Source organism: Mesorhizobium sp. M0184 (assembly GCF_040322215.1).
In the GTDB taxonomy this organism is placed as follows: domain Bacteria; phylum Pseudomonadota; class Alphaproteobacteria; order Rhizobiales; family Rhizobiaceae; genus Mesorhizobium.
This window is the reverse complement of sequence record NZ_JAMYSZ010000010.1, coordinates 55,323-165,093: the sequence shown is the minus strand read 5'-3', so window position 1 is coordinate 165,093 and position 109,771 is coordinate 55,323. Positions and strand designations below refer to the sequence as shown.

Annotated in this window: 118 protein-coding genes, 2 tRNA genes and 2 pseudogenes (2 of these 122 only partly in view); 61 read left to right on the top strand and 61 right to left on the bottom strand. The window is 62.7% G+C overall.

Going from position 1 to position 109,771, the window contains the following annotated elements; all coding sequences use genetic code 11:
* From purF to rpsF, 10 genes are all read right to left on the bottom strand, one after another.
* Window position 1 carries a 1-nt sliver of an amidophosphoribosyltransferase gene (gene purF, locus NKJ23_RS14980; RefSeq protein ID WP_352680775.1) on the bottom strand. It extends 1,469 nt beyond the left edge of the window, so only 1 of the gene's 1,470 nt is visible here; only part of the start codon is in view: it crosses the left edge, with 1 base visible at window position 1; its stop codon lies off the left edge, out of view.
* Between the two features lie 125 nt (window positions 2-126).
* A complete protein-coding gene (locus NKJ23_RS14975; RefSeq protein ID WP_023677716.1) occupies window positions 127-798 on the bottom strand; it encodes a CvpA family protein in 672 nt (223 codons plus the stop codon).
* Between the two features lie 47 nt (window positions 799-845).
* Window positions 846-2,264 carry a DNA repair protein RadA gene (gene radA / locus NKJ23_RS14970; RefSeq protein WP_352680774.1) on the bottom strand — a complete coding sequence of 473 codons (1,419 nt, stop codon included), beginning with the start codon at window positions 2,262-2,264 and terminating at the stop codon, window positions 846-848.
* 228 nt (window positions 2,265-2,492) lie between these two features.
* Window positions 2,493-3,983, bottom strand: coding sequence for a replicative DNA helicase (locus NKJ23_RS14965; protein WP_023677714.1), 1,491 nt, complete (start codon window positions 3,981-3,983; stop codon window positions 2,493-2,495).
* A gap of 206 nt (window positions 3,984-4,189) precedes the next feature.
* A complete protein-coding gene (locus tag NKJ23_RS14960) occupies window positions 4,190-5,158 on the bottom strand; it encodes a small ribosomal subunit Rsm22 family protein (RefSeq protein ID WP_352680773.1) in 969 nt (322 codons plus the stop codon).
* Window positions 5,159-5,161: 3 nt separating this feature from the next.
* Complete coding sequence (locus NKJ23_RS14955; protein WP_352680772.1) at window positions 5,162-5,485, bottom strand: YnfA family protein; 324 nt, start codon at window positions 5,483-5,485, stop codon at window positions 5,162-5,164.
* 81 nt (window positions 5,486-5,566) lie between these two features.
* Window positions 5,567-6,856, bottom strand: a complete 1,290-nt coding sequence (locus tag NKJ23_RS14950) for a cyclopropane fatty acid synthase (RefSeq protein ID WP_352680771.1) — start codon at window positions 6,854-6,856, stop codon at window positions 5,567-5,569.
* Between the two features lie 153 nt (window positions 6,857-7,009).
* Window positions 7,010-7,594: a 50S ribosomal protein L9 gene (gene rplI, locus NKJ23_RS14945; protein WP_254820243.1), complete on the bottom strand. Its 585-nt coding sequence runs from the start codon at window positions 7,592-7,594 to the stop codon at window positions 7,010-7,012.
* Window positions 7,595-7,802: 208 nt separating this feature from the next.
* Window positions 7,803-8,051: a 30S ribosomal protein S18 gene (gene rpsR, locus NKJ23_RS14940; RefSeq protein ID WP_006203718.1), complete on the bottom strand. Its 249-nt coding sequence runs from the start codon at window positions 8,049-8,051 to the stop codon at window positions 7,803-7,805.
* Window positions 8,051-8,551, bottom strand: coding sequence for a 30S ribosomal protein S6 (gene rpsF, locus NKJ23_RS14935; RefSeq protein WP_292663863.1), 501 nt, complete (start codon window positions 8,549-8,551; stop codon window positions 8,051-8,053). The genes rpsR and rpsF overlap by 1 nt, the downstream gene beginning before the upstream one ends.
* A 455-nt stretch (window positions 8,552-9,006) precedes the next feature.
* Here rpsF and NKJ23_RS14930 point away from each other — a divergent pair, with 455 nt between their 5' ends.
* On the top strand, window positions 9,007-10,551 hold the full coding sequence (locus NKJ23_RS14930; protein ID WP_352680770.1) for a pilus assembly protein TadG-related protein: 1,545 nt from the start codon (window positions 9,007-9,009) through the stop codon (window positions 10,549-10,551).
* Between the two features lie 31 nt (window positions 10,552-10,582).
* On the opposite strand, the gene NKJ23_RS14925 is transcribed toward NKJ23_RS14930, so the two are convergent.
* Window positions 10,583-12,508: an LTA synthase family protein gene (locus NKJ23_RS14925; RefSeq protein WP_023677707.1), complete on the bottom strand. Its 1,926-nt coding sequence runs from the start codon at window positions 12,506-12,508 to the stop codon at window positions 10,583-10,585.
* 247 nt (window positions 12,509-12,755) lie between these two features.
* Between NKJ23_RS14925 and fabD the strand changes: the two genes are divergently transcribed.
* From fabD to gmk, 7 genes are all read left to right on the top strand, one after another.
* On the top strand, window positions 12,756-13,721 hold the full coding sequence (fabD, locus tag NKJ23_RS14920; RefSeq protein WP_352680769.1) for an ACP S-malonyltransferase: 966 nt from the start codon (window positions 12,756-12,758) through the stop codon (window positions 13,719-13,721).
* 60 nt (window positions 13,722-13,781) lie between these two features.
* Window positions 13,782-14,519: a 3-oxoacyl-[acyl-carrier-protein] reductase gene (gene fabG, locus NKJ23_RS14915; RefSeq protein ID WP_352453223.1), complete on the top strand. Its 738-nt coding sequence runs from the start codon at window positions 13,782-13,784 to the stop codon at window positions 14,517-14,519.
* A 187-nt stretch (window positions 14,520-14,706) separates the two neighbouring features.
* The gene (locus tag NKJ23_RS14910) at window positions 14,707-14,943 is read left to right on the top strand and encodes an acyl carrier protein (RefSeq protein WP_127851501.1); all 237 of its coding nucleotides are present in this window, start codon (window positions 14,707-14,709) and stop codon (window positions 14,941-14,943) included.
* 34 nt (window positions 14,944-14,977) lie between these two features.
* On the top strand, window positions 14,978-16,240 hold the full coding sequence (gene fabF / locus NKJ23_RS14905) for a beta-ketoacyl-ACP synthase II (protein ID WP_352680768.1): 1,263 nt from the start codon (window positions 14,978-14,980) through the stop codon (window positions 16,238-16,240).
* A 93-nt stretch (window positions 16,241-16,333) separates the two neighbouring features.
* Window positions 16,334-17,554: an endolytic transglycosylase MltG gene (gene mltG / locus NKJ23_RS14900; RefSeq protein ID WP_352615821.1), complete on the top strand. Its 1,221-nt coding sequence runs from the start codon at window positions 16,334-16,336 to the stop codon at window positions 17,552-17,554.
* 138 nt (window positions 17,555-17,692) lie between these two features.
* Window positions 17,693-18,583 (top strand): YicC/YloC family endoribonuclease, encoded by an 891-nt coding sequence (locus tag NKJ23_RS14895; RefSeq protein WP_352579240.1) that lies wholly within the window; start codon window positions 17,693-17,695, stop codon window positions 18,581-18,583.
* A 33-nt stretch (window positions 18,584-18,616) separates the two neighbouring features.
* Window positions 18,617-19,273 (top strand): guanylate kinase, encoded by a 657-nt coding sequence (gene gmk, locus NKJ23_RS14890; protein WP_023677701.1) that lies wholly within the window; start codon window positions 18,617-18,619, stop codon window positions 19,271-19,273.
* Here gmk and NKJ23_RS14885 read toward each other — a convergent pair.
* The 7 genes and pseudogenes from NKJ23_RS14885 to lptF form a co-directional block, all read right to left on the bottom strand.
* A pseudogene (locus NKJ23_RS14885) lies at window positions 19,274-19,560 on the bottom strand (DUF1330 domain-containing protein).
* 74 nt (window positions 19,561-19,634) lie between these two features.
* Window positions 19,635-20,474: a 16S rRNA (adenine(1518)-N(6)/adenine(1519)-N(6))-dimethyltransferase RsmA gene (rsmA, locus tag NKJ23_RS14880; RefSeq protein WP_023677699.1), complete on the bottom strand. Its 840-nt coding sequence runs from the start codon at window positions 20,472-20,474 to the stop codon at window positions 19,635-19,637.
* 66 nt (window positions 20,475-20,540) lie between these two features.
* Window positions 20,541-21,560 (bottom strand): 4-hydroxythreonine-4-phosphate dehydrogenase PdxA, encoded by a 1,020-nt coding sequence (gene pdxA / locus NKJ23_RS14875; RefSeq protein WP_352680767.1) that lies wholly within the window; start codon window positions 21,558-21,560, stop codon window positions 20,541-20,543.
* Window positions 21,561-21,572: 12 nt separating this feature from the next.
* Window positions 21,573-22,499, bottom strand: a complete 927-nt coding sequence (locus tag NKJ23_RS14870) for a peptidylprolyl isomerase (protein ID WP_023677697.1) — start codon at window positions 22,497-22,499, stop codon at window positions 21,573-21,575.
* Between the two features lie 117 nt (window positions 22,500-22,616).
* Entirely contained in the window at window positions 22,617-25,034 is a 2,418-nt protein-coding gene (locus tag NKJ23_RS14865) for an LPS-assembly protein LptD (RefSeq protein ID WP_352454408.1), read from the bottom strand.
* On the bottom strand, window positions 25,034-26,119 hold the full coding sequence (lptG, locus tag NKJ23_RS14860; RefSeq protein ID WP_023677695.1) for an LPS export ABC transporter permease LptG: 1,086 nt from the start codon (window positions 26,117-26,119) through the stop codon (window positions 25,034-25,036). The genes NKJ23_RS14865 and lptG overlap by 1 nt, the downstream gene beginning before the upstream one ends.
* Complete coding sequence (lptF, locus tag NKJ23_RS14855; protein ID WP_352680766.1) at window positions 26,116-27,318, bottom strand: LPS export ABC transporter permease LptF; 1,203 nt, start codon at window positions 27,316-27,318, stop codon at window positions 26,116-26,118. Before lptF ends, lptG begins: the two co-directional genes overlap by 4 nt.
* Before the next feature lie 354 nt (window positions 27,319-27,672).
* Between lptF and NKJ23_RS14850 the strand changes: the two genes are divergently transcribed.
* From NKJ23_RS14850 to NKJ23_RS14830, 5 genes are all read left to right on the top strand, one after another.
* Complete coding sequence (locus tag NKJ23_RS14850) at window positions 27,673-28,839, top strand: flavin-containing monooxygenase (protein ID WP_352680765.1); 1,167 nt, start codon at window positions 27,673-27,675, stop codon at window positions 28,837-28,839.
* 72 nt (window positions 28,840-28,911) lie between these two features.
* Entirely contained in the window at window positions 28,912-29,295 is a 384-nt protein-coding gene (locus NKJ23_RS14845; RefSeq protein WP_031212013.1) for a VOC family protein, read from the top strand.
* 49 nt (window positions 29,296-29,344) lie between these two features.
* The gene (locus tag NKJ23_RS14840) at window positions 29,345-30,841 is read left to right on the top strand and encodes a leucyl aminopeptidase (RefSeq protein ID WP_352680806.1); all 1,497 of its coding nucleotides are present in this window, start codon (window positions 29,345-29,347) and stop codon (window positions 30,839-30,841) included.
* Between the two features lie 38 nt (window positions 30,842-30,879).
* On the top strand, window positions 30,880-31,329 hold the full coding sequence (locus tag NKJ23_RS14835; RefSeq protein WP_352680764.1) for a DNA polymerase III subunit chi: 450 nt from the start codon (window positions 30,880-30,882) through the stop codon (window positions 31,327-31,329).
* A 94-nt stretch (window positions 31,330-31,423) separates the two neighbouring features.
* The gene (locus NKJ23_RS14830) at window positions 31,424-32,350 is read left to right on the top strand and encodes an aminoglycoside phosphotransferase family protein (RefSeq protein WP_352680763.1); all 927 of its coding nucleotides are present in this window, start codon (window positions 31,424-31,426) and stop codon (window positions 32,348-32,350) included.
* Window positions 32,351-32,377: 27 nt separating this feature from the next.
* Here the strand turns inward: NKJ23_RS14830 and NKJ23_RS14825 are convergent, their stop codons facing one another.
* Window positions 32,378-32,701, bottom strand: coding sequence for a carboxymuconolactone decarboxylase family protein (locus NKJ23_RS14825; RefSeq protein WP_352680762.1), 324 nt, complete (start codon window positions 32,699-32,701; stop codon window positions 32,378-32,380).
* A 223-nt stretch (window positions 32,702-32,924) separates the two neighbouring features.
* Here NKJ23_RS14825 and NKJ23_RS14820 point away from each other — a divergent pair, with 223 nt between their 5' ends.
* The 4 genes from NKJ23_RS14820 (at window position 32,925) to NKJ23_RS14805 (ending at window position 35,635) form a co-directional block, all read left to right on the top strand.
* The gene (locus NKJ23_RS14820; RefSeq protein WP_352680761.1) at window positions 32,925-33,596 is read left to right on the top strand and encodes a TetR/AcrR family transcriptional regulator; all 672 of its coding nucleotides are present in this window, start codon (window positions 32,925-32,927) and stop codon (window positions 33,594-33,596) included.
* 4 nt (window positions 33,597-33,600) lie between these two features.
* A complete protein-coding gene (locus NKJ23_RS14815) occupies window positions 33,601-34,212 on the top strand; it encodes a hypothetical protein (RefSeq protein WP_352680760.1) in 612 nt (203 codons plus the stop codon).
* Window positions 34,209-35,057: a 23S rRNA (adenine(2030)-N(6))-methyltransferase RlmJ gene (locus NKJ23_RS14810; protein WP_352680759.1), complete on the top strand. Its 849-nt coding sequence runs from the start codon at window positions 34,209-34,211 to the stop codon at window positions 35,055-35,057. The genes NKJ23_RS14815 and NKJ23_RS14810 overlap by 4 nt, the downstream gene beginning before the upstream one ends.
* Before the next feature lie 125 nt (window positions 35,058-35,182).
* Window positions 35,183-35,635, top strand: a complete 453-nt coding sequence (locus NKJ23_RS14805) for a hypothetical protein (RefSeq protein WP_352680758.1) — start codon at window positions 35,183-35,185, stop codon at window positions 35,633-35,635.
* A gap of 35 nt (window positions 35,636-35,670) precedes the next feature.
* On the opposite strand, the gene NKJ23_RS14800 is transcribed toward NKJ23_RS14805, so the two are convergent.
* Window positions 35,671-36,030 carry a VOC family protein gene (locus NKJ23_RS14800; RefSeq protein ID WP_352680757.1) on the bottom strand — a complete coding sequence of 120 codons (360 nt, stop codon included), beginning with the start codon at window positions 36,028-36,030 and terminating at the stop codon, window positions 35,671-35,673.
* A 116-nt stretch (window positions 36,031-36,146) separates the two neighbouring features.
* Between NKJ23_RS14800 and NKJ23_RS14795 the strand changes: the two genes are divergently transcribed.
* Window positions 36,147-36,899 (top strand): sulfite exporter TauE/SafE family protein, encoded by a 753-nt coding sequence (locus tag NKJ23_RS14795; RefSeq protein WP_352457639.1) that lies wholly within the window; start codon window positions 36,147-36,149, stop codon window positions 36,897-36,899.
* A 38-nt stretch (window positions 36,900-36,937) separates the two neighbouring features.
* On the opposite strand, the gene NKJ23_RS14790 is transcribed toward NKJ23_RS14795, so the two are convergent.
* Complete coding sequence (locus NKJ23_RS14790) at window positions 36,938-37,540, bottom strand: TetR/AcrR family transcriptional regulator (RefSeq protein WP_352680805.1); 603 nt, start codon at window positions 37,538-37,540, stop codon at window positions 36,938-36,940.
* A gap of 94 nt (window positions 37,541-37,634) precedes the next feature.
* Between NKJ23_RS14790 and NKJ23_RS14785 the strand changes: the two genes are divergently transcribed.
* The 3 genes from NKJ23_RS14785 to NKJ23_RS14775 all read left to right on the top strand — a co-directional run bounded on the left by NKJ23_RS14785 (window position 37,635) and on the right by NKJ23_RS14775 (window position 40,185).
* Window positions 37,635-38,165, top strand: coding sequence for a DinB family protein (locus tag NKJ23_RS14785; RefSeq protein WP_352680756.1), 531 nt, complete (start codon window positions 37,635-37,637; stop codon window positions 38,163-38,165).
* A gap of 495 nt (window positions 38,166-38,660) precedes the next feature.
* Complete coding sequence (locus NKJ23_RS14780; RefSeq protein WP_352680755.1) at window positions 38,661-39,098, top strand: hypothetical protein; 438 nt, start codon at window positions 38,661-38,663, stop codon at window positions 39,096-39,098.
* Between the two features lie 490 nt (window positions 39,099-39,588).
* Window positions 39,589-40,185 carry a glutathione S-transferase family protein gene (locus NKJ23_RS14775; RefSeq protein ID WP_352680754.1) on the top strand — a complete coding sequence of 199 codons (597 nt, stop codon included), beginning with the start codon at window positions 39,589-39,591 and terminating at the stop codon, window positions 40,183-40,185.
* Window positions 40,186-40,263: 78 nt separating this feature from the next.
* On the opposite strand, the gene NKJ23_RS14770 is transcribed toward NKJ23_RS14775, so the two are convergent.
* Entirely contained in the window at window positions 40,264-40,914 is a 651-nt protein-coding gene (locus NKJ23_RS14770) for an outer membrane protein (RefSeq protein ID WP_292662341.1), read from the bottom strand.
* Window positions 40,915-41,334: 420 nt separating this feature from the next.
* On the opposite strand from NKJ23_RS14770, the gene NKJ23_RS14765 reads away from it, so the two are divergent.
* The 7 genes from NKJ23_RS14765 (at window position 41,335) to NKJ23_RS14735 (ending at window position 46,936) form a co-directional block, all read left to right on the top strand.
* Window positions 41,335-42,111, top strand: coding sequence for an SDR family oxidoreductase (locus NKJ23_RS14765; RefSeq protein WP_352569697.1), 777 nt, complete (start codon window positions 41,335-41,337; stop codon window positions 42,109-42,111).
* Window positions 42,108-44,186, top strand: a complete 2,079-nt coding sequence (uvrC, locus tag NKJ23_RS14760) for an excinuclease ABC subunit UvrC (RefSeq protein WP_352680753.1) — start codon at window positions 42,108-42,110, stop codon at window positions 44,184-44,186. The genes NKJ23_RS14765 and uvrC overlap by 4 nt, the downstream gene beginning before the upstream one ends.
* Window positions 44,187-44,287: 101 nt before the next feature.
* A complete protein-coding gene (gene pgsA / locus NKJ23_RS14755) occupies window positions 44,288-44,884 on the top strand; it encodes a CDP-diacylglycerol--glycerol-3-phosphate 3-phosphatidyltransferase (protein WP_352481786.1) in 597 nt (198 codons plus the stop codon).
* Window position 44,885: 1 nt separating this feature from the next.
* Window positions 44,886-45,143 carry a molybdopterin converting factor subunit 1 gene (moaD, locus tag NKJ23_RS14750; protein WP_023677674.1) on the top strand — a complete coding sequence of 86 codons (258 nt, stop codon included), beginning with the start codon at window positions 44,886-44,888 and terminating at the stop codon, window positions 45,141-45,143.
* 3 nt (window positions 45,144-45,146) lie between these two features.
* Window positions 45,147-45,626 carry a molybdenum cofactor biosynthesis protein MoaE gene (locus tag NKJ23_RS14745; protein WP_352680752.1) on the top strand — a complete coding sequence of 160 codons (480 nt, stop codon included), beginning with the start codon at window positions 45,147-45,149 and terminating at the stop codon, window positions 45,624-45,626.
* A 78-nt stretch (window positions 45,627-45,704) separates the two neighbouring features.
* Window positions 45,705-46,472 carry a YbaY family lipoprotein gene (locus NKJ23_RS14740; RefSeq protein ID WP_352680751.1) on the top strand — a complete coding sequence of 256 codons (768 nt, stop codon included), beginning with the start codon at window positions 45,705-45,707 and terminating at the stop codon, window positions 46,470-46,472.
* Window positions 46,473-46,666: 194 nt separating this feature from the next.
* Window positions 46,667-46,936 carry a hypothetical protein gene (locus NKJ23_RS14735; protein WP_023677671.1) on the top strand — a complete coding sequence of 90 codons (270 nt, stop codon included), beginning with the start codon at window positions 46,667-46,669 and terminating at the stop codon, window positions 46,934-46,936.
* 75 nt (window positions 46,937-47,011) lie between these two features.
* On the opposite strand, the gene NKJ23_RS14730 is transcribed toward NKJ23_RS14735, so the two are convergent.
* From NKJ23_RS14730 to NKJ23_RS14710, 5 genes are all read right to left on the bottom strand, one after another.
* Window positions 47,012-47,620 (bottom strand): class I SAM-dependent methyltransferase, encoded by a 609-nt coding sequence (locus NKJ23_RS14730; protein ID WP_352452956.1) that lies wholly within the window; start codon window positions 47,618-47,620, stop codon window positions 47,012-47,014.
* 258 nt (window positions 47,621-47,878) lie between these two features.
* Window positions 47,879-48,301 carry a nucleoside-diphosphate kinase gene (gene ndk / locus NKJ23_RS14725; RefSeq protein ID WP_023677669.1) on the bottom strand — a complete coding sequence of 141 codons (423 nt, stop codon included), beginning with the start codon at window positions 48,299-48,301 and terminating at the stop codon, window positions 47,879-47,881.
* Window positions 48,302-48,546: 245 nt separating this feature from the next.
* A complete protein-coding gene (locus NKJ23_RS14720; RefSeq protein WP_352680750.1) occupies window positions 48,547-48,843 on the bottom strand; it encodes a DUF1905 domain-containing protein in 297 nt (98 codons plus the stop codon).
* Window positions 48,844-48,991: 148 nt separating this feature from the next.
* A complete protein-coding gene (gene bluB, locus NKJ23_RS14715; protein WP_352680749.1) occupies window positions 48,992-49,627 on the bottom strand; it encodes a 5,6-dimethylbenzimidazole synthase in 636 nt (211 codons plus the stop codon).
* Between the two features lie 314 nt (window positions 49,628-49,941).
* Entirely contained in the window at window positions 49,942-50,652 is a 711-nt protein-coding gene (locus NKJ23_RS14710; protein ID WP_352680748.1) for a glutathione S-transferase family protein, read from the bottom strand.
* 73 nt (window positions 50,653-50,725) lie between these two features.
* Between NKJ23_RS14710 and NKJ23_RS14705 the strand changes: the two genes are divergently transcribed.
* Entirely contained in the window at window positions 50,726-51,238 is a 513-nt protein-coding gene (locus NKJ23_RS14705; protein WP_254820279.1) for a DinB family protein, read from the top strand.
* A gap of 14 nt (window positions 51,239-51,252) precedes the next feature.
* Entirely contained in the window at window positions 51,253-51,552 is a 300-nt protein-coding gene (locus NKJ23_RS14700; RefSeq protein WP_352594406.1) for a hypothetical protein, read from the top strand.
* Between the two features lie 57 nt (window positions 51,553-51,609).
* Here the strand turns inward: NKJ23_RS14700 and NKJ23_RS14695 are convergent, their stop codons facing one another.
* From NKJ23_RS14695 to NKJ23_RS14685, 3 genes are all read right to left on the bottom strand, one after another.
* Window positions 51,610-51,912: a DUF982 domain-containing protein gene (locus NKJ23_RS14695; RefSeq protein WP_023677662.1), complete on the bottom strand. Its 303-nt coding sequence runs from the start codon at window positions 51,910-51,912 to the stop codon at window positions 51,610-51,612.
* A gap of 164 nt (window positions 51,913-52,076) precedes the next feature.
* The gene (locus NKJ23_RS14690; RefSeq protein WP_352680747.1) at window positions 52,077-54,158 is read right to left on the bottom strand and encodes an ATP-dependent helicase; all 2,082 of its coding nucleotides are present in this window, start codon (window positions 54,156-54,158) and stop codon (window positions 52,077-52,079) included.
* A 94-nt stretch (window positions 54,159-54,252) separates the two neighbouring features.
* Entirely contained in the window at window positions 54,253-54,426 is a 174-nt protein-coding gene (locus NKJ23_RS14685; protein WP_023677660.1) for a hypothetical protein, read from the bottom strand.
* A 132-nt stretch (window positions 54,427-54,558) separates the two neighbouring features.
* Between NKJ23_RS14685 and NKJ23_RS14680 the strand changes: the two genes are divergently transcribed.
* The 5 genes from NKJ23_RS14680 (at window position 54,559) to NKJ23_RS14660 (ending at window position 62,518) form a co-directional block, all read left to right on the top strand.
* Complete coding sequence (locus tag NKJ23_RS14680) at window positions 54,559-54,738, top strand: hypothetical protein (RefSeq protein ID WP_023677659.1); 180 nt, start codon at window positions 54,559-54,561, stop codon at window positions 54,736-54,738.
* Between the two features lie 454 nt (window positions 54,739-55,192).
* Window positions 55,193-57,070, top strand: a complete 1,878-nt coding sequence (locus tag NKJ23_RS14675) for an ABC-F family ATP-binding cassette domain-containing protein (RefSeq protein WP_352680746.1) — start codon at window positions 55,193-55,195, stop codon at window positions 57,068-57,070.
* A 212-nt stretch (window positions 57,071-57,282) separates the two neighbouring features.
* Window positions 57,283-59,391 carry a molybdopterin-containing oxidoreductase family protein gene (locus tag NKJ23_RS14670; RefSeq protein ID WP_352680745.1) on the top strand — a complete coding sequence of 703 codons (2,109 nt, stop codon included), beginning with the start codon at window positions 57,283-57,285 and terminating at the stop codon, window positions 59,389-59,391.
* 56 nt (window positions 59,392-59,447) lie between these two features.
* On the top strand, window positions 59,448-60,146 hold the full coding sequence (locus NKJ23_RS14665; RefSeq protein ID WP_254820271.1) for a DUF2270 domain-containing protein: 699 nt from the start codon (window positions 59,448-59,450) through the stop codon (window positions 60,144-60,146).
* A gap of 170 nt (window positions 60,147-60,316) precedes the next feature.
* Entirely contained in the window at window positions 60,317-62,518 is a 2,202-nt protein-coding gene (locus NKJ23_RS14660; RefSeq protein ID WP_502902538.1) for a cation:proton antiporter domain-containing protein, read from the top strand.
* Window positions 62,519-63,000: 482 nt separating this feature from the next.
* Here NKJ23_RS14660 and NKJ23_RS14655 read toward each other — a convergent pair whose 3' ends face one another.
* Both NKJ23_RS14655 and NKJ23_RS14650 read right to left on the bottom strand, forming a co-directional pair.
* Entirely contained in the window at window positions 63,001-63,669 is a 669-nt protein-coding gene (locus tag NKJ23_RS14655; protein WP_352680743.1) for a hypothetical protein, read from the bottom strand.
* Window positions 63,670-63,768: 99 nt separating this feature from the next.
* Entirely contained in the window at window positions 63,769-65,037 is a 1,269-nt protein-coding gene (locus tag NKJ23_RS14650; RefSeq protein WP_352452969.1) for a DUF6161 domain-containing protein, read from the bottom strand.
* 537 nt (window positions 65,038-65,574) lie between these two features.
* Between NKJ23_RS14650 and NKJ23_RS14645 the strand changes: the two genes are divergently transcribed.
* Together NKJ23_RS14645 and NKJ23_RS14640 are read left to right on the top strand one after the other, a co-directional pair.
* On the top strand, window positions 65,575-65,811 hold the full coding sequence (locus tag NKJ23_RS14645; RefSeq protein WP_352452970.1) for a DUF680 domain-containing protein: 237 nt from the start codon (window positions 65,575-65,577) through the stop codon (window positions 65,809-65,811).
* A 276-nt stretch (window positions 65,812-66,087) separates the two neighbouring features.
* Window positions 66,088-66,360, top strand: coding sequence for a DUF680 domain-containing protein (locus NKJ23_RS14640; RefSeq protein ID WP_352452971.1), 273 nt, complete (start codon window positions 66,088-66,090; stop codon window positions 66,358-66,360).
* Window positions 66,361-66,470: 110 nt separating this feature from the next.
* Here NKJ23_RS14640 and NKJ23_RS14635 read toward each other — a convergent pair whose 3' ends face one another.
* From NKJ23_RS14635 to NKJ23_RS14595, 9 genes are all read right to left on the bottom strand, one after another.
* The gene (locus NKJ23_RS14635; protein WP_352680742.1) at window positions 66,471-66,989 is read right to left on the bottom strand and encodes a SixA phosphatase family protein; all 519 of its coding nucleotides are present in this window, start codon (window positions 66,987-66,989) and stop codon (window positions 66,471-66,473) included.
* 9 nt (window positions 66,990-66,998) lie between these two features.
* Window positions 66,999-67,331 (bottom strand): hypothetical protein, encoded by a 333-nt coding sequence (locus tag NKJ23_RS14630; protein ID WP_352452973.1) that lies wholly within the window; start codon window positions 67,329-67,331, stop codon window positions 66,999-67,001.
* A gap of 18 nt (window positions 67,332-67,349) precedes the next feature.
* On the bottom strand, window positions 67,350-67,643 hold the full coding sequence (locus NKJ23_RS14625) for a type II toxin-antitoxin system RelE/ParE family toxin (RefSeq protein WP_352452974.1): 294 nt from the start codon (window positions 67,641-67,643) through the stop codon (window positions 67,350-67,352).
* Window positions 67,636-67,923, bottom strand: coding sequence for a type II toxin-antitoxin system ParD family antitoxin (locus tag NKJ23_RS14620; RefSeq protein WP_352452975.1), 288 nt, complete (start codon window positions 67,921-67,923; stop codon window positions 67,636-67,638). The genes NKJ23_RS14625 and NKJ23_RS14620 overlap by 8 nt, the downstream gene beginning before the upstream one ends.
* Before the next feature lie 59 nt (window positions 67,924-67,982).
* Complete coding sequence (purN, locus tag NKJ23_RS14615; protein ID WP_352680741.1) at window positions 67,983-68,690, bottom strand: phosphoribosylglycinamide formyltransferase; 708 nt, start codon at window positions 68,688-68,690, stop codon at window positions 67,983-67,985.
* On the bottom strand, window positions 68,687-69,751 hold the full coding sequence (gene purM, locus NKJ23_RS14610; RefSeq protein WP_352472623.1) for a phosphoribosylformylglycinamidine cyclo-ligase: 1,065 nt from the start codon (window positions 69,749-69,751) through the stop codon (window positions 68,687-68,689). Before purM ends, purN begins: the two co-directional genes overlap by 4 nt.
* Window positions 69,752-69,862: 111 nt before the next feature.
* Window positions 69,863-70,120, bottom strand: a complete 258-nt coding sequence (locus tag NKJ23_RS14605) for a hypothetical protein (RefSeq protein WP_352680740.1) — start codon at window positions 70,118-70,120, stop codon at window positions 69,863-69,865.
* 86 nt (window positions 70,121-70,206) lie between these two features.
* A complete protein-coding gene (locus tag NKJ23_RS14600) occupies window positions 70,207-70,839 on the bottom strand; it encodes a hypothetical protein (RefSeq protein WP_352680739.1) in 633 nt (210 codons plus the stop codon).
* Between the two features lie 133 nt (window positions 70,840-70,972).
* Entirely contained in the window at window positions 70,973-71,623 is a 651-nt protein-coding gene (locus tag NKJ23_RS14595; RefSeq protein ID WP_352645993.1) for a glutathione S-transferase family protein, read from the bottom strand.
* Window positions 71,624-71,823: 200 nt separating this feature from the next.
* Here NKJ23_RS14595 and NKJ23_RS14590 point away from each other — a divergent pair, with 200 nt between their 5' ends.
* The 4 genes from NKJ23_RS14590 to NKJ23_RS14575 all read left to right on the top strand — a co-directional run bounded on the left by NKJ23_RS14590 (window position 71,824) and on the right by NKJ23_RS14575 (window position 74,630).
* On the top strand, window positions 71,824-72,381 hold the full coding sequence (locus NKJ23_RS14590; protein ID WP_023677645.1) for a CDP-alcohol phosphatidyltransferase family protein: 558 nt from the start codon (window positions 71,824-71,826) through the stop codon (window positions 72,379-72,381).
* Window positions 72,353-73,579: an AI-2E family transporter gene (locus NKJ23_RS14585; protein ID WP_352680738.1), complete on the top strand. Its 1,227-nt coding sequence runs from the start codon at window positions 72,353-72,355 to the stop codon at window positions 73,577-73,579. Before NKJ23_RS14590 ends, NKJ23_RS14585 begins: the two co-directional genes overlap by 29 nt.
* 5 nt (window positions 73,580-73,584) lie before the next feature.
* Window positions 73,585-74,286, top strand: a complete 702-nt coding sequence (hdaA, locus tag NKJ23_RS14580) for a DnaA regulatory inactivator HdaA (RefSeq protein WP_352680804.1) — start codon at window positions 73,585-73,587, stop codon at window positions 74,284-74,286.
* Window positions 74,287-74,348: 62 nt separating this feature from the next.
* Window positions 74,349-74,630, top strand: coding sequence for a hypothetical protein (locus tag NKJ23_RS14575; protein WP_352452982.1), 282 nt, complete (start codon window positions 74,349-74,351; stop codon window positions 74,628-74,630).
* 206 nt (window positions 74,631-74,836) lie between these two features.
* Here NKJ23_RS14575 and NKJ23_RS14570 read toward each other — a convergent pair whose 3' ends face one another.
* A complete protein-coding gene (locus tag NKJ23_RS14570) occupies window positions 74,837-75,838 on the bottom strand; it encodes a GlxA family transcriptional regulator (protein WP_352680737.1) in 1,002 nt (333 codons plus the stop codon).
* A 130-nt stretch (window positions 75,839-75,968) separates the two neighbouring features.
* Between NKJ23_RS14570 and NKJ23_RS14565 the strand changes: the two genes are divergently transcribed.
* A complete protein-coding gene (locus tag NKJ23_RS14565; protein ID WP_352680736.1) occupies window positions 75,969-76,796 on the top strand; it encodes an alpha/beta fold hydrolase in 828 nt (275 codons plus the stop codon).
* A 124-nt stretch (window positions 76,797-76,920) separates the two neighbouring features.
* Here NKJ23_RS14565 and NKJ23_RS14560 read toward each other — a convergent pair.
* Window positions 76,921-76,997, bottom strand: a tRNA-Pro gene (locus NKJ23_RS14560).
* Between the two features lie 159 nt (window positions 76,998-77,156).
* On the opposite strand from NKJ23_RS14560, the gene NKJ23_RS14555 reads away from it, so the two are divergent.
* The 3 genes from NKJ23_RS14555 (at window position 77,157) to NKJ23_RS14545 (ending at window position 78,869) form a co-directional block, all read left to right on the top strand.
* Window positions 77,157-77,462: an ETC complex I subunit gene (locus tag NKJ23_RS14555; RefSeq protein WP_023677641.1), complete on the top strand. Its 306-nt coding sequence runs from the start codon at window positions 77,157-77,159 to the stop codon at window positions 77,460-77,462.
* A gap of 50 nt (window positions 77,463-77,512) precedes the next feature.
* Window positions 77,513-77,589 (top strand) — tRNA-Arg (locus tag NKJ23_RS14550).
* A 59-nt stretch (window positions 77,590-77,648) separates the two neighbouring features.
* Window positions 77,649-78,869, top strand: coding sequence for an anion transporter (locus NKJ23_RS14545; RefSeq protein WP_352680735.1), 1,221 nt, complete (start codon window positions 77,649-77,651; stop codon window positions 78,867-78,869).
* Window positions 78,870-78,976: 107 nt separating this feature from the next.
* On the opposite strand, the gene NKJ23_RS14540 is transcribed toward NKJ23_RS14545, so the two are convergent.
* From NKJ23_RS14540 to NKJ23_RS14525, 4 genes are all read right to left on the bottom strand, one after another.
* Complete coding sequence (locus tag NKJ23_RS14540) at window positions 78,977-79,291, bottom strand: cupredoxin domain-containing protein (protein WP_352680734.1); 315 nt, start codon at window positions 79,289-79,291, stop codon at window positions 78,977-78,979.
* 11 nt (window positions 79,292-79,302) lie between these two features.
* Window positions 79,303-79,827 carry a DUF4142 domain-containing protein gene (locus NKJ23_RS14535; RefSeq protein WP_352680733.1) on the bottom strand — a complete coding sequence of 175 codons (525 nt, stop codon included), beginning with the start codon at window positions 79,825-79,827 and terminating at the stop codon, window positions 79,303-79,305.
* A gap of 104 nt (window positions 79,828-79,931) precedes the next feature.
* Complete coding sequence (locus NKJ23_RS14530) at window positions 79,932-80,603, bottom strand: RNA polymerase sigma factor (RefSeq protein ID WP_023677637.1); 672 nt, start codon at window positions 80,601-80,603, stop codon at window positions 79,932-79,934.
* Window positions 80,604-80,856: 253 nt separating this feature from the next.
* Complete coding sequence (locus NKJ23_RS14525) at window positions 80,857-82,026, bottom strand: cystathionine beta-lyase (RefSeq protein WP_352680732.1); 1,170 nt, start codon at window positions 82,024-82,026, stop codon at window positions 80,857-80,859.
* 427 nt (window positions 82,027-82,453) lie between these two features.
* On the opposite strand from NKJ23_RS14525, the gene NKJ23_RS14520 reads away from it, so the two are divergent.
* From NKJ23_RS14520 to NKJ23_RS14505, 4 genes are all read left to right on the top strand, one after another.
* The gene (locus NKJ23_RS14520; protein WP_352680731.1) at window positions 82,454-83,482 is read left to right on the top strand and encodes an amino acid ABC transporter substrate-binding protein; all 1,029 of its coding nucleotides are present in this window, start codon (window positions 82,454-82,456) and stop codon (window positions 83,480-83,482) included.
* Window positions 83,483-83,545: 63 nt separating this feature from the next.
* Window positions 83,546-84,733, top strand: a complete 1,188-nt coding sequence (locus NKJ23_RS14515; RefSeq protein ID WP_352616742.1) for an amino acid ABC transporter permease — start codon at window positions 83,546-83,548, stop codon at window positions 84,731-84,733.
* Between the two features lie 4 nt (window positions 84,734-84,737).
* Entirely contained in the window at window positions 84,738-85,895 is a 1,158-nt protein-coding gene (locus tag NKJ23_RS14510) for an amino acid ABC transporter permease (protein WP_023677633.1), read from the top strand.
* A gap of 70 nt (window positions 85,896-85,965) precedes the next feature.
* A complete protein-coding gene (locus NKJ23_RS14505; protein ID WP_031212005.1) occupies window positions 85,966-86,715 on the top strand; it encodes an amino acid ABC transporter ATP-binding protein in 750 nt (249 codons plus the stop codon).
* Window positions 86,716-86,878: 163 nt separating this feature from the next.
* Here NKJ23_RS14505 and NKJ23_RS14500 read toward each other — a convergent pair whose 3' ends face one another.
* The 3 genes from NKJ23_RS14500 to NKJ23_RS14490 are packed head-to-tail and all read right to left on the bottom strand — an operon-like array spanning window position 86,879 to window position 88,905.
* Window positions 86,879-87,592, bottom strand: a complete 714-nt coding sequence (locus NKJ23_RS14500; RefSeq protein WP_352452778.1) for a HoxN/HupN/NixA family nickel/cobalt transporter — start codon at window positions 87,590-87,592, stop codon at window positions 86,879-86,881.
* A gap of 30 nt (window positions 87,593-87,622) precedes the next feature.
* Window positions 87,623-88,645, bottom strand: a complete 1,023-nt coding sequence (locus tag NKJ23_RS14495) for a cation diffusion facilitator family transporter (protein ID WP_502898090.1) — start codon at window positions 88,643-88,645, stop codon at window positions 87,623-87,625.
* A complete protein-coding gene (locus NKJ23_RS14490; RefSeq protein WP_023719742.1) occupies window positions 88,642-88,905 on the bottom strand; it encodes a metal-sensing transcriptional repressor in 264 nt (87 codons plus the stop codon). Before NKJ23_RS14490 ends, NKJ23_RS14495 begins: the two co-directional genes overlap by 4 nt.
* Window positions 88,906-89,003: 98 nt before the next feature.
* Between NKJ23_RS14490 and NKJ23_RS14485 the strand changes: the two genes are divergently transcribed.
* A complete protein-coding gene (locus NKJ23_RS14485) occupies window positions 89,004-89,675 on the top strand; it encodes a TIGR02117 family protein (protein ID WP_352680730.1) in 672 nt (223 codons plus the stop codon).
* 134 nt (window positions 89,676-89,809) lie between these two features.
* Here NKJ23_RS14485 and NKJ23_RS14480 read toward each other — a convergent pair whose 3' ends face one another.
* Window positions 89,810-91,042, bottom strand: coding sequence for an FAD-dependent monooxygenase (locus NKJ23_RS14480; protein ID WP_352680729.1), 1,233 nt, complete (start codon window positions 91,040-91,042; stop codon window positions 89,810-89,812).
* 19 nt (window positions 91,043-91,061) lie between these two features.
* Window positions 91,062-91,307: a zinc-finger domain-containing protein gene (locus NKJ23_RS14475; RefSeq protein WP_023677627.1), complete on the bottom strand. Its 246-nt coding sequence runs from the start codon at window positions 91,305-91,307 to the stop codon at window positions 91,062-91,064.
* A 149-nt stretch (window positions 91,308-91,456) separates the two neighbouring features.
* On the opposite strand from NKJ23_RS14475, the gene NKJ23_RS14470 reads away from it, so the two are divergent.
* Genes NKJ23_RS14470 through NKJ23_RS14460 form a run of 3 tightly spaced genes read left to right on the top strand, consistent with a single transcriptional unit; the run spans window position 91,457 to window position 95,865 of the window.
* Entirely contained in the window at window positions 91,457-93,658 is a 2,202-nt protein-coding gene (locus tag NKJ23_RS14470) for an RNA degradosome polyphosphate kinase (RefSeq protein WP_352616756.1), read from the top strand.
* Window positions 93,658-95,190 carry an exopolyphosphatase gene (gene ppx / locus NKJ23_RS14465; RefSeq protein WP_352680728.1) on the top strand — a complete coding sequence of 511 codons (1,533 nt, stop codon included), beginning with the start codon at window positions 93,658-93,660 and terminating at the stop codon, window positions 95,188-95,190. Before NKJ23_RS14470 ends, ppx begins: the two co-directional genes overlap by 1 nt.
* A gap of 48 nt (window positions 95,191-95,238) precedes the next feature.
* On the top strand, window positions 95,239-95,865 hold the full coding sequence (locus tag NKJ23_RS14460; protein WP_352680727.1) for a hypothetical protein: 627 nt from the start codon (window positions 95,239-95,241) through the stop codon (window positions 95,863-95,865).
* 14 nt (window positions 95,866-95,879) lie between these two features.
* On the opposite strand, the gene NKJ23_RS14455 is transcribed toward NKJ23_RS14460, so the two are convergent.
* From NKJ23_RS14455 to betI, 5 genes are all read right to left on the bottom strand, one after another.
* On the bottom strand, window positions 95,880-96,293 hold the full coding sequence (locus tag NKJ23_RS14455; protein WP_352680726.1) for a DoxX family protein: 414 nt from the start codon (window positions 96,291-96,293) through the stop codon (window positions 95,880-95,882).
* A 144-nt stretch (window positions 96,294-96,437) separates the two neighbouring features.
* Window positions 96,438-96,872 (bottom strand): DoxX family protein, encoded by a 435-nt coding sequence (locus NKJ23_RS14450; RefSeq protein ID WP_352578283.1) that lies wholly within the window; start codon window positions 96,870-96,872, stop codon window positions 96,438-96,440.
* A 159-nt stretch (window positions 96,873-97,031) separates the two neighbouring features.
* Window positions 97,032-98,429 carry a class II fumarate hydratase gene (gene fumC, locus NKJ23_RS14445; RefSeq protein WP_352680725.1) on the bottom strand — a complete coding sequence of 466 codons (1,398 nt, stop codon included), beginning with the start codon at window positions 98,427-98,429 and terminating at the stop codon, window positions 97,032-97,034.
* Window positions 98,430-98,693: 264 nt separating this feature from the next.
* Window positions 98,694-99,452, bottom strand: coding sequence for an SDR family NAD(P)-dependent oxidoreductase (locus NKJ23_RS14440; protein WP_352680724.1), 759 nt, complete (start codon window positions 99,450-99,452; stop codon window positions 98,694-98,696).
* 114 nt (window positions 99,453-99,566) lie between these two features.
* A complete protein-coding gene (betI, locus tag NKJ23_RS14435) occupies window positions 99,567-100,169 on the bottom strand; it encodes a choline-binding transcriptional repressor BetI (protein ID WP_502902536.1) in 603 nt (200 codons plus the stop codon).
* A 122-nt stretch (window positions 100,170-100,291) separates the two neighbouring features.
* Between betI and choX the strand changes: the two are divergent.
* The 3 genes and pseudogenes from choX to NKJ23_RS14420 all read left to right on the top strand — a co-directional run bounded on the left by choX (window position 100,292) and on the right by NKJ23_RS14420 (window position 103,540).
* Window positions 100,292-101,226, top strand: a pseudogene (gene choX, locus NKJ23_RS14430) (choline ABC transporter substrate-binding protein).
* Window positions 101,223-102,083: an alpha/beta fold hydrolase gene (locus tag NKJ23_RS14425; protein ID WP_352680722.1), complete on the top strand. Its 861-nt coding sequence runs from the start codon at window positions 101,223-101,225 to the stop codon at window positions 102,081-102,083. The pseudogene choX and the gene NKJ23_RS14425 overlap by 4 nt, the downstream one beginning before the upstream one ends.
* Window positions 102,084-102,091: 8 nt before the next feature.
* The gene (locus tag NKJ23_RS14420) at window positions 102,092-103,540 is read left to right on the top strand and encodes an amidase (protein WP_352680721.1); all 1,449 of its coding nucleotides are present in this window, start codon (window positions 102,092-102,094) and stop codon (window positions 103,538-103,540) included.
* 47 nt (window positions 103,541-103,587) lie between these two features.
* On the opposite strand, the gene NKJ23_RS14415 is transcribed toward NKJ23_RS14420, so the two are convergent.
* Window positions 103,588-104,382 (bottom strand): NIPSNAP family protein, encoded by a 795-nt coding sequence (locus NKJ23_RS14415; protein WP_352680720.1) that lies wholly within the window; start codon window positions 104,380-104,382, stop codon window positions 103,588-103,590.
* A gap of 150 nt (window positions 104,383-104,532) precedes the next feature.
* Here NKJ23_RS14415 and NKJ23_RS14410 point away from each other — a divergent pair, with 150 nt between their 5' ends.
* Window positions 104,533-104,931 (top strand): hypothetical protein, encoded by a 399-nt coding sequence (locus tag NKJ23_RS14410; RefSeq protein ID WP_352452761.1) that lies wholly within the window; start codon window positions 104,533-104,535, stop codon window positions 104,929-104,931.
* A 186-nt stretch (window positions 104,932-105,117) separates the two neighbouring features.
* Window positions 105,118-105,729: a TetR/AcrR family transcriptional regulator gene (locus NKJ23_RS14405; protein WP_352680803.1), complete on the top strand. Its 612-nt coding sequence runs from the start codon at window positions 105,118-105,120 to the stop codon at window positions 105,727-105,729.
* 49 nt (window positions 105,730-105,778) lie between these two features.
* Here NKJ23_RS14405 and NKJ23_RS14400 read toward each other — a convergent pair whose 3' ends face one another.
* Window positions 105,779-106,372: a hypothetical protein gene (locus tag NKJ23_RS14400; protein ID WP_352680719.1), complete on the bottom strand. Its 594-nt coding sequence runs from the start codon at window positions 106,370-106,372 to the stop codon at window positions 105,779-105,781.
* A 119-nt stretch (window positions 106,373-106,491) separates the two neighbouring features.
* Between NKJ23_RS14400 and NKJ23_RS14395 the strand changes: the two genes are divergently transcribed.
* Entirely contained in the window at window positions 106,492-107,622 is a 1,131-nt protein-coding gene (locus tag NKJ23_RS14395; RefSeq protein ID WP_352680718.1) for a metallophosphoesterase, read from the top strand.
* 63 nt (window positions 107,623-107,685) lie between these two features.
* Here the strand turns inward: NKJ23_RS14395 and NKJ23_RS14390 are convergent, their stop codons facing one another.
* Window positions 107,686-107,862: a CsbD family protein gene (locus tag NKJ23_RS14390; protein WP_352680717.1), complete on the bottom strand. Its 177-nt coding sequence runs from the start codon at window positions 107,860-107,862 to the stop codon at window positions 107,686-107,688.
* 147 nt (window positions 107,863-108,009) lie between these two features.
* Between NKJ23_RS14390 and NKJ23_RS14385 the strand changes: the two genes are divergently transcribed.
* Entirely contained in the window at window positions 108,010-108,678 is a 669-nt protein-coding gene (locus tag NKJ23_RS14385; RefSeq protein ID WP_352680716.1) for a glutathione S-transferase family protein, read from the top strand.
* 83 nt (window positions 108,679-108,761) lie between these two features.
* Window positions 108,762-109,517, top strand: coding sequence for an SDR family NAD(P)-dependent oxidoreductase (locus tag NKJ23_RS14380; protein WP_352680715.1), 756 nt, complete (start codon window positions 108,762-108,764; stop codon window positions 109,515-109,517).
* Between the two features lie 19 nt (window positions 109,518-109,536).
* On the opposite strand, the gene NKJ23_RS14375 is transcribed toward NKJ23_RS14380, so the two are convergent.
* A protein-coding gene (locus tag NKJ23_RS14375) for a LysR family transcriptional regulator (RefSeq protein WP_352680714.1) crosses the window boundary here: on the bottom strand, window positions 109,537-109,771 show its final stretch. Its footprint extends 617 nt past the window's final position; the window shows 235 of its 852 coding nt (coding positions 618-852); the start codon falls outside the window, past its right edge; its stop codon occupies window positions 109,537-109,539.

Genomic DNA, 109,771 nt, shown 5'->3' with positions numbered 1-109,771 from the left:
CTGAGGCTGCCATTGGGGCTCAAGCTCCGCTAAAGTCGCCATATAAGGTCATAGCGCATCGAAAGCAACGCACGTCGTGCGGCGTTCACATGATCGACAGTCTTGAGCCTCGCAAGTCTGTCGAAATCAGTTTGCCGGCGCCGGGTTTGCAGGTGCCGGCGTCGCGGGCGCATTGTCGGCCGGCGGCGCATCGCTGTCGTCGGGTGCCGGAGCGGTGGCGTCGTCGCCGGCGGCAGGGGCTTCCGCCGCGGGCGCGTCGGGGGCCAGAGGCGTCTCGGTGGCCGGCTGATTCGGATTGAGCTTGTTGAGGATGGCGTTTTCCGGATCCTCGGGCAGAAGGCTTTCGAGCTTGGCGCCGATCGATTCGAGCAATGGCTTTGACTTGGCGTTGGCAATCCAGCCTGGAGCCTTGGCGCCGGCCAGCCAATTGAAGAAAAGCAGCGCGACAGCGACGACCAGGATGCCGCGCGCCGCGCCATAGAGGAAGCCAAGTGTACGATCGAGCGCGCCGATCCTGGAATCGATGATCCAGTCGGCGAGCTTCATGGTGATGACCGAAACGACGATCAGCGCGACAATGAAGACGATACCGGCGGCCGCCGCCATGGCGGCCTTTTCGTTGTCGACATAGGGCTGAATGTAAGGCAGCACCGGCTTGTAGAAGAAGAAGGCGGCGGCGGCGGCGGCTGCCCAGGAGATGATCGACAGGATCTCGCGCGAAAAGCCGCGAACCATAGCGAGCATCGCCGAGACCAGGGTGAAGCCGACGAGAATTCCGTCAAGCAGCGTAATCGGCATGTTTTTCGCCCCACTCCGATCTCTTTTTCACGACTCGACGAGCCGCATCACTCTTGCTCGTCGGCGCGGCTGCGCCGAGAGCCGGCTATGCGCGCCACGAGATCGGCAAGCTCGGTGGGCTGGAAAGCGCCGGCTCCGATCCCCCCGACCCCATTACCACCAGCAAGTTCCTCGCTGCCCAAGGGCAGAACCGCGCGTCCGAAACCCAGCTTTTCGGCTTCCTTGAGGCGCTGCTGCGCATGCGCAACCGGCCTCACCGCACCCGAAAGGCTGATTTCGCCGAAATAGACGCAATCGGCGGGAAGGGCAAGACCGGTGAGCGAGGAAACCAGTGCCGCCGCCACTGCCAGGTCGGCCGCCGGCTCCGAAATGCGGTAGCCGCCGGCAACGTTGAGATAGACGTCGTGCGTGCCGAAGCGGACGCCGCAATGGGCTTCCAGAACCGCCAGGATCATCGACAGCCGGGCACCGTCCCAGCCGACGACGGCGCGGCGCGGTGTGCCCAGCGTCGATGGCGCCACCAGCGCCTGGATCTCGACCAGCACCGGCCGTGTGCCTTCCATGCCGGCGAAAACCGCGGCACCCGGCGACTTCGCATGGCGCTCACCGAGGAAAAGCTCGGACGGGTTGGCGACTTCCCGCAAGCCCTTGTCCGACATTTCGAAGACGCCGATCTCATCGGTTGGCCCGAAGCGATTCTTGACCGTGCGCAGGATGCGGTAGTGGTGGCCGCCTTCGCCCTCGAAATAGAGCACCGCGTCGACCATGTGCTCGACGACGCGCGGTCCGGCGATCTGGCCCTCCTTGGTGACGTGGCCGACCAGAACGATCGCCGCCCCTGTGGATTTTGCGTAGCGGATCATCGCCTGGGCGGCGGCACGCACCTGGGTCACCGTGCCGGGCGCCGAATCGGTCATATCGGTCCACAGCGTCTGGATCGAATCGAGAATGACCAGATCCGGCCGCTTGCCATCGGCGATGGTGGCGAGGATGTCCTCGACATTGGTTTCGGCGGCGAGCTCGACCGGGGTGTCGGCGACGCCGAGCCGCTGGGCGCGCAGCCTGATCTGTGCGACCGCCTCTTCGCCCGAGACATAGACGATGCGGTGGCCCTTTGCCGCCAGCGCGGCCGCGGCCTGGGTGAGCAGCGTCGACTTGCCGATGCCGGGATCGCCGCCGACCAGCAGCGCCGAGCCGCGCACGAAGCCGCCGCCGGTGGCGCGGTCGAGTTCGCCGATGCCCGAGACGATGCGCGGCGCGTCCTCGATGTCGCCGGAGAGGCTGGTCAGCACCACCGCGCGGCCCTTGCGTGCATTGCGCGTACTGGCCGGGCCGGAACCTATGCCGCCTGACGTGCCTTCCTCGACCAGCGTGTTCCACTCGCCGCAGGCATCGCATTTGCCGGCCCAGCGCTGATGCACCGAACCGCAATTCTGGCAGATGAACTGAATGCGGGATTTGGCCATCAGGCGCGGCCTGCGGCAATTGAAAGACAGGTCGGCGGGACAGCGCCCCCCTCTGTCCTGCCGGACATCTCCCCCTCAAGGGGGAAGATTGGCAGCTCCGATATTGCCGCACATCTAGCAGCATTGACGATTGCCGAAAGCCGAAATGACATCCGATCTCCCCCCTTGAGGGGGAGATGTCCGGCAGGACAGAGGGGGGTGCGAAGGAATGAGACCTGTATCAAGAGGTCACTCGAACCGATCCGGCAAATGATGCTCTTCCGCAAGGTCCGAGAAGCGGGTGAATTCGCCCTGGAAGGCGAGGCTGACCGATCCCGTTGGGCCGTGGCGCTGTTTGGCGACGATGACCTCGGCCTTACCGCGCATCTCGTTCATCTCGTGTTCCCATTTGATGTATTCGTCGGTGCCCGGCTTCGGCTCGCGGTTCTTCAGATAATATTCCTCGCGGTAGACGAACAGCACCACGTCGGCGTCCTGCTCGATGGAGCCCGATTCGCGCAGATCCGAAAGCTGCGGGCGCTTGTCGTCGCGGCTCTCGACCTGGCGCGACAGCTGCGACAGCGCGATGATCGGCACCGCCAGCTCCTTGGCTAGTGCCTTGAGGCCGGTGGTGATCTCGGTGATTTCCTGGACGCGGTTTTGCGAGGATTTCGCGCTCGATCCCTGCATCAGCTGGATATAGTCGATAACAATGACGTCGAGGCCGCGCTGGCGCTTCAGGCGACGCGCGCGGGCCGACAGCTGAGCGATGGAAATGCCGCCGGTCTGGTCGATGAACAGCGGGATTTTCTGCATTGTCTGCGAGCAGGCGACCAGCTTTTCGAAATCCATCTCGCTGATCTCGCCGCGCCGGATTTTCGACGACGGGATTTCCGTCTGTTCGGAAATAATGCGGGTGGCCAGCTGTTCGGATGACATTTCGAGCGAAAAGAAGCCGACGACGCCGCCATTGGCCGCCTTGAACGAGCCGTCCGCCTGCTGCGCCGGGACATAGGCCTCGGCGATGTTGAAGGCGATATTGGTGGCGAGCGAGGTCTTGCCCATGCCGGGGCGGCCGGCAATGATGATCAGGTCGGACGACTGCAGGCCGCCCATGCGGCGGTCGAGATCGCGCAAGCCGGTAGCAACGCCCGACAAATGCCCGTCGCGCATATAAGCCGCATTGGCCATGTCGACGGCGGTCTTGACGGCATCGGTGAAGCTCTCGAAGCCGCCATCGTAGCGGCCGGTTTCGGCCAATTCGAACAGGCGCCGCTCGGCATCCTCGATCTGGTCGGAGGGCGACATGTCGACCGGCGCGTCATAGGCGATGTTGACCATGTCCTCGCCGACAGTGATTAGCGCGCGCCGCGTCGCCAGATCGTAGATGGCGCGGCCATAGTCGGTGGCGTTGACGACGGTGACGGCCTCGACCGCCAACCGCACGACATATTGCGCCACCGTCATGTCGCCGACCTTCTCGTCGGCCGGCAGGAAGGTCTTCAGCGTGATCGGCGTCGCGATCTTGCCCATGCGGATGAGCTCGGCCGCGACCTCGAAGATCTTTCTATGCAGCGGCTCGTAGAAATGGCCGGGCTTCAGGAAGTCGGAGACGCGGTAGAAGGCATCGTTGTTGACCAGTATGGCGCCGAGCAGCGCCTGCTCGGCCTCGATATTGTTCGGCGCCTCGCGATAGAGCGGTGTTTCCGCCACGCCGAATTTTCGTGCTGCCTCTGCCATGATGTCCCCGGTCCTGATCCCCGTCTCTCGATATCAGAACGAGACAAGTCGGTGATGACTTATCTGCATCAGTCCCCAACCAACCAACTTTGATGCCCGCGATTCACAGCCAGGATCTTTCGGTGGAAAGAATCTCGATTGACTCGAATCAAGATGGCGAGCCTAGCCGTTCTCAGGCGAGAACAAAACAGGAAAATAGCTGCCGGTCATTCCGGCAAGGCATCACCCCAATCCAGTCGCCGCGCGGCCTTGAACGTCTCGCCGTCGCGCTTGGTGAACAGTCGCTCGGCAGCACCCCCATCCTGTTGACAAAGCTTCAGCAAGACCTTGCCGGAGCCCGACTTCGGCGGTGCGATCACTCGCGCCCGAGGCGGAGCGGCCGGATGGCGGGAGGCCGCGACAAAGATGAATTTCTCGTCCTCCCACGGCACCTCGGCATCCTTGGCCAGACGGTGTAGGCGCGAGCGGGCGACGCGGCGGGCGAAATGGCACCAGTCGGGGGCGACGAGCGGACAGGGCGCCTCATGCGGGCAGGGCGCAAGCACGTGCGCCCCCGCCTCGATCAGCTGCCGCCGCACGGCAAGGATGCGCTGCCAGCCGGGCGGCGTGCCCGGCTCGACCACCAGCAGCGTGTCTGCGGTCAGCTGCCAGAGCCGGTCGACGAGTTTTGCCAGCGATGCCGGCGCGATCTCATCCAGCACATAGGCTGAAGTCACCAGCTCGGCCGGCTCCAGATCGACCAGGTCGATGGTGATGTCGCCGGTCCGCCAGGCGGTCCTGGCCGTGACCGCCTCGGCGGCAAGTGCTTCGCCGACCCTTCGTACCGCGGCGCCGGCCTCGAGCAGCACCGCCTGTTCGAGATCCGGCCAGAGATTGATTGTGGCCCAAAGCACCGTGCCAGGGCCGGCGCCGACATCGAGCAAGGTCTTCGGAGCATAGTCGGGCCGAGACTCGCCCACCGCATCGAGGCTGGCGCGAACGGCCGCATAGGTCGCCGGTAGCCGCGTTGCCAGATAGGCCTTCACCGCCATGTCTTCGGCCATGTGCAGGCGACCGTCGCGCAACTCGGCGCGGTAGCGGTCCGACAGCGTCTTTGCCGCTTGCTTAAGCATCGGCAACGGCACCTGTTCGAGAAGGCGCTCGACGCCTTGTCTAAGCGGGATGGGCAGTTCCATCGCTTACGCCGCCCGAGGTGCGAGCACGATGACCGAGGCGCCAACGATGCAGATCGCGGCACCGGCAAGATCCCAGCGGTCGGGGTGCACGCCTTCCGCCAGCCACAACCAGGCCAGCGAGGCGGCAATGTAGATGCCGCCATAGGCGGCATAGGCCCGGCCCGCCGCGCTGGTGTCGACCAGCGCCAGCAGCCACGCGAATAGTACGAGCGAGACGAGACCGGGCGCCAACCACAGCGGCGACTTGTCCAGCCGCCACCACGCCCAGAACGAAAAGCAGCCGGCGATCTCGGCAAGTGCGGCGGCGACGTAGAGGAGGTAGGTCATGAAAAAAGGTCCTGCGTTGACGGGACCCTTTTCAGCGTGCCGGCCGGCAATGACAAGCGGCAATGGCGTGATGCCGGCAGTCTACTCCGGATCCGCCACCTTGCGGCGGCGAGTGGGCTTGGCCACCGGAGCCTTTTCGCGACGTCCAAGATCGCGCATCTCCAGCGCCTTCTCGCAACTGGCCATGTAGTCGCGCGTCATCGGCAGCGTGTCGTTCTTCTTGGCAATCTGGATCTGGAAGATCACCAGATCCTGCCAGCGGAAGGCAGCTTCCGAGGCGGCAAGATAGAACTCCCACATGCGGCAGAAGCGCTCGTCATAAATCGCCTTGGCCTTGTCGCGGTTGGCCGCGAAGCGCTCGCCCCAATGCTTCAGTGTCTCGGCATAATGCAGCCGCAGAACCTCGATATCGGTGACGACGAGCCCCGATTTTTCGATGGCCGGCATCACTTCGGATAGCGACGGGATGTAGCCGCCCGGGAAGATGTACTTGCGGATGAAGGCGCTGGTTGCCCACGGCACGCCGGAGCGGCCGATCGTGTGCAGCAGCATGACGCCGTCCGGCTTCAGCAGCGTCGCCGACTTGTCGAAGAAGGTGCGGAAATGATTGACCCCGACATGCTCGAACATGCCGACGGAGACGATGCGGTCGAAACGCTCATTGAGCTCGCGATAGTCCTTGATGTCGAAATGCACCCGGTTTTGCAGGCCTTGCGCATGGACGCGGTCGGTGGCGACGCCGTGCTGCTCGGTCGACAGCGTCACGCCTTGCACGTCGACGTCGAACGCCTTGGCTAGATAGAGCCCAAGCCCACCCCAGCCGGAGCCGATATCAAGAACCGTCTGGCCGGCCTTCAGCCTGAGCTTGGCGGCGATATGGCGCTTCTTGGCCGCTTGTGCCTCGTCGAGCGTCATGTCCGGCTGCTCGAAATAGGCGCAGGAATACTGCATGTCCTCATCGAGGAAGAGGCGGTAGAGATCGCCCGACAGATCGTAGTGGCGCTGCACGTTGCGGCGCGCCCGCGACGCCGTGTTGATCTGCTGCAGGCGCCGGAAGGCGTGGCGCAGACCCTCGATCGCCTTCGACCAGGTGGCATCGATGCCGCCGCTGCCCATGTTCTGGAAAGCAATCCGCATCACCCCCAGCACGCCGCCCTCGAGAATGTCGAGTTCACCGTCCATGTAGGCTTCCGACACCGCCAGCATCGGATCGAAGGTTATTGCGCGCTCGGCATGCCTTGTCTTGATGTGCATGTGCACCGGCTCGCCGCTGCCGTCACCGAAAGTCACCATCGAGCCTTGCGGCCCTGTCACCTTGAGATTGCCTATGCGGACCAGGCGGTCGAGAACGCGTTTCAGCAGAATATTCATGACCAATTGTCCCCCTCTCGGCCAGACATGCTGTCCTATTCTGCATCAAGATATAGGGGTTCGAAAAGTTCCATTTGGCATAAAAATGCCCGGGTACGAGGCCCGGGCATTGGTCCAGAATAGCGATTAGCCGGCGAATGCCGACAATGACGATCAGCCGTTGTCTTCGCCGCCTTCGAACTCGGCATTCGGATCGAAGAAGTTTTCCGGCCGCGCATTATCGTTGATGTCCTCGCCGTAGATGGCTTCGGCGGTGGTCAGTGTTTCGCCCTTGGCCTGGCGCTCGGCTTCGTCGGCCGTGCGGGCAATGTTGAGCGTGATGGTAACCTCGACTTCCGGGTGCAGCGCGATCGCCACATTGGTGACGCCGATGGTCTTGATTGGCTGGTTGAGCAGGATCTGGTTGCGGTTGACCGAAAAACCTTCCGCCGTCACCAGCTCGGCGATGTCGCGCGTCGAGACCGAACCATAAAGCTGACCGGTTTCGCCGGCCGAGCGCACGGCGATGAAGCTCTTGCCGTCGAGCTTTTCTGCAATCTGCGCGGCTTCGGACTTGCGCTCCAGGTTGCGGGCTTCGAGCTGGGCCCGCTGTCCCTCGAACTTCTTCTTGTTAGCTTCGTTGGCGCGCAGCGCCTTGCCTTGCGGCAGCAGGAAATTGCGGGCGAACCCGTCCTTGACCTTGACGGTGTCCCCCATCTGGCCGAGGCGGGAAACGCGTTCGAGAAGAATGACTTCCATGGTTTTGTTCCTTCGCTTGGGCACCTATCCTCAGGATCGGCGCCGAATTGTCTGGAACAGGTCAGGAAGCTGGGGCGTCGTCGCCTGTGTCGCTGTCCTGCCTGTCGCGGCAGTTAGGATTCCTGTCGAATCCAACCCGGGATTTGATGGCAAACCCTGCGGCGCCCGTCGCCGTGGGAAAAGCGGGCGGCGAACCGCCCGCCTAGATCTAGCGGACCACGTAGGGCAGCAGGCCGAGGAAGCGGGCGCGCTTGATCGCCTTGGCGAGTTCGCGCTGCTTCTTCTGGCTGACGGCGGTGATACGCGATGGCACGATCTTGCCGCGCTCGGAGATGTAGCGCTGCAGAAGCCGCACGTCCTTGTAGTCGATCTTCGGCGCGTTGGCACCGGAGAATGGGCAAGTCTTGCGGCGACGGTGGAAGGGGCGCCGGGTTGGGATCTGGTTGATGTCGACCATTATTCTGCGGCTCCTTCAAAGCCTTCGCGCGGACGGCGCGGGCCACGATCGGCACCGCCATCGCCGAAGCTGCGCGGCGGACGATCACCACGGTCACCGCGATCGCGGTCGCCGAATGAGCGCGGGCCACGATCGCCACGGTCGCGGTCGCCGAAGCCGCCGCGTTCCGAGCGCTCTTCGCGCTTCTGCATCATTGCCGACGGACCTTCCTCATGCGCATCGACCTTGATGGTCAGGAAACGCAGCACGTCCTCGGACAGGCCCATCTGGCGCTCCATTTCATTGAGCGCGGCCGGCGGGCAGGTGATGTCCATGAGTGTATAATATGCCTTCCGGTTCTTGTTGACCCGGTAGGTGAGGGACTTCAGTCCCCAGTTCTCGACCCGGCCGACGGACCCGCCATTCGCGGTGATGACGCCCTTGTACTGTTCGACAAGCGCATCGACCTGCTGCTGCGAGAGGTCCTGCCGGGCAAGAAACACATGTTCGTATAGAGCCATAGTGTTCGTGCCTTTCTTCGTTTCTCTCCCGGTTCCCGGCGGCAAAAGCCTCTGCAACTTCTCTGACCCGCAATCCTTGCGAAGGCGGGGAAGAAAGGAGCATGACGAGACGGTCGAGAGCGGAGACACGGGAGGCGGAAGCGCTTCCGGCTTCACGCGAAGGTTTCGAAAAACCTCCGGCCCTCCGTTCAGCCCCCAGCAAGGACCGGCAGATTGCGGGCGTCTATACAGGAATTTGACCGCAAAGCAAGGCCAAACGACAGGGCAAACGGCCCTACCGTCCCAGAGCGCCACGGGCCTCGACGGCAAGGCTTACGGATTTCCTGAAACCGGACCTTAACCACCATGCGAAGTTCCAGCACCGGCGGGCGTGGCGGCAACCCGTCGTTCATCATGCGGATGCAAAAGCAAACAGTCTGCGCGAGGTCGGCAGCAAGGCGGTTTTGGGGACAAAAATGCTTTTCGACAAATTCTGCCGTTCGAAGAGCGGCAACTTTGCCCTGATGCTGGCGTTCGGGCTGCCTGCGGTTCTGACCGCCGTCGCCTTTGCCGTGGACGTGTCCACCTTGATGAGGGCCAAGGTCAGCTTGCAGAACGCGCTCGATGCCGCGAACCTTGCATCTTCGCATCTCGGCGACATCGAGGCTTCGCGCAAGGACGTCTTCGACCGCTACTTCCAGACCAATGTCGCCGGCCACAGCGAGTTGAGGAACGCCGAAGCGACGCTTACCGTGGAAAGGGGCCTCAATTACATCCAGACAAAGGCTGTCGCCATGGCGGACGTCAATTTGAACTTCGCCTTCCTGTTCGGGAACGACAAGCGCATCACCGTCGATGCCGGCGCCGTCGAATCGACCAATCAGCTCGAAGTCGTGCTGGTGCTCGACAATACCGGGTCGATGGCCAGCAACGATCGCATCGGCGCATTGCGGACGGCGGCGACGGCCCTGATCGATATGCTCGAAGCGGCGAAGTCGCCGACGCGCAGCGTACGTGTCGCGGTGGTGCCGTTCGTCACCGCCGTCAACGTCAAGGGCGAGGACTACGATCCGGCCTGGCTCGACATGGCCGGCAAATCGCCGAACAATGGCGCCAATTTCCCCTTGGTCGGCGGCAAGCGCGTCAACCATATGGACCTGTTCAAGCAATTGGGCGTCGAATGGAGAGGCTGCGTCGAAGCGCGGCCCGGAACCAACAATGTTTCCGACATTTCGCCCGACCAAAACAAACCGGACACCCTGTTCGTACCCTATTTCGCGCCGGACGATCCAGGTAACGCTAAAAATCCAACCAGCTCCTACGGCAATTCAGCGACCGGCTACAACAATTCCTATCTCGACGATACCGTTGTCACCGTGCTTCCCGGCCTCACCAGCGACATGGCGAAGTACAGTGTTTCGACGATGAAGCTGATCAACGACAAGAGAGGCCCACTGACTATCGGCCCAAACCGGGCCTGTCCGACGCCGATAGTGCCGCTGACCGATGATTTCGACAAATTGCGGAAGGCCGTCGGTGAGATGATCGAATGGAACGGCTCGGGGACCAATGTTTCGGAAGGCTTGTCATGGGGGATGCGGGTGCTCTCGCCGGAACCGCCTTACAGCGACGGCGCGCCGTTCAGGGCGTCAGGCACGACCAAAACGGTGCTGCTGCTCACCGACGGCGAGAATGTTGTCTATGGCGCGAAGGATACGCCACAGAAGTCGGACTATGGCTCCTACGGATTCCTGGCCTCGGGTCGGTTTGGATCCAGCGACCAGACCGCGGCTGCGCGCAATGTCGACGATTGGACAACCAATGTATGCAACACATTGAAGAAGCAGGACGTGCAGATCTTCACAGTGCTACTGCAGGCCGACACCGCAGCCAACCGCAAGCTCTACGAGGCCTGCGCATCGTCGCCGTCGGATTATTACCCGACCAACGACGTCAGTCAGCTCGAAAGCGTCTTCCTGAAAATCGGAAGCTCGATTTCGCAGTTGCACTTGACGAACTGAACGACGTCGGCCGCTCTCCCGCCGCCGCTGCTCAACTCGTGTGTGCAGCCACTTTGCCTGTGGTTTCGGGGAAGAAATCGGGCGCCGCATGGCGCTTGCCGAACATCATGTCGTATTGCAGCAGACGGAAGTCGCGGATTGCCGGATCGATCTCTTTCTGACGCGACCAATCGGGGGTGGCGTCGCCCCCCGGTGCCAAAAGCAAATTGCGGTCGATAACGCGGTAGCGCTCTCGCAACTGTCCGAGGAAGCCGGTGTAATAGGGATGGCTGATGCCGGCTGTCTTCAGGATATGGTAGGGCAGGAAGGACGGGCTGACGGCGCCCAGATCCTCGGCCGGGCCGCTGCGATTCGACCAGACGATCAGCGGCGTCTGGTGGTGCAGCAGCATCTGGTCGGCCGCCTCCTTGCGCGGCGCAACATTGTCCTTCAGGAAGCCGGTCTCGACGTAGACCGGCCCAAGCGGCGGCAGATGGTCGCCGAAGAACGCGATGACGGTCGGCCGCTCGCGTTTCTTCGCCCATTCGATCAGCCGCTCGAGGCCGCGGTCCGCGTCGGAAGAGCCTTCGGCATAGCTCAACAGCGATTCACGCGCCCATTGGCTGATCGGCGCCTGCACCTTGTGGGTCGGATTGTTATAGCGATACGGCTCATATGGCCCGTGGTTCTGCAGGCTGACGGCGAAAAAGAAGACCGGCTCGGCGCTGGTATCGGCTTCGTGGATGATCTCGTCGGTCATCGCAGCGTCCGACGCGAGCGGTCCGCGCTTCTGCATGGGCGGCAACGTCTCCTCGGACTTGAAGTCGTTGAAGCCGAAATCGGCATAGACGGCCCCCCGGTTCCAGAACCAGTTAGTGCCGGGATGGATAGCGCGCGCCCGGTAGCCTTGACTTTTCAGGAAGGTCGCCAGCGAGGGAGTCGGTGTCCGCACATATTGCTGGTAGGGAATGCTGCCCGCCGGCAGGAAGGCGTTGGAAAAGCCGGTCAGGGCCTCGAACTCGATGTTGGCCGTCATGCCGCCGAACTCGGGCGAGAACATGTAACCCGTGCGCAGTGCCCGCACATTGGGGATAGGGTCGGGCGTGATGGTGACGCCGGGTAGCTTGGTCGGATCCCAGAAGGATTCGCTCATGACGACGATGATGTCGGGCTTCTCGGCGGGTACCGAAGCCGTCACCTGCGGTTTGCCGATCGCTTCGATCGCCTTGCCGGAATAGCCGGGCGGCGCCGAGACATGCGCCATCGGGACGTTCAGCGCGAAGGCGAGCGCAAAACCGTTCGAGGCATAGTTTTCCTTCTGGTCCCACATGATCGGGATGATCTGCAGCCGGTCGCGTGTCCACGAGAAAGTGGCATAGTCCATGATGGAGACGAAGAAGGCGATCAGCGGCACCGTCAGCGTCAGCCGGGCAAGGCGGCCCTTGTGGCTGAGCGCCGGAACGCGGCGGCGCCATAGCCGCCAGCCATAGACGAGCAGCGACAGGCCGCCGACGATGCCGATCGCCAGGGCAATGGCGGTTCCCGGGCGATCGCGTACCAGAAGCGGCATCAGTGCCACGATCTGCCGGGAATAGAGGAAATCGGTCGGATAGAGCGGATCGCCGAGATACAGCGACTTCTGGTGGCCGACGAACGCCAGCGACAATGTCAGCGGCGCGACGATCATCAGGCTCTGATGACTGCGGCCGAGCACGGCGTCGAGGCCGATGAGGATCAGCGCAAAAATGATGATCGTGGTCCAGCCGGGTTTGAAAGGCTGCAGAAAGAAATCAATGGTGCCGGCAAAGTTGCCGCGCACGATCAGTTCGATGGCAAACACAAGGATGGCCGCAGCCAGCAAGCTGATAAGGCCATAGCGGATGACAGGCCATTTGCGCGCCGGCAGATAGCCGGTCGACGGATCGCCTTCAAGAAACTGGGGCGCCGCCTCGGCTGCGCTCTGCTTGGTCTTTGCCACTTCAATAGTTCCCCGGCCCGCAACAAAAGCGTCACTCGATTGTCATCGAACTGTCACGCAAAGCCTAGCGCCTGTGGCGGAAATAAGAAGAGCCAGCAAACAAATCGTGAGCGGTTTTCATCATGAGTGATCGCCAAAAAGCCTGCCGAAACAGGCACTCGGCCGATATTACGCGATCAAGGTTGGACTTGACTTGGCCGCACGCCTTGCGTCACAGGCAACGTGAACCAGCAGCTGGGAGCCGCCGATGGCCATCGCATTCACCTTTCCGGGGCAGGGCAGCCAGGCTGTCGGCATGGGCAAGGACCTCGCCGATACCTTTGTGGAATCGCGGCGGATCTTCGAGGAAGTTGACGACGCGCTCGGCGAAAACCTATCGAAGCTGATCTGGGAAGGCCCGGAAGAGACGCTGACGCTGACCGCCAACGCCCAGCCGGCGCTGATGGCGGTGTCGCTTGCCGCAATCCGGGCGCTGGAGGCGCGCGGCTTCTCCCTGAACGGCAAGGTCACCTATGTCGCCGGCCACTCGCTTGGCGAATATTCGGCACTTGCGGCCGCAGGTTTCGTTTCGGTCGCCGACGCCGCCCGGCTGTTGCGCATCCGCGGTAATGCCATGCAGGCGGCTGTGCCGGCCGGCGAGGGCGCCATGGCGGCGATCATCGGGCTGGAACAGGCCGACGTCGAAGCCGCTTGCGCAGAGGCCGCCCAGGGCGCCGCCAAAGATCCCGCACAAGCCTTGGTTTGCCAGATCGCCAATGACAATGGCGGCGGCCAGCTGGTGATCTCCGGCGCCAGGCCAGCGGTCGAACTGGCGGCGAGGCTATGCACGGAGAAGGGCGCCAAGCGGGCGCTGATGCTGCAGGTCTCGGCGCCCTTCCATTCGGCATTGATGAAGCCTGCGGCCGAGATCATGCGGGAGGCGCTGGCCGCCGTGACGAAGAGTGCGCCGGTCGTGCCGCTGGTCTCCAATGTTACGGTGACCCCGACGAGCGATCCCGACGAGATCGCCCGCCGACTCGTCGAACAGGTGATCGGGCGCGTGCGCTGGCGCGAAACGGTGGAGTGGTTCGGCAGCAACGGCGTTGCGACGCTTTACGAAGTGGGCGCCGGCAAGGTGCTGTCGGGGCTGGCCCGCCGCATCAACCGCGATATTGCCACCACTGCCATCGGATCCGCGGCGGATGTCGAGGCGGCGCTGGCGGCGCTTGGATAATCAACTGGCGATTTGACCCCGCTCCATGCGAAGGGTGTTCGCTCAGATCAGGAGGCAAGAATGTTCGAATTGACCGGCCGCAAGGCGCTCGTCACCGGCGCATCGGGAGGTATCGGCGAGGCGATCGCCCGGGTGCTGCACGGCCAGGGCGCCATCGTCGGCCTGCATGGCACACGTATCGAGAAACTGGAGGCGCTGGCCGCCGAACTGGGCGACCGGGTCAAGCTTTTCCCGGCCAATCTTTCCAACCGCGACGACGTCAAGGCGCTCGGCCAGAAGGCGGAGGCCGACCTCGAAGGCGTCGACATCCTCGTCAACAATGCCGGCATCACCAAGGACGGGTTGTTCGTACGCATGGCTGACGCCGACTGGGATAGCGTGCTCGAGGTCAACCTGACCGCCGTGTTCCGGCTGACCCGCGAGCTTACCCATCCGATGATGCGGCGCCGCCATGGCCGCATCATCAACATCACTTCAGTGGTTGGCGTCACCGGCAATCCCGGCCAGACCAACTACTGCGCCTCCAAAGCCGGTATGATCGGCTTTTCCAAATCGCTGGCGCAGGAGATCGCCACCCGCAATATCACCGTCAACTGCGTCGCCCCGGGCTTCATCGAATCGGCGATGACCGCCAAGCTCAACGACAAGCAGAAAGAGGCGATCATGGCGGCGATCCCGACCCGGCGCATGGGCACGGGCGCCGAAGTCGCCTCTGCCGTCGCCTACCTAGCTTCCAACGAGGCAGCCTACGTCACCGGCCAGACCATTCATGTGAATGGCGGCATGGCAATGATCTAACACTTGGGAAAACGCTTCATTCCGTCTTGGATGCACGGGATTTTTCGTGTAATGCCGCCCGCAACCCGGCGGTTCGGGCAAAAACCGGTCCTGTTCCGCTGCGTTTCCGGCAGGACCATCTTTCAGCTTGATTAGCGGCATTCTGCCCGCTAACGAAGACAGACAACCAAAAGACGAGGATGCCCAAATGAGTGACACCGCAGAGCGCGTCAAAAAGATCGTCATCGAGCACCTTGGCGTCGATGCCGAGAAGGTGACGGAGCAGGCGAGCTTCATCGATGATCTGGGCGCGGACAGCCTCGACACGGTCGAACTTGTCATGGCGTTCGAAGAAGAGTTCGGTGTCGAAATCCCGGACGACGCCGCCGAGACCATCCTGACTGTTGGCGATGCGGTGAAATACATCGACAAGGCCTCCGCCTGACGCTATTTGCAGTCATCACCGGGGAGGACCTGCGATGAGGCGTGTCGTCGTCACGGGCCTTGGGCTGCTTTCGCCGTTCGGCATGGGCTTCGAGCACAGCTGGAAGGAGCTTCTGACCGGCCGCAGCGCAGCCAAGCGCATCACCGAATTCGAGGTGGAAGACCTTGCCTGCAAGGTCGCCCACGTCATTCCGCGCGGTGACGGCTCCAATGCCACTTTCAATCCTGAAGCCGTTCTCGAGCCGAAGGAACTGCGCAAGATCGGCGACTTCATCCTGTACGGGATCGCGGCCGCCGACGAGGCACTCAAGGATTCCGGCTGGCAGCCGAAGACGCATGAGGAACAGTGCGCCACCGGCGTGCTGATCGGTTCGGGCATCGGCGGCATCGAAGGCATCGCCGAGAATGCGATGATCCTCAAGGAACGCGGTCCGCGCCGCATCAGCCCATTCTTCATCCCTGGCCAGATCATCAACCTCGTCTCCGGTCAGGTCTCGATCCGGCATGGGCTGAAAGGCCCCAACCATGCCGTCGTCACCGCTTGCTCGACCGGTGCGCACGCCATCGGCGATGCCGCCCGGCTGATCATCTGGGGCGATGCCGACGTTATGGTCGCAGGCGGCGCCGAAGCGCCGGTGACGAGACTGTCGATCGCCGGGTTCGCCGCTTGCCGCGCGCTCTCCACCGAGCGCAACGACGCGCCACAAACGGCCTCACGCCCCTATGATCGCGATCGCGACGGCTTCGTCATGGGCGAGGGCGCCGGTGTTGTCGTGCTCGAGGAGCTCGAACACGCCAGGGCCCGCGGCGCCAAGATCTATGCCGAGGTCACCGGCTACGGTCTGACCGGTGACGCCTATCACATCACCGCGCCTGCCGAAGACGGCGACGGCGCTTTCCGTTGCATGACCGCGGCGCTGAACCGGGCGAAGCTGACGCCGGCCGATGTCGACTACATCAACGCGCACGGCACCTCGACCATGGCCGATACGATCGAACTCGGCGCCGTCGAGCGGCTGGTCGGCAACGCCGCCTCGAAGATATCGATGTCGTCGACCAAATCGTCGATTGGCCACCTGCTGGGCGCGGCTGGTGCTGCCGAGGCGATCTTTTCGATCCTCGCCATTCGCGACAACATCGCGCCGCCGACCATCAATCTTGACAATCCGGAGCGCGAAACGGCGATCGACCTGGTGCCGCACAAGCCGCGGGCCCGGCAGATCGACGTGGCGCTGTCCAACTCCTTCGGCTTCGGTGGCACCAACGCCTCGCTCGTCTTCCAGCGCTACAATGGCTGACCGCTCTGCCGGTTTCCGTCTGCCGTCAATTTTGCCATATTCGCCCCTACTCTGCCCGAGGGGATTCGTCGCAAGATCAAATGGTAGGGCGCTATGAACACAAATCCGGCCGATAACGGGGAATTCGGGCAACGGGCAGCAACGCCCGGCCCGATCGTGCCGAAGACGGCCAGCGAGGCGTTGCGGCCCGAGGCCGGCACGCCGCCGCCGAAGCGCTCGCGTGCCTCGCGCAGCCAGTTCGTCGTGTTCATGAACTTCGTCATCTCTTCGGTGATGCTGATGGTGCTGGCGGCAGGCGTTGCGCTGTATTTCGGCAAGCAGGAGTTCAACGAGCCCGGCCCGTCGGCCAATGGCGACACTTTCCTGGTCAAGCCGAATAGCGGCGTCCAGGAGATCGCCGACCAGCTTGAGCGGCGAGGGCTGATCAGCGACGCCCGCATTTTCCGCCTTGGCGTGCGCGCCTTCGGCAATGATTCCGCCCTGAAGGCCGGCGAATACGAGATCAAGCCGCAGGCGTCGATGCACGATATCATGGAACTGCTGAAGAGCGGCAAGTCGGTGATGTATTCGCTGACTATCCCTGAGGGGCTGACGGTCGAGCAGGCGCTGCAACGGATCGCCGAGCAGGACGCGCTGACCGGCGATATGCCGTCGACCACTCCACCTGAGGGCAGCCTCGCCACCGACACGCTGCGTTTCACCCGCGGCGCAACACGCCAGCAGATGGTCGACAAGCTTCTGGCCGACCAGAAGAAGCTGGTCGACGAGGTCTGGCAGCGCCGAGCGCCGGATTTGCCGATCGCCAACGTTGAGGATTTTGTCACCCTGGCCTCTATCGTCGAGAAGGAGACCGGCAAGGGCGATGAACGATCGCGCGTAGCCGCCGTCTTCCTCAACCGGCTGGCCAAGGGTATGCGGCTGCAGTCGGACCCGACCATCATCTACGGCCTGTTCGGCGGCAAGGGCAAACCCATCGACCGCCCGATCTATCAGTCGGACATCCAGAAGCCGACGCCCTACAACACCTATCTGATCAACGGCTTGCCGCCGACGCCGATCGCCAATCCCGGCCGTGCGGCGCTGGAGGCAGTCGCCAATCCGTCGAAGACCAGCGATCTCTACTTCGTCGCCGACGGCAGCGGCGGGCACGTCTTTGCCTCGACGCTCGATGAGCATAACGAGAATGTCGCTCGCTACCGGGCACTGCTGAAAAAGCAGGCGCAGGACGCCGCCAAGGCCGGAGCAACCAATACCGGAGCCGACACGCCGGCGGGAGCCATCGTTGACGATGCGGGCCCCACCGCCGCCCAGTAGGGCCGGACGCCATCAGGTTGGCCCTGTGCATGTCCGGGTGGATGTGCAAGGGCTGCTATGGCATTGAAATTCACATGATCCTGTCCGGAGAAAATCGCTCCGGCTTGAGGGGCATTCGGCAAAGGGACGCACGGCTACATGAACTTGCAGAGCATGACCGGTTTTGCGCGCAGTGTCGCCGAACACGACGGCACTTCGATTGCCTGGGAAGCCAAGTCCGTCAACGGCAAAAGCGTCGAGGTCAGGCTGCGGCTGCCGCAAGGTTTCGACCGGCTGGAGCCGGCCGTCCGGCAGACGGTGCAAAAGCGTTTTGCGCGCGGCAATTTCCAGATGACGCTGACCATTGGCCGCGCCGCCGGCGCGCAAGCGCAACCCGTGGTCAACGAGGCTTTCCTGAAGGATCTGGCGGGCTTGGCCAAGCGGCTGCAGGAGCAGTTCGGAGTAGCCCCTGCGGCGGCCGACGGCCTGCTTGCGCTGCGCGGCGTCCTCGACATTCCCGAAACCATCGAAACCGAAGAGGCGCGCAGTGCGCTCGATACCGCAATACTGTCGGCGCTGGAAGCAGCACTGAACGGACTGCAGCAGGCGCGCCAGGGCGAAGGTGCGGCACTTCGTTCCCTGCTGTCCGGCCATATCGATGCCATCGAGGCGCTGACGCTGCGGGCCGAGGCCGATCCATCACGCGAACCGGCCACGATCCGCGAAAGGCTCGCCGAGCAGATCCGCCTGTTGATGGACGCGTCTGCCAACCTGGACGCCAGCCGGCTGCATATGGAAGCGGCGTTCCTGGCCACCAAGGCCGACATACGCGAGGAAATCGACCGGCTGAAGACGCACGTGGTGTCGGGGCGGGCACTGCTCGCCGGCGGTGGGGCCATCGGCCGCAAGCTCGATTTCCTGGCACAGGAATTCAACCGCGAATCGAATACGCTGTGTTCCAAGTCGAATGCTGCCGCGGTCACCGCCATCGGGCTGGAACTGAAGGCGGTCGTCGACCAGTTTCGCGAACAGGTCCAGAATCTGGAATGATCCCGATGCCAAGCCACATGACTGCCAAGCCCCATGACCGCTAGGGATGTGGGTTCCCGCATTCGGCGCCGCGGGCTGATGCTGGTCTTGTCGTCGCCGTCAGGCGCCGGCAAGTCGACGATTGCGCGCAATCTGCTGGAGAGCGATTCCAGCCTGGAATTGTCGGTCTCGGTCACCACGCGGCCACGCCGCGGCAGCGAGATCGAGGGCGTCCATTACCACTTCCGTACCATGCGCGAGTTCGAGCGGCTGCGCGATTCCGATGCGTTGCTCGAATGGGCGGAGGTGCACGGCAATTGCTACGCGACGCCGCGCGAGCCGGCTGAACAGGCGCTGGCCGAAGGCCGCGACATGCTGTTCGACATCGACTGGCAAGGCGCTCAGCAGCTCAAGGAGAAGATGCGCGCCGACATCGTCTCGATATTCATCCTGCCGCCATCGATGAAGGAATTGAAGGCGCGGCTGAAGCGTCGCGCCGAGGACCAGGAAGCGGTGATCGAGACGCGGCTCAAGAACGCCCGCAACGAGATCGAGCACTGGAAGGAATATGATTTCGTCATCGTCAACGACGATCTCGACCGCGCTTTCGCCGAGGTGCGCGGCATCGTCACCGCCGAACGGCTCAGACGCGATCGCCGGCCCGGCCTGTTCGATTTCGTCTCGGGGCTGCTCGACGAGAAGACGGATTGATCAACGCGCTATCCCCTCGACCAGGATCAGATTGCGGCTGAGCGCGGCGTCGCGCAGCTCCAATGCCGCGGCGTATTCGGCCGAGCGATACCAGCGCCGCGCCGTGTCCATGTCGGGGAATTCGACGATGATCAACGGCCCGGGAGACCAGTCGCCTTCCAACATTTCCACCTTGCCACCGCGTACCGCCCGCCATGCTGGGCGATGGAGGCAGCTGCGCGGGTGCGATAAGCTTCGATCGCCTCTGCGTCGCGGATCGTGACGTCGGAAATGACATAGGCGGCCATTGTTTGTCTCCGGGCAGGTTTGTCCGGCTATCTATGCCGTGAGAGCGGAAATTCCACGCAGACGCGTCCCGGCATCACACCGCGTTGGTCAGGCGAACGAACTCCTCGACGCTGAGCGTCTCCGCACGCCTGGTCGGATCGATGCCGGCGCGGGTGAGCAGCGCCTCGCCGCCGAGGCTTTTCACGCTCTGCCGCAGCATTTTCCGGCGCTGGCCAAACGCCGCTTCGGTGACGCGGCTGAGCCGTTTCACCTCTGCCGGCAAGGGGTTGGCACGCGGCACAAGATGCACCACCGAGGACGTCACCTTGGGTGGCGGCGTGAACGCCTGCGGCGGTACGTCGAAGGCAATCCTCGCCTCCGTCCGCCAGCCGGCCAGCACGCCGAGCCGACCATAGGCCTCGCTGCCGGGGCTGGCTGCAATGCGTTCGGCGACCTCGCGCTGGAACATCAGCGTCATCGATGTGTAGAAAGGCGGCCACTCGGTAACGGTCAGCCAGCGGATCAGCAATTCGGTGCCGATATTGTAGGGCAGGTTGGCAACGATTTTCGCCGACCCGCCGCTACCCGGCACTCCTTTTGCAAGCGCTGCAAAATCAGCTTTCAGCGCATCGCCGGCTACGATCTCGAGCCGACCCGGATAGTGGTTCGCGATCTCGGCCAAGGCCGCTAGGCAGCGCTCGTCGCGCTCGATCGCGACGACCCGCCGGGCGCCGTTGAGGAGCAGGGCACGAGTCAGCCCGCCCGGACCGGGACCGACCTCGATAACCGTAACGTCGCTCAGGTCGCCGGCGGTTCGCGCAATCTTGCTTGTCAGGTTAAGGTCGAGCAGAAAATTCTGGCCCAGCGCCTTTTTCGCCTGCAGCCCATGGCGCTCGATCACCTCGCGCAGTGGCGGCAGGCCGTCTATGCTCATCGGGCTGGGCTCATCAGGCGGGCTCATCGGTTAAGGCCGTCGAATTTGGCTGATTGGGCTCAGGGCCTACGGCCTTTTCCCGGTATCGGCAAGAACGCGAGCGAGTTTCAGCGCTGCAATCAGGCTGCCGGCACGGGCGATGCCCTTGCCGGCGATGTCGAAGGCGGTGCCGTGGTCGGGCGAGGTGCGGACGAAGGGCAGGCCGAGCGTGACGTTGACCGCCTCGTCAAACGCCAGCGCCTTGGCCGGGATCAGCGCCTGGTCGTGATACATACAGAGCGCCACGTCGTAGCCGGCGCGGGCGCGAGCATGAAACAGCGTGTCGGCCGGCAACGGCCCGAAGGCGTCGATCCCTTCCTGCCTCAGCCGGTCGACCGCCGGGCGCACGATCCGCTCGTCTTCGGTGCCCATGGTGCCGCCTTCGCCGGCATGCGGGTTGAGGCCGGCAATGGCGAGCCGCGGCTTGGCAATTCCGAAGCGGTTCGCAAGGTCGGCGGCGGTGATGCGGCCGGTGGCGACGATAAGGTCCGTCGTCAGCGCTTTCGGCACCTCGGCCAGCCCGATGTGGATGGTGATCGGCACGGTGCGCAGGTCCGGACCGGCAAGCAGCATCACCGGTGTCACTTCGGTGCCGGTGTGAAGCGATGCCAGATGCGCCAGATATTCGGTGTGGCCGGGAAAGCGAAAGCCGGCGTCGTAGAGCGGCTTCTTGGCAATGGGGCAGGTGACGACCGCGGCAGCGCGGCCGGCCAGGCAGTCGGCAACGGCGCGGTCGATCGCCTCGATGATGCCGGCGGCGTTGGCTGGATCCGGGCGGCCGGGACTGTCGACGAAACGGGCAGCAAGCGCCACCACCGGCAGCGCGCGCGAAAACACCCCCGGCGCTAACGCCGGCGTCGTCTCGGCAATCGCGATATCGGTGCCGAGCCTGTGCGCCCGCGCGGCAATCAGTGCCGGATCGGCAAGGAGATAAAAAGACGGAACGCCAGCGCTATCGCGGGCCTGCCAAGCAGCGATGGCGATCTCCGGCCCGACGCCGGACGGATCGCCGACGCTCAACGCCAGCGGAAGCTCTGCGTGAGGCACGGCGCTTCGACTTCAGCGCTCGATTATGCGGGCTTTCTTCCGCAACTCCTCGACATATTTCTTCGAGAGTTCGTCGGCGTTCTTGTCGTTCGAACCTTCACTCTGGAACACCATCTGCGCGGCTTTGTCGTCTGACACTTCGCGCGACGAGCAGATGCCGATGAATTCGACACCGCGGTCGGTTTCGCGCGTCGTGGTGGCGCCGCCGACCTTTGTAGCCTTTATCTGCTCGGCCCAGTCCGCCGGCAATTGCGGCGCCAGCACCCGGCCGAGATCGCGAACGGTGACATCGATCAGGCCCTTGGCGAATTCGCGCGTGGTGTTGCAGCCGTTGAAGCGGGCGCGCATGGCGTCGGCTTCGCGTTTGCGCTTGGCCAGCGTCGCGGTTCGCTCGGCGGCCGGCACCACGAAGATGACCTGTTGCAACATGTACTCTGTGGCGCTCGGTTTGCTGCCGCCTTTTTCGAGCATGCGCTTGACGAGGTCCTGCTCGCTCATTGCGCCGCCACCGTCTCCGGAACGGGAACGCGCGGTCAGCGCCTGGTTCCAGGCCATCTGCGCCCGGATAAACTCCTTGAAATGCTCCTTGGTGACGCCGGATTGCGCCATCGCGCCGTCAAGCTGCTTGAGCGGCATCTTGTTGCTGGTGGCGAAACGCTGATAAGCGGCATCGACCTGCGCGTCGCTGATGCGGATGCCGAGCCGCCGGGCTTCGGCCAGGCGCAGCGTCTGGTCGATCATTTCCTGGCCGGCATCGCCCTTTCTGTGCTGCAGGCGCAGGAAAGCGGCCCGATGCTGGATGTCGCCGGTGGTTATCGGTATATTGTTGACGACGTATTTGATCTCGGTGGCGAAAACTGGCCGCGTCACCGCGGTGGTCGAGAACGCCACCAGCAGCGCGAACCCTGCCGAAAAGAGGTATTTCCTCATCGAAAGCATCCCAATTCCATCCCGATTCGGCCCAACCTATCCCAGTTCAGGCCGTCAAAATTCGTGCCTGCTCTATGCGGCGAAACAATGTCGTCCGCCAGCCGCCCCGTTGCCGACCGCTGCCCGTTATTGAATGGTGTCGATGGAGCGTTGCGACGAACCGAAATCGCCGAGCGTGCGGAACGACAGGTTGAAGCCGACGTTCTGCGATACTTCCTTGGTGTTCAGGTCACGTCTTTCCGAAAACGTCATCAAATAGGTAAAGCACGAATCACTATAGGCAAAGCCGACCCCGTCCTTGACCAGAACGCTCTGCTCCAGATCATATGTGCCGGTGCCAAAGACGCGCCAATTCTCGGCAAGATGTGTCGAGGCGCCGAGCGTAACCTCATGGCGATCGGTCGAGAAGCCATAGAGCGGCTGCGCCTGGATGAAGGCGTATTTGGCGCTCAGCGATACCGGCAGGCCTGAAAAGGCGGCCTTTACCTCAGCGCGGCGGATCTCGAAGCTTTGCTCGTCGAAACGGCCGCTGACCGAGCCGGAAAACCCGCTGGGGCTGTTGAAGCCGACAAGGCCGACATAGTCGGAGGTTGCAGTTTCAAGACCCGAATAGGCGCCGACATTGACCAGGTCCGGCGTGCCGAACGAGTTCTGGCCGCCCAGCTGGTAGGATTGGCCGAACACCGCATTGGTGCCCCAGCCATTGTCATACGCGCCGGAATAGCGCAGCCCGACATTGGCGCGTGTGCCGCCTTCCATGCGGTCATAGCCCGAGAATTTGTCGCGCTCGAACAGCGTCGTGGCGTCGAAGACGAAGCTCTGGGCGTCCTCGTTGGGGACCGCCAGCCCGCCGACATATTGCTCGTTCGGACGCATGAATACCTGCGCCATCGGTTCGAAGACATGGCTGGAACTGGTCATCGAAAACAGCACCGGCCAGCGCATCTCAAGGCCGGCGGTCGCCATGTAGCGGGCAAGCGATGAACGCATATCGTCCTCGACGCCGAGATTGGTCGCCATCTGGTTGATGGCGTCGAGCGAGGCCGAGGAGGCGTTGACGTAGCCGGCGTCGCCGCGCAGCGCCAGGAGCGGTGTCAGCAGCAGCCCGCCATCGGTGGTGAAAGTGCGCTTCCATTCGGCTTCGGCGGTAAGGCGGCCGGATTGACCGTCGATGCCGCGGACGTTGTTGACGGACGAAGGGATGCCCGAATTTGCAAGAGCCGTATCGAGCCTGTCGCGGTCAATGACCCGCGCGTTGACGTCGAACGACAGCTGCCCGCCGGCCACCGGCATGTCGGGGATATAGGCGTAGTCGAGCGAGGGCAGCACCCAGGGCTGCTTGGCGGCGCGTGCAGTCGGATCGCTGGCGAGCGTGTCTTCCTGAACGTCGAAGTGCATGGCGCGCACATCGAAGTAATTGCGATCGTTGAGCCCCGTCAGGTACACCTCGGAGCGGTGCACGCTATCGTTGAAGCCATCGATGTCGTAGGTGCGCGCGAAATTCTTGTCGCTCTGCAGCAGGATGTCCCAGCCGAAGTCCCAGCGCGGGTTGATGGCGAACTGGCCCTGGGTGCCCATCATGCCGCGGAACCTGTTCGGGTCGCCTTCGGTACCCGAATTCACGTTGTGGCCATTGTCGTCGATGAAGGCGTCGGGATTCTCCTGCCGGATGCCCGCAATCTTCAGGCTGTACTGACCGTTGTTGAAGCGCTGCCTCCACTCGGCCTCACCGAGGAAACCTTGCTTGGTATAGCCGCTGCCAGTGACAGTGAGATCGTAGGTCGGCGAGAGCGCGAAATAATAGGGGACTTTAACACCGACGCCGAGATCGCTCTTGTAGGCGACGCCGGGGATCAGGAAGCCGCTCTTGCGCTTGACCGTTGGGTCGGCGATCTCGAAAGCCGGCAGATAGGCCAGCGGAAAGCCGAAGAACTCGAAATTCGAGTTCTCGAAGCGAACCGTCTTCTTCTCGCCGTTCCAGATGATCTTCCTGGCCTTGATACGCCAGGTCGGCGCTTTGTCGGGCTTGTCCTCGCACGGCTCGCAGGCGGTGTAGACGCCATTGTGGAACGTCGTCAGCACGCCGCCCATGCGCTCCGCGCTTTCGGCGGCGAAATACGCCTTGTCTATGGTCTCGACCCGCAGCGCGTTGACGAAGCCGTCGGCGAAATCGTCAGTGATGTCGGCATGCTGCGAATAGATTTTGGTGCCGTCGCTATTGACGAGTTCGACATTGCCGCTGGCGACGAGGCGTTTGGTGTTGCGGTTGTATTCGACCCGCTGGGCGACGAGACGGTTGCCGCCGTAGTCGATCTGGACGCCGCCGACGGCCGTCACTGTCTGCTTGTCGTTGTCGTAGACCAGCGTATCGGCTGCCAACAGCATCTGCGTGCCGCTCGGAACCTTCGTTGCCAGCTCACTGACGTCCTGGGCAAAAGCCGGAGCAACCGGGGCGGCGCTGGCAAGCAGGCACGCCAAGGCGCTCGCCGCAGAGAGGCGTGCCAAACCGGCGTGCCTATGGCTGCGCAAAACCGCCTCCCTCACTAGCCGTCTTCCTTGTATAGCAGGAATGTCACCCCGAAGAACATAGCCACGACAACCGGGACCCAAGCCGCTACGGCCGTGGGTACGAATCCCGCTACGCCGAATGCCTTGACCAGCACCGAAACGACATAAAGCAGAAAGCCGGCCACGATGCCACCCAGAATCATCGTTGCCGACTGCCCCATCCTCGCAAATCGCATTGATACCGTTGCCGCAATCAGCGTCATCGCGACAAGCAGGAAGGGCAGCGCAATCAGGGAATTAAACTGCATGGCGAAGGCATTTGCCTTGAGGCCGAAGGAGCGGGCCACTTCGATCTTGCCGGGCAGATCGTAGAAGGGAATGGTCTCAGGGCGCGCCAACCGCTCTTGCACAAATTCCGGCTTGAGATTGGTCGGCAGCCGATCGCTGGGTAACGACTGGATGGTACCGTCCCGGAACACCTTGACGTCCTGCAATTCCCAGTAGCCGTCCCGCAAAAAGGCGCGCGCCGCATCCTTGCGCTCGATGATGTCGCCTTGCGGGCTGAAGCTGAAGAAGACCGCGTCGGCCATCTCCAGGCCTTGATTGAGAATGGCGCGCGCGCCGATGATGGTGTCGCCGGCGTTGGTTTTCTGCCTGATCCAGGGCGCAGCATCGGCCGAGACGCTGTTCGACTTGCCCGAACGGAGCTGGGTCTCGATCTCCTCGGACCAGGAATAGGCGTGCGCGGCTACCGGATTGATGACGCCGACCGACAAGGCTCCAAACAGCAGCGCCCCGATGCAGCACGGCAGCAGGAATTGCCATGCGGAAACCCCGGCGGAACGGGCAATGACCAATTCATATTTGCGGTTGAGCGACACCAACGTCGCCATCGCCGAGAACAGGCCGACGAACGGCACCGTCTGCAGCATGATCATCGGCATCCTGAGCCCCGAAATGGCGAACGCAGTTGCGTAGGTGAAGCCCGGCACGCCGGTCGTACGGCCGGAAAGCTCGGTGAAATCGATCAGGAACACCAGCGCCAAGAGGCCGATGAAGAACCAGATGGTGATCGTCACATAGCGAAAGAAGAAGTACCGACCCAGAGTCCAGCCCATCAGCCGGCCCCCTGTCCGGATGCGCGACGCCTGGCAAAACGGAGCTTGATGGCGCTCCAGCCGTCACTGAAGCGGCCGGCAAGATTGGTTATCCAATCGGCCCAGGCAACCGGCAGTTCCATGGTCCGGTTGGACACGATGAACCAGATGGCGATCGCCGATGCCACGATCGGGACGCCGTAGACCATATAGGCATATTGCGGCACCTTGTCGGCCTTGCCGGCGGCAAAGAACCCGAGCCAGCGCACGAACAGCGCGATCGCGATTGCCGTGATCAGCGGGTGCACACGCGCCTCGCGATGCGAGCGCGCATCTCCGGCAACGGCGAGCGCGATCAGCGCGAAGACGAGCGAATAGGACCACTCGGAAAAACGCTGGTTGAGCTCGGCCAGATACCTGTTCGGCTTTTGCTGGTACATCTTGTCGTTCGGACTGGGATTGAGCAGATACTGGGTCGTCCGGTCCTTCGGCAAAAGCAGGATGTCAGATGATGCCGACATGAAAGCGGACAAGTCGAAGGCGTAGGAGGTGAACCGGATCACCGAGAGGTCGCCGGTCATGGTTTTGCGATGGATGACCCCGTCATTCATCATCAGCACCTTCTCGTCGCCGCGTTCGATGATGCTGCCGGTCTTGGCGTAGTAGATGAGATTGACGCCTTCTTCGCGCGAATCGGCGACGAAGATGCCGCCGAGACGGTTGTCGGGAAGCCGTTCGCCAACCTGCAGGAACAGGCCGTCATCGATCTTACGGAAGGTGCCTTCCTGGATGATCAACGACAACAGATCGGCACGCGACGACGCAATCAACTCGCGGTTCTTCTGGCGTGCATAAGGGTCGACGCCATTGTCGACGGCGAAGGAAAAAACGCTGGCTGCAAGTGCCAGAAGCATGATCGGCCTGACGATGGTCCAGCGTGAAGCGCCGGCGGCATTGATGACGGCCAGCTCCGAATCCGAATTCATCACGCTGAGGATCTGGGCGACCGCGACCACCAGGGCGAACGGCACGACAATCGGAACGATCGTCGGGATGATCAGCGCTGCGACTTCGAAGAAGGTGAGGGCCGACTGACCGCTATCGGTGACGAGGTCGATGCGGGCGAGCACCTGAGTCGTCCAGACGATCGCCAGCGTCCAGACGAGCGCCAGCGCGAATACCGCGAAAGCACGGCGCATGATGTAACGTTCAACGACCTTCATGAAGGCTTTTCTCGGCGGTTTCGAACGGCATCATGCCTTGGAACAAGGTAGTCGTCCGGCGCCGGCTGCACAACTGGCTCAGTTTGGCGGTTCGATCTGGGTTCTGTCCCGTATCGCAAATTCCGCTGGGCCGGAGTGTCGGCGGCAATGGATAAGAAAGGGCGAACATTGTTGGTTAACAACAGGTTGCGGCGGGAAGCGGGGCCGTGCCGCGACGAATCGTGGATGGTTCGATATCGCATATGGGAGCGATTTCGGCCAAAGTCTTGTCAAATGCGGCAAAACGACCAAATGTCGCGCCGGTCGCGACCGCCGCGGCGTGATAAGACGGGTCAGGATCTGTTGAGCCCCAGCATGGAAGCGGAAAAATTGCGCGGTCAAACCGGTCGGGAAGCGGTCTTTGACGGCGCGATCGTGGTCGGGGCCGGCGCGGCCGGCCTTGCCGCCGCCCACGCCTTGATGAAGGCCGGCGTACCGACGCTCGTCCTGGAAAAGGAGAGCCGGCTTGCCGAACCCTGGCATCGGCGGCACCAGCGGCTGCACCTCAATACGCATCGCGATCTCTCGACGCTGCCCGGCGTCGGCTATCCCGCAGGCACCCCGGCTTTTCCGCATAAATCGGCCGTCATTCGCCATCTGAACGATTTCAGCCAGGCGCATGGTCTGCCGGTCGCATTCGGCGTTGCCGTTGAAGAGATCACGTTCGACGGCGATCACTGGACCGTGCGGACGAACTCCGGACGTCGTCTGGCGCGCCATGTCGTCGTCGCCACCGGGCGCGACCGGCAGCCGTTTATTCCCGCGTGGAAAGGCATGAAGGATTTTGCAGGCCGGATTATCCATTCGGCCGATTTTGGCGAGGCGAAGGACTACGTCGGCAAAAAGGTGCTGGTCGTCGGAGCCGGCAATTCGGGGTTCGACGCACTCAACCATCTTGCGAATGCAGATGCCCAAAGCATCTGGCTGTCGGCCCGCAACGGCCCGTCGCTGCTGCCGAAACGCATCGGCAAGGTCGCCGTCCACAGGCTTTCACCGTTGATGGCGAGCTTGCCGGTGCGGCTGGCCGATGCGGTGATGGCGACAACCCAGCGCCTGGTTTTCGGCGACCTGACGAAATTTGGGCTTCCGCCGGCTCCCATAGGCGGTGCGAGCCGTCTGAGCGCCGACTACACCGCGATCGCAGCCGATGACGGCGCGGTTCGCGCCATAAAGGCAGGCACGATCGTGGTGGTGCCACCATTGCGGGAATTTACCCCAGACGGCATCGTATTGAATGACGGCAGGTTGATCACGCCCGATATCGTCATTGCGGCGACCGGCTATCGCACCGGTCTGGACCAGATGTTCGGCAAGCTCGGCGTTCTCGACGGCAAGGGCGTTCCGCTTTTCAACGGCGGCGATGCCGATCCGAAATTGCCCGGTCTGTGGTTTACCGGCATGCGGCCGAGCATTCGCGGTTGTTTCGCCAACGCCCGCATTCAGGCCAGGGCGATAGCGGCGCGGATTGTCAAGCAGCGATGATGAGCCGGACTATGCCGATTGTTCCGCCCGCAATAGACACGCCTTGTTGAGCGTGCTCGAACCGAAAGGTCAATGATCATGACGCCAGTCAGCATTCGCTACATGGTCGATGATGTCGCCGCCTCGATCGACTTCTACTGTGGACATCTGGGCTTCGCTGTTGAACAGGACGCGCGACCGGCTTTTGCTTCCGTCACACGCGGCGCTTTACGGCTCCTTCTAAGCGGACCCGGCAGTTCGGGTGCACGGGCGATGCCGGATGGCCGGCAGCCGGTGCCGGGAGGTTGGAATCGCATCCTGTTGGTGGTGCCGGACCTGAAAGAAGAGGTTGCGCGCCTCAAGAGTGCTGGACTTGTCTTTCGCAACGATATCATAACGGGCGTCGGCGGTTCCCAGACGCTGCTCGAAGACCCATCGGGCAATGTCATCGAGCTGTTTCAACCCGCCGCTCACTGACGAACGTTTCTCGCAATAATCCAACTCACTTCCCCGAAAGCAGGACATGATGAATTCGAGACCCTCGATCGCCTTTGCCAAATTCGCCGCGCCCAAAAAAGGAAGCGTTTTCGTTCTGGTGGCCGACGAGGGCGGCCTCAGCGATGCCGCCAGGGCTTGCGATCCGGCAAAGACCCTCGAGCGGGCTTTTCCGGTCGCCGACTTCACCGGCAAATTCGCCAGCCTGGTCGAAGTGCTGGCACCGGAAGGGACATCGCTCGAGCGGCTCGTGGCGGTCGGTGCCGGCAAGGGCTCCAATCTCGATGATTACGCCTGGCTGAAGCTTGGCGGCACGATTGCCGCGTCCTTTCGCAAGGCAACCGAAGTGGCCGTCGTGCTCGATCTTCCCGGTGCGGCCGTCAGCGGCAGGCAAGCCGTTCAGCTTGCAGCGGGCATCCTGCTGCGCAGCTATTCCTTCGACAAGTACAAGACCAAAAAGAACAATGGTGACGACAAGCGCGAGCCAAAAAAGCCGGTCAAGGTGACTATTCACACCGCCGATCCGGCAGCTGCAAAGAAGGCCTTCGCCGATGAAGCGGCGGTGATCGACGGCGTCTTGCTGGCGCGCGATTTGGTCAATGAACCGGCCAATGTTTTGGGACCGGTGGAATTCGCCGCCCGCATCGCCGAACTGGAGGCGCTCGGCGTCACGGTCGAGATCCTGGCCGAGAAGGAGATGAAGAAGCTCGGCATGGGTTCGCTGCTGGGCGTAGCGCAGGGTTCGCCGCGTGGCGCCCGCATCGCGGTCATGCGGTGGGACGGCGGCAAGGCCAAGGAAAGCCCGGTCGCCTTCGTCGGCAAGGGTGTCACCTTCGACACCGGCGGCAATTCGATCAAGCCGGCGTCGGGCATGGAGGACATGAAGGGCGACATGGGCGGCGCTGCTGCCGTCACCGGGCTGATGCACGCGCTGGCCGCGCGCAAGGCGAAGGTCAATGTCGTCGGCATTGTCGGGCTGGTTGAAAACGCCGTCGACGGCCACGCTCAGCGACCGGGCGACATTGTCACCTCGATGTCGGGCCAGACTATCGAAGTGCTCAATACCGACGCCGAGGGCCGCCTGGTGCTGGCCGATGCGCTCTGGTACTGCAACGACCGCTTCCAGCCGAAATTCATGATCAATCTGGCGACGCTGACCGGCGCCATCATGGTCGCGCTCGGCCAGCATTATGCCGGCCTGTTCTCCAACAATGACGAGTTGGCGGACCGGTTGACGGCGGCCGGACAGGCGACGCAGGAGCGGGTGTGGCGCATGCCGCTCGGTGCCGAATACGACAAGCTGATCGATTCCAAGAATGCTGACATGAAGAACATCGGCGGCCGCCATGGCGGCGCCATCATTGCCGCGCAGTTCCTGCAGCGCTTCGTCAAGGACACGCCCTGGGCGCATCTCGACATCGCCGGCACCGCGATGGGCGCGCCTTCCAACGAGATCAACCAGTCATGGGCTTCCGGCTTCGGCGTCAGGCTGCTCGACCGGCTGCTGCGTGACCATTACGAGCAATGAACGGCTGGGGCGGGACTCCGACAATGTAGACTGAACGCATGGCCGAGATTCTGTTTTATCACCTGACCGAATCGACGCTGGAGGATGCGTTGCCCGGCCTCCTGGAGCGCAGTGTCGATCGCGGCTGGCGTGCCGTGGTGCAGACCGGCACCGAGGAACGGCGCGACGCGCTGGACCAGCATCTGTGGACTTTCCGGGACGATTCATTCCTGGCCCACACAACGGATCGCGAAGCCCATCCCGCCGAGCAGCCGGTGCTTCTGACCGTCGGCCCTGACAATCCGAACCAGGCGCAGATACGCTTCCTGGTCGATGGGGCGGTGCCGCCGGAGCTTGGCGGCTACCAGCGCGCCGTGTTCCTGTTCGACGGCCACGATGCAGCCCAGCTAGAGGCGGCACGCACGCACTGGAAGACAATGAAGGAGGCCGGCCACACCGTGACCTACTGGCAGCAAACGCCTGACCGGCGCTGGGAACGCAAGGCCTAGAGAACTTGCATCCACACATGGAATCACTGGCGCCGCAAGAGTGCGACGACAAAAAGATGGACCGCCGGCTATTCAGAAGACCGGAGCAAGCCCGATGCCGCCCGATGAACGAACGCCAGGCATGCCGATAGATGCCGCACTTGTTCGCCGGCTGATTGCCGCGCAGTTCCCCAAATGGGCGGACCTGCCGGTAGAGACGGTCGAGCCTGGCGGCTGGGACAACCGCACGTTCCGACTGGGCGACAGCATGTCGGTGCGGCTGCCGAGCGCTGCCGCCTATGTCGCCCAGGTCGAGAAGGAGCATCGCTGGCTGCCCCGCCTGGCGCCTCACCTGCCTCTGCCGATACCCGTGCCGCTGGCCAAAGGCGCGCCCGGGGAAGGCTATCCATGGCCTTGGTCCGTCTATCGCTGGCTTGGCGGCAGACCGGCGGCTGGTGGACTGATTGCCGATCTTACCGAGTTCGCCCGTTCGCTGGCCGGCTTTCTGGTTGCGCTCTACCGGATCGACGCTGCCGATGGGCCACCGGCAGGGCAGCATAATTTCCACCGCGGTGGCCGGCTTTCGGTCTACGACGCCGAGACCCGAGCCGCGCTCTCGGCGCTCGGCGGCCGCATCGACAAGGCCGCCGCCGAGGCCGTGTGGGCGACGGCCCTTGCCTCGCGATGGCAAGGGCCGCCGGTCTGGGTCCATGGCGACGTCGCCTCGGGCAATCTGCTCGTCGAAGATGGCAAGCTCTACGCGGTCGTCGATTTCGGTAGTTCGGCTATCGGCGATCCTGCCTGTGATCTGGTGATCGCGTGGACGGAATTTTACGGCGAGAGCCGTCAGGCGTTCCGCGACGCCATTGCCCTTGACGAGCACAGCTGGGCGCGCGCACGGGGCTGGGCGTTGTGGAAGGCGCTGATCGTCGCTTCGGGACATGACGGCAACCAGCGCGAGGCGGAAAAATCGTGGCGGGTCATCAATGAGGTGCTGGCGGATCACACAAACAGTCGGAGCGGGAAGGCCAATTCAGTCTGAACGCGTCCCGCTCTAATAACGAAAGCATTACTGCCCGCCCATCTCCTTCCTGAAGGTATCGAAATCTACCTGCATGCCGTTGAAGATGGTGCTCCAATGGCGGGTCAGAGCTGAAACGGCGACCGCCTCCTGTATCTCCTCGTCGGTGGCGCCGGCGCGCTTGGCGTCCTGCGTGTCCGACCAGATACAGTAGTTGCACGGGATTTGCGCCGCCACCGCCAGCGAGATCAGCGACTTGACCTTCGGCGGCAGCGCCGTCTTGTCGCTGAGCTGGATGGCCTTGACCTCGGCCCATGCACCGGGCAGACCGGCTTTCGGGAACTGCTTTACGAAACCGGGCACCCCGCCCATGGTCGACTGGATGTCCTTTACGGTTGCGTCATACTCATCGGCATAAGAAGGAGCTGCAGCCAGCACACAGGTGGCGGCGAGCAGGCAGGCACGGCGGATGGAAGAATGCGTTGATGAAAGAGTACGATAGGCAGAGATGACGTTCTCCTCTGGCGTTTGTTGGCCTTACGGTGTAAGGTAACGTCGAAAATGAACCTTACAGTGTAAGTGGTCAAGCGACGCCATGGACACATCGATCAAAAAAAAGCGACCGCGCGGCCGGCTGTCTCGCGAGATGATCGAGGACGCGGCTTTGAAGGTGATCGAGAGCGAGGGCCTCGCCGGGTTTTCGATGCGCAAGCTGGCGGCAGAACTCGGCTGCGAAGCCATGAGCATCTATCACCACTTTCCTTCGGTGGCGCATCTCTTCGAAGCCTTGGTGGATCGGCTGATCGGCTCCCTCGAAATGCCCGACGCGGACCTCCCTTGGCGACAAAGGTTACGCATTGCCGTGCAGGATTTCCGCCGCGTCGCGCGTGAGCACCCGGCCTTTGCCACGTTCCTTGTAACCTACCGGATGAATTCGCCGACCTGTCTCACTTGGCTGAACGGCATCCTTGGCCTGTTCGAGGCCGGCGGCTTCGGACCGGAACTGGGGGCGCGGCTGTTCCGCACCACCGGCTATTATCTGATGGGTGCCATCCTCGACGAGACTGCCGGCTATGCACAGGGGCCTTCGGCCGTGACCATCGTCAGCGACGAGCAACTGGCGCAGGATTTTCCAAAAGTAGCTGCGGCCGGGCGTTATTTCGGCACCGCCGAGTTCGACCGGACGTTTGATCTCGGCCTTGACATGCTCCTGGACGAAATGGAGAACGCCCGCGACTGCGCCAGCGCGCCGAACACCGGGTCTTGACGTCATGCGCTCCCTGTTCGCTCTGATACTGCTCATCGGTACCGGCATCGGCGTCGTCTACCCCTGGGCGATGACCAATTTCTCCGGCCATGAGATCGGCACCTGGCGGGTTTACGACCAGGGCCGGTTCAAGCCGGTGACCGTGCCCCTGAGCGCACGCGACGGGCCGCTACGCGTGCTGGTCGACCTTACGGCGAGAGCCGAGCGCATCGTCTCGCAGCAGCGCACTGTGCTGACCCTGACTGCCGCCGCCGGCGGCAGGACGGTGCTCGCCTCGACGCTGCAGTTCAATCACTCCGACAATCCGCGCCAGGTCAGCCCGCAACTGCCGGACAGGATCTTTCGCGACGAGGCCGGCCTGATCCCGACCGTTACCCCTGGTTCCTACATCTTCACCGTCGGTCCGGGCGACGCCGAAGGCATTCCGATGCGGGCCGTCGATCTCGTCCTGCGCTCGGGTGCCGGCGAGGTCGACCGCCGGGCGCGCCCGGTCGGTTTTTCCCTGATGGCGGCCGGCCTGGTCGGGCTGGTGCTGGCATTCCGTTTCGGCGGCCGTCGGCCGGAAAATCCGAACTCGCAGCCGCCACCGCCACGCTGGGGCAGGGGCTCCAATTGAACTATCGCCACGCCTACCACGCCGGGAACTTCGCCGACGTCGTCAAGCATGTCGTGCTCAGCCGGCTGATCGAATATCTGAAGCAGAAGGACAAGGCGTTTCGGGTCATCGACACCCATGCCGGCATCGGCCGCTACGATCTGTCCTCGACCGAAGCGCAAAAGACCGGCGAATGGCAAGGCGGCATCGGCCGGCTGGTCGACGCCGCACTCGATGCGCCGGCGGTGGCACTGCTGGCGCCGTATCTTGAAGCCGTACGTTCGCTCAATCCGGACGGCGGCGTGAAAAAATATCCGGGTTCGCCGTTGATCGCCCGGCACCTGATGCGCAAGCAGGACCGGCTGTCGGCGGTCGAACTGCACCCTAAGGATGCCGCCAGGCTGAAGGCGCTGTTCGACGGCGACTTCCAGACCCGGGTGATCGAGCTCGACGGCTGGCTGGCCCTCGGCGCGCATCTGCCGCCAAAGGAAAAGCGCGGCCTCGTGCTCATCGATCCGCCCTTCGAGGAAGAGGGCGAGTTCGACCGCCTCGTCGACGGACTGCAAAGGGCCCACCGACGCTGGCCCGGCGGCATTTACGCGCTGTGGTATCCGCTCAAGGACCGCAGGGCGGTCGCCGCCTTCCGCAAGGCGCTGAAGCAGACGGGCATTTCGAAGCTGCTCGACATCGGTTTTGAGATCAGGCCGGACGCCGTCGAGCCGAGCCTCGACGGCTGCGGCATGGTGGTGGTCAATCCGCCCTTCACGCTGGAAGGCGAGTTACGGACGCTGCTGCCGGCGCTGCACCGGCTGCTTGCACTTGAGCAGCCGTCGCATTGGACGCTGGACTGGCTGGCGGGAGAGTAGTTTGAGGGCGCGGCCCTGCCGTTCCGTCAGCGCAACCATCGTCACCACAACCACGGTCGCTACAACCGCTTGACCGCACGTCAGCGAATCCGCACAGTGCGCGCAGTCGACCTTGAGAGGCTGCCATGACTCGCTTCGCCCAATCCGCCCTTGCCGCACTGCTCGCCTTTTGCACGCCGCTGGCCGCACCTCTTGGCGTCACCCAGGCAGTCCAGGCGGCCGACCTTGCAATCTATACCGACGAGGATAGCGGCGTCTGCGGCGAGGCCTGGGTGCTGAACAAGATCACCGACCGCTTCTCCTATCAGGTGCATCACGTGCCGCATCTGCCGGATGTGCAGATCGTCGAGTTCCAGCGCATCCACCAGCATCGCTATCTGCCGGCCGACGACACCTGGCCGATCGGCCGCCGTTATTGCGGCGCCACCGTCAGCCTCTCCGACGGCGGCGCTCGCACCATCTGGTACCTGATCGAGGAAGGCCAGGGTTTTGCCTCGATCGGCGACAATGTCGAATTCTGCGTCTCGGGCTTCGACCGCTGGATGGTCTACAACGGCCGCTGCCGCGTCCTGCGCTGACCAGCGCCTTCCGATCCGGCGGATTGTTGCGTCACTTAGGTGGTCGAGAAAAGGAACACCTGACGGCCATCAGGATCACGGACGATCACACGTCTGCCCATAGCTGTCGCCTTGACGTCCGCAATGATTCCAAAGCCGTTGGCCTTGGCGGCAGAAGCAGCTTCATCTGCGTTGGCGACTTCGAAGCCGATCATCGTTCCCGCTCCTTCCGGCGTCGTTGCTTCTGCCGGATAGAGTTCGATCGCAAGCCCTTCACCTTGGAACGCGAAATGTATCGGACCGGAGCCATGCTGCTCTTGCCTGAAGACAATTCCGAAATTCGCGTAGAAAGCCGCGGCTGATCTGGGATCAGCCGAAAACCATGTGACAAATGTCAAGCTCGGCAAGGAGGACATTCATACCTCTCTGGTGTTGAGGGTCCAAGGTCGGACGAGGTTGCGAAAATCGTAGACTTCCATGCATGTCAACGCCAACCGACCACATCGATCACTTTGCGGGGAAACAGCACTACATGGATTCGCTTGTTTATACTGTTGCTCTCGGCGCGGTCGTTGCAGGCTTCGTCCAAGGGCTTTCCGGGTTCGCTTTCAGCCTGGTTGCCATGTCGATTTGGGTTTGGACCGTGGAGCCCCAGCTCGCTGCTGCCATGGCGATCTTTGGGGCGCTCACCGGTCAGATCATCGCTGCCGTCACCGTCCGCCGGGGTTTTGATCTCAGGCTTCTGCTGCCCTTCCTGATCGGCGGGACCATCGGGATTCCGGTCGGTGTCGCCATCCTGCCCTTGCTGGATGTGCAGTTGTTCAAGCTGGTCTTCGGCGCGCTGCTGGTCGTTTGGTGTCCCTTGATGCTCTTTGCGCGTCGCCTCCCTCCCATCACGGTCGGGGGTCCTGTTGCAGACGGTGCAATAGGTCTGGTCGGCGGCATCATGGGTGGACTTGGCGGCTTCACCGGCCCGGTTCCAACGCTGTGGTGCGTGCTGCGCCAATGGGAAAAGGACAGCCAGCGTATTGTCATCCAGAATTTCAACCTTGTGACCCTCTCCATGACGATGGCCGCCTATCTTGCGGCCGGAAAGATCAAGCTCGAAATGCTGCCGATGTTTGCCGTCGTCGCGCCGGCGATGTTGATACCGACACTCCTTGGCGCGAGACTCTACATCGGCGTTAGCGAGGCGACTTTTCGAAAGATCGTCCTCACACTCTTGGCCGCATCAGGTGCGGCATTGTTGGCATCGTCCTTGCCGCACCTCATAAGCCGGGTTTGAACGACACACAGAAATCCCGACTTCCGCCGTGCCATGCGCTATCGACCGATGCGGCCTGCTCCCGATAGGTAGGCGCAGATCAGTTCGACGAGTTGCTTTTGCAGCTCCGGCGCGGCGAGCATGTTCCGGCGTGCCGCGTTGTGGATCACACCTTCGATCGCTGACGACAGCACGCGCGCAACGGCCTCCATGTCGGCGCCTTTCCTTGGCTTGCGATAAGTGGCGACAGCAGTCGCATAGTGATTGAGGTATTGCGCCTGGAACGAAGCATGGGCGGCCCTGGAGCCGCGATCGCCCGGCGCCTCGTCGAGCAGCACCTGGTGTAGTGTCGGGTGAATGCTGTGCGCGGCGATCATGCCGCGCACCAGCTCCTGTGCGAATTTCCTGAGCGGCTTTTGGTCTTCCGCCGAATCGCGAATGACCGACAGCACATGATCGAAGTGACGGCGCCGGACGGCAGCGAGCAGGGAAAGCTTGTCGGGAAAATACTGGTAGAGCGTGCCGATGCTTACACCTGCTGTCTCGGCAACCTTGTTGGTGGTGAAGCCGGCCCACCCCAGCCCGCTCAGAACATGAGCCGCCGCCTCGATGATCGCCTCGACGGTTGCCCTGGAACGCGCCTGGCGCGGCTGTTTGCGCATGCGCGGATGCGGTTTTGCAATGCGAGTAGACACGTTCGCCCATTCTCCTGAAATATAAACAACATACTCGCATTTCCGGAAAAGGACACCGACCATGAATGCGCTCGCTCTGCTTCGCAGCCTGTTTGCCTATCAGGCCTGGGCCAATGACGAACTGCTGGAAAAGCTCGCGAGTCTCGACCCGCATGTTCACGGCAAGGAACGGCAGGCCGTGATACGGCTCGTCGATCACAGCCATGCGGTGTCGCGGATATTCTCGGCGCACCTGGTTGACGCAAGCCATGGCTACTCCGTCGACACCACCGAGGACACGCCGGCGTTCGACGAACTTCGCGCCGCGATCGCCGCGACCGATCGCTGGTATCTCGATTATCTCGAAACCGTTTCGTCGCGGCAATTGTCCGAGCCCGTCGCATTCGTGTTCACCGACGGGGATAAGGCATTGATGTCGCGACAGGAAATGCTGACCCACGTCGTACTGCACGGCGGCTATCATCGCGGTGAAGCGGGGCGCATCCTGGCGCAGATTTCGGTCATGCCGCCATGGGATACCTTCGCCGTCCATCTCCACAGGGCCGAGCCTTCGCGCCGGCTGCAGATGAGCCGTGAGCCGCTCGGCGCCTGAACGGCCGAGCGCATTCGATCGCGAGGGTCGGCTCGACCGGATCTATCGAACGATATCCTGTCTTTTAGAAATGCGAGCTATCTGCTTACTTTCATCGCGTCGTGCAAGATAGTGCAGCGGCGTGCTCGTCGCGTTGCTTCCTACTTACCTGTAGTTTATCGTTTCGGACAAGACGAGGCGGGCGGCCGCCTTCGCTCTTGACAATGTTCGCGCCGAGCGTCGGACGTTGAAGCGCAAAGCTGGTCGAAAAGGTCCTGAGCTTGACGAGAAGACCGGTCGAGATAGAGCGACCAGAATTTCTGTCGCAGAACTTCGCTGCGGGACAGAAAGATTCGCAGCCGATTTTTGCGCGGGTAAAATGGTCGCGCGCTCGCCGTAACCGAAACTTAAGCTACAAAAATCATTCTAATGCTTCGCTGGCTAGCAAGCCGCGAGTCAGATATGCAATGCGCGCCGGGTCAATAACGGCCGTCGGCACAACGGAAGGGGCATGATATGGCTAAGCAGTCATCCAAAGCGCCGGCATCCAAGGCACCGGCAAAGTCACCGGCAAAGAAAGCACCGGCAAAAGCAGCCGCGGCAAAGGCCGCAACTGCTGTGAAGAAAGCAGCACCCGCGGCCAAAGCGAAGGCCGCTGCGCCTAAGGCAAAAGCAGCGCCGGCCAAAAAGCCGGCCGCCAAGGCCGCGGCAAAACCAGCCGTGAAGAAAGCAGCACCTGCCAAGGCAAAAGCAGCACCGGCCAAGGCCAAGGCTGCACCGGCCAAGAAGGCGGCACCGGCCAAGAAGCCGGCTGCAAAGGCCGTGGCGAAGCCAGCTGCGAAGAAGGCAGCACCGGCAAAGGCCGCCGCTGCGAAATCTTCTGCAGCAGTGAAGAAAGCAGCGCCCGCGGCCAAGCCGAAGGCAGCGCCCGCAAAGGCGAAGGCCAAGAAGTAGTCGCGGTCCTGCTGTCGCAGGGGACAGTACTCAAGACAGCCAGGGCGGGATGCCGGACAGGCGCCTCGCTTCTTGGTTGACAGTCGGGCAGGACCAGAAAGAGGCGGGAGGAAGACGTCTTTTCGCAGCTCCCAGGACTTCGCCATGCGGCGAAGTCCGGTGGGATTTTCGTGGCTGCCAAAACCAACCTTCGGTGCAAGGCCGAGTTGGTAGTTGCTCGGATCTGGATTGTCCGACCTGGTCGCGTCTGCCGTCGCACTGCGGCTCATCGCATCGAGATCGATGTCGAGACAATGGCTGCATGCTGGCGGCGCGGTTTTCCGCCTCTGGCCGTTGATGAACCCTGCACGATCGGTCAACAGTGCCCGCGCACGAGCCCCAATCGGAATCGATTTTCGGTGAGGGTCATGCGCGAAGTCACAATGCTACCGCGTCCTTTTGCGCGTCCAACAGGACGTATGGAGCTGTAGCCGGCAAACAGGAATCGACAATGCCCAGACTGCTCTACGCGTCTACTTCCCCCTACAGTTCCAAGGTGCGCATGGCAGCACTTCATGCCGGCATTGCGGTCGATCTCGTGCCGATAAAGACCGAGGAAAGGCCGGCCGAACTGATCGGCGCCAATCCGCTCGGCAAGATCCCGGTGCTGGTGCTCGATGACGGCCGCTCGGTCCACGACAGCCGCGCCATCACCCAGCATCTCAACCGGATGTCGAAGAACGCATTGTTTCCGCGCAATCCCGACAAGCGCCTTGAGGCGGAGGTGCTGGAGGCATTGGCCGACGGCATCTGCGACTGCGCGCTGTCGATGGTCTATGAGCGGCGCACACGGCCGGAAGAGATGGTCTACCAGCCTTGGCTCGAGCGCCAGTGGACGAAGATTTCGGCCGCGCTCGATCTGCTCAACGCGAACCCGCCGAAGCTGCCGAAGAAAATCACCCTCGGCCAGATCGCACTGCGCGCCTGCCTCGGCTATCTCTCGCTGCGCTTCGCTGGAAAATGGGAAAAGGGCCGCGGCCGGCTGACGCGCTGGGCGGCACGCTTCGACGAGAAATTCCCGGAGCTGAAGCCCGCCATCCCGGCTTGAGGACAAGCGGTCTCAACCGATGCCAACAAAAAAAGCCGGGCGCGAGGCCCGGCTTTTTCGTGTCGTGGCTTGGACGACTTAGAACTTCATACCGACGCCGAAGGTGACGCGATTGTCGGTCGACTTGACCTTGCCGATACCGTCGAAGTCCTTCCTGCCGAAGTCCGTGTAACGATACTCGACACGGCCGAACACATTGTCGGTGATCTTGATGTCGGTACCCACGCCGGCTGTCCAGCCAAACTGGGTGTTGGTGTCGCTTACGCCGGCAGCTTCAATCTTCTGGTTCTTCAGCGCGCCACCGGCGGTGCCGTAGAGCAGGATGTCCGGGGTGACAGCGTAGCCGAGACGGGCACGCAGCGAGCCCTCGAAGCCACCCTTGGCCTCGATGCCGGCATCGTCGCCCTTGACGCCGTTGTAGCCGATATCGGCTTCGGCACCGTAGACGAAGTTCTCCTGCTGCCAGTTATAGCCGCCGAAGACGCCGCCGACAAAACCCTTGGTGTCGACGTCGACGCCAATGTCTTTGGCTTTGGCATGGCCAGCGAAGCCGTAGCCGACGCTCACACCGGCATAGGGACCGGCCCAGGATGCGACCGGAAGTTCTGCGATCGGGGCAGGTGCCGGCGGCTCTTCCTGAACCACGTCCGCGGCATAGGCGGTTCCGCCGAGGGCGAACAGCCCAAACGCCACCGCGAGCGGTCGCGCAAATTTAAGATTGGCTTGCATTGTTCTTTACTCCTTAAGCCACAGGACACAGGCTTGTTTTTTCATGAGCGCCCTCAACCCGTCCGGGGGGTGAAACGGATCCGGCGTTCAACGGTTCCAAATGTCGTGTCGAAATGCGGCTGAAGCGAACCTGAACTTGGGTCATTACCTGGCACGAATGAGGCAGAACCTTGACGTTGCATCTTCGCAACAGCGAATGTCAGCAGGTTCGCCGTGCTGCACTGCACACGGCTTGGTGTAAGGGCTCCAGCGCCCTATATTGCGGGCGGGCTGGCCCGAATTCCGGTCGAGCCAAAACGCCTACCGGCCACTTTGCCACAATCCTGCCCCAGGTGGAAATGGGATTTAACACTTGGCGGGCCATAATTTGCCGGCGCGATCCCGGCAGGTCGGAATCGGCATCGGATTAAGGATTGACAGATGAGCAAGGTCGCCGCGACGGCACTGGTGACGGGCGGGGCGAAGCGGATCGGCAGGGCGATCGTCGAAGATCTTGCCGCGCATGGTTTTGCCGTAGCCATTCATTGCAATCGCTCGCTGGCCGAGGCGGAGGAACTGGCGGCCCAGATCACCAGTGGTCATTTTGGTCGACATGGCCGGGCCGCAGTGGTTGCTGCCGACCTGACCGACATGGACGCGGTCAGCAACCTTGTCGGCCGCGCTGCGGCGGCACTCGGGCCGGTGTCGCTGCTGGTCAACAACGCCTCGCTGTTCGAGCACGACAGCGTTGAGGATTTCGACTGGCCGGCCTGGGATCGCCATTTCGCCATGCATGTCAAGGCGCCGGCGCTGTTGGCACAGACTTTCGCCCGGGCCTTGCCGCAGAACAGTGAGGGGCTGATCGTCAACATGATCGATCAGCGCGTCTGGCGACCGACGCCGCGTTATTTCTCCTATGCGCTGTCGAAGTCGACCTTGTGGGCGGCGACCGAGATGATGGCGCAGGCGCTGGGTCCCCGCATCCGTGTCAACGCCATTGGTCCTGGCCCGACCTTGAAGAACACGCGCCAGCACGACAGCGATTTCGATGCCCAGATTGCCGGGCTGATCCTGAAACGCGGCCCGGAATTGCCGGAATTCGGTGCCACTATCCGTTATCTCTGGGCGGCACGCTCGGTCACCGGCCAGATGATCGCGCTTGACGGCGGCCAGCATCTTGCATGGCAGACGCCCGATGTGACAGGCATGACGGAATGAGCCCCATGGACCAGAAACAAAAAACGCGCGGTGGCGCCGACGACCTGCCGCCCGAAATCGACCTCGAGGACGAGGCGGCCGAGGAGGTCGTCGAGCCTGCAGCCAGCGGTCCGGACGTTACCTTCACCGCCATCGACTGGACCCCGCATGCCGGCGACGCCGACGGCATGGTCGGCGCCGAGGTGATCCAGACGCTGGTAAAGCGGCTGCCCAATGCGCCCGGCGTCTACCGCATGATGAATGCCGCCGGCGACGTGCTCTATGTCGGCAAGGCACGCAGCCTGAAGAAGCGGGTCACCAGCTACGCGCAAGGCCGGTTCCACACCAGCCGTATCGGCCGCATGGTGCGCGAGACATCGACCATGGAGTTCGTCGTCACCCGCACCGAGATCGAAGCGCTGCTGCTTGAAGCCAACCTCATCAAGCGCTTGCGGCCACGCTTCAACGTGCTGATGCGCGACGACAAGTCGTTCCCCTATATCCTGTTGACCGGCGACCATGTCTCGCCCGGTATTTACAAGCACCGCGGCGCGCGCTCGCGCAAGGGCGACTATTTCGGCCCCTTCGCCTCGGCCGGCGCCGTTGGCCGTACCATCAACTCGCTGCAGCGCGCCTTCCTGCTCAGGAGCTGCACCGACTCCTTCTACGAGAACCGCACCCGGCCTTGCCTTTTGTTCCAGATCAAGCGCTGCGCCGGCCCGTGCACCGGCGAAATCTCGCACGGCGACTATGCGAGGCTTGTCGCCGAGGCTAAGGATTTTCTCTCCGGCCGCAGCCAGAAGGTGAAGACGGAGATCTCCGCCGCCATGCAGCAGGCTTCGGAGAACCTCGATTTCGAACGCGCCGCCATCTATCGCGATCGGCTGGCGGCGCTGTCGCATGTGCAGAGCCATCAAGGCATCAATCCGCAGACCGTCGACGAGGCCGATGTCTTCGCCATCCATCAGGAGGGCGGCCAGGTCTGCATCCAGGTGTTCTTCTTCCGCACCGGCCAGAACTGGGGCAACCGCGCCTATTTTCCCAAGGCCGATCCGGCGCTCGAAGCCGGCGAGGTGCTGGGATCGTTCCTGGCGCAGTTCTACGACGACAAGCCGACGCCGCGCACCATCCTGTTGTCGCATGGCGTCGAGGACCAGGAATTGCTGGCGGAGGCCCTCTCCACCCGCGCCGGCCGCAAGGTGTCGATCTCCGTGCCGCAGCGCGGCGAGAAGAAGGACCTGACCGACAACGCGCTGCAGAACGCGCGCGAGGCGCTCGGCCGGCGGCTCGCCGAAACCTCGACCCAGGCGCGGCTGCTCACCGGCTTTGCCGAGACCTTCGGCCTGGAAAAGCCGCCGGTGCGCATCGAGGTCTACGATAACTCGCACATCATGGGCACCAACGCAGTCGGCGCCATGGTCGTCGCCGGGCCGGAAGGTTTTGTGAAGAACCAGTATCGAAAGTTCAACATCCGCTCGACCGAGATCACGCCGGGCGACGATTTCGGCATGATGCGCGAGGTGATGCAGCGGCGCTTTTCGCGGCTGTTGAAGGAACATGGCGATGCCCCGCATGCCGAGGGCGCGGACGAGGCGGGCCCTACCGGACCGGGCGACGATATCGAGGACGCCGGCGGCTTCCCGGCCTGGCCCGACGTCATCCTCATCGACGGCGGCCAGGGCCAGATGACGGCGGTGCGCAAGATCCTCGCCGATCTCGGCATCGAGGACCGCATTGTCGCCATCGGCATCGCCAAGGGTCAGGACCGTGATGCAGGCCGCGAACGCTTCTTCGTCAAGGGCAAGGCCCCATTCTCGCTGCCCGTACGCGATCCGGTGCTCTATTTCGTCCAGCGGCTGCGCGACGAGGTCCATCGTTTCGCCATCGGTTCGCACCGCGCCCGCCGCAAGAAGGAGATGGTCAAGAGCCCGCTCGACGAGATCAGCGGCATCGGCCCCGGCCGCAAGCGCGCGCTGCTGATGCATTTCGGTACGGCCAAGGCGGTCAGCCGCGCCGCCGTCGAGGACCTGGTCAAGGTCGACGGCATTTCCGAGCAGGTGGCGAAATTGGTCTACAATCATTTTCACGAGAGCTAAGCCCCTATTGCCGATATTTCGGCTGGCTAATCGATTCTGGCCTGTTGACCCCCCACATTCGCTTCTGATTTGACTAAGCAGGCAGAAAGAGTTCCCAAAACATGGCCCAGCGCGCGTTCAACTTGCCCAACATGCTCACTTACGCCCGCATCTTGGCGGTGCCGCTGGTGGTGCTGTGCTTCTTCCTGGAAGGCCATCTGAAATCGAGCGACTTCGCGCGCTGGTCGGCGCTCATCATTTTCCTGCTCGCCTCGATCACCGATTACTTCGACGGCTATCTGGCGCGCGCCTGGCAGCAGACCTCCAACATCGGCAAGATGCTCGACCCGATCGCCGACAAGCTGCTCGTCGCCACTTGCCTGCTGCTGCTCGCCGCCGACACCGATCGCCATGCCGGCATCGCCGGCTGGTCGCTGTGGGCGGCGATCATCATCCTGTGCCGCGAGATCCTGGTCTCGGGCCTGCGCGAATATCTGGCGGCCTTGAAGGTCTCGGTGCCGGTGACGCAGCTCGCCAAATGGAAGACCACCATCCAGATGATCGCCATCGCGTTCCTGCTGGCAGGTCCCGCCGGCGACAAGATCTTCCCGCTGACCACCCAGACCGGGCTGGTGCTGCTGTGGATCGCAGCCCTGGTGACGCTCTACACCGGCTACGACTATTTCCGCGCCGGCCTCAAGCACATCATGGATGAATAAAATGTCGACGAAGCTCATCTATTTCGCCTGGGTGCGCGAGCGGATCGGCAGACCGGAGGAAGAGGTCGAACTGCCGGCCGGCATCGAAACGGTCGCCGACCTGTTGCGCTGGCTGAAATCGCGCGGCGAGGAGTACGAGAACGCGCTGCAATATCCTGACGTGATCCGCGTCGCCATCAACCAGGAACATGTCGAGCACCGCGAGAAGATCGCCGGCGCGCGCGAGATCGCGCTGTTCCCGCCGATGACCGGTGGCTGAACCATGTCCGCGGTGGTGCCGGTCGTGCGCATCCAGGCGGAGGATTTCGACGTCGCCGCCGAGATCGCCAGGCTGACCAGGGGTCGCAACGATATCGGCGCTGTGGTGACCTTCTCCGGCCTTTGCCGCGACGAGCAAGGCAGGCTCTCGGCGCTCGAGCTCGAACATTATCCCGGCATGGCCGAAGCCGAGATTTCCCGCATTGCCGGCGAGGCAATCGAGCGCTGGCCGCTGCAGGGGCTCACCGTCATCCATCGCCACGGCAAGATCGCGCCCGGCGAAAACATCGTGCTGGTGGTGGCCGCTTCCGCCCACCGGCAGGCGGCGTTCGAGGCCGCGAATTTCCTGATGGACTATTTGAAATCACGCGCGCCGTTCTGGAAAAAGGAACACCATAGCGACGGTTCCGAGGGCGGCTGGGTCGACGCCAAGGAGGCCGACGACAAGGCGGCGAGCCGCTGGAAGCAGCCGCCGTCCGAATGAAATCCCGCATCCCATACCCTGCCGGCCATTCATTGACCGCAATCCTGCGAGACCCTTCGCCGGAAGGGGAGCAGGATCATGCTGGACAGGATCGCCGAGTTCTTCATCTTCGGGCTGGTGCCGCTGGCCGTCGGCATATTGGCCGTTCCGGATCGTTCCGCGGCTGCCGAAAAGACCCTCAAGGGCGAGGTGATGTATCGCGAGCGCATCGCGCTGCCCCCCAATGCCGTGCTTTCCGTGCAGCTTGCCGACGTGTCGCTGGCCGACGCGCCGGCCGCAATCATCGGCGAGCGCAAGGTGGTGCCGGCCGGCCAGGTGCCGATCAAGTTCGAGATCAGCTTCGATCCGCAGGTGATCCGGCCTGATATGACCTACGCGCTGCAGGCGCGCATCACTGTCGACGACCGGCTGCTGTTCGTCACAGATGCGCGCCACCAGGTCGACCCGCTCAGCGACGCGCCACAGACCATCATGCTGAAAATGGCGGCGCCGAGCGATGCGCCGGCGGCAGCTTCGGTGTTCGGCCAAAGCTGGCTGGTCGAATATATCGACGGTGTCGGCGTGATTGCCGAGCCGCGGGCGACATTCCGCATCAGCGAAGCCGGCAAGGCCGGCGGCAGCGGCCCTTGCAACGTCTATTTCGCCACTGCCAAGGTAGACGGCTCGATGATCGCCATCAGCGACATCGGCTCGACCTTCAAGGCCTGCGCGCCTCAGGTCATGGCCGAGGAAAAGGCGCTGTTCGAGGCGCTGGCCAAAGCGGCATCCTACCACGTCGACGCCGGCAAGCTTGTCATCATTGACAGCGGCGGCCGCGACATTCTGCGCTTCAACGCCGCGAGCTAGCGCATCACCCAAGCCGATTACTCTCTGCGGCAGCTGCATGCCGATCACATTGTGTTTCAGCGGGAATAGGCCGGGCAGAGGGCGCGTTAGTTCCACATAAAATGGCGGGTAAGGCAAAAGGGACGTTGTCCCTTCGTTGAAGCCGCCAGAATGGCTGCGGCTCGTTCTGGCCTTAACTCAAAAGGAGTCCAGACATGAAAACGCACACGCTTATCCTTGCCGCCACCGGTGCATCGCTCCTTGCCTTTACCGGCCTTGCCAAGGCGGACGACCATCTCGTCAATGCTCTTGACCACGGTCTCAAAGCGGACAGCCAACCGTTCCAGACCAACAAGGCCGGCCATAGCGGCGATCTCGCACCGGGGCAGGGCAGCCCGTTTTCAGGTGAAGAGACCAAGACCCCGTCCACCGACACGGAAGCGGCGAACGAACATGCGAACGTGAAGGAACGCGAGGCGAAATAGACTGGCAGAACCCGCCGCTAGGGGGCGGCGGGCGACATGTATCGGGCGGCGATGCCGCATCTCCTGCGATATTTCTCAATTCGTCGCGAGTTTGAATACCGCGCCATAGTGATAGGGCGGCACATCAACCAGCTCGGCGAGCTTGAACCCGCTCGCTTCCACCGACGCGGTGGTCTGTTCGGGTGACAGCCTCAGCTCGGTCTTTGGCCCGCGCGGCTCGCCCAGGACCGTGGTCTGCTCGCGCGGATACTGGTGCCAGTTGACGATGGCAAAACGACCGGCAGGGCCAAGCGTCGCGCGCACGGCGCGGGCAAGCCGCGGCCGATCCGGAACGCCGTGGAAAGCGTTGGCGATAAAGACGAAGTCGACGGTTTGAGGCACCAGCCTGGCAAGTTCATAGGCGTCGCCCGCCAAAAACTCGCAATTGCTCGCGCCTCCTTCGGCCAGCCGCAGCCTGGCGACTTCGAGCAGATCGGCATCAATGTCGATAGCGATCACATGACGGGCGACCCTGGCGATTGGCAGCGTGAACCAGCCGTCGCCGCAGCAGAGATCGACCACGTCCGTGCCGGGCTTCATGCCGACTGCCGCCAGGACACTGGCAGGCTCGGGCCACAGCGCTTCCCACCAGCCGCTGGTTGGCATTTCGGTGCCTTGGAAGAAACCGGGAATGGTGCTGGTCATGGCCTGGTCGGCTCCATTGTCGGGACCGCGTTTGATCCGCCCCTCCGAGCTTAACGCACCCGTGACCCGTCGAGGAGCCTGAAGCTGAAAATGTCCGCCACTGCATGTCGCGCAAAAGTGTGCGGCGGTTTTGCGATAACGACATGCATCAAGACAAGAAACCTGACGCGCGTCGCAGGAGGCCGGTCGAACGCGACGCGCTTTAGCAAAAAAGGCCGGCGTTGTGCCGGCCTTCTTGATGGGGTTCGGGATGCCGGCTCAGCCGACGATCTCGGTGTCCGAGAACCAGTATTTGATCTCCTGCGCGGCGGTTTCCGGCGCATCGGAACCGTGCACGGAATTCTCGCCGATCGACAGCGCGTGCAGCTTGCGGATGGTGCCTTCGGCGGCGCTTGCCGGATTGGTGGCGCCCATCACTTCGCGGTTCTTGGCAATGGCGTTCTCGCCTTCCAGTACCTGCACGACTGTCGGGCCCGACGACATGGATTCGACCAGCTCGCCGAAGAACGGACGCTCCTTGTGGACGGCATAGAAACCTTCCGCCTCGCGGCGGCTCATCCACACCCGGCGCGAAGCGACGACGCGCAGGCCGGCATCTTCCAGTATCTTGGTGATAGCGCCGGTGAGATTGCGACGGGTCGCGTCCGGCTTGATCATGGAAAAGGTGCGTTCGAGCGCCATGGGATCGTCCTTGTGATGGAGAGTGGAATTGAGGGTGGCGGGCTCTATACAAGCCGCCCGCCGCCTTGCCAAGGGGAGGCCGGCGCGGCGCGCATTTCTGCGCTGGGGCGGCGGACTTTCAAGTCGAACCATGCCGCCGCTCCATCTTTTTGCTGAGCATCGGATTTTCCAGAAACCGGTACTCACTTTGGGTCCGATCGACTGGCCGCCCTATAGCGCGTCGTCGTCAGCCTGACCCAACGTCGTCATAACTGCATCTCGATCGTCAGGTTTGCCGTGTCGCCAGCTCCGAGGCCTTCGCGGACCCGCACCGCGGTCTTGATCGGCAAGAGCAGGCTGCCGGATTTCTTGTCGGGAAACAGCGATGTCCGCCATCTGGTCTGGCCGACGACGGCTTCCACGCCAAGCGAGCCCCAGGGCCTTGCCATCCCCACCATCGCCGTCTTGATCCGGGCTCCAAGCTCCGGCGGCAGCGTCACGAAATGCCAGCCGCCCTTGCCCGGATAGACCCAGATCTCGGCCTGCATGTCGTAGCGAAACATTCTATGCCCTTCCTCAGGTTAAGGCCGTCACGACTGGCTTTGCCATGGTGTCTTGTTGGCGATGCTGACGATCGGCGAAAATCATCCAGAATATCCATTCTGCCCTGCAAGGGAGGAGCGCAAAGAGGATGGCAGCGCCGCGGTTGCACTACCGCCTTATCACGATCGAAGCGCGCCGGACCTCCCAGCCTTCCCGTTCCAGTTCCGGCACACTGTGTTCCTCCGAGGGATAGCCGACGCAGAAATAGCCGATCAGCGTCCACTCCGCCGGCACGTCCATGATCGTCGCCATCTCGGCCGGATCGAGGATCGAGACCCAGCCCATGCCTATTCCTTCGGCTCGCGCCGCCAGCCACATCGTGTGGACCGCCATGACAGCGGAATAGTCTATGGTGGCTGGCATGGTCAGGCGGCCAAGCCCATGCCCTTGCTCGGTTGCGCGGTCGGCGAAAACCGCAAGCTGGCAGGGCGCCTCATTCAGGCCGGCAAGCTTCAGGCGCGAATACAGGGCGGCGCGTTCACCGCAAAAGCTTTGGAGTGCCTCCTCGTTGCAGCGCTCGAAGCAGGCCCTGACGGCGGCGCGGCATGCTTCGCTCTCGGCGACGACGAAGCGCCAGGGCTGGCTCAGCCCGACGGACGGTGCGGCGCTGGCAAGCTCGAGCAGCCGCTCTAGCGCTCCATCGGGGAGCGGCGTCGGCTTGAATCGCCTGACGTCGCGCCGCCACAGGAAGAGGTTGGCGAGCGCAGCGCGAAAATCGGCCGGGAAATCTGGGTTTGCGATCATGGCGCGCTGCCTTTGTTGTGATTGCCCGGTTCGCCGGATGTTCGTCTTGTTTGCTTCGATCCAGGCGCTGATGAGGCGCTTCGAGCGACACTTCGTCTACCCGCATTGTCGCATTTCGCCGGCTGGCAACTTTCAGCTAAAGCCGGACGACGTCCCTGCCGGCAACGCCGTTGGACCTCGATCGGCAAAACAAAACCCGCCTCGGCAAGCCGGGCGGGGCGTCGGTGCGAATCATCACCATATCGAGATTAGTAGCATAGCTGCCGGCACAAAGCAAGAACAAAATGTGGCGCCTCCGATGAAAACTGCCGATTTCAACTCTCGAGCGGGGCGATCGCTGCCGGCGCGACCGTGCGGCCGAGGCCGCCATGCAGATCGAGGCATCGTTCGAACCATTGCGCCACGACATCGCTGTCGTCGAGCAGCCGGTAGGGCGTGGCGATGCGCGCCCATTGCAGCGCGCCGAAAACGATGTAGTCGGCAAATAGCGGCGACCGGCCGCCGATGAAGGGCTGATAGCCAAGCATCGAGCGCAGCGGCTCCAGCGAGGCGCGGAAGCCGGCGAGCCCGCCGTCGCGGGTGGCGTAAACCGCCTCCAGGCGCTTGCCGAAGCGCTGCTCGCGGTTCTGCCGGAAATAGGCGGCGTTCGCCTCGTCCTGCATGGCGTGCAGGTCCAGTATCGCAGCGGTGGTGACGTAGGGATGGATGGTCAGCTGCGACCAGCGTTCGATGAAGCGCGCCGTCGCCTTACCGCCGTCGCCGGAAAACAATGTCGGGCGCTCAGGATAGGCCTCCTCGAGATAGAGCGCGATAGCGAAGGAATCGAAGACCACCGTCTCGCCGTCGCGGATCACCGGAACGAGCTTCGAGACGCCGCCTTCCACCTTCGGCACTTCAAGAAAACGGGTCGGCACGCTGGTGATGTCCAGCCCTTTGTGAGCCAGCGCCATCGCCGCCTTCCAGCAATGTGGGCTGAACGGGCGGGCGGCGTCGCGTCCGACAAGGTCGTAGAGCAGAATGGTCATTGGCGGCAGCGTCCTTGCAGTCTAACTATGGCCGAAACAGACCCGCGCAGGGGGTCTCGCAGGTCGAGAGAAAATGAAACAGCATTTCAGGATGTTTGCGGCCTACAATCAATGGGCCAACGGCCGCATCTACGATGCCGCCGCCGATCTCGACGAGGAAGAGTTCGACCGCAATGTCGGCGTCTTCTTCGGTTCGATGATGGGAACGCTCAACCACCTCCTGGCAGCCGACCGTATCTGGATGAAACGCTTCACCGGCGAGGGCGACGCGCCGGCAAGGCTCGACACGATCCTGCACCGCGCCTTGCCAGGCTTGCGGCTGGCGCGCGAGGCCGAGGACAAACGGATCATCGACTGGGTCGACGGCCTGAGCGACAAGGCGCTGTCGGGCCGCTTCTCCTACATGACCGTCTCGGATATGCGCACCGTCTCGCAGCGGCTGGCGCCGGCGCTCGACCACTTCTTCAACCACCAGACCCACCACCGCGGCCAGGCGCATGCGATCCTGACCATCCTGGGCAAGCCAAGCCTCGGACTGGACCTGACGATGTTCCAGCGCAGCGAGGAGGGCAGGGCTTTCGCCTGAACCTGGGGCGGCTGGTGACGCGGACGGTGGATAGAGGACGATCTGCCGAGATTGCAAAACGCGCCAAAACATTTTATGGAGCGGACGGTCGTGAGGGCGGCCGCTTCAGCAGCATTCAGCAGCAACAGCGAGAATTGGCACGCATGCCCAATGAACCCTTGCGCCTCGTGGCGTTCTTCGCCGTGGTCCTGGCGCTTCTCAACTCCGGTTATTATTTCCACCAGGGCGACATCGTCGCGACCATCTATTTCATGATCGGCGCCATTCTTGTGACCGCGGTCACCCGGATGAGCATCAGAAGGCAGCTGATTTAGGATCCGCCGGGCCAGCACTGGTGACCGGAATCCGGCCGGCCATGACGAAGAGTCTTGTCAGGCGGCGTAGCCGCCGAGGCCCCGGGCGACCGGCTTGACCGAGACTGCCGGCTGGGCGGCCGGCCAGAGGATGCCTGCCGTCACGGCGAAGGTGATCAGGGCGTCGCGTGCCGCTTCGGCCGAGATATCGCCGGCACGTGCCGCCTCGCAGGCCTTCACCGCGGCGCCATAGCTCAGCCGGCGGCGCGAAGGCGGGAACTCGGTCAGGAATTCGTGCATCTCGGAGAACGAAGCGATCGTACGCTTGTAGCCGGCGCCAACGGTTAGGGCGACCGGGGTGGAAAACGTCCTGTCGTGCATTCTGGCCTCTCGAATGGGCGGAGGTCACGGCGGACGCCGTTCTCCGGTCTGGGGGTCGGGCAGAAACGCGGATCACGGCGCGAGGTTCCATGTTGCCGGGATTGTTTTTTCGCCGGCTCTGGGAGCGGTCGCCGGGCGAGCAGCGCCGACGTCGAGGCGGGTGCCTATTTCCACATGCCGCGCATGCGGGCGCCGAGGTCGACACGCACCTGCGGCTGGCGGCGCGGATCGTCTCTGGCCTGGACGCTGGCCCATGCCACCTGCTCGAAGGCGCCGAGGATAGAGCGCGGGATGAAGCGCGTGCGCGAGGCATAGACATGGCGGTCGCCGCGCGCCGCCTGGCCGTGGACGAAAAAGCGATGCGGCATGACCAGGTGCAGGCTGTCCTTGGCCCGCGTCATCGCCACGTAGAGCAGCCGCCGCTCCTCGTCGACGTCCTCCTTGCTGCCGACGCCGAGATCGATCGGGATGCAGCCGTCGACGGTGTTGAGCACGAAGACGTTCTTCCACTCCTGGCCCTTGGCCGAATGGATCGTCGACAGGATCAGATAATCCTCGTCGCGGTGCGGCGGGCCGGCCTCGTCGCTGGTCGCGTCCGGCGGATCGAGTGTCAGCTCGGTGAGGAAGCGCTCGCGCGACGCATAGCCGGAAGCGATCTGCTCGAGCTGCAGGAGATCGGCCCGGCGCGTCGTTGCATCCTCGTGGATACGTTCCAGATGCGGCTCGTACCAGAGCCTGACCTGTTCGATGTCGGCCGGCCATTTTTGTGCGCCGGCGCGCAGGCCGCTATAGAGCGCGACAAAGCCCGGCCAGTCGTCGGCGGCACGCTGCGGCGGCCGATAGCGGGCAAGCCCCATCGTCTCGTCAAGCGAATTTGCCATGGTCTCGACGATCGCATTGGCGGCCGAAGGGCCGATGCCCGGCAGAAGTTGCAGCACGCGAAAGCCGGCGACGCGGTCGCGCGGGTTTTCGGCAAAGCGCAGCACGGCCAGCATATCCTTGACGTGGGCGGCATCGAGGAATTTCAGCCCGCCGAACTTGACGAAGGGGATGTTGCGGCGCGTCAGCTCGATCTCCAGCGGGCCGCTATGGTGCGAGGCGCGAAACAGCACCGCCTGTGCTTTGAGAACGGTGCCGGCCTCGCGTTCGGTGAGTATCGCCTGGCAGACATAGCTCGCCTGCTCGGTCTCGTCGCGCACACTCACCAGCTTCGGCTTTTCCGCCGATTTGCGCTCGGTCCAGAGATTTTTGGTGAAACGCTCCGAAGCTTCGCCGATCACCGCATTGGCGGCCGCCAGGATGGTCTCGGTCGAGCGGTAGTTGCGCTCCAGCATGACGACTTCCGCCGGCTGCGCGAACTGCTTCGGAAAATTCAGGATATTGCGCACTTCCGCGGCGCGGAACGAATAGATCGACTGCGCGTCGTCGCCGACCACCGTCAGCCCAGATCCGTCGGGCTTGAGCGCCGTCAGGATCGATGCCTGCAGCCGGTTGGTGTCCTGGTACTCGTCGACCAGCACATGGTCGAAACGTGCACCCAGATGCGCGGCGATTTCCGGCTCGCCGGCCATCTGCGCCCAGTAGAGCAGCAGGTCGTCGTAATCGAGCACGTTCTGCGCCTGCTTGGCCTCGACATATCGGGCGAACAATTGCTTCAGCTGTTCGGCCCAGCCGGCGCACCACGGGAACACCGAACCCAGCACCTCGCCGAGCGGCGCCTGTGCGTTGACGGCGCGCGAATAGATCGCCAGGCAGGTGCCCTTGGTCGGGAAGCGGGCTTCGGTCTTCGAAAACCCAAGCTCGTGGCGGGCGAGGTTCATCAGGTCGGCGGAATCCTCGCGATCGTGGATGGTGAAGGCCGGATCGAGACCGATCTCCAGCGCATAATCGCGCAGCAGTCTGGCGCCGATGCCGTGGAACGTGCCGGCCCAGCTCAGCGCATCGGTAATCACCGAGGCATCGCGCCCCAGCACCTCGCCGGCGATGCGCTCGACCCGCTTGGCCATTTCCGCTGCGGCACGGCGCGAAAATGTCATCAAAAGAATGCGGCGCGGGTCGGCACCCCTGACGATCAGATGCGCGACCCGGTGCGCCAGCGTGTTGGTCTTGCCGGAGCCGGCGCCGGCAATCACCAGCAACGGTCCGGCGATCTTGCCGTCGCCATGTTCGACGGCAAGCCGCTGCTCGGCGTTGAGCTTCGCTAGATAGGCCGGCTGGAAGGACGAATCACGGGCGGCGAGGTTCATCGCCCATCAAGCATCGTTTCTGCTTTGTTCGCAACGGTTTGCGGAGCCGGAATAGGGCCCGTGAGCGAAGAAGCCTTGCGGGCAGGCCTGTCGACTAACGCTCGGGCTCGACGCCCATCCTTGCCGATTGGCGCCGCAGCGCCTCGCGATCGTCCTGTGGCGGCGGCAGCAGCAGCGGATCAAAATCGTCGGGCACCTCGTCGATCACTTTCTTGGCGACGCGATAGGCGACATAGACGATTGCCCCGGCGATGAGCAGACGGATCATGCCTTCCTCCATTGATTGTGCAGCAACCGGAGACGCGGCATTTTGTTCCCCGGCTCCTCGGCTAATGCGAGAACGACGCCGGCCGCGCAACCAAATCGCCGACGCCTCGTTGTCGGGCGAGAGGAGACTGCGATGAAAAAGCGCTCAATCCTGCTGCTTATGGCAGCTCTGACGGTTGCGGGTTGCGACAACAACATCCAGCCGACCAAGGCCCCTGGCGACACGGTCGATCAGAACCCGCAGGTCGACAAGAATCCGGTGCCGAAGTCGACGACCGGCGGCGATCAGCCCGGCACGCCGCCGAAACAATGACCGCCTCAGATGGCGTCGGCTCCGGTCAAGGAAGGTGGCCGGCGCCGCTTGGGAGGAAGCTGATGGCGCCGGCCAGGCGGAGATCAGGCCCGCCGCACATCCAAGGATAGCCGAGTCTTTCCGCAGCGTCATGGTCGATAGCGTACAGACGGCACGCCCCTGTGGACAAACCTGCCGGCCACAGCAGCGTTTGTTCATCACATAGTTCGTTCTTCCCATGGAACAAACCAAGCTGCTGCGTGTTTGGATGTCGATCGGACGCTCCCAAGGCCGCCGTTCACGAAAGAGCCCGCTCTCCTTGTCCCCCCTCAGGATAGCGGGTTCTTTTTGCGTTTTGCGGGAAGTCGCGGCGCGCGGGGTCGACATCACCAGCTTTGTCGGTTTTCGCGGCTTATGCGGCGAACCGGGGCTCAAGCCCTTGCGAAGCATGGTTGTCCCGTGCAAAAGCCCGGCCATGCTGATCATCAACGACCTTTCGCTCCGCATGGCCGGACGCCTGCTTCTCGACCATGCCTCACTGACCTTGCCGGCCGGCAGCAAGGCTGGCCTTGTCGGCCGCAACGGCACCGGCAAGACGACCCTGTTCAAGGCGATCACCGGCGATCTCGCCTCCGAGACCGGCTCGATCAGCCTGCCCAAGAACACGCGCATCGGCCAGGTCGCGCAGGAAGCGCCGGGCACCGAGGAGCCGCTGATCGAGATCGTGCTCAAGGCCGACCTTGAGCGGAGTGCACTGCTCGAAGAGGAAAAGACGGCGACCGATCCGCACCGCATCGCCGACATCCACATGCGGCTGGCCGATATCGATGCGCACTCGGCCGAGTCACGCGCGGCCACCATTCTCGCCGGCCTCGGCTTCGACGATGCCGCGCAGCGGCGCCCGGCCTCGTCCTTCTCCGGTGGCTGGCGCATGCGCGTCGCGCTGGCCGCCGTGTTGTTTGCCGAGCCCGATCTGCTGCTGCTCGACGAGCCGACCAACTATCTCGACCTCGAAGGCACGCTGTGGCTGGAAAACTACGTGTCGAAATACCCGCACACCGTGCTGCTGATTTCGCACGATCGCGACCTGCTCAACCGCGCCGTCAACTCGATCGTCCATCTCGACCAGAAGAAGCTGACCTTCTGGCGCGGCGGCTACGACCAGTTCGAGCGTCAATACACCGAGCAGCGCGAATTGCAGGAGAAGGGCCGGGTCAAGCAGGAAGCCGCGCGCAAGCACATGGAATCCTTCGTCGAGCGCTTCCGCGCCAAGGCGTCGAAGGCGAGGCAGGCGCAGTCGCGCATCAAGGCGCTGGAGAAGATGAAGCCGATCGCCGCGATCGTGAACGACACGGTGCGGCCGTTCTCCTTTCCGGAGCCGGTGAAGTCGGTGGCCTCGCCGATCATTGCGCTGAACAACGTCAACGTCGGCTACACCGAGGGCGAGCCGATCCTGAAGAAGATGACGCTGCGCATCGATGCCGACGATCGCATCGCGCTGCTCGGCGCCAACGGCAACGGCAAGTCGACTTTCGCCAAGCTTTTGGCCAGCCGGCTGAAGCCGGAGACCGGCAGCATGACCGTGGCGCCCGGGCTGAAGGTAGCAATCTTCGCCCAGCACCAGCTCGACGACCTCAGGCCGGACGAAAACGCCTATGAGCATGTCCGCCGGCTGATGCCGGAAGCGCCGGAATCGAAGGTGCGCGGTCGCGTCGCCCAGTTCGGCCTGACCACCGAAAAGATGAACACCGCAGCCAAGGACCTCTCCGGCGGCGAGAAGGCGCGGCTCCTGATGGGACTGTCGGCCTTCGAGGGGCCGAACCTTTTCATCCTCGACGAGCCGACCAACCATCTTGATATCGACAGCCGTGAATCGCTGATCCATGCGCTGAACGATTTTCCCGGCGCGGTCATCCTGATCTCGCACGACCGCCATCTGCTCGAAGCGACCGCCGACCGGCTGTGGCTGGTCAAGGACGGCGCGGTTAATCCGTATGACGGCGATCTCGAGGATTATAAGACGCTGGTCACCGGCGTCTCCGGCGACCGCCGCGGCAAGCGCGAGGCGGACAAAGCCTCGAAGGCCGACCGCCGCCGCGACGCAGCCGCGCGCCGCGCCGCCTTCGAGCCGCTGGCCAAGGAAATCCGCGCCACCGAAGCGCTGATGGACCGCCTCCGCAAGCGCATCGACCTGATCGAGGACGAGCTCGCCAATCCGGCCGTCTACGAAAAGGACCCCTCGACCGCGACAAGGCTGGCCAAGGAGCGCTCACAACTTGCGCAACAGCTGGCCGGCCATGAGGAAAAATGGCTGTCGATGTCGGCGGAGTACGAGGAAGGCACGGCGGAGTAGCAAGAGCGCAATCTCCCCCCTCGCGGGTTCCCGCCTGCCTGACAGCCATTTGGAGCCGCCGGTCGTTGGAGTTTGATCAAGAGCGAGTCACACCGACGACGTAGCGATTCTTCACGCCCCCTCTGTCCTGCCGGACATCTCCCCCACTTGGGGGGAGATTGGCTCGTCATCTGGCCCTACACCTGGTTGTCCAAAGCAGCTAGTTTGCTCCCATGAATCAGCACGCGAAGCTCAAAATCGGCCATTCGGCCTGTCCGCATGATTGCCCATCGACCTGCGCGCTCGAGGTCGAGCTGCTCGATGAAAAGCGCATCGGTCGCGTCCATGGCGCCAAGGCCAATAGCTATACGGCCGGCGTCATCTGCGCCAAGGTCGCCCGTTACGCCGATCGCGTCCATCATCCCGACCGCCTGCTGAAGCCGCTGGTGCGGGCCGGCGCCAAGGGCGAGGGCGCCTGGAAGGAAGCGAGCTGGGAGGCGGCGCTTGATCTGGTCGCTGAAAAATTCATCGCGGCGGAGGCAAAATACGGCTCGGAGACGGTCTGGCCCTATTACTATGCCGGCACGATGGGGCTGGTGCAGCGCGACGGCATCGAGCGGCTCAGGCACGCCAAAAAATACTCCGGCTTCTTCGGTTCGATCTGCACCAATCTGGCCTGGACCGGCTGGATGATGGGCGCCGGCGCGCTGCGCGGCCCCGACCCGCGCGAAATGGCAAAGTCCGACTGCGTGGTGATCTGGGGCACCAACGCCGTGGTCACGCAGGTCAACGTCATGACCCACGCCATCAAGGCGCGCAAGGAACGCGGCGCCAAGATCGTCGTCATCGACGTCTACGAAAATGCAACGATGAAGCAGGCCGATCTCGGCCTGGTGCTGAAGCCCGGCACCGACGGCGCGCTGGCGTGCGCTGTCATGCACGTGCTGTTCCGCGACGGCATGGCCGACCGCGCCTATCTGGAAAAATACACCGACGACCCGCACGGTCTGGAAGCGCATCTCAAGACGCGGACGCCGCAATGGGCCGCTGATATCACCGGGCTTTCTGTCGACGAAATCGAGGCCTTCGCCCGTCTCGTCGGCACGACGAAGAAGACCTATTTCCGCCTCGGCTACGGTTTTTCGCGGCAGCGCAACGGTTCGGTCAACATGCATGCCGCAGCCTCGATCGCGGCGGTCACCGGCTGCTGGCAGTATGAGGGAGGCGGCGCCTTCCATACCAATTCGGGCATCTTCAAGCTCAACCAGGAGCTGCTCGAAGGCACACGGATGCGCGACCCCGCGATCCGTCATCTCGATCATTCGCGCATCGGCCCGGTGCTGACCGGGGCTGAGGATGCGCTCTATGGCGGCCCGCCGGTGACGGCGCTGCTGATCCAGAACACCAATCCGGTGAATGTCGCGCCGGAGCAGCGGCTGGTGAAGCAAGGTTTTCTGCGCGACGATCTGTTTTCCTGCGTGCACGAGCAGTTCATGACCGACACCGCCAAGCTCGCCGATGTGGTGCTGCCGGCGACGATGTTTCTCGAGCATGACGACGTCTACAAGGGTGGCGGCAACCAGCACATCACACTCGGGCCGAAGCTGATCGACCCGCCGGAAGGTCCGCGCACCAACCATTTCGTCATCGAGGAGCTCGGCAAAAGGCTCGGTGTCGCCGATCGTCCTGGCTTCGGCATGACCGAGCAGCAGCATATCGACATCATTCTGGGCAAGCGCGGGCTGGGCAGCTTTTCGAGCCTGAAAGAGCAGAAATGGGTCGATTTGCAGCCGGATTTCGAGGCGGCGCACTTCCTCGACGGCTTCGGCCATGCCGACAAGAAGTTCCATTTTCGCGCCGACTGGACGGGCCAGGCGTCGCCCAACCGGCCACCGAAAAGCATGGGCCTGTTCGGGCCGGTGGCGAGCCTGCCGGAATTCCCCGACCATGTCGACCTGATCGAAGTGGCGGACGCGGCGCACCCGTTCCGGCTGACCACCTCGCCGGCGCGCAATTTCCTCAATTCGACCTTTGCCGAAACGCCGGTGTCGCAGGCAAAAGAGCGCCGGCCGGAGCTGCTCGTGCATCCCGATGATGCGGCGGCACTCGGCGTCGCCGACGGCGGCCGTGTCGAGGTCGGCAACCAGCGTGGCGAAGTGGTGCTGCACGCAAAGCTGTTCGACGGCATCAAGCGCGGCGTCGTCGTCGCCGAAGGCATCTGGCCGAACAGCGCCCATGAGCGCGGCGAGGGCATCAACGTGCTGACCGGCGCCGATGCGCCAGCGCCCTATGGCGGCGCCGCCTTCCACGACAACAAGGTCTGGCTGCGCCCGGCGGATTGAGCGTCGGAACGATATCTCCATCCGGCCGTTTTCGCGTGGCGGGTGGAGGCATTGTCATGGCAGAAGTGTTGCCGGCGCCGGATCCCATCGGAAGGACACTGTCGTCCGGCGAACTCGTAACCACGATGTCCCACTTTCATCGCGCCGAGATTGCGCGCATGGCTGGGTGGCGTGACCGCCTGGACCGGACGAGCAACTGGGCGATAACCGTTGTCGCGGCGATGCTCTCCGTTTCGCTTTCGACAGCCAGCGCTCACCATGGCGTGCTGCTGTTTGCCATGCTGCTTGTCCTGCTGCTGCTGTGGATAGAGGCCCGCCGATATCGCTTCTTCGACTTCTATCGGGCTCGCGTGCGCCAGTTCGAACGGCACTATTTCGCGCAGATATTCTCGCCGCAGCCGGACTTCGCGTCCGATTGGCTGTTGATCGTCGGCGAGAGCCTGCGCGCGCCGAAATTCCTGATTTCGCAACGCGTGGCTTTGGCGCGCCGCCTGCGTCGCAATTACATTTACATGCTGCTGATTCTGCTGCTGGCCTGGATCCTCAAACTGTCGACCCCCAGTCTTCTGACCGAAGGCGTCCGCATCGGCTTCGTCGGGTCGATGCGTGAGGCCGTCGCCAGTGCTGCGCTGGGTCCCGTTCCTGGTGGCGCCATCGTCGTGCTGGTCGCCGTCCTCTATGCAGGCCTGCTGGTGACAGCCTTTCTGACAGAGAGCGACGACGGCGAACTCTCCTTCGGTGACGTCCACGTCTAGCAACGCAACGCCCTGTCGCGCGTTGTTGGACACGTGCATTGGGCGATGGGGGTTTCATGGCTTGGCAGGCTCCGACACGTTCCAGCCTGACACTGCTGGTTTGCGCTTTCGTCCCCGCGGGCGCGGCCTGGGCAGCGGAGACGCTCGTTGCCGGTACCCGGGCCTCCGGCATGGGTGGTTCGGGCGAAGGCGCTTTCGTCGCCGAGATCGTGCTTCTGCTGCTTGTTGGGCGCGGCCTGGGCGAAGTGCTGCAGCGTTATGGCCAGCCGGCAATCATGGGCCAACTGATCGGCGGCATCCTGCTCGGTCCTTCGCTGTTCGGCTGGCTGTGGCCGTCGGCCCAGCACCTGATCTTTCCCAGTGATCCTGCGCAAAAGGGCATGATCGACGCCGTCTCGCAGCTCGGCATCCTGATGCTGCTTTTGCTGACCGGCATGGAGACGGACCTGCGGCTGGTGCGCCGGGTTGGCGCGGCCTGTTTTTCCATTTCGGCGACCGGCATCGTGGTGCCCTTCATCTGCGGTTTCGCGCTTGCGCAATTCCTGCCGGACGCACTGCTGGCTGACCCGACGCAGCGCACCGTCGCCGGGCTGTTCCTGGGCACCGCGCTGTCGATCTCGTCGGTCAAGATCGTCGCCATGGTGGTGCGCGAGATGAACTTCATGCGCCGCAACCTCGGACAGGTGATTATTTCCTCGGCGATTATCGAGGACACGATCGGCTGGCTTATCATCGCCGTAACCTTCGGCATCGCCACCAATGGCAGGCTGCAGTTCGCGCCGCTGGTGACCACCATCGCCGCAGTGGCACTGTTCATGGTGTTCTCCTTCACCATCGGCCGCCGTCTTGTCTTCACCTTGATCCGCTGGACCAACGATCAATTCCGCAGCGAGTTTGCGGTGATCACCATGATCCTCATCATCATGGGCGTGATGGCGCTGATCACCAACATGATAGGCGTCCATACCGTGCTGGGGGCGTTCGTCGCCGGTATCCTTGTCGGGGAATCGCCCATCCTCTCCAGCCATATCGAAGGCCAACTTCGCGGCGTCATCACCGCGCTGTTCATGCCGATCTTCTTCGGCATGGCGGGGCTTTCCGCCGATCTCACCGTGCTTGCCGATCCGACGCTTGCCATGCTGACGGGCGCTCTCGTGGTCATCGCCAGCATCGGCAAGTTTGGCGGCGCCTTCATCGGCGCCAGGCTCGCCGCCATGTCGTTCAAGGAAGCAATCGCCGTCGGCAGTGCCATGAACGCGCGCGGCTCGACCGAGGTCATCGTCGCCAGCATCGGCCTGTCGATGAACATCCTGTCGCACAATCTCTTCACCATGATCGTCACTATGGCCGTGATCACCACGCTGGCCATGCCGCCCATGCTGCGCTGGGCGCTCGGCCGGCTGCCGGTTGGGCACGACGAGCAGCAGCGGGTCGAGCGCGAGGCGTTGGATGAATACGGCTTCATTTCCAGGCTGGAGCGGCTGCTGGTGCTGGTCGACGACAGCAGGATCGGCAAGTTCACTGCATATCTCGCCGGACTGGTCGGCGGAGGCAGCGGCATGCCCACCACCTTGCTTCAGCCGAAGGACGGCCGAATTGACAGGCCAACCGACAGCAAAGGACAGGAGCGCACCCTGAAGGAAATCAAGAAGGGTGCAAAAAAAAGCGCCCGGGCGGTGAAACGGATTGAAGATACGCTTGTCGGCAAAGTCCACCTGACGGCCCGCACCCAATTGGAAGCCACCGGTGAGACGATCGCCGAAGAGGCCCGCAAGGGATACGGCCTGCTGCTGGTCGGGCTTGACAATGTGCTGACCGCCGATGGCGTCTTCGCGCCGGCCCTCAACGACATTGCCGGAGGATTTGACGGCCCGCTTTGCCTGGTCCTGAACGGCGGCAATGCTGGCGAAAAGATGCCGACGCTGAAGGCCGGCACCAGCATTCTCGTCCCCGTCAACGGTACTCAAGTGGCGCGTCGCGCCGCCGACTTGGCGCTGGCGCTGGCCCGTCCAAACCGGGCGCGGATCAAGGTTCTCTACGTCTCGCAAAAGGCAGCCAAGGGCCGCAGGTCGACATCGGTGTCGCATAGCCGCGAAGAGGCCGTCCTGAAAGACATCGCCGACCTGGCCAGCCGCTATGGCCTGCATATCGACACCGCGTTCCATACTCGCGTCACACCCGACAAGGCGATCACCCGGGAGGCGGCCAAAGGCGCGGCGATCGTCGTAATGGGCGTCACCCAACGTCCGGGTGAGGACCTGTTCTTCGGTGAAACCGCCGGCGCTGTTTTAGCCGCCTGCAACTGCCCCGTCGTGCTTCTGGCCAGCGCGCGGCCCAAGCACGACGCTGCTGGCGCCGAGCTGGCAGCGTGAATTTCACGGCGCATCAGCCAATCGAGAACAGATCGTCCTGTCCGGAAACCACAAGCCGCAAATCGACGACGATTCAAACGGCATCTGGCGCCGGCTCTTGCTGGTGCCCTGACGATCCAGATCGGCGACCCGATCGACCGGGAACTGCTGCGCTAGCTAGCGCCGAGATCCACGCGGTCTTTGCCTGGGCAGGAAGCGACGCGACCCCGCCATGTGACCGGCAGCCGACGACAAGGAAAGCTGATTGACCTGTATCACGCCTTTGAAAAGTTCGCCGGGAGGCGTGTTCGCCTTCAATCGCTCGACGTCTTAAAGCGCTTCGCCAAATCGGCCGAGCGCAGCTTCGAAGGTCCTGACGGTCAGATGAAGCAATTCCAGAAGTCGATCAAACGGCGAGCCTTTCTATCGCGGCATCGGCATTCGCACCGAATGGCAGTCGCAGGGCGACCATGGCATGGACATGGGAAGGATAAGCGGCGAGGCTATTCGTAAATTTTCGCCAGATTTCCCAGTCCTTCGGCAAAATTTCGCACCTGCTTCTGAATTATCACGGCGTCTATGGCGATCGTTTTGAGTTCATGGGCAAGCGAGAGTCCCGCCTCGGTCGTTTTTTTACCCATCAGTTCCTTGATATGAACCCATCTCGGCCTGAAATTCTTCACCATAAGCGTCATAACTTCAAGATTCGAGGTCATCTCCGGCCCAAAGAGACGAAGGCCGGACTCGATCGCTTTCATCTCAAGTCCAATTTCGATACGATCGCAAAAGATCTTCAGCTTGTTAATCTCTTCACTAGTCGGGCGGGGAGGAGATTTGACTTCGACCTTTTTGTAGTTTCCCGCCGCGCTTTCTGCGTCATTGGCAATTCCAAGAAAATAGTTCGCCAGATAGCCCGCGCGTTCTGCTGTAAGCCAATCGCTTCGCAAATTGAGTTTAATTAACTCGTCATGTCGTTTCTGCTGGCGCTCTTCGGTCTTGTTCATGGCATTGACCGTTATGAACGCTGCAGCGACTGCCAAAGCGCCCGCGAAAAGCGTCTGATAATCGTAAAGCCATCTGGCTTGATGGTTGAGGTCGGACCAAGCCATTCCCACGATGAAACCTATGACTGCCGAGGTAATGGCCACAAACCATGCTTCGTGTCTTTCCATTTCGGAAATCTCCCGCCTGATCCTACCGTGCGGCCAGCCTTCGGCAACAGGCGCTGCAAGCTAGCTCGCAGTTCGATGTGCTCCAGTATCGAGGCGGCGTCATTTCCCTATCGCCTTGTCAATGACCTCAGTAAAGTTCGGCGGTTCGATACTATCGCTGCCATGTCCTGGCGGCGGCCTGCACAGAGCTTGCAGGATCAACGCGCGATCCTCCTTCGTTGCCGCTTGCTGCTCGATCATCTTGTAGTACGTTTCAATGATCGTGGCTCGCTGACGCGCATCGTCCATCAACAGCATAGATCGCATATTGAACCGGACCACGAGTCTAATCAGCCAAAAATAAAGCGCCAGCGGTATTGTGACCACCACCAATCGGCTAACAGTGGCGACAGTCAAGACAACGGGATTCGTTACGTCGCTGTTTTCAATGCCAGCTGCCTCGGTTAGATGCTTTAGTAGCACGATGACTGCATCATTGTCGTAAATGGCCCATGCCGGCAGTACTACCAAAAGAATGAATAGGACAAAGCCAGAAGTCACAAGTGCCCACCAGGATCCGCTCGCGCGATCGGTCCAATAAATCCTTACGCCTTGATAGGCAGATCTCGCTTTTGTCGCATCGAGGAAGCTGGAGAGCTTATCGTCCGCATCTTGCGTACTGGCGTCGATGACTGCTTGGAACGCTTCGATCTGCCCGCTCAGATCCTTGGCCCGATTCTCAAAGGCCCCTGCCTGCTTCGCGGCATTTTCTGCTGCCTCCAGTGCACCGTTTGCGCGCTCGGTCAAACTTTCAGTGGTTTCTCGAAGGGTATTAGAAGTCAGCGCAGCTTGGCTTCTTAAGTCGTCAATGAGGGTGTTAGATTTGGATGTGATCTCTTCCAACCTCTCAGCAACAATGCCTGTTCCGTCGAGCGGGGCATCTTCCACAACTCTCCAGGCGGAATAACTACCCAACTCCCGGATGACGGCAAATGGCGTGTTTGTGATATTCGGTTTCACAAATCGCCCCATCTCGTAGATGAGGCCGGCAGCGAAAGCTGCAGCGATGTCTTCGGGGCTTTGTGCTCGAGATTTGCCTATCTTCACAGCTTCGTCGAGCGAGTCATTGGTAACAATCGGGATTTCAGAAAACAGAACGCTTCGGCCTTCAACTTCAAGCACTGTGGCAGGCGCAGTGGTTGTGGCGTGGTTGATCAAGCCATCCGTGAAATCCTTAAGGCTGCTATAGACATCGGTCTCATTATTTCTCAGGCGGATCATCCTTTCCGCAAAAGCCTGGGCAATTCCCTTATAGATCTCAGTCTGCTGCTGCGCGTAAAGAGAAGTTGCCTCGCGCGAATTTTGGCCACCAGGGTCGTAGCTGTTCATCTTCAGAATCGATCTGACGTCGTTATAAGTAATCGCGTCCACTCTGATTCCCCCTCAAGCGCTAAATACATGGTCTTTCAGGGCGCGATATTGCGCAAGTGGCAGAAAATTCTCTCCCTTCGGTGTCGCGCGGCGAGGCTCGGCATCGCGCTGTCGGCACTCCGGCAAGTGGCGGCAATGCCGGCCTCTCTTACTCGCCGCGCGATCAGCATTGCGAAAGGAACAGGAACAATACAAAGCGAACCGAACGGTTCGGTTCTGTTAACGGAGTGTATAGGAAGCGGTGGACGCCGGCTCACAAAATGTCCACGCTGAAAATCACCATTGACCGCATAACAAACTGAAAAGAAAGAAGAACATTGTGGCGCAAGGAGCTGCATGTCGAATTTCAAGCGGCCAATTTGGCGCACCCGTACAAAATTTTCGTGATTGGAAACGACAGGCTTGCCGACCCATCTCGGGGTGGTCCGAGCGACGCGAATTCCTCCCGAGGCACGCCACTTGACGGACAGACCAAAGAACTACCGGAGTACCGAAATGACCAAGCTCGCTCTTACCGCCGCCGCCATCCTCGTTGCCACCGGCACTGCTTTTGCCGGCAGCGACCATTATGGCTCGGACAACGTCAACCAGCCGGCCGCTGCTGCTGCTGCCAACGTCGACAACACCTTCACCGGTTCGATCCGCAAGCCAGTTACTTCCGAGCGTACCGGTGCCAAGATAACCTCCGAGTCGGTGGCGCCTGAATCCGGCCAAGGCATCTGGGGCCGCTGATTATCACGGCCCGCAACACAAAGAGCGGCGGGCTTGGCCCGCTACTCTTGCTTTCGCGTATCAACGGGCGTGTGCGCCGAATAGCATCCTGCGCCAATCGAATACGTTGATCTGCAGGTTTCATCTGTAGCCACAATCTCGGTTGCTGAAATCGTCCAGCAACGTGCACATCGGAAAAAGCCGGGTGCGTATTCGTCGGCGCGGACAGCGCTCTCATCTCGAATGCGTCGAAAGCAACGACAACTCACGAATGACCAGTACACTGGAGTACCTGAAATGACCAAGATTGCTCTTACCGTCGCCACCATCGTCCTCGTCGCCACGGGCAGCGCCTTTGCAGGCAGTGATCACTATGGTTCGGACGGCGTCAACCAGCCGGCCGCGCCTGTTGGCAACGCGCCTGTCGGCACCATCGACAGCGGGTTTACCGGTTCCATCCGCAAGCCGCTGACGGCCGAGCACAACGCCGTCGACACCGAGGCGACGACCCGGTTCGGCACGGATCAACCCGTAGTGCCCCAATCTGGCCGGGGCAACTGGGGCCGATAGTTCCTCAAACCCCGGAGCACGAAGAGCGGCGGGCTTGGCCCGCCGCTCTTGTTTGTGCGAAGCCGGGTTTGGCCGAAAGGTCGGCGATCCCCCGGCCTGTCAGGCAGTCCCTAGCGAAGATCCTTCGGCCAAATGCAGTGCGTCAGTCGGGCGCTGCCGAAGGTGAGACCGGTCCAATCGCCGTCGACGTCGAACCGAGCCAGGGCCGCGGTGGGGTATTTTTTTTCCGCCAGCTTCTTCAGCGCCGCTTGGTCCGATCCAGCCCCGGCAAGCCCGCGCGCGAACTCCTCCAGCCCGGGATTGTGGCCAAGCACCAGCAGCGTTCCAGTCCCCGCCTTTACTTGCCGCACCTTGGCGAGGATGTCCGCCGCCGCTGCCTCGTAGAGCGCCTGGGAAAATTTGGCCTGCACCTTCGCCGGCAATTCCGCCGAGACGAGCCGCCACGTGTCGCGGGTGCGCAGCGCCGGCGACACCAGCGCCAGCTCCGGCAGCCAGCCGCGCCGGGCCAGTTCGCGCCCGACCAGTGGTGCTACCTTCAGCCCGCGCGCGGACAGCGGCCGGTCGACGTCGATGAGGTCGGGATCGTCCCAACTCGACTTGGCGTGACGCAGGAGCAGCAGTTGCTTCATGGATTCAACTCAAGTCCAAGGGATGTCGGGCTGAAAGTCTTTCCCATATCCGCCGCCATGTCTTGCACCTGTGACGGTATCAAAACTCGCCCAAAGTGCACCAAAGATGAACAGGCCTACACGCCGTTCATCTTTATCCCATCTGACCAAAATGTCTGCTTCAGTGATGGCCCAATCGCCCGATCGAACGTGAATTGCACCGACGACGGGACCTACTCGTCCGTCCTCGATCCGACAGAGATAAAAATATGCCGTGGCACTTTTCGGATCGTCCGCCTCGTCGTACTCGAAGACGCCGGCGAGATCACGCTTTGTCCGGATCGCGCTGTCGAAAACGTCCATTTGCTTGTCCGCAATCTATCAAAACAATGCCGAGACATCGCGTGCGCCATGCACGACGCGGACGATTTCGACCCGCTGTTCGGCCAGGCGATAAAGCACGAGATAATTGCCGATCGTCAACGCTCGCACATCGGCAGCGATGTCGGGCCTCTTGGGACCGGATTCCGGGAATGTGCCCAATTGCACGATGCGCTCGGCAATAGCATCCAAAAAGCGGTCCGCGGCAAGCGGGTTGTCCCTTGCAATGCCAAACCAAATATCGATCAGGTCGTCTTCTGCCGCCGGGCTGCGGACAATGCGGATGTCAGCCATTCCGCCGGTTTTTGCTGGTGTTGCCCAACCGGCTGCGGGCTTTCCGTTTTATGTCCTCGATGTCGAACGGCGCAAACGGACCGCTCTCCAGCCCTTCCGTCCAGGCTTTCCGCAACCGCTCCGCTTCGGCCTCGCGCAAGGGCTGGCGAAGCCGCCATTCGCGCAGTGCCTCGCGGATCACTTCACTTGCCGAACCGTACTGCCCGCTGGCCACCGCGCCTTTGACCATGTCCAGCAGTTCCGGGGAAAGCGCTACGCTGACTTTTTCGACTGTCGCCATCAAACCGTCTCCTCACGAAGACGGTAGCAAAATTTGCTACCAAATTCAAGAACTGACCCTCACGGCGTGATCCGCGCCAGGTGCTCGAGATCGGTCTCTTCGCGCAGCGGGTCGGGCGCGATCACCACCGACGTGGCGTTGTCGGCATCGTCGGCGAAGCGCGAAAACACCGTGCGGCCGCCTTCCATCCGCGCCTTGCCTTCGGCGACAAGGCCCAACGCCAGCGGATAAAGCTGGTGCTCGGCCTTGAGCACGCGCGCGGCCAGCGTGTCCTCATTGTCGCCGACCATCACCGGCACGGCGGCCTGGGCGATGATCGGCCCGTCATCCATGTCGAGCGTGACGAAATGCACCGTGCAGCCATGGATGCGCATGCCTGCGCGGAGGGCCCGCGCATGCGTATCCAGCCCCTTGAAGGCAGGCAGCAGGGCAGGGTGGATATTGATCATGCGGCCCTGCCACTTCTCCACGAAGCGCGCGCCGAGGATGCGCATATAGCCGGCCAGCGCGACGATCTCGGCGCCGAACGACAAGAGGGCCGCATCGATCGCCTCGTCATGGGCTTCCTTGCTGGCATAGTCGGAGCGCGAAATCACTCTGGTGGCGATGCCGCGCGCCGCGGCGATGCCAAGGCCGGCGGCATTGGCGCGGTCGGAGATGACGCCGACGATCTCGGCCGGATAGGCCGGGTTGCTCGCCGCCGCAACCAGCGCCGTCATGTTGGAGCCGCGCCCCGAGATCAGTACGACCGTCCGTTTCCTGGTCATAGGCCAATCGAGCCCCGATAGATGACGCCGGCATCGCGGCGCGGCACGATCTGGCCGATCGGCGTCACCGTCTCGCCGGCCTCCTGCAGAACGGCAGCGACCTGCGCCGCCTGGCCGGAGGCGACGACCAGGATCATGCCGATGCCGCAATTGAAGGTCCGCATCATCTCTTCCGGCGCGACGCCGCCGGTCTTGGCCAGCCATGAGAACACTGGCGGCACCTCGATGGCGCCGAGATCGAGCTCGGCCGAAAAATCCTTGGGCAGAACGCGCGGGATATTTTCGGGAAAGCCGCCGCCGGTGATATGGGCCAGCGCCTTGATGCCATGTGTGTTGCGGATCGCCTTGAGGATCGACTTGACGTAGATGCGCGTCGGCTCGAGCAGCGCCTCGGCCAGCGTCGCCTCGTCATTGAACGGCGCCGGATCGCCCCAGCCAAGGCCGCTTACCGCGACGATGCGGCGGACCAGCGAAAAGCCGTTCGAATGCAGGCCCGACGAGGCGAGGCCGAGCAGCACATCGCCCTCGACGATGTCGTCGGTCGGCAACAGCTGGCCGCGTTCGGCGGCACCGACGGCAAAGCCGGCAAGGTCGTAATCCTTGTCGTGATACATGCCGGGCATTTCCGCCGTCTCGCCGCCGATCAGCGCGCAGCCGGCCTGCCGGCAGCCGGCGGCGATGCCGCCGACGATCGAAGCACCCTGGTCGGGATCGAGCTTGCCGGTGGCGAAATAGTCGAGGAAGAACAGCGGCTCGGCGCCTTGCACGACGATGTCGTTGACGCACATGGCGACGAGGTCGATGCCGATCGTGTCGTGCTTGCCGGCGTCGATGGCGATCTTCAGCTTGGTGCCGACGCCGTCATTGGCGGCGACCAGCACCGGATCGGTGAAGCCGGCGGCCTTGAGGTCGAACAGGCCGCCGAAGCCGCCGATCTCGCCATCGGCGCCCGGCCGGCGGGTTGCGCGCACCAGCGGCTTGATCTTCTCGACCATGAGATTGCCGGCGTCGATGTCGACGCCCGCTTCGGCATAGGTGAGCCCGTTCTTGCGCTTGCTCATTTCCGGCGCCTGCTCATCTGTTGCGCTTGCCTGTCGCTGTTTTCACTCGCGTGCGGGCTCTTCGCATGAACGGTTTTGCCCCGCAAGGCAAGCGCGCGATTAATGGTGTTTTCAGTTGGATGCCGCGGGAACCGGGCGTGATACACTCCAACAATAAAAAGAAATGCCTGCCAGAATTGCGGCGAGGCCACCGACGGTGGCAAGAGATCTGATTTCACCGTCGAAGGGCAGGGTTCCATACGAGAAGCCGGCGGCGACCAAAGCCGCCGCGGCAGCCCACAGACCTGGATTTGCAACGACCGACCGCGCGAACAGGAACGCCACGACCGCAGCCGTCAGCCAGAGGGGCCAAGAGACGACCACGCCCACGGCCAGCTCAAGAGCGAAGGCCCACAGAAGATCTTGCGTCGCTGCGTAGCGGTGCGGGGCTCTGGACAGTCGCCCAAGGTGCCCCCTTATGGACGCCCCTCTCGTTCCGCCAGAACCATGTCGACGCGGTCGAGTTGTGCCTTGGCATAGCTGCTCAGCGCTATTCCGCTATTGTTCGTTCGGATCCAGTGCACGGCCTGCCTCACCCTCTCGTAGTGCCCGAGTTCGATTTCGCAGGCAATCAGCGCGAGGATTCGAACTGCGAAGGGCTGTGTGAATTCGTAAGGTTTGTCGAGCAACTCGCTATGTCCGGCGACGTAACTGGCGAGGTCCGGGTTCTGAGCCCTGATCCGTCGCGCCAGCTCGACATATTTCCCCAGCAACCTAGCTATGTTCGTCTGGTCAAGGTGCTCGAAGTAACGAGCATAAGCTTTCAGCTCATTGTTAAATATCGTTTCAGGATGAAACTGCGACAGTCCGGGCCAGATCCATTTTTTGCCGTACAGCCTTTCAAGCAACGGCCTGACGGTAAGAAAGTCCAGGTAAACGAGCATGTTCAAATGAACATCGCCATGGCTTGCAGTAAAGGCCTCTTCGAGAATCAGGCTGATATCGTCGCTCCGGTCGACTTCGAAGACGCCTTTCCGGATGCGGCGAAAGCCATGTCCCGTCATGAACGTATCGAGATACTTACGCGCTTCGCCAACGGCCAAAGACAAGGTTCCACTCCCTCTCTGTTGCGCATCGTGCCTTGCTAGCGCCCTATTAGTCCATCCACAGCGCGCCTTGTTTCCTAACGGCCAAAGGATAGCGCGCTTCGGGCTCGCTTCCATTTGGTTGGTTCAACGCTGGCTATTCTTCACGCCCCTCTGCGTTGATTGCAAATTGCGCGGCGAAAGCCCGGATATAAGCCGGCCGAGCTTCCCCGCGCGCTACATAGGCAGCCAAGTTTTGATATTCGTCCAAAATGCCTGACATTCTTAGTCGCAGCAGCACCGATACCATCAATAAATCGCCTGCGCTGAACGTATCATCGAGCCAGTCGGCGACGCCCAAGTGGGCCGAGAGTTTGTCCAGCCGAGCGCGAACACGGTCCTTTACCAACGGCAAGCGCTCCTCGCTCCAAGGCTTGTCACGTTCGAATATTCTTGCCGTCGTTAATTCGAGGATCGGCGGCTCGACGGTGTTAAGTGCGGCAAACATCCACGTGATCGCACGCGCGCGGGCATTGCGATCCTTCGGCAGCAATCCCGCATGCTGCTCAGCAAGGTGAAAGACGATCGAGCCGGTTTCGAACAGCGAGAGAGAACCTTCCTCATAGGTGGGGATCTGGCCGAAGGGATGGATGGCCAGATGGCCAGGCGCCTTCATTTCTGCGAAGGAAACAAGACGAACCTCATACGGCTGCCCCACTTCTTCGAGCGCCCAGCGAACGCGCGTATCGCGCGCCAGTCCCTTGCCGCCATCGGGCGATCGTTCAAATGCTGTGATAGTGATTGTCATCGCGTCCGTTTCCTCGCTGGGCAAATTTCCTCGGCTTCCTATCGTGAGACGAATGAGCCTCCCCGAAATCGACATCGGTCTTGACCTATTTCATTGCTGGCGCCCTCGTGGGGAGATTGGCAGCTTCTGTGTCGCTTCTCACTTGCCGTAACCCTCCATCTCCATCATGTATCGACAAACAAGAGCGACGGGATATGCGTTTGACCATCCCCAACATGATCACGATCATGCGCTTCGTGCTGGTGCCGGCCGTGGTGCTGGCCATGCTGCAGGAACGCTGGGACTGGGCGTTTGCCGGCTTCCTCATTGCCGGCATTTCCGACGGCGTCGACGGCTTCATCGCCCGTCATTTCAACCAGTTTTCTAGGCTCGGCGCCTATCTCGATCCGATGGCCGACAAGCTGCTGCTGGTCTCGGTTTTCGTGGTCCTGGGCTTCAGCGGCGAACTGCCGCTGTGGCTGGTCGTTACCATGGTGTCGCGCGACGCACTGATCGTCTGCGCCGTGCTTTTATCCACCGTCATGGCGCATCCGGTCGAGATGAAGCCGCTCCTGGTGTCGAAGGCCAACACCGCGATCCAGATCGTGCTGGCGGCAGTGGTGTTGGGCGAACTCGCCTTCGACATCCGTCTCGATCCGCTGAGGCCGGCCCTCATATTGCTGTCCGGGGTCTTGACCGTGGCTTCGGCCGCGGCCTATCTCGTGGCTTGGCTGAGGCATATGAGCGGCTATGGCGAAGGCTCCACACCCGGCACCTGAACACGGGGCACCTGACCACCGGGCACCTGACGAACGGTCCATCGACGCCGAGGCCGAAGCCGCGGCAGCGGAGGCTGCGGCATCGGCGTCGTTTCGCCGCCAGATCCGCTTCTGGCTGGTCAGCGCCATCATCCTCGCCGTCTTCCTCTATGTCTTCAGCGGCATCCTTCTGCCCTTCGTCGCCGGCATGGTGCTCGCCTATTTCCTCGATCCTGTGGCCGACCGGCTGGAGCGGCTCGGCCTGTCCAGGCTGATGGCGACGGTGGTCATCCTCATCGCCTTCATCGTCGTCCTGGTGCTGGCCGTCGTCATCCTGGTTCCGGTGCTCGCCTCGCAGATGGCTGATTTCGCCAGCAAGCTGCCGGACTATCTGACCCGGCTGCAGGGCCTGATCACCAGCTTCGACCCGAAATGGCTGGAAGAAAAATTCGGCGTCGACGCCAACGGCCTGCGCGAAGGCCTGAACTCGCTGCTGACCTCCGGCTTCGGCCTCCTGACCACCGTCTTCACCTCGATCTGGAGCTCCGGCGTGGCGCTGGTCTCGGTCGTCAGCCTGTTCGTGGTGACGCCGGTCGTCGCCTTCTACATGCTGCTCGACTGGGACCGCATGGTGGCAATCGTCGACAGCTGGGTGCCGCGCGATTACGTCAAGACCGTCAGGACGATCGCCAGGGACATCAACACGGCGACCGCCGGCTTCGTGCGCGGCCAGGGCACGCTGTGCCTGGTGCTGGGCGCCATGTATGCCACCGGCCTGACGTTGACGGGCCTGAATTTCGGCATCCTCATCGGCCTGTTTGCCGGGCTGATCTCCTTCATCCCCTATGTCGGCTCGCTGACCGGCCTGGTGCTGGCCGTCGGCGTCGCCTTCGTCCAGTTCTGGCCGGACTGGACCATGATCGCGGCGGTCGCCGGCGTGTTCTTCGTCGGCCAGTTCATCGAGGGCAACATCCTGCAGCCCAGGCTGGTCGGCAAAAGCGTTGGCCTGCATCCGGTATGGCTGATGTTTGCGCTGTTTGCCTTCGGCGCGCTGTTCGGCTTCGTCGGCCTGCTGATTGCCGTGCCGGCTTCCGCCGCCGTTGCCGTTCTGGTGCGTTTCGCCATCGCCCGCTATCTCGAATCGCCGCTCTACAAGGGCCATGCCGACGAGCCGGTGCCGCCGCTGCAGGTGCGGCGCCGCGGGGGCGCGCGCGGTTGAGCCAGATGCCGGACAAGATCGATCCGCCGCGTCAATTGCCGCTCGATCTAGGCCACGGCACCGGCTATTCGCGTGACGAGCTCGTCGTCTCCAGCACCAACAGCCAGGCGGCGGCGCTTGTCGACCGCTGGCCGGACTGGCCGTCGCCGGTCGTTGTGCTGGCCGGGCCGGCCGGCTCGGGGAAAACCCATCTGGCCTCGATTTGGCGGACCCGCGCCGACGCCGTGAAAGTGGCGGCCGGCCGCATCGGCGACTGCATCGAAAACCTCGGCCCGCATCCGGCCCTGATCGACGATATCGATGCCGAACCGATCGATGAGCACGGCCTCTTCCACCTGATCAACGCGGTGCGCGGCGCCGGCTCGAGCTTGCTGTTGACGGCGCGGCGCTTCCCGTCCGCCTGGGGCGTCAGGCTGCCCGACCTGGCGTCGCGGCTGAAGGCGGCGGCGACCGTCGAGATCCACGAACCCGACGATCTTCTGCTGGCCGGCGTCATCACAAAGCTGTTCGCCGACCGCCAGGTCGAGGTCGAGCCGCATGTCGTGCAATATCTGGTGCGCCGCATCGAGCGCTCGCTGGCCACTGCCATGCGCGTGGTCGAACGGCTCGACCGCACCGCGCTCGAGCGCAAGACGCCGATCACCCGCGCCCTGGCAGCCGAGACGGTCAGCGCCATGGACGAAGGGCAGGGCGAGTTCGAGATATAGCGGGATGATCTCGTTAGGCGGGTGTGCTAATCAAGTCGATCTTTTTGACAGTAGGTATTGGAATGAGCCCGATCGTCAGACGAATCGCACTGATATGGCTTGTCTCATCGCTGTTCTGGTCGGCGATCGTGGTGAAAGAGATGTTCGATTACGCGGACTTGATGCTCAGGGCTTACGGCGAGGAGCCTGCTCATATCACCTGGCTCAGGCAAGCCTTTTCGGAGTTTTGGCCAGCTATTCCCTGGGGCTCGGCCGTGATCCTGGTCGTGGAAGTCGGAGGCGCATTACTGCTGATTTCAGGAATTCGACTGATCCGGCACATCAGGCAAAAAGCCTCGGCGTGAACATCAGGGAGCTCACTTCCGTGTGTGTCCCATTTCGAGAAAAAGACTGGCACCTGTCTTGCAACAAAGAGCTTGCCGGCTAATCCCGGTCCTGATTGCGTATCAAATCAGGTAGTAGGCTCGCCGGGAGATGGGTGGTTGGGGTTCTCGCCCGGCGAGCTTGCCTTTGGCAGCATCGAATCGATAGCGCCATTGCGCGGCTGGCCTCAGCTCTCTCCGCCTGCAACCACCGCTCGTTCCGTGCCAAAGCGCTTGCGATAGTCGCCGGGCACCAGGCCGGTTATCCTGGCGAATACCTTGCGGAACGAGCCGGGATCGTCATAGCCGACCTCCCAGGCGATCTGGTCGATCGCTCGCATCGTGGTTTCCAGCATCTCGCGCGCCTTGCCGACCCGCAGGTGCTGACAATATTCGGTCGGCTTGAGGCCGGTGGCGCTGCGGAAGCGCCGCAGAAAAGTCCGCTCCTCCAGCCCGGCGTGATCGGCCATGGCGCCAAGCGTCACATCGCGCGCGCCGTTCGCCTGCAGCCAGTGCTGCACCTTGAGGATCGCTTCGTCGCCGTGGGTCAGCCGCGGCGCAAACGGACTGTAAAAACGTTGCTCGCGGCCCGGCGGGTCGACCAGCATGAAACGCGCCGTGTCCATCATGACGGTCGGCCCGAGCACCCTGTCCACGAGCTTGAGGCCGAGGTCGGTCCAGGCCATGTAGCCGCCGGCGGTGATGATATCGCCATCGTCGATGACCAGCCTGTCGGCGTCGAGCAGGATGTCGGGAAAGCGTAGCGCCAGCGCGTCGCGATAAGCCCAGTGCGTCGTCGCCGCACGGCCGGACAACAGGCCGGTTTCGGCAAGCACGAAAGCGCCGGCACAGACCGAACCGAGCGTCGCGCCTGCCGTGTGGCGATCCCTGAGCCAGCCGGCATAGGGCGCGGCTGCTTCCCGAGCGATCGGATCTCCCAAGGTCGGCGGGAGGATAACCATGGCTGGTTCATTGTCGGCGCCGGGGTCGCTGTCGAAGGTGCGGACTACGGTGTGGCCCGCGTCCTCCAATTGCCAATGGCTGACGCGAAGCCTCGCCGCCTCCGGCGACAGCTCGACAGCCAGCCGGTTTGCCAGCATGAAAAGATCGGTCAGGCCGAGCACGGCCGCTTCCTGCACGCCGGGATACAAGACAAGGCCGATTTCGATCAGATCACGCGCCGCCGTCATTTGTCAGTTTTGCCACGTTGAATGTCCGTTTTGCCAATGCTCACCCTGGCCGCACTGTTATAATTTGTCCAGCTGAAGGGGCTAGAAGCTTCCCTGTTACCCCCTAACTTTTCCATCAAGGAGTAGGACGATGAGCACATTCACCACCCATGACGGCACCGAGATTTTCTACAAGGATTGGGGCAAGGGCCAGCCGATCGTGTTCCATCACGGCTGGCCGCTGAGCTCAGACGACTGGGACAACCAGATGCTGTTCTTCCTCGAAAAGGGCTACCGCGTCATCGCACATGACCGCCGCGGCCACGGCCGCTCGTCGCAGACCGCTACTGGCAATGAGATGGACACCTACGCCGCCGACGTTGCGGCGCTGGCGGCGCATCTCGATCTCAGGGATGCGATCCACATCGGCCATTCGACCGGTGGCGGCGAGGTGGCCCGTTACGTCGCGCTTTATGGCGGTGGCGGCCGCGTTGCCAAGGCGGTGCTGATCGGCGCCGTGCCGCCGATCATGGTCAAGACCGACAGCAATCCGGGTGGCCTGCCGATCGAGGTCTTCGACGGCTTTCGCGCCGCTTTGGTCGCCAACCGCGCCCAGTTCTACAGGGATGTGCCGGCCGGCCCGTTTTACGGTTTCAATCGCGAGGGCGCCAAGGTCTCGCCAGGGGCTATCGACAATTGGTGGCGCCAGGGCATGATGGGCGGAGCCAAGGCTCATTACGACTGCATCGAGGCCTTTTCCGAGACCGACTTCACCGACGATCTCAAGAAGATCGAGGTTCCCGTCCTGATCATGCACGGGGACGACGACCAGATCGTGCCGATCGCCGATTCCGCGCTGCTTGCGGCCAAGCTGGTGAAGCACGGCACGCTCAAGGTCTACAAGGGCCTGCCGCACGGCATGTGCACCACGCATCCGGAGATCATCAATCCGGATCTGCTGGCTTTCATCCAGGGCTGACGGCTTGCATGTCGGACGGGCAGCGCGGGCTCGTGCTGTCCGTCCGTCGCTTAAACATGACCGGCGACGGGAGACACACTCGAGCGTGATCCGCTTGCGCTGCCGACGAGATTTGCTTGATGAATGGTCGGAGTGGAGAGATTCGAACTCCCGACCCTCTGGTCCCAAACCAGATGCGCTACCAGGCTGCGCTACACTCCGAACGGTCTGTTGCCTAGTGATTTCAGCCCGCCAAAGCAAGCGTAAAAAGCCATCGGCCTTGCTGCCGGCGGCATTGCGCAGTAATGACGGGCTAGTGCATGGCCAGAGAACAGTAATGTGGGCTCGGGTCGTGTGCTTGCAACCAGCAATGAGGTGGTCATGTCAGCCCGCATTTTCAGCCCAGCCAAAACCGCGATGCAGTCCGGCAAGGCCAAGACCGGCTATTGGGTGCTGGAATTCGATCCGGAGCAGCGCAAGAAGATCGATCCGCTGATGGGCTACACTACGTCCGGCGACATGCGAAGCCAGATCAGGCTGACCTTCGACACAAGAGAAGAGGCGGTCGCCTATGCCGAGAAGGAAGGGCTGGCTTTCCGCGTCGAGGAGCCGAAGGAAATCAAGCGCCGCCAGATTTCCTATGCGGAGAATTTCCGCTATGACCGCAGGACGCCCTGGACGCATTGATCCCATACCGGCCCTGCCGGCACAATCCGCCGGTCATGCGGCCGGCCAGCGGTCCCGTAGCTCAGCTGGATAGAGCACCGGCCTTCTAAGCCGATGGTCACAGGTTCGAATCCTGTCGGGATCGCCAATATCTTCAGGTCCATTCCGGACAGGTTCACTCGCCAGTCGCACAGGATTTTCCAACACATGACAGCGATGGGCGCGGCGGCATTGCTGATCCTGGTCCTGACCTATGCCGGCGTCGCAATCGGCAGGATACCCGGACTGCGCCTCGACCGGGCAGGCATCGCGCTGCTCGGCGGTGCGGCGATGATCGCCATCGGCGCGCTCGACATGGAAGACGCCTACCGCGCCATCAGCTTCGACACCATCACGCTTCTGCTCGGCATGATGATCGTCGTGGCGCATCTGAAAGTGTCGGGCGCCTTTCGCGCGCTCGGTGGGTTCGCCATCGAGCACGCCCATGCGCCATTCATGCTGCTGGTGATGGTGACGCTGTTGACCGGCGTCCTCTCGGCGTTCCTGGTCAACGACGCCATCTGCCTGGTCATGGCGCCGATCGTCGTCCATGTCACCCGCGTCATCAACCGCAATCCGGTTCCCTATCTGATCGCCACCGCCACGGCGTCCAATTGCGGCAGCGTCGCCACCATTACCGGCAATCCGCAGAATATGGTCATCGGCGCGCTGTCGGGGATTTCCTACCCGGCCTTCTCGGCGGCGTTGGCGCCGGTCGCGGCGTTCAGCCTCGTCGCCGTCATCGTCATCATCCGCATCGTCTACCGCGCCGAATTTTCGCGCAAGGCCGAGCTCAGCCCCGAAGTCTATCGCGGCCGCATGCTGCCGGGGCAGGTGGTGAAGGCGGTGGTCGTCTGTGTCGGTTTGGCGATCGCCTTCTTCGCCGGCGTTCCAGTCGCCAAGGCAGCGCTGATCGGCGGCGCCATTCTTCTTTTGACCCGCGCCATCAAACCTGAGCGCATCTATCGCGAGATCGATGGCCCGCTGCTGTTCATGTTCGCCGGGCTGTTCATCGTCGTCGCCGGGGCGGAGAAGACGCTGCTGACGCCCGACATCGTCGCCTCGGCAAAGGACCTCGGGCTGAATGATGTGTGGCGGCTGTCCGGCTTCACCGCGGTGCTGTCCAACATCATGAGCAATGTCCCGGCCGTGCTGGCGCTGAAGCCGTTCGTGCCCGGACTGGAAAACCCCGAGCGGGCCTGGCTGGTCGTCGCCATGAGCTCGACGCTGGCCGGCAATTTCACGCTGCTCGGCTCGGTCGCCAATCTGATCGTTGCCGAGCACGCGCGGGTCTCCGGCAAACCGCTGGGCTTCATCGCCTTCTTCAAGGTCGGCCTGCCGTTGACGCTGGTCACGCTGCTTGTAGGGACGGCATGGCTGGCAGCCTAAAAGCGCGTCGCATTAGACCGGGCTCATGCGGCGCGCTTTAGGCTCTTTTTTATGCATGTCGTTATCGCAAAACCGCTGCACACTTTTGCGCGACATGCATCAGCCAGTCAGGGCGATGTCACCGTCAGATGGCCTTTCATGTTGGGATGGAAGCGGCAGAAATAATCGACCGATTCCGCCTTCTTCACCGTCAGGCTCGCCGCCTTCTTCGGCGGGATCATCACTTCCCAGGCGCCGTTGACGGTTGCCGTGTGGGCGAACACGTCCTTGTTCACCCACCTGATCGTGTCGCCGACCTTCGCCTCGATCTTTGCCGGCGAAAACACAAGCTTCTCGATCGTCACCTCGATGGTGTCGGCCTTGGCCGGCGCGGCACCCATGGCCAATGCCAGCGCAACCCACAGATGCCGCCTCGACGCCATTGGCTCGATCCTCACTTCAGCATGCCGGCGACGTGTTCGGCGTGCTGTTCGTGGCCCTGGAATATTTTCAGGCCGGTTTCCAGCAGGCTCTTCAGCTCGGCATTGCTGGCCGACGGGATCAGCAGAGTTTCGAGCGCGCTATTGACCTGCTTGTGGTAGGCCACCTCGTTGGCGACATAGGCCTTGTCGAACGCCGCGCCCTTGAGCTTGGCAAGCTTGGCACGTTCCTCGGCCGCCGCCTTGGTCAGCGCCTTGCTGGTCGGATTGTCCTCAGGCGTGACCTTGAGCTTTTTGACCAGGTCGAGAGCCTGTTTGTTGACCGCCTCGTGATCTCGCACCATGTCCTTGGCGAAATCCACCACCTCCTTGTTCTTCGATTTCTTCAGCGCCTGCTTGGCCGCTTCGACGTCAAGCACCCCCGCCGTGTAGGCGATATGTGCGATCTGCGGATCGGTCGGTTTGTCGGCAGCTTGCGACAAGGGCGCTGCGCTAAGCAGGAAAACTGCGGCCAGTGCCGTGGTCGATCGAATAAACATGATGCTCTCCTTCGCCCCGACGCGGAACTGCATCGGGCTTCGTTTTCAGTGATGCTCATTGGATGCAGGTCGCCGCCAAACGTTCCCGCGAAAATCGGCGCGGCCTATCCCGAAAGACCAAGCCGCTGCATCACGGCATTGGTCAGCCGTTCGCAGCGCCGGCCCGCGAAGGGAAAGGCGTCGAGCAGCACCGGGCCGATCTGGTCGTCCAGCGCCTTGCGCACCAGCGCGCGGGCGCGGTGCAGCCGGGTCTTGATGGTTTCTGGTCGCACGCCAAGCAGTTCGGCGGTTTCCTCGATGCTCAATCCCTCGATGACGCGCGCCACGAACACCATCCGGTAGACATCGGGAAGACTGTCGGTTGCCCGTTCGACAAGCTCAAGGATCTGCCGTTGCGCCATCGTCCGCTCCGGATCGTCGCTCGGGTTGAGGGGAAACCGGATGATTTCGGCTTGCGGGTTTTCAGGCATCGCAACCATTCGCCGCCTTTTGCGCAAGCGGCCGAGCGCTTCGTTGATGACGATACGCGATAGCCACGTGGCGAGCGAGGCATCGCCGCGAAAGGCCTCGAGATGGGCAAAGGCGCTGACATAGGCCTCCTGGACGATGTCCTCGGCCTCGCTGTCGTTACGCACGACGCCGCGGGCGATGCGGTAGAGCCTTTGGTTGTGCGTCTTGATGATGGTGCGGAATGCATCGCCATCACGTGCCAGCGCGCGGCCGACAAGCTGCATGTCGCCGGAAGCGGCGGGCGTTGCCGTCAACGCAGCAGGCATGGCCGATCTCCTGATAGGCTTCTCATCGCGACATTGGATGCATCGGCCGACAAAAGGTTCCCGACCGATCCCGCCGGCCAGCCTCAATCCGTGTCAAGGACCGGCAGAGGCTATTCTACCGCCTTCACCACACCGCCGCCTCTATTTTGTAGAGCCGTATCATCGGCCGATCGGTCGCCATGATATCGCTCAGGATCGCAATTTTTCCAGGCTGTTACGCCGATTTTCTGACTCAATGTGAAAAGGTGCTGGCTCAGGCTTCAGCGGCCGCCGCCAGCCCGCGCGCCAGGTCGGCCTTCAAATCCCCTACATCCTCGAGCCCGATCTGCAGGCGCACCAGCGGCCCGTCATACGGGCCCTTGGCGATGGTGCGGTCGCCAAGGAATACCGGCACGGCAAGGCTCTCATAGCCGCCCCAGGAATAGCCGAGGCCGAAAAACTTCAACGCGTCGAGGAAGGCGTGCTGCTGCTTCTGTCCGCCGCCCGCGAGAACGATCGAGAAGATGCCGCTCGATCCGCAAAAATCGCGCTTCCACATGGCGTGGTCGGGATGACTGGGCAGCCCCGGATGCAGCACCTGCGCTACGCCCGGCTGACCCTCCAGCCATCCGGCGAGGGAAAGCGCGCTCTTTTGATGATGCTCCAGCCGCACGCCCATGGTGCGCAGGCCGCGCAGCACCTGGTAGACGTCGTCAGGCCCGGCGCAGCAGCCCATCGTGTTGAACGTCTCGAAAAGCTGCTTCCAGCAGTCCGCATTGGCCGACACCGTGCCGAGCAGCACGTCGGAATGGCCGGCCGGGTATTTCGTCGCCGCGTGGATCGAGATGTCGACGCCATGGTCGAGGGGGCGAAAGTAGAGCGGCGTCGCCCAGGTGTTGTCCATCATGACGATGGCGCCGGCGGCATGCGCTGCCTTGGCGATGGCCGGTATGTCCTGCACCTCGAAAGTGTTGGAGGCCGGCGATTCGGTGAACACCACCTTGGTGTTGGGCTTGATCAGCGCCGCGATGCCGGCGCCGATGCGCGGTTCGTAATACTCGACCTCGATGCCCAGCCGCTTCAGCATCGTGTCGGCGAAGTTGCGGGTCGGATGATAAACGGAATCGACGATCAGCAGATGATCGCCGGCCGACAGGAAGGCGAGCAGCGGCAGCGTCACCGCCGCCAGGCCGGACGGTACCGCGACCGTGCCTGCCGAACCTTCCAGCGCATCGATCGCGCTGTTCAGCGCATCGGTGGTCGGCGTACCGCGCGTGCCGTAGGTGTATCTCTGGCTGCGTGAAGCCATCGCCGCCGCATTGGGATAGAGCACGGTCGAGGCATGCACCACCGGCGGATTGACGAAGCCGAAATAGTCATGCGGGTTGTTGCCGGAATGGGCGAGCCGCGTGTTGACGCCCATCTCGCTGTCGTCTTTTGCCATTGCTTTTCGTCCCATGGGTTGGTCGTTAGCCATAGTGCGGCGGCATTGGCCGCGCAACCGCACCGCACTCGCCAGGCCAAGGTCTTGAATATGCCAATTCAGCAACGAGCCGTGGATCCGCGGGAAGGCTGCCAAGTGCGCTTGGCAACTCACGGTCGGACTTTGCCGGCTTTATTGGCGCGCTGACCAATTTGCGAGCGCGTTTGTCTGCAATTTCAGGCATTTCAGGCGGTTGGTTTTCAAAGTCTTTCGGATTTGGTCATTTCCCTTGACCTCACAGGAATAATCGCCTTCGATGTTGTTCGTGAATGGGAGGCAGCGCGTCGGTGACGATGCGGGATTCCGGTAACGGGCCGGGATACATAGCTGCGTTCACACGGGAAAAAGTCAGGTTCGCCTGGAAAAAACAGAAAAGGGTCTGTGGGTCATGAAACACATTGCAATCGGCGTTTTGGGCGCCGCCGCGTTTGGGTTCGCGGCTTCGGCCGCATCGGCGAGCACGCTCGACGATGTCAAGGCGAAAGGCTTCATCCAGTGCGGCACCAATACGGGTCTTGCTGGCTTCGCGGCGCCTGACGACAAGGGTGAATGGAAAGGCATCGATGTGGATTTCTGCCGCGCCGTGGCGGCCGCCGTCTTCGGCGATGGCACCAAAGTCAAGTTCACGCCGCTCAGCGCCAAGGAGCGGTTCACCGCGCTGCAGTCGGGCGAGGTCGACATCCTGTCGCGCAACACCACCTGGACCATCAACCGCGATACGGCGCTTGGCCTGAACTTCGTCGGCGTGACCTATTATGACGGTCAGGGCTTCATGATCAACGCCAAGAAGCTTCCGGGCGTGAATTCGGCACTGCAGCTTTCGGGCGCGGCGGTGTGTGTGCAGAGCGGCACCACGACCGAGCTCAACCTTGCCGACTATTTCAAGTCGAACAAGATGGAGTACAACCCCGTCGTTTTCGAAAAGCTGGATGAGGTCAACGCCGCATATGATGCCGGCCGCTGCGACGTCTACACCACCGACCAGTCGGGTCTCTACGGCATTCGCCTGACGCTCAGCTCGCCGGCCGACCACGTCGTGTTGCCCGAGATCATCTCCAAGGAGCCGCTTGGGCCGGCCGTGCGCCAGGGTGACGACCAGTGGTACCACATCGTCAAGTGGACCTATTTCGCGCTGCTCAACGCCGAGGAACTGGGCATCACCCAGGCCAATGTCGACGAGATGAAGAACTCGGACAATCCCGAGATCAAGCGCGTGCTCGGCCAGGAAGCCGACACCAAGATCGGCACCGATCTAGGTGTCTCCAACGACTGGGTCGTCAACATCGTCAAGGCCGTCGGCAATTACGGCGAGATGTTCGAACGCAATGTCGGCTCCGGCAGCCCGCTGAAGATCGCCCGCGGCATCAACGCGCTGTGGACCAAGGGTGGCCTGCAGTACGCTCCGCCGATCCGCTGATCGAAAATGGATCCGGAAGGCAGATCGTCTGCCTTCCGGTCTCTCTTTCCAGGGGACTGTCGAATGGCATCGCAGGAAGTTCTTCGCGAGGAGCCAAGCCGCGGTTCCTTCATCAATGATCCGCGCGTCCGCGGCATATTCTTTCAAGCATTGGTCCTCGTCCTGCTGGTAGCGGGTGTCTGGTGGGTTACCCACAACGTCATCGCCAATTTGACGCGGCTGCACATCGCTTCCGGCTTCGGCTTTCTTAAGGGCCGCGCCGGCTTCGACATCAGCGAAAGCGCCATCGCTTATTCATCGGATTCGACCTATTTCCGTGCCATCCTGGTTGGCTTTATCAACACCGTGATCGTTGCTGTCGTCGGCATCATCACCGCCACCATCATCGGTTTCATCGTCGGCATCGGCCGGCTGTCGCATAACTGGCTGATCAGGAAGATCTGCACCGTTTATGTCGAGGTGTTCCGCAACATCCCACCGCTGCTGGTCATCTTCTTCTGGTATTCCGGCGTGCTCGCCGTGCTGCCGCCGCCACGCGAGAGCATCAATCTGCCGTTCGGCTCCTTTCTCAACCAGCGCGGCTTCTATTTTCCCCGCGCTGTATGGGGCGAGGGCTCCTGGCTGATCCTGGTCGCACTGCTCCTCGGCATCGCCATGGCCTGGTTCGTCGCCCGCAAGGCGCGGCAGCGGCAGATGGCGACGGGACAGCCATTCCCGGTGTTCTGGACATCCATGGCGTTGATCGTTGGCCTGCCGCTGCTGGCCTACGCGCTGAGCGGCTTTCCGCTGAGCTTTGAATTTCCAAAGCAGTCGACCTTCAATCTCGTCGGTGGCTTTCAGGTCAGGCCCGAGTTCCTGTCACTCTATCTGGCGTTGTCCTGCTATACGGCCGCCTTTATCGCCGAGATCGTGCGCGCCGGCATCAGGGGCGTCAGCGCAGGCCAGACCGAGGCGGCCGCGGCACTCGGGCTGCGCTCGGGATCGATCCTCAGGCTTGTCGTCGTGCCGCAGGCGATGCGCATCGTTATTCCGCCGCTGACCAGCCAGTATCTCAACCTGACCAAGAATTCCTCGCTCGCCATCGCCATCGGCTATCCGGACCTGACGGCGACGGCCGGCACGGTCTTGAACCAGACCGGGCAGGCAGTCGAAGGCGTGGTGATCATGATGGCGGTGTACCTGGCGCTCAGCCTGATCACGTCGGCGATCATGAACGTCGTCAATGCCAGGATGGCGCTGGTGGAGAGGTAGGGCCATGCAAGAGCACGATATGTCCTGGGTGCGGACGGAGATGGCGCTGGCGCAGCCGGCGCCGTCGAGCGAGCGCGGCCTCACCGCCTGGGTCCGCAAGAATCTGATCGCATCGACCGGCGACGCCATCCTGACCATCATCGGCATCGTGCTGGTTGCCATGATCCTGCCGCAGATCGTCAATTGGGCTTTCATCAACGCCCAGTGGACGGGACCGGACCGCACGGTCTGCGCCACCGTGGCGCAGGGCGGCATCCAGTCGGACGGCTGGACCGGCGCCTGCTGGGCTTTCGTCAACGCCAAGTTCGGCCAGTTCATGTTCGGCCGCTATCCCCTGGAAGAGCGTTGGCGCCCGATCCTGGTCGCCATCCTGTTCGTGGCGCTGCTGGTGCCGCTGCTCATTCCGCGCGTACCGCGCAAGGGGCTGAATGCCATTCTTCTCTTTTTTGCACTGCCGGTCGTCGCCTTCGTTCTGCTGATCGGCGGCATGTTCGGCCTGCCCTATGTCGAAACCCCGCTCTGGGGTGGACTGCTGGTGACACTCAGCCTGTCCTTTGTCGGCATAGCTGTGTCGCTGCCGGTCGGCATCGTGCTGGCGCTCGGCCGGCGCTCGAACATGCCGATCGTCAAGCTGCTGTGCGTGATCTTCATCGAGACGGTACGCGGCATCCCGCTGATTACGGTGCTGTTCTTTGCCAGCGTGATGCTGCCGCTGTTCCTGCCGGCCGGCGTCAGCTTCGACAAGTTCCTGCGCGCGCTGATCGGCGTGTCGCTGTTTGCCGCCGCCTACATGGCCGAAGTGGTGCGCGGCGGCCTGCAGGCGATCCCCAAAGGCCAGTATGAGGGCGCCGATTCGCTCGGCCTCAGCTATTGGCAGAAGATGGGTCTGGTCGTCATGCCGCAGGCGCTGAAGCTGGTCATTCCCGGCATCGTCAACACCTTCATCGGCATGTTCAAGGACACCAGCCTGGTCATCGTCATCTCGATGTTCGACCTCCTCGGCATCGTCAAGCAGAACTTCTCCGACGCCAATTGGGCGACGCCGCAGACGGCCAGATCCGGCCTGGTGTTCGCGGCCTTCATCTTCTGGCTGTTCTGCTTCGGCATGTCGCGCTATTCAATGTACACGGAACGCCGTCTCGACACCGGCCACAAACGCTAAAAAAGGGGACCTTGTCATGGCCATAGAAAACGCCGTCAGCGCGGAAGAGATCAAGGTCAATGCCGCCAAGATGCACATTTCCACCACCGATGTCGCCATCGACATCATTGCCATGCACAAATGGTACGGCGAATTCCATGTGCTGAAGGACATCAATCTAAAGGTGATGCGCGGCGAGCGGATCGTTATCTGCGGCCCGTCGGGCTCCGGCAAATCGACGATGATCCGCTGCATCAACCGGCTGGAGGAACACCAGAAGGGCAAGATAATCGTCGACGGCAAGGAACTGACCAACGATCTGAAGAAGATCGACGAGGTGCGCCGCGAGGTCGGCATGGTGTTCCAGCACTTCAACCTGTTCCCGCATCTGACCATCCTGGAGAATTGCACGCTGGCGCCGATCTGGGTGCGCAAGATGCCGCGGAAGCAGGCCGAGGAAATCGCCATGCATTTCCTCAAGCGCGTCAAGATCCCCGAACAGGCCAACAAATATCCCGGCCAGCTTTCCGGCGGCCAGCAGCAGCGCGTGGCGATCGCCCGCTCGCTGTGCATGAACCCGCGCATCATGTTGTTCGACGAGCCGACCTCGGCTCTCGACCCGGAAATGATCAAGGAAGTGCTGGAGACGATGGTCGGGCTGGCCGAGGAGGGCATGACCATGCTCTGCGTCACCCACGAGATGGGCTTTGCGCGCAAAGTCGCCAACCGGGTGATCTTCATGGACCAGGGCCAGATCGTCGAGCAGAACACGCCGGCCGAGTTCTTCGACCACCCCCGCCATGAGCGCACGAAGCTGTTCCTGTCGCAGATCCTGCACTGATCCTGTACGCCGGTTCGGGACAAGACCGGCGGATCAAGCCTCTCTGTCTTGCTGGCTTCGCGCGTATTCGACGAGCGCTGACCGTGCGCCCGGCGTCGCCTAGGCTCGTTCCATCCGCTGCACCGGCCCGGACGCCATGCAGTGGCTGGGGCCAAATTTTCTCTCAAGCTGAGGTGATCTGCCAGACAGCGACGCCGGCAAGGGCGAGACCGGCGGCGCCCTCGATGGCCCGGGAGATGGTTTCGAACAGCCGTGGCTGGCGCGCGAAAAACTGTACAAGCCGTTCCCGAAACACGATCGACAACACGGCGACGCAGGACAGCGTCAGCGCCACGCCGACCATCATGGTGATGGCAAACAGGACGCCCGCTGCCGGAACACCCCTGGACATCGCGAAAGTCATCGCGAAAAGCGTAAGCGGACATGGGATCAGGCCTGCCATGACGCCGACAGCCTCGCCCTCGTGCCTGTGGTGATGGCTGTGGCTCAAAGCGCGCCAGAGCATCCAGACGCCAATGAGGCCGAGCAGCCCGCGACTGATGTGCTCCAGAAGCGGAGCGCGGCCGACGCTGCCCAATGCTATTGAGACCAGTGGCAGCGAGAGAGCCGCAATCAGAACGGCAATCGTCACATGCGTGAACGATAGCGTGATAGATACGAGCAGACCACGCGAGACCTTCGCATCCGAACCGGCAAGATACGTCGCCAGGACGGCCTTGCTGTGCCCCGGCGTCAGCGCATGGGCAGCCCCGAACACGACGCCCATCGGCAGGAAAGCCATGAACGCCAGCCAATTGCCTCCGGCCGCAAGCAGCTTGATCTGTTCGCCGAGCGTCAGATAGATCGTGCGCTGAAATTCGACGAGCGTCTGGAACATCGGACGAGACTAGCAGAAAATCGGCGAGCGTCAGTGCATGTGGCCGTGGTCATGCGTGTGCTCGTGAGGATGGTCGTTCTCTCCACGTTCCGTTGAAAACCGCACATTCGCCTCAGCCAGGGCCGGCATATGCTGGGATAGTTCGTCCTTCAGCGCTGCGGCGATCTTGTTCGCCGCCGACAGCGGCAGGGTTTCGTCCGCGGCAATTGCGATGTCGGCGTGCAATCTATGACCGATCCAGCGCGCCTTGGCATCGACAATGCGCGCGCCCGGAACATGCTCGGCGGCATGTCGGATTTCGTCCATCACACCGGGTTCGATTCCATCCAGCATGCGGGTCAGCACCGAGCGGGCCGATTGCCAGACGATACCGAAGATCGCAATCGTGATCAGCAGACCGACGATCGGATCGGCCAAGGAAAAGCCGAACCAGACGCCGATGGCTCCGATGACCACGGCAAGGCTGGTAAGTCCATCTGTGCGGGCGTGGTAGCCGTCGGCAATCAGTGCCGCGCTGTTGATTTCGCGACCGACGCGGATACGGAACACGGCAACCGCCTCGTTGCCGAGGAAGCCGACAATGCCCGCCGCAGTCAGCCAGCCCAGGTGTGTCACCACTTGTGGATTGATCAGCCTGTCGATGGCTTGGTAGGCAGCGACTACAGCGCTGAACAGGATGATGAGCACGATGATGATGCCGGCCAGATCCTCGACCCGGCCCAAGCCATACGTGAAGATCCGCGACGGCTTGCGCCGCGCCAGCACGAACGCAATCCATAGCGGGATCGCCGTGGTCGCATCGCCGATGTTATGGATCGTGTCGGCCAGCAATGCCACGCTCCCCGACAACGCAACCACGACCATCTGCAATGCCGCGGTGATGGCCAGGATCACGAACGACCATTTGATTGCCCAGATGCCCCGGTCGGTGGTGGCAATTGTCGCGTCGATGACGCCATGGCTGTGACCGTGCGGACCGTGACCGCCGTGATGATGTGCGGCGTGCGAGCCGAACCCGAGCCAGTCCAGAATGCGGACTACGATGGCATTCATAGATATTTCGCCAGCTGCTTGAGTTCCGCCAGCGAGTTGCCGCCGGTTTCCACGCTGTCCGTCAGGCAATGCTCGATGTGATCGTTGATCAGCTCGCGCTTGGCGCTGCTGATGGCCCTTTCGACGGCATGAAGCTGCTGCGCCAGGTCAACGCAAGGGCGATGCGCCTCGATCATCGCCAGCACCGCCGCAAGGTGGCCTTGCGCGCGCTTCAGGCGCTTTATGATGGAAGGATGCGAGGCGTGGAGGTGATCTGACATGCTTGAGCATATCCTCCCGGGGAGGATACGCGTCAAGCTCAGCTGTGCAACGTTCGGAGGGGCTTCACCTTGAGCATTGCTTGTTCTATGCCTTTCCCATGAAGAAGCTTGCCCGTTTTCTTGGCCTGCTGGTCGTTGCAGCAGTCCTTGCGGTGGCGCTGGGCACGCTGCTGCCGCGCCCGCTCTGGCCGGCGGCCGTTGCCGATCCGATCGGCACAAGCCACCGTATCCTGGTGCTGCAAAATCCGATCCACACCGACATCGCCATCCCGGTCGACGACGATGTGCGCCGGCGCTTCCATTTCCTGGTCGATGCCGGCATTCCAGCAGACATGGCGGAGGTCCGCTACATCGTCTTCGGCTGGGGCGGCCGCGCCTTCTATCTGGAGACGCCGACCTGGTCGGAGTTGAAGGCGGTGCCGGTGATGAAGGCGCTGACGGTCGATGCCTCGGCAATGCATGTCGACATTTCCGTCGACATCGCCGAGCCGCATCGCGACGTCGCTGGCTTCGACATCGGCGAGGAGCGGTTTACGGCGCTGCTCGATTACATTGCGGCAAGCTTCCGGCAGGGACCGAACGGAGCCATGCCGATCGAGAATGCGGCGTATTCCCGTTTCGATCGGTTCTTCGAGGCCAATGGCCATTTCAACGCGCTGGTCGGCTGCAACACCTGGGCGGCGGCAGCACTGCGCACCGCCGGCCTGCGTACCGGCTGGTGGAACCCGCTGCCGGCCTCGCTCGGCCTGTCGATGCGGCTTTACAATTGAAGAGGGTTCCGGTTGATCAACGCCGCGATCCTTCGCGCCCCCCTCTGTCCTGCCGGACATCTCCCCCACGAGGAGGGAGATTAGCGGCTTCGGCGCCTTGCTAGGGGCGCTGTCCCGCCAGCCTGTCGTGCGTATCATCGCGCGCCATCGTCCAACGCCCGCCAGCCATAGAGCCAGTCGAGATCGGCGGCGAGTTTTTCGGGCGAGCGCATCGCCAGGAACAGGTTGCGGGCCATCGCCACCGGCCCGGCCGCATGCCAGGCGAGGCGGTTGACGACGCCGCGGCGGGCGACCTGGGCGACGCGCGGCCGCCGCGCCTGTTCCCAGGCGACAAGGGCGCTGCTGAGATCGGCAGGCGAGGTGGCAACGAAACCGGCAAGCGTTACCGCGTCCTCGATCGCCATCGCCGCGCCCTGTGCGGCAAACGGCGTCATCGCGTGCGCCGCATCGCCGATCAGCGCGATCCCTTCCGGCGTCGTCCACCGCCGCTGCTCGACGGTGTGGATCGGCCATGCCGTCCATGGCGCGGCCTCGCTCGCCAGACGGACCAGCGCCGGCGCGGCACCGCGCATGGCGCTGGCGAGGCTGGCGGGGTTGGCATGCCCCGACCAGCCCTCGGCGATGCGCTTGCCCCTGGTGAAGGCCGCGAGGTTGAAGGCAGTGCCACGGCTGACCGGATAGGCGACCATGTGGAAGCCGGGATAGAGGAATGCGGTAACGCAATCGGGCGCACCGATCACCCTGAAGGCTTGTCCGGCGGGGCTGTCGGCGGCCACCGTGGCGCGCCAGGCAAGCTCGCCCGAAAACCGGCTTCTGCCGAATTCGGCCGCCTTGCGCGCAAGCGTTTCTCGCACCGACGACCAGACGCCATCGGCGCCGATCAAAAGACAGCCAGCCTCGACCGTGTCGCCATCAGCCGATGCAGTGACGGTAACACCTTTCGATCCGGCTGCGATGTCGGTCACCCGCGCGCCGGCGATCAGATCGATACCGGGCTGCTCCGAAACTCGCTGCATCAGCGCTGACTGCAGATCCGCGCGGTGGGCAACGAGATAGGGCGCTCCCCAGCGCGTTTCGGCCGCCTGGCCAAGCGGTACGCGCGCCAGCTTGCGCAGCGTGGCGGCATCCTTGAGCACGACCGCCTCCGGCCGCACCGCCGTCGCCAGCAGCCGATCGAGTACGCCGAGCTGCCGTAGGATGCGCGTCGCGTTGGGCGAAAGCTGGATACCGGCGCCGGCAGCCTCGAGGTGCTCTGCCTGTTCGAACAGTTTTATCCGATAGCCGCGCTCGGCGAAGGCCAGTGCCGCGGTCAGCCCGGCGACGCCCGCCCCGGCGATGACCACCTGCCGGGACTGCGTTTCCTGCATCAGGTTTGTCGCGGAAGAATCAGGCGGCCTGGTCGAGATAGAGGCAGCCCGGCGGCTGCGTTTCCAACGCCTTCAGCTTCGGCGAATAGCGATAGAGCGTCGAGCAATAGGGGCAGACTTTTTCATTGTCGTCGCCCATGTCGAGAAATACATGCGGGTGGTCGAAAGGCGGATTGGCGCCGGTGCACATGAATTCCTTGACGCCGATGTCGATTGCCGGATAGCCCGCATCGTTCTGGAAATGGGGAATGGAACCGCCTGCCATCGTCGTCTCCTGATCTTGTCGATTGCATCTGGATCATAACCCGTCTCTTTGCAAGATCGATGAAATGAAACTGTCGCAAAAGCCTGTCAGAGGATAAGTTAAGCCGGTTAAGGCTATGGTCGTCGAACGGTGTGGGAAGAGCGGAAACCATGAACGAACTGAAGCCGGTGCAGAACGAATTCATCACCGTCGAGGCGGCGAGCCGCGAAGGCGGCAATCCCGACCGCTTCGTGAACCGCGAGTTTTCCTGGCTGCAATTCAACCGGCGCGTGCTCGAAGAGTCGCTGAACGCGAATCATCCGCTGCTCGAGCGTGTTCGTTTCCTGTCGATATCGGCCGCCAACCTCGATGAGTTCTTCATGGTCCGCGTTGCGGGTCTTGCCGGCCAGGTGCGCGAGGGCATCGTGCTGAAGAGCCCGGATGGGCGCACGCCCGAGCAGCAGCTTGAACAATTGCTGCGCGAGGTCGAGCGCCTGCAGGAGGACCAGCAGAAAAGCCTTTCGGCGCTGATGCTGCTGCTCGACAAGGAAGGCATCGAGAGCATCACCCGCGATGCGCTGAGCAAGGACGAGAAGATCTGGCTCGAGGACCATTTCCAGGAGCAGGTATTTCCGGTGCTGACGCCGCTGTCGATCGACCCGGCGCATCCGTTCCCGTTCATTCCCAATCTCGGTTTCTCGATGGCGCTGCAATTGCGCCACCGTAAGAACGGCGAGGAAATGAGCGCGCTTTTGCGCCTGCCGGTGGCGCTGAGGCGCTTCATCCGCTTGCCGGATCGCAAGCGCCATGTCCGCTTCATCCCGCTCGAGGAGGCGGTCGGCCTTTATATCGGCAAGCTGTTCCCGGGCTACGAGGTCAAGGGTTCCGGCACGTTCCGTATCATCCGCGACAGCGATATCGAGGTCGAAGAAGAATCCGAGGATCTGGTGCGCCTGTTCGAGACGGCGCTGAAGCGGCGGCGCCGCGGCTCGGTTATCCGGATCGAATTCGACCGGCTGATGCCGCCCGAACTGCGCGACTTCGTCGCCGGCGAGCTTGGCGTTTCGGCAAGCCGCATCAGCGTGCTCACCGGTCCGCTGGCGCTCAGCCAGATCTCGGAGATCGTCGCCGTCGCCCGCGACGATCTGAAGTTCACGCCCTACAATCCGCGCTTCCCCGAGCGCATCCGCGAGCATGGCGGCGATTGTTTTGCGGCGATCCGCGAGAAGGACATCATCGTCCACCACCCCTACGAATCCTTCGACGTCGTGGTGCAGTTCCTGCGCCAGGCAATGGCCGATCCGGAAGTGGTGGCGATCAAGCAGACGCTCTATCGCACCTCCAACGACAGCCCGATCGTGCGCGCTCTGGTCGACGCCGCCGAGGCCGGCAAGTCGGTGACCGCGCTGGTCGAGCTCAAGGCGCGCTTCGACGAGGAGGCCAACATCCGCTGGGCCCGCGACCTCGAGCGCGCCGGCGTCCAGGTCGTCTTCGGCTTCCTCGAACTGAAGACCCATTCGAAAATGTCGCTGGTCGTGCGGCGCGAGGATGGCAGGCTGCGCAATTACGTGCATCTCGGCACCGGCAACTACCACCCGGTCACCGCGCGCATCTACACCGACCTGTCCTTCTTCACCACCGCCCCGACGATCGCGCGCGATGTCGCCCAGCTGTTCAACTTCATCACCGGCTATGCCGAGCCGGCCGAGCAGATGCGGCTGGCCATATCGCCGTTCACGCTGCGCGACCGCATCCTCAAGCACATTTCGGACGAGATCAGTCACGCGCTGGAGGGCAGGCCCGCCCGCATCTGGATGAAGATGAACGCCTTGGTCGATCCGATCGTCATCGATGCCCTCTATGATGCCAGCCGCGCCGGCGTCGAGATCGATCTCGTCGTGCGCGGCATCTGCTGCCTGAGGCCGCAGGTGCCCGGCCTGTCGGAGAACATAAGGGTGAAATCGATCGTCGGCCGTTTCCTCGAACACAGCCGCATCTATTGCTTCGGCAACGGCCACGGCCTGCCCTCGGACGGGGCGATCGTCTACATCTCCTCGGCCGATCTGATGCCGCGCAATCTGGACCGCCGCGTCGAGACCATGGTGCCGATCACCAATCCAACTGTGCACGAACAGGTGCTCGGCCAGATCATGCTCGGCAACATCATGGACAACCAGCAAAGTTTCGACGTATTGGCTGACGGAACCTCCCGGCGCGTCGTGCTGGAAGAGGGCGAGGAACCGTTCAACGCGCAGGAATATTTCATGACCAATCCGAGCCTGTCCGGACGGGGCGATGCGTTGAAGTCGCATGCGCCCAAGCGCATCGCGCAGTTCAAGCGCCGCAAGAAACAGAACGCAGCGACGGGCTGATGATTTCAGCATCCCAGGGCCGGCTTCAGGACCGCCGACCGCTGTCCATTATCGATATCGGGTCGAATTCGATCCGTCTTGTCATCTATGAGGGGCTGGCGCGTTCGCCGACCTTGCTGTTCAACGAAAAGATGCTGGCCGGCCTCGGCCGCGGCATCGTTTCGACCGGAAAGCTCGATCCCGAGGCGGTGACGCGCTCGATGGAAGAATTCCGCCGCTTCCGCGCGCTCTCCGACCAGGCCGGCGCCGAGCGCATATATGTGCTGGCGACCGCCGCCGCTCGCGAGGCCGTCAACGGCCCCGACTTCATCCACCGCGCCGAGGATGTGCTCAAGACCGAGATCCAGGTGCTGAGCGGCCGCGAGGAAGCCCATTATTCGGCGCTCGGCGTCATCTCCGGTTTCCACCCGGCCAACGGCATTGCCGGCGACCTTGGCGGCGGCAGCCTCGAACTGATCGACATCGATGGTGAGACGATCGGTGACGGCATCACGCTGCCGTTGGGCGGCTTGCGCCTGCAGGACATGGCGAAGAACTCGCTGACCCAGGCGGCAAGGATCACGCGCGAGCAACTGGCGCGGGCGAAATTGCTGAAGGGCGGGCAGGGCAGGACCTTCTACACGGTCGGCGGCACCTGGCGAAATCTCGCCCGGCTACACATGGAAATGACCAACTACCCGCTCGGCGTCATGCACCATTACGAGATCGGCATCGAAAGCGCCGCGAACTTCCTCCGGCAGGTCGCCAAAGCCGAGATCGACAAGATCAAAGGCATCGAGGGCATCTCCAAGAACCGCCGCTCGCTGCTGCCCTATGGCGCCATCGTGCTGCAGGAGATCATGGCGGCGATGCAGCCGTCGAAGATCATCGTGTCGGCGCTGGGCGTGCGCGAGGGCTTTCTCTACTCGCTGCTCGACAAGGCCGAGCAGAAAGCCGATCCGCTAATCTCGGCGGCGGAAGAGCTTGCCCGCCTGCGCTCGCGCTCGGTCGACCACGCGCATGAGCTTGTCGAGTGGACCGGCAAGGCCTTCGCTGCCTTCGGCATCGACGAAACCAGGGATGAGGCGCGCTACCGCCACGCCGCCTGCCTGCTCGCCGATATCGGCTGGCGTGCCCACCCCGAATATCGCGGCAAGCAATCGCTCAACATCATCGCCCACGCGTCGTTCATCGGCGTCGATCATCCCGGCCGCGCCTTCCTGGCGCTTGTCAGCCTGTTTCGCCACGAGGGCGTGTTCAATGAAGCCGCTCCGGAAATCCGCGGACTGGCGACACCGCGCTATCTCGAGCGGGCCCGCGTGCTGGCCGCGCTGCTGCGCGTCGTCTATTTGCTGACCGCGGCAATGCCGGGCGTCATGCCACGGCTGAAATGGAAAAACCGCGGCAATGGCGTGCTGGCGCTGGTGCTGCCGGCAGCGCTGGCCGATCTTTACGGCGAGCGGCCGGCCGGCCGGCTGGCACAGCTGGCAAGGGTCACCAATCGCCGGCTGGTGCTGGCGGTCGAGGGCGGGCCTAGCATGTCTGTCAAATAGACGCCCGCGCTGTCGCGTCGCGACCGTTGAGGAAAGAAGGGAAACGCCGTGAAATCCAGGCAGGTTCTTCAGCTGTTGGTTGCGGCGATATTAGTCCTCTTCGCGGGCACCGCCAGTGCCCAGACGCTGTACACCCTGTCCGTCGTGGCCAAGGGGACGTTCGATCTGGATCGACATTATCCCAAAGAGCCGGGCGTCAGAACGCCGTTCAATTTTCATAGAATGCTTCGCGCACCCAAAAACAGAGAGAAAATAAACTACTTCGTGTTCAAGCCGAGCGCCGACATATTCAAGCTCATGAAATCCCTCTCGAAGAGCGATTTATTCTCACGCCTCGAGCCGTGTTCGAGAGGGGTCGATCGAACTCTTTCCGACAAGGCTCAGACCATCGGCGGGTCGATCAAGCCCATCGTGGGTCGGTCCGATCTGTTACCATACGTGAAGAGACAAGAACTGATTCAATCAGATGGTTATGTGTACGTCGCCATTGACAGCAATCTTCGAAATTACGTCAAGGACCCAAACGATTTTGGATCCGAGTGGGTGGCAATGGCGGTAAAGAAGAAACAGCTCTGTCTGTATGTGGGAGTGGGGGAGATGGGGTTCCGCGGTTTTGCGTCGGTGCCCGTCAATGTAAGCCGTCTCGCAAAATTTGTTTTTCTGGACACCAAATAAACCGGGTGACTTGCTCAGGCGCGGGTCCCAAACGCCCGGCCATCGAACGAATAGGTACCCGCGCCAGCCATTGCCAGCGCCAGAAAACCGCCTGATATCGCGATGTCCTTCATCAGCATCTGCGAATGCATGAAGGTCAGCGTCGGATCGCCGCCGCCCTGGCCATAGTGGCCGATGAACGCTGTCGCGACGCAAAAGGCGGCGAGCAGCAGCGCCACGATCGGCGTCTTGAGGCCGACGAGGATGAGCAGCCCGGCGATCAGCTCGAACAGGCTCGTCGCCCAGGCTACGAGCGTTGGCAGCGGCAGGCCGAGGCCGGCAAAATAGCCTGATGTGCCGGCAATGTCGGTCAGCGCGTGGAAGCCGGACGGCACGAACAGTGCGGCGAACAGCAGTCGGGAAAGCAGAAGCAGCGCATTGCGGGGCATCTTCACCTCCGTTGTCGACGGCCGCTTGGCCTGGCGCCCGATCTTAGCAGGTTTTCCGTCAGCGGACCGAAGGGCACAAACCGACAACGAAAAAGGGGCGCGGAAAATTCCGCACCCCTTTTGTCCAAGCAATGCTGGACTGCTTCAGCCGCGCTTGGCGTCGATCGAATAGGCGCCTGGGCCCGAGGAGGCCAGCACGAGGAAGCCGCCGGCAATCGCGACGTTCTTCAGGAAATTGATCATCTGCATCTGATCGGCCCAGCCGGTGTGGGCGACCAATGCGGTGGCAACGGTGAAGATCGCCATCACCCAGCCGACGATCCGGGTCTGGAAGCCGACGAGGATGGCGAGGCCGCCAAGCAGTTCGATAAGGCCGACGACAATGGCGGTCACCATCGGCAGCGGCAGGCCGAGGCTGCCGAAATAGCCGGCCGTGCCGGCAATCGCCGTCAGCTTGCCGAAGCCGGAAAGCAGGAAGATGACCGAAAGCAGGATGCGGCCGAGCAGGATCGTGCCCGAGGCGCCGGAGGCGGTGCCGGAACCGGCAAACGAAGTGTTGGTCGACGTGTTGGTGGACATGCGTAACTCTCCAGAAGGGTTTGGCCAAACGGCTTGGGATACCCGTCTAGTTAGCGCAGGCCGACTGTTCACCAAAGACACCAGATTGGTTACGGATTGTTCACCAAGGTAACGTTTTCGCGATCAACATAGGTGTTGAGATCCAGGCATTTCAGCACCCTAGCCCGGATGCGTCATGTCCTCCGGCCGCACCAGCCGCTCATAATCGGCTTCGCTGACCAGCCCGGTGGCCAGCGCTTCCTCGCGCAGCGTTGTGCCGTTCTTGTGCGCCGCCTTTGCAATCTTGGCCGCGTTGTCGTAGCCGATCGTCGGCGCCAGCGCGGTCACCAGCATCAGCGAACGGTCGAGTGCCGCCTTGATGTTGTCCTCGCGGGCCTCGATGCCGACGACGCAATTGTCGGTGAACGACACCGAAGCGTCGGCCAGCAGCTGCACCGACTGCAGGAAACAATAGGCCATCAGCGGATTGTAGACGTTGAGTTCGAAATGGCCCTGGCTGCCGGCGAAGCTGATCGCCGCATTGTTGCCGAAGACCTGCACGCAAACCTGCGTCATCGCTTCGCACTGGGTCGGGTTGACCTTGCCCGGCATGATCGACGAGCCCGGTTCGTTTTCCGGCAGCGACAATTCACCGAGGCCCGAACGCGGGCCGGAACCGAGCAGACGGATGTCGTTGGCGATCTTGAACAGCGCCGCCGCGCAGGCATTGATGGCGCCGTGCGAGAAGACCATGGAATCATGGGCGGCAAGCGCCTCGAACTTGTTCGGCGCGGTGACGAAATCGATGCCGGTGATCGCGGCGATACGCGCCGCCACCTTTTCGGCAAAACCGACCGGCGCGTTGAGGCCGGTGCCGACCGCGGTGCCGCCTTGCGCCAATTCCTGCAGGCCGGGCAGGGTCAGTTCGATGCGCTTGACCGACGAGGCGACCTGCGCCGCATAACCGGAGAATTCCTGGCCGAGCGTCAGCGGCGTCGCGTCCTGTGTATGGGTGCGGCCGATCTTCACAATATGGGCGAAAGCCTTGGTCTTGGCCTCGAGTGCCGCATGCAAATGTCTTAGCGCCGGCAGCAGGTCGTGGATGATGCGCTCGGCGCAGGCGATGTGCATGGCCGTCGGATAGGTGTCGTTCGACGACTGGCTCATGTTGACCTGGTCGTTGGGATGCACCGGCTTCTTCGACCCCATGACGCCGCCCAAAAGCTGGATCGCCCGGTTGGAAATCACCTCATTGGCGTTCATGTTGGACTGGGTGCCTGAGCCGGTCTGCCAGACGACCAGCGGGAAATGCTCGTTCAGCTTGCCGTCGATGACCTCCTGGGAGGCCTCGATAATGGCCTTGCCGATCGCCGGATCGAGCCGCTTCAGCTCCATATTGGCCTCCGCTGCCGCCCGCTTGACGATGCCCAGCGCCCGCACGATCGAGGCCGGCTGCTTTTCCCAGCCGATCTTGAAATTGGCCAGCGAACGCTGCGCCTGCGCGCCCCAATAGCGGTCGGCGGCGACCTCGATGGGACCGAACGTGTCGGTTTCGGTTCTGGTCTCTGGCGCGCTCACGAAGTCTCTCCGGTTTGCATTTTGCAAACGGCGTATCGCGTTGCACAAATGCCTTCAAGCGGAGATTGCGGGTGACGGGAATGCAAATCGGTTGAAGGTGCTGGCAATCTCCCCACTTGAGGGGGAGATGTCGCCGAAGGCGACAGAGGGGGTCGGTAGGTCTTGACGCAACTCCCATAGCGGACGGAACAGGCTGGTGTTCCACGCGAGACGACCCCCTCCGGCCTGCCGGCCATCTCCCCCTCGAGGGGGGAGATCGCAACCTCACCCCGCCGTGTATCCTCCATCCACGGCAAAGATTCCGCCGCTGGTCCATGCCGCTTCGTCGCTGGCGAGATAGACCGCGATGCCGGCAAGGTCGCCGGTTCGGCCGATGCGGCCGAGCGGGTAGCTGCGCTCGACATAGGCCTTGAGCTCGGCTTGCGCGGCCTCAGGCAGGTTTTCGATCGACCTGCGCCGCATCGCTGTGTCGACCGTGCCGGGCGCGATGGCGTTGACTCTTATGCCGCGCGGCCCGAGCTCGAAGGCGAGCGACTTGGTCAGCGAATTGAGCGCGCCCTTCGACAGCGAATAGAGGCTGGACGGCCGCTTCGGGATCATCTTGTGCGCGAAATAGGACGAGATGTTGATCACCGAAGCCGCACCCGGCGCGAGATGCGGCAACAGCCGTTGGGTGAGAAAGAATACCGCCGTGACGTTGAGCGCGAACGACTGCTGGAACTGGTCCTCGCTGACGGTCTCGAACGGCACAAGGAACGCTACGCCGGCATTGTTGACGAGGATATCGACAGGTGGGCCGCGCCTGGCATGCTCGACCACGGCATTGATCCCGGCGCTGGCCGACAGGTCGGCCGAAAGCGTTCCGACATTATCCCCGAGCTGCTTGCGGGCGGCGTCGAGCTTTTTGCCTTCGCGGCCGACGATCAGCACGTCCGCGCCTTCGCGCAAGAAAGCCTCGGCGATTGCCAGCCCGATCCCGTCCGAGCCGCCGGTGACCAGTGCCCGTTTGCCGCCTAGTCTCATCCAACACTCCCGCGCACTGCCGTCTTGTCTGGCAAAGGAGAGCAGCGCCGTTGCCGATTGTGGTCAAGCCGCCGGCCTATCCTACAATATGAACTTTCGGCTGATGCGCCCTGGCTATTCGGCAGCGGCTGCACCGCGCCGAACAGCCAGCCGGGTAGCGACGAAATTCTTGACCTGATGAATGGCCTGTTCACGCGTAACGCTGCCTGGCTGCAGGCCAAGCCGCAACCACAGCCCGTCGATCAGGGCGGTGACGCCGAAAGCGATCTCGTCAGCATCGCGTGCCGGCGCCAGACCGCGCAGGCCAGACAGCAGGTTGGAGCGCATGCGCGCATGGATCACCTTCTGGATGCGGGCAAGCTTTTCGTCGCGCGGCACCTCCGCGCAAAGCGAAAGCCAGGCGTGGCAGAGGGACGGCTGGAAGAGATGCGGCTCGAAATTGCCTTCGATGATGGCATCTATCCGTTGCATTGGCGTACGCGCCTGCCTCAACCGCTCCACCACCGCATGACGCAGCACCAGGTTCGATTCGCGCATGGCATGCTCGAACAGCTCCCGCTTGCTGTTGAAATAGTGCAGCACGATGCCCTTCGACGCGCCGGCCTGTGCCGCCACTTTTTCTATGGTCGCGCCAGCTATGCCTTCGCGCTGAAGCACGGCAAAGGCGGCCTGCCGCAGCTCCTTGCGGCGTATGTCGCTGAGACGCTTGAGTTTCACGGGCCGGATCCATGCATCGAAAACCGACGTTGACATTTTCGTCCGTCGAGATCAAGAATTGACCGTTGGGACAATATAAAAACCGAGTGGTCAACATCGTTGGTGAAATGAGGAGAACCGAAATGCTTCGTAGCCTTGGAATAGGCGCCTCGCTCTACGTCCTGCTGGCGATCCAGCCGGCCTTTGCGGCTGAACCTGAGCAATGCAAGGTCGTGCGCATGGCCGAGCCTGGATGGAACGACCTTGCCTTCACCACCGGCGTCACCAGCGTCTTGCTCGATGCGCTCGGCTACAAGCCGGCAAGCTCGCTTCTGGGCATCAACGTCATCTATGAATCCTTGAAGAACAATGATTTGGACGTGTTCCTTGGCTATTGGGATCCGGCGATGATCACCTACTACGAGCCCTATAAGAAGGGCGGCTCGGTAGACGATGTGCGCGTCAATCTCGTCGGCGCCAAATACACCTTTGCCGTGCCGACTTACGTGTGGGAGGCCGGCGTCAAGGATTTTGCCGACCTGCAAAAGTTCGCCGACAAGTTCGGCAGGAAGATGTACGGCATCGAGCCGGGCTCGAACCAGCTGATGATGGACGCATCGCCGATAAGTCGCTCGGCCTCGATGGCTGGCAGGTCGTCGAATCGAGTGAAGCCGGCATGCTTTCCGAGGTCGGCTACGAGATCAAGGAAAAGCGCTTCATCGTCTTCCAGGGCTGGGCGCCGCATCCAATGAACACGATGTACGACTTCAAATATCTGAGCGGCGGCGACAAGTTCTACGGCCCGAACTTCGGCGCCGCGACGGTGACGACGCAGGTGCGCAAGGGCTATCTGCAGCAATGTCCGAATGTCGGGCAGTTGCTGAAGAACCTCGCCTTCGATGTCGATTTCGAAAATCTCGGCATGGGCTATCTCATCAATGACGGTATGAAGCCGGAGGAAGCCGGCCTGAAGGCCCTCAAGGAGAATCCGGATAGGCTCGGCGCCTGGCTTGCCGGTGTCACCACATTCGATGGCAAGCCCGCGCTCGACGCAGTCAAGCAGCAGCTCGGCCTGTGATATCGGCCGATCAGGCGGGCTGGAACGGCCGCAAGCGCAGGGTCGGTGCCGGCTGCACTGAAACGGCCTGCGTCGAAATCGCCGGGCAGGAGCCCGCGCTGGTGCTGGTGCACGGCTTCTCCGACACGAGCCGCAGCTTCTCCTTGCTGGCGCCGCATCTCGCCGGGCGCCGGCTTGTCATTCCAGACCTGCGCGGGCATGGCGCCTCGCCGGCCGGGACACGCGGCTTCGCCCCAGCGGATTTCGCGGAAGATGTGGCGAGTTTGATCGAGCGATTGCGGCTCGAGCGGCCGGTTCTGGTCGGGCATTCCCTGGGCAGTATGGTGGCGATCGAGGCAGCCGCGCGCTACGCCGAGATGATCGGCGGCCTGGTGCTGATGGCCGGAACGCTACGGCCGCAGATCGGTGAGGATCACCCGATGACCATTGGTGTGCGGGCACTTCGAGACCCGATATCGCCGGCCGATCCGTTCTATGACTACTGGCATGCCTGCGAGGCCGAGGTTCCAGCGGAATTCCTGACCATGACTGCGGAGGAGGCGTCAGCCATGCCGGCGGCACTCTGGCGCGCAATCCTGGAGCAGGTTCGGCGCATCGATCTGACCGACAAGGCGCGCATGCTGCGCCTGCCGGCGCTTGTCATTGCTGGCGCGCACGACCTGCTCTTCGACGAAACGCACCAACGGCGGCTCCTCGAAGAAATCCCTAGCGCCGCGTTCGTAAGCGCGGTGCGATGCGGACACAACCCGCACTGGGAGGATCCGGCATTGGTCGCGGCAGCCATCGGCCGGTATTTCAAGGTCCGGACCAAAGCTGGACCCCAGCCGACAGCCGAAGCGACCGGTAGTCCGGGCTGAGAGCAGTCATGAATCTTTCCGAATACGTGGCGTTGGATGCCGTCGCCCTGGCCGGGCATGTTCGCTCGGGCGAATTATCCGCCGTCGAGGTCGTCGAGGCGGCTATCGAAGCGATCGAAAGCATCAATCCCGCCATTAATGCCGTCACGCTGATCGATGCGGACCGGGCGCTTTCCGTTGCGGCAAGCTGCAACCGGCAGGCGGCACTCGCCGGCATTCCTTTTCTGGTCAAGGACACCGGCGTCAATGTACGGGAGTGGCCGACGACGCACTCGTCGCTCTACTTCAAGGATGCCGCGCCGAAGCCCGACAGCGAGATCGTCCGGCGCTGGCGGGCCGCCGGTCTGATCTTGCTGGGCAGGACAAACACGCCTGAATTTGCCAACGACTTCGTCACCGAACCCAGCTTTCGCGGCCCCACCTCGAACCCCTGGGATCCTTCGCTGACGGCGGGCGGCTCAAGCGGCGGAGCTGCTGCCGCGGTGGCGAGCGGCATGGTGCCGGTCGCCCACGGTTCCGATATCGGCGGATCGATCCGGGTGCCGGCTGCCTGTTGCGGCGTGTTCGGCATGAAGCCGTCGCGCGGGCTCACGCCTGTCGGGCCTGGTCGAGGTCAGGTCGGCGCCGGGCTCTACGCCGAGAACGTGCTGTCCCGCACCGTTCGCGACAGCGCCGCCATGCTGGACATGACTGCCGGTCCAGAACAAGGAGCGCCTTACTCCGTGTCCAAATCGGTGCCGTCCTACCTGGACTGGCTGTCTTCGCCCGGCGAGCGTCTGCGCGTCGCGTGCCTGGCGCGCCGGCCGGACGGCACGCCCGTCGCGTCCGAGATCGGGGCAAGATTCCAGGAAGCCATGATCCTCCTCGAGGACAGGGGGCACGAGGTCACAGAGGCGCGTTTCCCGCGGGAAGCCAGCGCCGAAGCGGACTGGAGCATCTTCTGGATGTCGGAGGTCGCGCGGCTGATTGACGAGCGCGCCGACGAGATCGGGCAGATGCCGGGGGCCGGCGAAATCGAAAGCCTGACTCGTCACGCGCTCGACTGTTTTCGGCGATCCTCGGCCGCCGATTATCTCAGGGCGCAGGACCATGTGCACAGCGCTTCGCTGGCGATGGCGATGGCGTTCGATGGGTTCGACCTGATCATGACGCCGACGACGGCCGAGCTTACGCCCCGGCTTGGCGCCATCCATGGCGATGGTGCTGTCTTCGATTACGAGGCTTGGGCGAGCCGGGCTTACGGCTTTGCGCCTTTCACCGAAATCTTCAACGTGACCGGCCAACCGGCCGCCAGCCTGCCGCTTTTCCAGTCGAAAGACGGCCTGCCGATTGGCATCCAGCTCATTGGCCGCAAGAACGAGGATCACCGGCTGCTGCGCGTTTGCCTTGACCTGGAGCAGGCAACCGCATGGACCACGCGTTACCAGGTGATCCATGGCAGGCATTTTCAGGCGTGAGCCAGACAGAGGGTTCAGTGCACATAGGTGGCTTTCAACGGCGTTGGTCACGCCGGCGTTGGCTGTCCGAGCAGCGATCGCGCCGTCGGCGCCAGGCGCAGAACCTCCACGGGCCTGGCCAAATCCCACTGCGCGGCCTGCTCGAATTCCTGCCATCTCGGGAAGGCAGCCAAGGCTGCCTCGTGGCGGGCATGTGCATCGGCGCTGGCGAAACCGGTGATGCTGATGAAGACGTTTTCGCTGGCCCGCACCGGCAGCCGCGGAAAGCTGTTTTCGGCATGTTCGGTAACGAAGGCGGCAAGCGGCCGTGCGCCAAGTGCGGCGAGCACCGGAAGAGCTGCGGTCTGACACTCCTTGGCGAAACGGGCTTCCAGGCCCGGTTGCAAATGGTGAATCTTGATGACAACAATTGCCTGCAAATCGCTGCTTGCGCTCGGTTTTTCGAGGTCCGACCGGGGTACTCGTTTCGATCCCGAGAGGTCTAGGCTCGCGCCCGGCCAGGCCGGCTTCAGCAGCAGCACGTCGTCGGATGAGATCATCGTGGCGTTGGCGGCGTCGCGCCAGGCAGCCCAGACCGGCCCGTCATAGAAGGCGGTCAGAGCGTGTTTCCGCGCTTCCATACCGTCGAAGCCGCGCAGCCAGACGAACATATCCGGCCGGTCGAGATCGCGGAACTGGCCGATGATGGTCATCCCCGCGGTTTCCTGGCCCTCGATCAGGTGATTGTCGAAGATACCGATCAGCGTCTCGCGCCTGCCGGGTTTCAGCGTGTATTGCCTGAGTTCGACAACGGGCGAGCCGAGCAGATCGGATTTAGATTCGACGTTCAAAGGCAGGTTCATTGCGCGATCTCCACAACAGGACAGTCATCCTGTTTTACAAAACAGACCGGTTGTCCTGTTTTGTCAATCTGCTATCGTGTGAAGATGTCAGCAGAGATATCCGCTCGCCCAAGGTCGCGGCCTCAAAAACGCACCAACCACCCCGAAGGCATGCGCAAGAAAGTGCTCGATGTGAAGCAGCCAGAAGCGCCAAGGGACCCCGAAAGAGAATACGTTGAGGCTGCCATATTGCACCGTCAACTACTTGAAATGGGGGATGTCAAAGGATCGAATGCGGCTCACGACCGCTTAATCCGCGCAATAAGAGAGATCAGGAACCGACCTGATCTTGGCCGATCTTTTCTGTTGGGAACCCTGAGGCATACAGACGAAAATGTCAGGTTCTGGAGTGCCGGGCACCTTTTGCCACTCGAAGAAAAAATGGCTCTTGCCGATTTGAAGAGCCTCGCAAGAGACGCGAAATCGTCGGTGGTTAGTTTAAGTGCCGATGTGACCGCAACGGAGTGGCGAAGAGGCACGCTGGATATTGATTGGTTCATGAAAGAGTAGAAGCAGCGCCTCGTCCGAATCGATCACTGGCCGTTGGCGGCGTCGCGCCAAGCAAACCCTACCGGCTGTTTTACAAAACAGACCGGTTGTCCTGTTTTGTCAATCTGCTATCGTGTGAAGATGTCAGCAGAGATATCCGCTCGCCCAAGGTCGCGGGCTCAAAAACGCACCAACGACCCCGAAGGCATGCGCAAAAAGGTGCTCGATGTCGCCGAGGAGGCGTTTCAGGCACGCGGCTATCATGCATCCAGCATGGGCGACCTGATGGCGACGGCGGGCGTCACCGGCGGCGCGCTGCACCACCATTTCCCAACCAAGAAGGCGCTGGCGCTCGCAGTGATCGAGGAGCGGGTCGCCGCCGCCGTAGAAGAGACATGGATCGCGCCGATGCGGATGGCTCTCTCAGCGCGCGAGGGCGTGCGCTCCGTGTTCGCGGCCGTCGCGGCGGAGCTGGAGCAGCAGGGTTTCGTGCGCGGCTGCCCGCTCAACAACCTGGCGCATGAACTGTCGCTTGCCGATCCGGATTTCCGCATTGCCCTTGCCGGCATTTTTTCTACCTGGCGTCAGGCGATCGCCGACAAGATCAGCGCCGACCAGCAGGCGGGCCGGGAGCTAGGTACCGATCCGCAGCGCTTCGCAGCGCTCGCCGTCGCCAGCTATTCGGGCGCCATGTCGATGGCCAAGACAGCACAGGACGCAGGCGTGCTGCGTGACTGCCTGATGGCGTTGGAGCAGGGAGTTATGTCGTCCAAAACAGGAACGAGGCGACGTAGCAGGATACTGCACAGAGCCCTCTGACGCCGGCAGGACAGTCGCTCACTATGACCGAGGCGGGGAGGCCGAGCTCTTAATTCGGCAGCGGCTTGATCAGCTCGTAGCCGACCACGCTTTCGGCACTGGTGCCCTCGTCATAGCGCCTGGCCACAACTGCCTGCAGGTCGGGTGCGTAAAGCGCGGTAAACTCGTCCCGCATCTCGCCGGCCTCGCTCCTGATCGTCTGCTTGACCGCGAGCACGGAGTATTTGCATTCACCCAAGCTGAACGTCTCCTTGCCCTTGATGTTGATCTCCAGCGTCTCGGTGCCCTTCGGCGGCTTATTCGGCGCGAGGCGGGCAAACACGATCTTGCTCTTGGCCCCCGCCTTCAGCGGGAACACCTTCCTGAGATCGGAAAACGGGATCATCGCCAGCTGCCCCGTGCTGCTGTCGCGAAACACCTCGATCAGCCCGCCGAACAGGTACTGCGACTGCGGCGATTGCGACTGGTATTTGTTGGCCACGGCAACCATTCCGCCCGCCGCCGGACGAAATTCGCTGTGGATGCCGGGCCTTTCGAGAATGAAGCCGGCCTTGGCCGATTTGGCGTCGATGCACCCGGCGCCATGCGCTGCGCTCGTCACCGCCAGAATCGCCATTGGCATGCCGATGGATGTAGCTTTCATGGCGTCCTCCTCTGCCCGCGCAAGTTGAATACCGAAAGCAATGCCAGACCTGGGAGAACGTGTCGACACACTTTGCGAGCAACTGGACTGCCGGTCCGCGTCGTGCTGAATTTTAGCGCATGATGCATCGTATTTCCGCCCGGCCGGTTTCCCGGCGCAGGTTCCTGATGAAGGCAGCGGCCGTTGCCGCGGCCGGCGCCGTTTCGCGCCCGGCCTTCGGCCAGACCGGCCAGCGTATCCCGCCGATCGACGCCACCTTCTTGTTTATCGCTGATGTCCATGCCTGCCGCACGGCGAACGGATTGAGCCCGCATTGCGAGCAGGAGGGCAAGACCGACGCTGCCTTGCTGCGCAACGTCGCCGCACTCAACGGCGTCGGCGACAGGCAATGGCCGGCTGAAATCGATGGCGTTGCCACCGCCCTGCGCTCGACGGGCAAAATCGGCACGCCGCTCGGCCTCGTCGTTGGCGGCGACATCACCGATGATGGCGGCGGCCAGATCACCCAGCCCAGCGAGGGCACGCAACTGCTTCAGTTCAGCCAGCGCTACCAGCAAGGCGTCGGCCCCGACCGCGTGCACATGCCGGTCTATGTCGGCCTCGGCAACCACGACCTCGACCAGAACGGCCCGCGCTCGCATGTCGACTGGTACCGCCGCGAAATGCGCGACTACGTCGAGGTCAACCACCGCCCCGGCGTGTTCTTCAAGCCGCCTGCGCCGGCGACCGACTACGATGTCGCGACCGATTGCTATTCATGGGATTGGGGCGGCCTGCATCTTGTCCAGACGCACCGTTTCGCCGGCGATACCGGCCATGGCGCCGTCAGCAGCCTGCCATGGCTGAAGCAGGACCTGGCGACTTATGCCGGCGACGGCCGCCCGGTCATCCTGTTCCAGCATTATGGCTGGGATACTTTTTCGATCGAAAGATGGGACGCCGCCGAGAAAACCTTCGACGACCGCGGCAAGGGTCCGCCGCACTGGTGGAGCGAAGCCGACAGGCAGGCGCTGCTGGCTGTGCTGAAGGGTTACAACGTCGTCGGCATCTTCCATGGCCACCAGCACGCGACGCCGATGATCTACCACCGTGACGGGGTCGACTTGTTCAAGCCGAAGGCCGCCTTCATGGGCGGCTTTGCGTTGGCGCGGGTGACGGGAAACAGCATGGATGTGGTGCTGGGCGAAGCCGCCGGAGATCATGGCGAGGTCACCTTCACCAATGCATACAGCAAAAGCCTGACTTTCTGACGGGCAGGAGAGGGCCAAAAAAGGCGGCCGAGCCGCCTTTTCCTGGTTCACGAAGGGCCGGCGTCAAAGCGCCTTCTTCACCTTCTCCTTCACGTCGCCGTAAGCCTGCATCTTGCCGGTCGCCTTGTCGACGTCGCCTTCGGCCTCGGCGCGCCTGTTGCCGGTGGCCTTGCCGGCGGTCTGCTTGACCGAGCCCTTGGCTTGCTTGGCAACGCCGGCAACCTGATCCTTGTTCACCATCTCGCATCTCCTGGACCGTTCGCCTGGAGAAACGGTCGCGGATCGCTTAGGTTCCGGGTTCTGCCCGTCGATTGGGATAGCTTCCGGCCGCGAAGCCGACAGGATAGGGTGCACCAGAACGCCCGAACAGACAGGGCCGGAGGGACAATGGCTGAATTCACACTCTTCATCGGCAACAAGTGTTTTTCGTCGTGGTCACTGCGGCCGTGGCTGGCGATGAAGTATCTGGAGATCCCGTTCGAGGAAGGTCTTGTGCGCCTGCGCACGCCCGAGACCGCGGCCAATCTGGCCAGGATATCGCCGACCGGCCAGGTGCCGGTGCTGAACCATCGGCTGCCGAATGGCGAGGTCCGGATCGTCTGGGAAACCCTTGCCATCCTTGAATATCTCGCCGAGCTGTTTCCCGGGAAAAAGCTCTGGCCGGCCGACATCGGCGCCCGCGCGCTGGCCCGCTCGGCGGCGACAGAGATGCATTCCGGCTTTCGCGAGGTCCGCTATGGCTGGCCGATGAATTTGCGCCGGCCGAAAGGCCACAGGCCGCTCGACGCCGAAGGTGAGGCGCAACGGGCGCGCATCGAGGATTTGTGGCGGCAATGCCGCGAAAAGCACGGCAAAGGCGGCCCGTTCCTGTTTGGCCGTTTCACCGCGGCCGACGCCATGTACGCGCCGGTCGTCACCCGCTTCGACACCTACGGTGGCACGCTGGCGCCCGACACCCGCGCCTATGTCGACGCCGTGCTTTCGATGCCGGCGATGCGGCACTGGTATGCCGAGGCGGCGAAAGAGCCTTGGCCGGAGCCCGGCCCAGACGAGTAGAGCCGAGCAACCGGCAAGCTGGTCTTCCACTTCGCGGCCCGCGGCCTATCTGAAGATCGGGCAGGGGCCTTGGAGACTTCACAATGACTTCTGTTTCTTCCGCACTAGCCGGCAAGGTCGCACTCGTCACCGGCGCCTCCTCGGGCATCGGCGAGGCAACGGCTGTGGCGCTCGCAGCCGCCGGGGCCAAGGTGGCGATTGCCGCACGCCGCGCCGATCGTCTCGAAGCGCTGGCCGCACGTATCGAAAAGGCCGGCGGCACGGCGCTCCGCATCCAGGCCGACGTCACCAGCAACGACGATGTCACCGCCATGGTCGACAAGGTTGTCGCCGAATGGAGCCGCCTCGACATCCTCGTCAACAATGCCGGGGTGATGCTTCTGTCGCCCGCCGCCGAGGCGGTGCTCGACGACTGGCGCCGCATGGTCGAGCTCAACCTGTTGGCGCTGATGGGCGTCACCAAGGCGGCGCTGCCGCATCTGAGGGCCGCCAAGGGTCACATCGTCAACGTCTCGTCAGTCGCCGGCCGTGTCGCCAATCCCGGCGCCAGCGGCTATGCAGCAACCAAGTTCGGCGTCGTCGGCTTTTCCGAATCGCTGCGCCGCGAAGTCTACGCCGACAAGGTTCGCGTCACCGTCATCGAGCCCGGCCTGGTACGCACCGAGCTCGGCGACCACATCACCAATCCGACGTTCAAGGCTGATCTGGATAAGCGGCTTGCCGCCATGGAGGCGCTTACCGCCGAGGACATCGCCGCGGCCATTCTTTACGCGGTGTGCCAGCCGGCACACGTCAACGTCAACGAGATCGTCATCCGCCCGACCGACCAGGAGCGGTGAATGACGTCAGATCTTTTCGCTACGTCTCGAAACCCGCCCGCAGGAAATCGCCACACTCCTCGACCAGCCGGGACGGGTCCCTCGCGAGATAGACGCCGAAATCCGCTGTCGGCGCCGGCGGCAGGTTGAAGCGTCCGTTGAGGCTTTGGCAGTCGGGCGGTAGTCCTTCCTGCAGCAGAAGGCCGATGCCAAGCCCGGCCCTCAGCGCCGAGTTCAGTGTCGCGAAGGTCGACACGCGGCAGCCGATCTTCCAG

Bases quoted from the DNA above. Each gene is read 5' to 3' on its own strand.
- NKJ23_RS14975 (WP_023677716.1), bottom strand. From the start codon at position 798: ATGCCGATTACGCTGCTTGACGGAATTCTCGTCGGCTTCACCCTGGTC.
- radA (WP_352680774.1), bottom strand. From the start codon at position 2,264: ATGGCCAAATCCCGCATTCAGTTCATCTGCCAGAATTGCGGTTCGGTG.
- NKJ23_RS14965 (WP_023677714.1), bottom strand. From the start codon at position 3,983: ATGGCAGAGGCAGCACGAAAATTCGGCGTGGCGGAAACACCGCTCTAT.
- NKJ23_RS14960 (WP_352680773.1), bottom strand. From the start codon at position 5,158: ATGGAACTGCCCATCCCGCTTAGACAAGGCGTCGAGCGCCTTCTCGAA.
- NKJ23_RS14955 (WP_352680772.1), bottom strand. From the start codon at position 5,485: ATGACCTACCTCCTCTACGTCGCCGCCGCACTTGCCGAGATCGCCGGC.
- NKJ23_RS14950 (WP_352680771.1), bottom strand. From the start codon at position 6,856: ATGAATATTCTGCTGAAACGCGTTCTCGACCGCCTGGTCCGCATAGGC.
- rplI (WP_254820243.1), bottom strand. From the start codon at position 7,594: ATGGAAGTCATTCTTCTCGAACGCGTTTCCCGCCTCGGCCAGATGGGG.
- rpsR (WP_006203718.1), bottom strand. From the start codon at position 8,051: ATGGTCGACATCAACCAGATCCCAACCCGGCGCCCCTTCCACCGTCGC.
- rpsF (WP_292663863.1), bottom strand. From the start codon at position 8,551: ATGGCTCTATACGAACATGTGTTTCTTGCCCGGCAGGACCTCTCGCAG.
- NKJ23_RS14930 (WP_352680770.1), top strand. From the start codon at position 9,007: ATGCTTTTCGACAAATTCTGCCGTTCGAAGAGCGGCAACTTTGCCCTG.
- fabD (WP_352680769.1), top strand. From the start codon at position 12,756: ATGGCCATCGCATTCACCTTTCCGGGGCAGGGCAGCCAGGCTGTCGGC.
- fabG (WP_352453223.1), top strand. From the start codon at position 13,782: ATGTTCGAATTGACCGGCCGCAAGGCGCTCGTCACCGGCGCATCGGGA.
- NKJ23_RS14910 (WP_127851501.1), top strand. From the start codon at position 14,707: ATGAGTGACACCGCAGAGCGCGTCAAAAAGATCGTCATCGAGCACCTT.
- fabF (WP_352680768.1), top strand. From the start codon at position 14,978: ATGAGGCGTGTCGTCGTCACGGGCCTTGGGCTGCTTTCGCCGTTCGGC.
- mltG (WP_352615821.1), top strand. From the start codon at position 16,334: ATGAACACAAATCCGGCCGATAACGGGGAATTCGGGCAACGGGCAGCA.
- NKJ23_RS14895 (WP_352579240.1), top strand. From the start codon at position 17,693: ATGAACTTGCAGAGCATGACCGGTTTTGCGCGCAGTGTCGCCGAACAC.
- gmk (WP_023677701.1), top strand. From the start codon at position 18,617: ATGACCGCTAGGGATGTGGGTTCCCGCATTCGGCGCCGCGGGCTGATG.
- rsmA (WP_023677699.1), bottom strand. From the start codon at position 20,474: ATGAGCATAGACGGCCTGCCGCCACTGCGCGAGGTGATCGAGCGCCAT.
- NKJ23_RS14870 (WP_023677697.1), bottom strand. From the start codon at position 22,499: ATGCTTTCGATGAGGAAATACCTCTTTTCGGCAGGGTTCGCGCTGCTG.
- lptF (WP_352680766.1), bottom strand. From the start codon at position 27,318: ATGAAGGTCGTTGAACGTTACATCATGCGCCGTGCTTTCGCGGTATTC.
- NKJ23_RS14850 (WP_352680765.1), top strand. From the start codon at position 27,673: ATGGAAGCGGAAAAATTGCGCGGTCAAACCGGTCGGGAAGCGGTCTTT.
- NKJ23_RS14845 (WP_031212013.1), top strand. From the start codon at position 28,912: ATGATCATGACGCCAGTCAGCATTCGCTACATGGTCGATGATGTCGCC.
- NKJ23_RS14840 (WP_352680806.1), top strand. From the start codon at position 29,345: ATGAATTCGAGACCCTCGATCGCCTTTGCCAAATTCGCCGCGCCCAAA.
- NKJ23_RS14835 (WP_352680764.1), top strand. From the start codon at position 30,880: ATGGCCGAGATTCTGTTTTATCACCTGACCGAATCGACGCTGGAGGAT.
- NKJ23_RS14830 (WP_352680763.1), top strand. From the start codon at position 31,424: ATGCCGCCCGATGAACGAACGCCAGGCATGCCGATAGATGCCGCACTT.
- NKJ23_RS14825 (WP_352680762.1), bottom strand. From the start codon at position 32,701: ATGGGCGGGGTGCCCGGTTTCGTAAAGCAGTTCCCGAAAGCCGGTCTG.
- NKJ23_RS14820 (WP_352680761.1), top strand. From the start codon at position 32,925: ATGGACACATCGATCAAAAAAAAGCGACCGCGCGGCCGGCTGTCTCGC.
- NKJ23_RS14815 (WP_352680760.1), top strand. From the start codon at position 33,601: ATGCGCTCCCTGTTCGCTCTGATACTGCTCATCGGTACCGGCATCGGC.
- NKJ23_RS14805 (WP_352680758.1), top strand. From the start codon at position 35,183: ATGACTCGCTTCGCCCAATCCGCCCTTGCCGCACTGCTCGCCTTTTGC.
- NKJ23_RS14800 (WP_352680757.1), bottom strand. From the start codon at position 36,030: ATGTCCTCCTTGCCGAGCTTGACATTTGTCACATGGTTTTCGGCTGAT.
- NKJ23_RS14795 (WP_352457639.1), top strand. From the start codon at position 36,147: ATGGATTCGCTTGTTTATACTGTTGCTCTCGGCGCGGTCGTTGCAGGC.
- NKJ23_RS14790 (WP_352680805.1), bottom strand. From the start codon at position 37,540: ATGCGCAAACAGCCGCGCCAGGCGCGTTCCAGGGCAACCGTCGAGGCG.
- NKJ23_RS14785 (WP_352680756.1), top strand. From the start codon at position 37,635: ATGAATGCGCTCGCTCTGCTTCGCAGCCTGTTTGCCTATCAGGCCTGG.
- NKJ23_RS14780 (WP_352680755.1), top strand. From the start codon at position 38,661: ATGGCTAAGCAGTCATCCAAAGCGCCGGCATCCAAGGCACCGGCAAAG.
- NKJ23_RS14775 (WP_352680754.1), top strand. From the start codon at position 39,589: ATGCCCAGACTGCTCTACGCGTCTACTTCCCCCTACAGTTCCAAGGTG.
- NKJ23_RS14770 (WP_292662341.1), bottom strand. From the start codon at position 40,914: ATGCAAGCCAATCTTAAATTTGCGCGACCGCTCGCGGTGGCGTTTGGG.
- NKJ23_RS14765 (WP_352569697.1), top strand. From the start codon at position 41,335: ATGAGCAAGGTCGCCGCGACGGCACTGGTGACGGGCGGGGCGAAGCGG.
- uvrC (WP_352680753.1), top strand. From the start codon at position 42,108: ATGAGCCCCATGGACCAGAAACAAAAAACGCGCGGTGGCGCCGACGAC.
- pgsA (WP_352481786.1), top strand. From the start codon at position 44,288: ATGGCCCAGCGCGCGTTCAACTTGCCCAACATGCTCACTTACGCCCGC.
- moaD (WP_023677674.1), top strand. From the start codon at position 44,886: ATGTCGACGAAGCTCATCTATTTCGCCTGGGTGCGCGAGCGGATCGGC.
- NKJ23_RS14745 (WP_352680752.1), top strand. From the start codon at position 45,147: ATGTCCGCGGTGGTGCCGGTCGTGCGCATCCAGGCGGAGGATTTCGAC.
- NKJ23_RS14740 (WP_352680751.1), top strand. From the start codon at position 45,705: ATGCTGGACAGGATCGCCGAGTTCTTCATCTTCGGGCTGGTGCCGCTG.
- NKJ23_RS14735 (WP_023677671.1), top strand. From the start codon at position 46,667: ATGAAAACGCACACGCTTATCCTTGCCGCCACCGGTGCATCGCTCCTT.
- NKJ23_RS14730 (WP_352452956.1), bottom strand. From the start codon at position 47,620: ATGACCAGCACCATTCCCGGTTTCTTCCAAGGCACCGAAATGCCAACC.
- ndk (WP_023677669.1), bottom strand. From the start codon at position 48,301: ATGGCGCTCGAACGCACCTTTTCCATGATCAAGCCGGACGCGACCCGT.
- NKJ23_RS14720 (WP_352680750.1), bottom strand. From the start codon at position 48,843: ATGTTTCGCTACGACATGCAGGCCGAGATCTGGGTCTATCCGGGCAAG.
- bluB (WP_352680749.1), bottom strand. From the start codon at position 49,627: ATGATCGCAAACCCAGATTTCCCGGCCGATTTTCGCGCTGCGCTCGCC.
- NKJ23_RS14710 (WP_352680748.1), bottom strand. From the start codon at position 50,652: ATGACCATTCTGCTCTACGACCTTGTCGGACGCGACGCCGCCCGCCCG.
- NKJ23_RS14705 (WP_254820279.1), top strand. From the start codon at position 50,726: ATGAAACAGCATTTCAGGATGTTTGCGGCCTACAATCAATGGGCCAAC.
- NKJ23_RS14695 (WP_023677662.1), bottom strand. From the start codon at position 51,912: ATGCACGACAGGACGTTTTCCACCCCGGTCGCCCTAACCGTTGGCGCC.
- NKJ23_RS14690 (WP_352680747.1), bottom strand. From the start codon at position 54,158: ATGAACCTCGCCGCCCGTGATTCGTCCTTCCAGCCGGCCTATCTAGCG.
- NKJ23_RS14685 (WP_023677660.1), bottom strand. From the start codon at position 54,426: ATGATCCGTCTGCTCATCGCCGGGGCAATCGTCTATGTCGCCTATCGC.
- NKJ23_RS14680 (WP_023677659.1), top strand. From the start codon at position 54,559: ATGAAAAAGCGCTCAATCCTGCTGCTTATGGCAGCTCTGACGGTTGCG.
- NKJ23_RS14675 (WP_352680746.1), top strand. From the start codon at position 55,193: ATGCTGATCATCAACGACCTTTCGCTCCGCATGGCCGGACGCCTGCTT.
- NKJ23_RS14670 (WP_352680745.1), top strand. From the start codon at position 57,283: ATGAATCAGCACGCGAAGCTCAAAATCGGCCATTCGGCCTGTCCGCAT.
- NKJ23_RS14665 (WP_254820271.1), top strand. From the start codon at position 59,448: ATGGCAGAAGTGTTGCCGGCGCCGGATCCCATCGGAAGGACACTGTCG.
- NKJ23_RS14660 (WP_502902538.1), top strand. From the start codon at position 60,317: ATGGGTGGTTCGGGCGAAGGCGCTTTCGTCGCCGAGATCGTGCTTCTG.
- NKJ23_RS14655 (WP_352680743.1), bottom strand. From the start codon at position 63,669: ATGGAAAGACACGAAGCATGGTTTGTGGCCATTACCTCGGCAGTCATA.
- NKJ23_RS14650 (WP_352452969.1), bottom strand. From the start codon at position 65,037: ATGAACAGCTACGACCCTGGTGGCCAAAATTCGCGCGAGGCAACTTCT.
- NKJ23_RS14645 (WP_352452970.1), top strand. From the start codon at position 65,575: ATGACCAAGCTCGCTCTTACCGCCGCCGCCATCCTCGTTGCCACCGGC.
- NKJ23_RS14640 (WP_352452971.1), top strand. From the start codon at position 66,088: ATGACCAAGATTGCTCTTACCGTCGCCACCATCGTCCTCGTCGCCACG.
- NKJ23_RS14635 (WP_352680742.1), bottom strand. From the start codon at position 66,989: ATGAAGCAACTGCTGCTCCTGCGTCACGCCAAGTCGAGTTGGGACGAT.
- NKJ23_RS14630 (WP_352452973.1), bottom strand. From the start codon at position 67,331: ATGGACGTTTTCGACAGCGCGATCCGGACAAAGCGTGATCTCGCCGGC.
- NKJ23_RS14625 (WP_352452974.1), bottom strand. From the start codon at position 67,643: ATGGCTGACATCCGCATTGTCCGCAGCCCGGCGGCAGAAGACGACCTG.
- NKJ23_RS14620 (WP_352452975.1), bottom strand. From the start codon at position 67,923: ATGGCGACAGTCGAAAAAGTCAGCGTAGCGCTTTCCCCGGAACTGCTG.
- purN (WP_352680741.1), bottom strand. From the start codon at position 68,690: ATGACCAGGAAACGGACGGTCGTACTGATCTCGGGGCGCGGCTCCAAC.
- purM (WP_352472623.1), bottom strand. From the start codon at position 69,751: ATGAGCAAGCGCAAGAACGGGCTCACCTATGCCGAAGCGGGCGTCGAC.
- NKJ23_RS14595 (WP_352645993.1), bottom strand. From the start codon at position 71,623: ATGACAATCACTATCACAGCATTTGAACGATCGCCCGATGGCGGCAAG.
- NKJ23_RS14585 (WP_352680738.1), top strand. From the start codon at position 72,353: ATGGCGAAGGCTCCACACCCGGCACCTGAACACGGGGCACCTGACCAC.
- hdaA (WP_352680804.1), top strand. From the start codon at position 73,585: ATGCCGGACAAGATCGATCCGCCGCGTCAATTGCCGCTCGATCTAGGC.
- NKJ23_RS14575 (WP_352452982.1), top strand. From the start codon at position 74,349: ATGAGCCCGATCGTCAGACGAATCGCACTGATATGGCTTGTCTCATCG.
- NKJ23_RS14570 (WP_352680737.1), bottom strand. From the start codon at position 75,838: ATGACGGCGGCGCGTGATCTGATCGAAATCGGCCTTGTCTTGTATCCC.
- NKJ23_RS14565 (WP_352680736.1), top strand. From the start codon at position 75,969: ATGAGCACATTCACCACCCATGACGGCACCGAGATTTTCTACAAGGAT.
- NKJ23_RS14555 (WP_023677641.1), top strand. From the start codon at position 77,157: ATGTCAGCCCGCATTTTCAGCCCAGCCAAAACCGCGATGCAGTCCGGC.
- NKJ23_RS14545 (WP_352680735.1), top strand. From the start codon at position 77,649: ATGACAGCGATGGGCGCGGCGGCATTGCTGATCCTGGTCCTGACCTAT.
- NKJ23_RS14540 (WP_352680734.1), bottom strand. From the start codon at position 79,291: ATGGCGTCGAGGCGGCATCTGTGGGTTGCGCTGGCATTGGCCATGGGT.
- NKJ23_RS14535 (WP_352680733.1), bottom strand. From the start codon at position 79,827: ATGTTTATTCGATCGACCACGGCACTGGCCGCAGTTTTCCTGCTTAGC.
- NKJ23_RS14530 (WP_023677637.1), bottom strand. From the start codon at position 80,603: ATGCCTGCTGCGTTGACGGCAACGCCCGCCGCTTCCGGCGACATGCAG.
- NKJ23_RS14525 (WP_352680732.1), bottom strand. From the start codon at position 82,026: ATGGCAAAAGACGACAGCGAGATGGGCGTCAACACGCGGCTCGCCCAT.
- NKJ23_RS14520 (WP_352680731.1), top strand. From the start codon at position 82,454: ATGAAACACATTGCAATCGGCGTTTTGGGCGCCGCCGCGTTTGGGTTC.
- NKJ23_RS14515 (WP_352616742.1), top strand. From the start codon at position 83,546: ATGGCATCGCAGGAAGTTCTTCGCGAGGAGCCAAGCCGCGGTTCCTTC.
- NKJ23_RS14510 (WP_023677633.1), top strand. From the start codon at position 84,738: ATGCAAGAGCACGATATGTCCTGGGTGCGGACGGAGATGGCGCTGGCG.
- NKJ23_RS14505 (WP_031212005.1), top strand. From the start codon at position 85,966: ATGCACATTTCCACCACCGATGTCGCCATCGACATCATTGCCATGCAC.
- NKJ23_RS14500 (WP_352452778.1), bottom strand. From the start codon at position 87,592: ATGTTCCAGACGCTCGTCGAATTTCAGCGCACGATCTATCTGACGCTC.
- NKJ23_RS14495 (WP_502898090.1), bottom strand. From the start codon at position 88,645: ATGAATGCCATCGTAGTCCGCATTCTGGACTGGCTCGGGTTCGGCTCG.
- NKJ23_RS14490 (WP_023719742.1), bottom strand. From the start codon at position 88,905: ATGTCAGATCACCTCCACGCCTCGCATCCTTCCATCATAAAGCGCCTG.
- NKJ23_RS14485 (WP_352680730.1), top strand. From the start codon at position 89,004: ATGAAGAAGCTTGCCCGTTTTCTTGGCCTGCTGGTCGTTGCAGCAGTC.
- NKJ23_RS14480 (WP_352680729.1), bottom strand. From the start codon at position 91,042: ATGCAGGAAACGCAGTCCCGGCAGGTGGTCATCGCCGGGGCGGGCGTC.
- NKJ23_RS14475 (WP_023677627.1), bottom strand. From the start codon at position 91,307: ATGGCAGGCGGTTCCATTCCCCATTTCCAGAACGATGCGGGCTATCCG.
- NKJ23_RS14470 (WP_352616756.1), top strand. From the start codon at position 91,457: ATGAACGAACTGAAGCCGGTGCAGAACGAATTCATCACCGTCGAGGCG.
- ppx (WP_352680728.1), top strand. From the start codon at position 93,658: ATGATTTCAGCATCCCAGGGCCGGCTTCAGGACCGCCGACCGCTGTCC.
- NKJ23_RS14455 (WP_352680726.1), bottom strand. From the start codon at position 96,293: ATGCCCCGCAATGCGCTGCTTCTGCTTTCCCGACTGCTGTTCGCCGCA.
- NKJ23_RS14450 (WP_352578283.1), bottom strand. From the start codon at position 96,872: ATGTCCACCAACACGTCGACCAACACTTCGTTTGCCGGTTCCGGCACC.
- NKJ23_RS14440 (WP_352680724.1), bottom strand. From the start codon at position 99,452: ATGAGACTAGGCGGCAAACGGGCACTGGTCACCGGCGGCTCGGACGGG.
- NKJ23_RS14420 (WP_352680721.1), top strand. From the start codon at position 102,092: ATGAATCTTTCCGAATACGTGGCGTTGGATGCCGTCGCCCTGGCCGGG.
- NKJ23_RS14415 (WP_352680720.1), bottom strand. From the start codon at position 104,382: ATGAACCTGCCTTTGAACGTCGAATCTAAATCCGATCTGCTCGGCTCG.
- NKJ23_RS14410 (WP_352452761.1), top strand. From the start codon at position 104,533: ATGCGCAAGAAAGTGCTCGATGTGAAGCAGCCAGAAGCGCCAAGGGAC.
- NKJ23_RS14405 (WP_352680803.1), top strand. From the start codon at position 105,118: ATGCGCAAAAAGGTGCTCGATGTCGCCGAGGAGGCGTTTCAGGCACGC.
- NKJ23_RS14400 (WP_352680719.1), bottom strand. From the start codon at position 106,372: ATGAAAGCTACATCCATCGGCATGCCAATGGCGATTCTGGCGGTGACG.
- NKJ23_RS14395 (WP_352680718.1), top strand. From the start codon at position 106,492: ATGATGCATCGTATTTCCGCCCGGCCGGTTTCCCGGCGCAGGTTCCTG.
- NKJ23_RS14390 (WP_352680717.1), bottom strand. From the start codon at position 107,862: ATGGTGAACAAGGATCAGGTTGCCGGCGTTGCCAAGCAAGCCAAGGGC.
- NKJ23_RS14385 (WP_352680716.1), top strand. From the start codon at position 108,010: ATGGCTGAATTCACACTCTTCATCGGCAACAAGTGTTTTTCGTCGTGG.
- NKJ23_RS14380 (WP_352680715.1), top strand. From the start codon at position 108,762: ATGACTTCTGTTTCTTCCGCACTAGCCGGCAAGGTCGCACTCGTCACC.